Source organism: Pseudomonas sp. AP3_22 TE3818, assembly GCF_053628995.1.
This window is the reverse complement of record NZ_JBRJHL010000001.1, coordinates 1,957,501-2,072,843: the sequence shown is the minus strand read 5'-3', so window position 1 is coordinate 2,072,843 and position 115,343 is coordinate 1,957,501. Positions and strand designations below refer to the sequence as shown.

The following is a 115,343-nucleotide window of genomic DNA, read 5'->3' as shown; positions in this document are numbered from 1 at the left end:
TTCAGGAAACACACCAGCTCGCGATAGTAGTTTTCCAACATGACTCCCGTCCGCACGGGGGTGCGGTTGCTGTCCTTGAGCCGTTTCGGCGACCGCTGGAACACGCAGTGGCACGATAGTGGCAATTTGAGAAGTGTAATTTATAGTAATTCTCATATAGATTTAAAGTGCTGCTTCAACTTGTTGGCCATTTCGTCACGAACCCTGTAGGAGCGAGCTTGCTCGCGATGGCATCAAGGACAACGCATTGATCCAGACAGCACGCGTTATCGTTGACGTCCATCGCGAGCAAGCTCACTCCTACAAGGGGTTGTGTCACCACCTAAATTCCCCGGCGCTTTCTACGTTTACAGGACAGCTCCCCGTCTCTGCCCGGACGGGCCGATTTCCCAAGGCCGGAACCCTGCATGAAACGCCCCCGACAGACCCGACGCGCCCTGCTTGCAGCACTTTGTCTGATCCCCGTGGTGGCCGTCGCCGCCTGGCAGTTCATCCCGCCGGGCCGCGACCAGTTCACCACCGTCCAGGTCAGCCGCACCGACATTGAAAGCAGCGTCACCGCCCTGGGTACCCTACAACCGCGGCGCTATGTCGACGTCGGCGCCCAGGCCTCCGGGCAAATCCACAAGATCCACGTGGAAGTCGGTGACCAGGTCAAGGAAGGCCAGTTGCTGGTGGAAATCGACCCATCCACACAACAAGCCAAACTCGATGCCGGACGCTTCTCCATCGAAAACCTCAAGGCGCAGCTGCAGGAGCAGCGGGCGCAACACGAACTGGCCCGGCAGAAATACCAGCGCCAGCAGAACCTCGCCGCTGGCGGCGCCACCCGCGAAGAAGACGTGCAGACCGCCCAGGCCGAACTGCGCGTGACCCAGGCGCGCATCGACATGTTCCAGGCGCAGATCCGCCAGGCCGAAGCCAGCCTGCGCAGCGATCAGGCCGAGTTGGGCTACACGCGGATTTATGCACCGATGGCCGGCACCGTGGTGGCGCTGGATGCCCGCGAGGGCCAGACCCTCAACGCCCAGCAGCAGACACCGCTGATCCTGCGCATCGCCAAGCTGTCGCCGATGACCGTGTGGGCCGAGGTCTCGGAGGCCGACATCGGCCACGTCAAACCCGGCATGCACGCCTGGTTCACCACCCTGAGCGGTGGCACCCGGCGCTGGACCAGCACCGTGCGGCAAATCCTCCCCGTGCCGCCCAAGCCCCTGGACCAGACCAGCCAGGGCGGCGGCAGCCCCGCCAGCACCAGCAAAAGCGGGAGTGCCCGCGTGGTGCTGTACACCGTGCTGCTGGACGTCGACAACGCCGACAACGCGCTGATGGCGGAAATGACCACCCAGGTGTTCTTCGTCGCCAACCAGGCGCAGAACGTCCTCACCGCACCCATCGCCGCCCTGCAAACCGGCGCACTGCCAGACCTGCAGACCGCACAAGTGGTCGCCAAAAACGGCAGCATCGAACAGCGCAACGTGCGCACCGGCATCAGTGACCGCCTGCGGGTGCAGATCCTCGACGGCCTGCAAGAAGGCGATCACCTGTTGATCGGCCCGGTCGACGGGAGTGGCGGCTGAATGCAGACGCCCCTGATCGAACTTTCGGACATCCGCAAAGCCTACGGCGGTGGCGACGCGCCTGAAGTTCACGTATTGCGCGGCATCGACCTGTCGATCCATGCCGGAGAGTTCGTGGCGATCGTCGGTGCCTCCGGTTCCGGCAAGTCGACGCTGATGAACATCCTCGGTTGCCTCGACCGTCCGACCTCGGGCGAATACCGTTTCGCCGGGGAAAACGTCGCCGCCCTCGACAGCGACGAACTGGCCTGGCTGCGGCGCGAAGCCTTCGGGTTTGTGTTCCAGGGTTATCACCTGATTCCATCCGGCTCGGCCCAGGAAAACGTCGAGATGCCGGCGATCTACGCAGGCACCCCGGCCGCCGAACGCCACGCCCGCGCCGCCGCCCTGCTCGAACGTCTCGGCCTGGCTTCGCGCACCGGCAACCGCCCCCATCAGCTCTCCGGCGGCCAGCAGCAACGGGTGTCGATCGCCCGTGCGCTGATGAACGGCGGTCACATCATCCTTGCCGACGAACCCACTGGCGCCCTCGACAGCCACAGCGGCGCCGAGGTCATGAGCCTGCTCGACGAGCTGGCGAGCCAGGGCCACGTAGTGATCCTCATCACCCACGACCGCGAAGTGGCGGCCCGGGCCAAACGCATCATCGAGATCCGCGACGGCCTGATCATCAGTGACAGCGCCAGCGAAAACCCTACCGCGCAAAACTCGACCAACCCCGGCGCGCTACAAGCCGTCGACCTGCGCAAGCGCTTGAGTGAAGGCGCCGAAGCCACCGGCGCCTGGAAAGGCGAATTGGTCGATGCCGTGCACGCGGCGTGGCGGGTGATGTGGATCAACAAGTTCCGCACCGCGCTGACCCTGCTCGGGATCATCATCGGCGTTGCCTCGGTGGTGGTGATGCTGGCCGTGGGTGAAGGCAGCAAGCGCCAGGTGATGGCGCAGATGGGCGCGTTCGGTTCCAACATCATTTACCTCAGCGGCTCGGCGCCCAATCCGCGCACGCCGATGGGCATCATCACCCTCGACGAAGTCGCGGCGATCGCCAGCTTGCCCCAGGTCATGCGGATCATGCCGGTCAACGGCCAGGAGGCCGGGGTGCGCTTCGGCAACCTTGATCACATGAGCTATGTCGGTGGCAACGACACCAACTTCCCGGCGATCTTCAACTGGCCGGTGGTCGAAGGCAGCTACTTCACCCACGCCGATGAACAGAATGCCGCGGCGGTCGCGGTGATCGGGCACAAGGTGCGGACCAAGTTGCTCAAGAACGTGGCCAACCCGATCGGCCAGTACATCCTGATCGAAAACGTACCCTTCCAGGTGGTCGGCGTGCTCGCCGAAAAAGGCGCCAGCTCCGGCGACTCCGACAGCGACGACCGCATTGCCATCCCCTACTCCGCCGCCAGTGTGCGCCTGTTCGGCACGCACAATCCCGAGTACATCGCCATCGCCGCCGCCGACGCGCGCAAGGTCAAGGAAACCGAAAAAGCCATCGAGCAATTGATGCTGCGCCTGCACGACGGCAAGCACGACTTCGAACTGACCAACAACGCCGCGATGATCCAGGCCGAGGCACGCACACAAAACACCCTGTCGCTGATGCTCGGTTCGATTGCCGCCATTTCGTTGCTGGTGGGCGGGATCGGGGTGATGAACATCATGCTCATGACCGTGCGCGAGCGGACTCGCGAGATCGGTATCCGCATGGCCACCGGCGCGCGCCAGCGCGACATCCTGCGCCAGTTCCTCACCGAAGCGGTGATGCTCTCGGTGGTGGGCGGCCTCACCGGGATCGCCCTGGCGCTGATCGTCGGTGGCGTGCTGATTTTCAGCGAAGTGGCTGTCGCGTTCTCCCTGATAGCGGTGCTGGGCGCCTTCGGCTGCGCCTTGGTCACCGGTGTTGTTTTCGGCTTTATGCCGGCCCGCAAAGCTGCCCGACTCGACCCGGTCACGGCCCTTACCAGTGAATGATCGATTGATGAAGCCGCCACTCAGTGTGCTAACCCTGTGCCTGTTGCTCAGTGCCTGCGGCACCCCGGCCCAGCGCCTCGACAGCGGCATCCAGCCGCCGGCCGCCTGGCAATCGCCGCACACCGCAGGCGCGGTCCATGACAACCAGCAATGGTGGAACCGCTTCGGCAGTCCGCAACTGGGTCGCCTGATCGAGCAGGCGCGGCTCGGCAGTTACGATTTGGCCGCCGCCATCGCCAGAGTGCGCCAGGCCCAGGCCGACACGGTCATCGCCGGCGGCTCGCAACTGCCGGAGGTCAAGGCCGGGGCCAATGCCAATCGCCAGAAGCTGATGCGGGGCAACGGCTACAGTCAGCTCGATGCCGACAGCGATAACGACGCCGTCGACTACTTCAATGCGAACCTGGTGGCCAGCTACGAAATCGATTTCTGGGGCGGCCAGCGGGCCAGCCGCGACAGTGCGCAATTCAGTCTGGACGCCAGCGAGTTCGATCAGGCCACCGTGGAATTGACCTTGCTCAGCGGCGTGGCCAACAGTTACGCACAAGCCTTGTCGTTGCAGGAACAGAGCCACATCGCCGAGTTGAACCTGGCCAATGCGCAAAGCGTACTGAAACTGGTGCAGACCCGCTTCGATTCGGGCTCGGCCACGGCCCTTGAACTGGCGCAGCAAAAAAGCCTGGTGGCGGCGCAGCAACGCCAGCTGCCGCTGGTGCGGCAACAGGCCGAGGAGGCGCGAATCAGCCTCGCCGCCCTGCTCGGCCGCCCGGTGCAGGCACTGTCGCTGGGTCAGGAACGCTTCGATCAACTGACCTGGCCGGCCATCGACGCCGGGGTGCCCAGCCAGTTGCTCAGCCGCCGTCCGGACATTGCCCGGGCCGAGGCGCAACTGGCCGCCGCCCAGGCCGACGTCACCGTCGCCCGGGCCGCAATGCTGCCCACCGTGACCCTCACCGCCGAAATCGGCTCCGGTGCCGACCGGGCCGACGATATCCTGCGCAGCCCCTTCTACAACCTCAGCGCCGGGCTGCTTGCGCCGGTGTTCAACAACGGCCGCCTCGGTGCCCAGCGCGACAAGGCCACGGCACGCCAGCAGGAACTGCTGGAAACCTATCGCGGCGCGATCATCAACGGCTTCGCCGACGTCGAAAAAGCCCTCAACAGCATTCGCGGGCTGGATGAACAGCGCGGCTGGCAGAGTGAAGAACTGAGCCAGGCGCAGACCGCGTTCAACATCGCGCAAAGCCGTTACCAGGCCGGGGCCGAGGATTTGCTGACGGTCCTGGAAACCCAACGCACGCTGTATGCGGCGCAGGATTTGAACGTGCAACTGCGCTTGTCGCGGATGCAGGCGAGTATTGCGTTGTACAAGGCGTTGGGTGGGGGGTGGCAGGTTCTGTAATTTGTGTGATCCGTGAGGACGCCTTCGCTGGCAAGCCAGCTCCCACAGGTTATGCGTCGTGCCCGGATCATGCGGCAAACACAAAACCTTGTAGGAGCTGGCTTGCCAGCGATCAAACTGTACAAGGCGCTGGGTGGGGGGTGGCAGGTTCTGTAATTTGTGTGATCCGTGAGGACGCCTTCGCTGGCAAGCCAGCTCCCACAGGTTATGCGTCGTGCCCGGATCATGCGGCAAACACAAAACCTTGTAGGAGCTGGCTTGCCAGCGATCAAACTGTACAAGGCGCTGGGTGGGGGGCTCAGGTTCTGTAAATTTTGTCGTCAGGGAGTACGCCTTCGCTGGCAAGCCAGCTCCCACAGGTTATGCGTCGTGCCCGGATCATGCGGCACACACAAAACCTTGTAGGAGCTGGCTTGCCAGCGATCAAACTGTACAAGGCGCTGGGTGGGGGGTGGCAGGTTCTGTAATTTGTGTGATCCGTGAGGACGCCTTCGCTGGCAAGCCAGCTCCCACAGGTTATGCGTCGTGCCCGGATCATGCGGCAAACACAAAACCTTGTAGGAGCTGGCTTGCCAGCGATCAAACTGTACAAGGCGCTGGGTGGGGGGTGGCAGGTTCTGTAATTTGTGTGATCCGTGAGGACGCCTTCGCTGGCAAGCCAGCTCCCACAGGTTATGCGTCGTGCCCGGATCATGCGGCAAACACAAAACCTTGTAGGAGCTGGCTTGCCAGCGATCAAACTGTACAAGGCGCTGGGTGGGGGGTGGCAGGTTCTGTAATTTGTGTGATCCGTGAGGACGCCTTCGCTGGCAAGCCAGCTCCCACAGGTTATGCGTCGTGCCCGGATCATGCGGCACACACAAAACCTTGTAGGAGCTGGCTTGCCAGCGATCAAACTGTACAAGGCGCTGGGTGGGGGGCTCAGGTTCTGTAAATTTTGTCGTCAGGGAGTACGCCTTCGCTGGCAAGCCAGCTCCCACAGGTTATGCGTCGTGCCCGGATCATGCGGCACACACAAAACCTTGTAGGAGCTGGCTTGCCAGCGATCAAACTGTACAAGGCGCTGGGTGGGGGCTCAGGTTCTGTAAATTTTGTCGTCAGGGAGGACGCCTTCGCTGGCAAGCCAGCTCCCACAGGTTATGCGTCGTGCCCGGATCATGCGGCACACACAAAACCTTGTGGGAGCTGGCTTGCCAGCGATTGAACGATAACGCGGTATCAAGCCTGGTTCTGTTTAGCCTTCAGATTGCGCGCATACCACGGCCGCTGCGGCACCTTGCGGAACAAATCCTTCAACTTCTTCTCGTCCTCGCCAAAGGTAATGCGCAACGCCAGCTTCATGGTTTCCGGGTCCATTTCCACTGACTTGCCCGCCTGCAACCCCGGTGTGGTGCTGCAGCCATGGGTGACCGGGCCGAGCCACGGGTCATCGATTTCGACCCAACGCCCCGGCGCAAACCAGGGCACGCCATTGACCTGCAGCCGACTGACCTGCCCCGGATGGAAGCGCTCATGGGCGCGGAACCAGTCCTCCAGACGATCGTCGATCCAGCCGTGGAAATACCAGAACACCGGATTCACATGGGAGGAAAACGGGTCGCCAAGGAAGTCGTTTTCCGCGGCGAACCAGCGTGCGGAAAAGTCCGCCGGATCCCGGGCAAACGGCACCGGCTGACCGTTGGACGGATCACGCGGCACCGAAGCCCAGCGCATGTGCAGCCAGTCGTGCAGGCCCAGCTCAACCTCCGAGCCGAACTGGCCGAGGGTCAGCGTCGACAGGTAACGCGGATCACGGTAGCGCGATTCCCAGACCTGGAAGTTGCTGTGATACGTCTCGCCGGTCTTGATGTCACTGACCCATTGCGTGTACTCGTCATCGTCCTCGGCCAGCCAGGTCGGCGGCAGCGCGGTGCCGTCGTGGTTGTCGAAGTAGCGGGCGAAGCCGGGCCGGTCCCGCGCCAGCTCCGGTTGCGGCAACGGGAAGTGCGTCCAGGACGGCAAGTCCTGCATCGAACGCGCCGTGCCAAGCATGTGCCGGTGCATGAAGAAAAAGTCCACGCCCGAACCGTTGCGATCCTTGCGTACACCTCGGCCATCGCGCTCCCTGTCACGCGGACCGGGTTGCCAGCCGAGCCCGCGCAGGGCGCCGCGCTGGTCTTCGGACAGCTTGTGCCATTTGTCCCGGGAGGCATGCCAGAGCTGGTGGAACAAACGGTGCTCCGGCGATACCAGCCAGGCCAGCAGGGCCGGATTGAGGCCGGTGCGTTCGCGCGCTTCAGGGAACGCCTGTTTGACGGCAATGAAGCGATTGTCCTGGGCCGTCAGCATCAGCGGGCGCTTGAGGTCCAGCACGCGCCCGCTGAGACTGCCGCTGCCGGCGTTACCGAAACCGGCCCAGACCTCATCCAGGGTCATGTCGAATTCGTAATCGCAACAGCCGCTGGCGCCCAGCAGTCGCCAACCGAGCTGCTTCGGGTTGGCCCCGGACAGATCGCCGAGCACCCGGTAACGGGGCTCCTCGGCGGAGCGCAAACGTTCGGCGGTGTCGAGGTAACCGAGCACGCCACGACCTTTGTGAGCGATGTCGAGAAAGACCTCCAGCCCTTCCAACGGCAAGCCTTCGATACCGGCGTCACGACCTTCGAACCGAATCTGCCAGACCCCGCGCAAGGCGTCCGCCAACCGCTGGCCGGCCACGTCCGCCACGTCGAACGAGGCTTCGTCCGGGGTGATCGTCGGGTCCGGCCGGGTCAGTTCGCGATGCCCGTAGTAGACCGCAGGCACGGCGGCACCGGTCAGCGCCAGACCCGCGAGGAACCATCGTCGAGAAATCGTCATTGCCCTACCTGTGTCAGCCATGGAGCAGGCTTTATCCAAGCTAGAACGAGTGTTACGCCGACAAATTTAAAGGCATCGCTGGCAAGCCAGCTCCCACAGGAACTGCGATACCCCTGTGGGAGCTGGCTTGCCAGCGATGAGGCCGGCACAAACACTAAATTCCTGTCCCGGCCACTCGTTCCCCCCAGATAGCAAAGGCCCCCGCGCCTGATCCCCGACGGCGAACCTGACTGAGACGGCAATGACAAAACCACGTTCGAAAAAGGCTCTTTTCATCGGCTTGCCGCTGGCCCTCGCCATCAGCGCGGGGGCAGGCTTCGGGGCTTGGGACTACTGGTTCAGGGACAATCCCGGCTACCCGGTGAAGGTCATGAAACAGGCCGATCAACTGCAGGAGCGTATCCTCTCGTTCGACAGCCACATCACCGTACCCATGGACTTCGGCACCGCCGGCAACGAAGTCGACAAGGACGGCGAAGGCCAGTTCGACCTGGTCAAGACCGGACGCGGGCGCCTGTCCGGGGCGGCGCTGACGATTTTCGGCTGGCCGGAAATCTGGAACGGCCCCAACGCGCCCCATCGCCCGACCGCCGGTTTCGTCGACGAGGCCCGACACGAGCAGGAAACCCGCTACAAGATCATCAGCGCGATGGTGCGTGACTTCCCCCATCAAGTCGCCATCGCCTACACCCCCGACGACTTCCGTCGCCTGCACGGCGAAGGCAAGTTCGCGATCTTCATCAGCATGCTCAACGCCTACCCGCTGGGCAATGACCTCAACGCCCTGGACAAGTGGGCGGCGCGCGGCATGCGCATGTTCGGCTTCAGCTACGTGGGCAACAACGCCTGGGCCGACTCGTCGCGGCCGCTGCCGTTCTTCAATGATTCGCGGGACGCCCTCGGCGGGCTGTCGGACATCGGCAAGCAAGCGGTGCACCGCCTCAACGACCTGGGCGTGATCATCGATGTGTCGCAGATGTCGACCAAGGCCCTGGAGCAGGTCGCGCACCTGAGCCGCACGCCGATGGTCGCCTCGCACTCGGCGCCGCGGGCCCTGGTGGACATCCCGCGCAACCTCAGCGATGCGGAAATGCAGTTGATCAAGAACAGCGGCGGCGTGGTGCAGATTGTCGGTTTCCCGACCTACCTCCGCCCGCTGAGCCAGGCCACCCAGGACAAGCTCAACGCCCTGCGCGCGCGCTTCGACCTGCAACCGCTGCAAGGCCTGGAGATGGCCCTGATGCCGGGTGACCCGGTGATCACCGTCTGGCCCGAGCAGCGTTTCGGCGAATACGCCAGTCAGCTCTATTCGATCCTCGACGAAGAACCCAAGGCCAGTCTCAAGGATTACGGCGATGCGATCGATTACGCCGTGAAAAAAATCGGCATCGACCACGTCGGCATCAGTTCCGACTTCAACGATGGCGGCGGCCTCGACGGCTGGAAAGACGTCAGCGAAGCCCGCAACGTGACCGCCGAACTGATCAGCCGCGGCTACAGCGAGGCCGACATCGCCAAGCTCTGGGGCGGCAATTTCCTGCGGGTCTGGGACCAGGTGCAAAAGTCCTCCCGGCCCGTGGTCCAGAACTGATTTTTCCTTTTTGCCATAGCGAACCGAACCCATGACCAACCGTCGTTCATTCCTCAAGCAGGCCGGCATTCTGGCGGCCGGCATTCCCCTGGCCTCGACCGTGAACCTGCCGGCACTGGCCGCCGCCCCGGCGCCCTTGCCCAAGGACAAATGGGACCAGTTGCGCCAATTGTTCACGCAGGACCCGAACTACCTGCACTTCGCCAACTTCCTGGTGACCTCGCACCCGCGTCCGGTGCGTGAAGCCATCGAGATGCACCGCGCCAACCTCGATCGTAACCCGGGCCTTGCCATGGACTGGCATCGCGGTGAAACCGAACGCCGCGAAGAAGAGGTGCGCGTCTGGGCCGGGCGCTATTTGAAAGCCAAACCGTCGCAGATCGCCCTGACCGGCAGCACCACCGAAGGCCTGGCGATGATCTACGCCGGCATCCACGTGCGCCCGGACCAGGAAATCCTCACCAGCGATCACGAGCACTACGCCGCCAACAGCGTGTTCGAATACCGCACCCAGAAGGACGGCACCCAGGTTCGCAAGATCAAATTGTTCGAGGACCCGTACAAGGTCTCGACCGCCGAAGTGCTGGCCGCGATTGAACGCAACATCCGCCCCGAGACCCGCGTACTGGGCATGACCTGGGTGCACTCCGGCAGCGGCGTGAAGCTGCCCATCGGCGAGATCGGCAAACTGGTGGAAGAGAAAAACCGTGGCCGCAAGGACAAGGACCGCATCCTCTACGTGATCGATGGCGTCCACGGCTTCGGCGTGGAGAACGTCGACTTCCCGGACATGCACTGCGATTTCTTCATCGCCGGCACCCACAAATGGATGTTCGGCCCACGGGGCACCGGGATCATCTGCGCCCGTTCCGACGAGCTCAAGGACGTGACGCCGACCATCCCGACCTTCTCCGAAGCCACGCAATTTTCCACGGTGATGACCTACGGCGGCTATCACTCGTTCGAACACCGCTGGGCATTGACCGAAGCCTTCAAGTTGCACCTGGACCTGGGCAAGGCCGAGGTCGCGACACGCATCCATGACATCAACAGCTACCTGAAAAAACGCTTGCAGCAGCACCCGTCGGTGGAGCTGGTGACGCCACTGTCACCGGAATATTCCGCCGGTTTCACCTTCTTCCGCATCAAGAACCGCGACTGCGAAGAAGTCGCCAATTACCTGATGGATCAGCGCGTGGTGTGCGATGCCGTGGACCGTGATGTCGGGCCGATCATTCGAGTGTCGCCGGGGTTGCTCAATACCGAAGCGCACATCGACAGGTTGATGGAACTGATGGCCAGCCGGCTCTGACCCACCGATTTCAAGGAGTGAGACCCCGTATGAAAAGCCCCCTCAAAAACCTCGGCGCCCTGATGCTGCTGGGATTGCTCGGCAGTACCGTGCCGGGCTTGGCCCAGGCCTATACGGCGCCATTACCGGGCAAAGTGTTCAAGGATTGTCGTGACTGCCCGGAAATGGTCGTGTTGCCCGCCGGCACCTTCACCATGGGCACCCCGGACGACGAAGTCGGCCGCGAGCCAGATGAAGGCCCGATGCATGAGGTGACGTTCGACAAACCCTTCGCCATGAGCCGCTACCAGATCACCGCCGGCGAATGGAACCAATACATGAAGGAAACCGGCATCACCCTGCCCGATGGCGACACCCGCCCCGGCCGCGCGTGCAGCAACGGCAAGCCGAGCTACCCCCAGGGCCCGCGCCAGCCGGCGGTGTGCATGAACTTCGCCGAGGTCAGTGCCTACGTCGCCTGGCTGTCGATGAAAACCGGCCAGCACTACCACATCGTCAGCGAAGCCCAGCGCGAGTACGCGGCCCGTGGCGGATCGACGGGCGCGTTCCCCTTCCCGTTCGACCCCGGCACCGAATACAGCATCGCCACCCACGCCAACACCTACGGCCCAACTGACGGCTACAGCTACAGTTCGCCGGTCGGCAGCTACCCAGCGAATGCCTTTGGCCTATATGACATGCACGGCAACGTCTACGAGTGGATCGCCGACTGCTATCACCCGGACTACGTTGGCGCGCCCACCGACGGCAGCGCCTGGACCGAGCCCGACTGCGACACCCTGCGCATCCGTGGCAACGACTGGGGCGAAGCACCGGTGTTTTCCCGCTCGGGCAACCGCAACGACATCGACCCGCAGACCCGTGGCGACTGGATCGGATTCCGTGTAGTCCGCAGTCTCTAACCTCTCCCCATACCTTGTGGGAGCGGGCTTGCTCGCGAAGGCGTCGTGTCAGCCAACATCAATTTTTCTGACCCGCCGCCTTCGCGAGCAAGCCCGCTCCCACAGGTTTTGTGTCGCCCACCATATAAATTAAGCCCTCCATCAGACGTTCTACTGGGTATCTGCCTCAAGACCCAAGGAACCCTCTGCTCATGACCCAGCCAACGCGCGGTGCCATTCATGAATTGTTCAGCCTCCTGAAACCGTTCCGGCTCGTCGTCAGTCTGTCGATCCTCCTGGGCATGGTCGGCGGCCTGAGCGTCACGGTGCTGCTGGCCACCATCAACAACGCGCTGCATTCGCCGGACGGCCTGACCCAGGGCGTGGTCGCGCTGTTCGGCGGCCTGTGCCTGCTGGCCCTGGGCAGTTCGATCTGCTCGGACATCGGCACCAACTACGTCGGCCAGCACATCATTGCCAAACTGCGCAAAGAGCTGGGGGAAAAAGTACTCTCGGCGCCCATCGAGCAGATCGAACGCTACCGCAGCCACCGGCTGATCCCGGTGCTGACCCACGACGTCGACACCATCAGCGACTTCGCCTTCGCCTTCGCGCCGCTCGCCATTTCCCTGACCGTGACCCTCGGCTGCATGGGTTACCTGGCGATGTTGTCGTGGCCGATGTTCCTGATGATGGTGCTGGCGATTGCCATCGGCACCGGCATCCAGTTCTACGCGCAGGGCAAGGGTATCCAGGGTTTCATGGCCGCCCGCGACGCCGAAGACGATTTGCAGAAGCACTACAACGCCATTGCCAGCGGCGCCAAGGAATTGCGCATCCACCGTCCGCGCCGCCAGCGCATGTTCGTCAAGGGCATCCAGGGCACCGCCGATTTCATCTGCGACACACAGGTACGTTCGATCAACACCTTCGTGATCGCCAAGACCCTCGGCTCGATGCTGTTCTTCGTGGTCATCGGCCTGGCGCTGGCCCTGCAATCCTTCTGGCCCAGCGCCGACAAAGCGGTGACGAGCGGTTTCGTGCTGGTGCTGCTGTACATGAAAGGCCCGATCGAACACCTGGTCAGCACCTTGCCGATCGTGAGCCGGGCGCGCATCGCCTTTCGCCGCATCGCCGAACTGTCGAGCCGGTTTTCCTCGCCGGAACCGCACCTGCTGCTCAACGACCAAGGCACCCCGCCGGCCGTGGTCAACAGCCTGCAACTGAACAACGTCAGCTACGCCTTCCCCGCCGCTCCGGGCAGCGACGCGTTTCGCCTGGGCCCGGTGAACCTGACCATCGCGCAAGGCGACATCATTTTCATCGTCGGCGAAAACGGCTGCGGCAAGACCACGCTGATCAAGTTGCTGCTGGGCCTCTACGCCCCGCAACACGGCGAAATCCTGCTCAACGGCCAAGGCATCGACGCACACAATCGAGACGACTACCGCCAGTTGTTCACCACGATCTTTGCCGACTACTACCTGTTCGATGACGTGGTGCAGGGTGACCAGCACATCCCCGAAGATGCCAATGCCTACCTGCAACGCCTGGAAATTGCGCACAAGGTCAGTGTCAGGGACGGCAGTTTCACCACCACCGACCTGTCCACCGGCCAGCGCAAGCGCCTGGCGCTGGTCAATGCCTGGCTGGAAGAACGCCCGGTGCTGGTATTCGACGAATGGGCCGCCGACCAGGACCCGACCTTCCGCCGCATCTTCTACACCGAGCTGCTGCCGGACCTCAAGCGCCTGGGCAAAACCATCATCGTCATCTCCCACGACGACCGCTATTTCGACATGGCCGATCAACTGGTGCGCATGGAGTCGGGCCGGGTCATCACCGAGCGCGCGACCGCCTGACAGCGGTGGTTGCACGCAGGTTGTTGTTTTTTTGAAGTTTGTTTTCCGGTTTAGGCAAAGTGGCCCGTCTAATAATAATTATCATTAACTAAAAAACTGCACACACCCTTCTGGAGCGATTCGAGCAATGCAAAGCCTTACTCTGTCCCGCGCACCCTTGGCATTAGCCATCGATCGGCAAAAGAAATTCCGAACGGTCGTGCCGGGCGCGCTGTTGACCCTGTTGCTGCTGGGTACCTCCCAGGTCGAGGCGGCCCCGGTGAACGTCAATGTGCCGGCTCAGTCGCTGGCCAGTGCGTTGCGCGAACTGGGCCAGCAGACCAACCTGCAGATTCTCTACAGCCAGGACATGGTCAACGGCATCAAGTCCACGGCGGTGTCCGGTAACATGGAACCGGAACAGGCACTGAAAACCTTGCTGCTGGGGAGCGGCATCAATTTTCAGTTGAATGGCAACACCGTGTCGCTGGTGCCAGCGGTCGGTGACTCCAGTGCATTGCAACTGGGTGCGACCTCCATCACCGGCGTGGCGTTGGGCCCGACCACCGAAGGCACGCATTCCTACACCAGCGATGAAGTGACCATCGGCAAAGGCAACATCAAGGTCAAGGACATCCCGCAGTCGGTGTCCGTCGTCACGCGCCAGCGCATGGACGACCAGAACATGAACAGCCTGCAGGACGCCATGCGCCAGGTCACCGGCGTGACCATCAAGACCTACAACTCCGGCTCCAGCCTCAACGACGTCTACATGCGCGGCTTCCTCGTCGACCAGGTGCAGGTCGACGGCGTCTCGCAACCCACCGGCCAGGGCGACATGGCCACCAGTTTCGACCTGGCGATGTACGACCGCATCGAAGTGCTGCGCGGCCCGTCGGGCCTGTACCAGGGTGCAGGCGAACCCGGCGGTACGATCAACGTGGTGCGCAAGCGCGCCCTGGGCAAATTCGCCCTCGGTGGCGAACTGGCCGCTGGCTCCTACGATCACTACCGTTCCATGGTCGATGTCACTGGCCCGCTGAACGACCAGGGCACCGTGCGCGGCCGCTTCATCACCGCCTACGAGAACAACCAGTCCTTCGTCGACTACGCGCAGAACGAACGCCCGATGGTCTACGGTCGCCTGGAATTCGACCTCGACCCGGCCACCACCCTGTCGGTCGGTGGCGCTTACCAGAAGAACAACTCCACCCCGGCCTTCGGCTTGCCGGCCTATGCCGATGGCACGTTGCTGGACGTTCCGCGCTCGACCTTCGTCGATGCCAAGTGGAACACTCTGAACGAGAAAGTCTGGGAATCCTTTGCCGAAGTTGATCACGAACTGGACAACGGCGGTCAGTTCAAGACCACCCTGACCTATCGCGATGCCGAAACCCCGGAGCGTAACTTCACCTGGGCGGACGGCGCGGTCGACCCGGCCACCGGTGACAGCTGGGCCGTGGCCTACGACTACTACACCCACATCAAGACCATCGGCGTCGACAGCTTCGTCACCACGCCCTTCGAGTTCGCCGATCGCCGCCACGAGTTCACCCTGGGCGCCGAGTACCAGCACCTGGACAAGGACTTCACCTACGGCGGCGGCGAGTACTTCCCGATCAACGTGTGGGATCCGGGCAGCATCGACATTCCCCGCAACGACTATGCGCACGTCAATGGCAACTGGTCCAAGTCCGACCAGTACGGTGTCTATACCCGTGCGAAGTTCAACGTCACCGACTGGCTCGACGTCATCGGCGGCAGCCGTGTGACCTGGTACGAAGCCGACGCGAAGAACGCCAACGCTTTCTTCAACAACTTCGGCGAAGCCCACACCAGCATCAATCGCAAGGTCGTGCCGTACGGCGCCCTCATCGGCAAGATTACCCCGGAACTGTCGACCTACTTCAGCTACACCGGCGTGTTCAAACCGCAGAGCGAAATCGGCACGGACGGCCAGCCGGTCGGCCCGCGCGAAGGCAAGCAGTACGAGATCGGCCTCAAGCGCGAGTTCTACGAGGGTCGCCTGAACGCCAGCATCGCGGCGTTCCGCATCTACGATGAAAACCGCGCCGAATACGACAACAACTCCGGTGCCTACATGACCGAAGGCAAGGCACGCAGCGAAGGCTGGGAAACCGAGTTGAGCGGCAACCTGACCGAGAACTGGAGCATCGTCACCGGTTACGCCTACACCTCCACCAAGTTCCTGGACGGCGACGCAGCCAACAAAGGCAAGACCTTCAGCACCATCACGCCCAAGCACAACTTCAACCTGTGGACCAAGTACGAGTTCACCGACGGTCCGCTCAAGGACTTCAGCGTCGGCGGTGGCGTGCGGGCGGTCAGCGATACTTACTACCAGCGTGACGTGAAGTTCCAGCAAGGCGGCTATGCCATCACCACGGCGCAGGTCGGCTACAAGTTCAACGAAAACCTGTCGTCGACACTGACTGCCAACAACCTGTTCGACCGCAAGTACTACGATCGCGTCGATGCGTCCTGGGGCACCAACTTCTACGGCGACCCGCGCACCGTGACCCTGAGCCTGCGCGCGCAGTACTGATGGCTGAGTGCTTCATCCGCAACCACAGACCGGGCCACTTGTAGGAGCGAGCTTGCTCGCGATGGACTCAAGAACGCTGCGTTTAACCAGTAAACACGCGTTATCGTTGACGACCATCGCGAGCAAGCTCGCTCCTACAGCGGCCCGGTTCCGTTTTCTGCTTGCAATGTACGGTCGTGCGCGGCAGTCCGGAGTTGCTCGGTATCGACGCGGACAAACGTGGAGTCCCCGACAGCGGTCAGGACATCCCCGGCGAAAATCTCACAGATGACGCGACTTTTGCGCCCGACATCACCCTCGACTCTTGCCCGCAATGTCAGACGTACGCCCATCGGGGTAGGCTTGATGTACTTGATGCCCAGGTTACCGGTGACGCAGGTGACGTGGGGCAAACTGCCCACTTCGCGCTGTTCGGCGCGGTAGTGATAAGCCATCGCGGCCCAGTTGGAGTGGCAATCGACCAGCATCGCGATCAAACCGCCGTAAACCAGACCCGGCCAGCCGCAATACTTGTCATCGGGCATATGCTCGGCCATGACATGCACCCCGTCTTCATGCCAGAAGCTCTTGATGTGCAGCCCGTGCGGGTTCTGGCTGCCGCAGCCATAGCAAACGCCTTCAGGCGCGGCGATGTCTTGAAGCGAAATGTCCTGCGTGGTCATAGCGTATTCATCCTTAGTAGCAGGTGGTTCAAAACGGACCGGGTCGCCCCGGATCGCAACGGCTGATCAATAAGGAGGAGACGCTTTTCTCTTTCCCGCCGGGAGTGAACGGCGGGTAGCATCGGGCCGATGTCGATATTACATAGCCGATACACGATGCGGAAGATAGCTCGGCAACCCCGTCCGTGGCTTGAGAACTATTCCTTCAGGCGTGAGATTTGCTGAACCACAAACGCCCCTACGGTGACCGCGCAGGCTACCCACGCACACGCCACCTGCCAATGTCTGAATGGGCCGAGTACATCCCCCATCAGGAAACCGGTCGAAAGCAGAAACATAAACAATGAAATGGCCGCCAGGATGACGCGTGGAATCGCCATGCCCCACCGCCACCAGGCACCGGGTGCAAAGCGCCGCGCGCCCCAACGCGTCAACGCCGTCAGCCCCGCCAGCAAGGGGGCAAAAATAATTAGCAGCAGCGGAAAGATGTAGAGCGTCAACGTGAGTTCGACTTCCCCGCCATCCTCGCCGGGCGTGTAGAAGCTTTCCATCCAGATGCCCCTGCACAGGGCGGCGGTGAGATAAATGACGGCGACTGGGGCGATGGGGAATATCAGGCAACTGATGAGGTTTTTTCTAAGAGTTCGCATCGGCTATTTCACTCCACCAACGACTTCATATGCGTCGCAAAATCATCCTGTATCGGCTGGAACCCGCAGCGAAGGTAAAAGGCAGCGCCTTCGGGTGTGTCCGTGGACAGTCGCACAACGCGGAAATGCCCGGACGCCAATTCCAGCAGTTGCTGGACCAACGCTTTGCCCACGTTCTGGCCCCTTGATGCAGGGGCGACGTAGAGCCGCCGTAATCGCCCTACATCCGGTTCGGCAAATGGGTCTGACGAAAGACCGCCTATGGCAACCAGCCGCCCGTTGCGAAACGCCCCGAAAAGACACTCACCCGGCTGATCGAATCGATTGGCACCGCTTTCCCATTCCTCGATCAACCGGGAGAGGAACCTGAAGCCCTCTGCAACGGCCTCCGTTTCCAGCTCCCGGATTTGCGGCGTAATCCCTGAGACTTCAAGTATCGCCAATGGCTCTGTTGACGTGACCACTTGCAGGTTACTGCCAGACTTATCTGCGTGGTTTGCTTCGCGCCCGGCTTTCAAGACTCACTCTCGGTAGCGTTTACGGGTGTGCACAGCTCAACCAGCGTTCCGTCAGGGCATCGAACGTAAGACACGGTTTGCCCCCAGGGCTTGGTAGTCGGGGCAGCGATTTCGCTAGCGCCTGCTCGGATCGCTTTGGCATGGGCCGCGGGGACATCCTCGGTTACCAGCCCGACTTCGATGCCTAACGGTTTGAGGGATGAGTGCGCCGGGACATGACCGGTGCTGAAGTTCGATGCGGCCAGTTCATCGGCGGCGAATGCCAGCGCGGTTTCGCCGGTTTCCAGTTCGCCATAAGTGCCTGACTCATGGAGGAATCGAACGCTGAGCCCGAAGGCCGATGAGAAGAACTTGAGAGAGGCCTCTACATCCTTGACGTAGATGATCAGGTAGCCAAATTTCATGAACGAACACTCCTTGTCGTGCCAATCGGGCGATGAATTTAGCAGTTTTGAGTGAAGTGTCGAGGGACTGCTTTTTTGCGGTTCTTCACGCAGTACCTGTAGGAGCCAGCTTGCTGGCGATGTTCTCAAGTGCGCCGCGTTTATCCAGCTCTCACGCGTCATCGTTAACGACCATCGCTGGCAAGCCAGCTCCTACAGGTATTGCGTTATCCGTGTTTCCCGGGATTACGTGATGATCCTTTTTTTGGGGGCAACCGGCGATGAAATACCCTGAAGATCAGGGATATTCCTGCCGAGCATGCAACACGCTCAATATTTCGATTTGATCCGTCACTCAACCAGCATCGTACGTGTTGTACTTTGACTCGATGAGGGCTCGCTTACCCGACCATTGCGTGGCGTCAGATCGTAAGGGCTGTACTTCCGACTGCCAACCGCAAACTTTCGTAGGACGCTTCCTGCTGACTCCGAGGAATTCAACGTTCTTTGATAAGGCATAACAGCAGGTTAAGAACCACTCAATAGCGCCTGTTTAAGCGGCCTACAGGTTACTTCATGAAAGCCACAACGCCTTGCGTCGTTGCCTACAGGTACGCCAGAATCCGCCGGCTTGTGCGCCTTGGGGGTGGCCGGTAACTTGGTTCGGGTCACTGATTGTCAGTGATCGGGTTTAGTAGCCCGTGGTTACCCAGGGTGTATAGCCCATCAAATAGTCAGGTACCCATCCCTGCACTTTATGGTGGCTGTGTGCAGGGCGCCCTCGGGCGCGCCGGCTCCCTGGGTCCCCGGTCTACTAACCTGCGCACAGCTGCCACCCTTCTTATTAGTAGAGAGGTGGTGGTAGCTCAAAAACAGGACCCAAATCTATGTTCAAGGTAACTCCCAATCCGCCCGACTCCGACCCGGCCTCCCCACACGAAAGTCCCGAATCAAAACAATCCCATGAAGCCTCCGAGCGCGCCTTCGATCCAGGCCCCAGCATCATGGCCACCCCGCGCACACCCAGCACGATGTTCATCGTCAACCCCGACCTCAGTACCGAAACCCTGCTGGTGCACGCCTGCGAATCCCTGGCTTCGGCCAATGTCATGGCCAACGATCTGGTGGATCATTTGCAGGGGACAAGTCGCCATGCGCTGTTGGGGATTGCGCAGGTGATCATGCTGGGGGAACTGGCGGTGAATCGGGCGCTGGATCGGCTTGATCCGCCCTGACCACATTTCCCAGATCACCGATAGACCTGTGGGAGCGGGCTTGCTCGCGAAGGCGGTGTGTCAGGCAACTTATGTGTCGGCTGAAATATCGCTTTCGCGAGCAAGCCCGCTCCCACAGGGGTACGACGTCGCTGATCACTAATATGTCAGGCCAAACTCTCTCCAATCTGCGCCGCCAACTGCACCAGCATCCCCGGCACTTCCTGGACCATTTCGCCCATGCGCGCAAAGTCGTGGGTCATGCCGGCCTTTACGTCCAGCGCCAAGGGTTGCCCCGCGGTCCGCAGTTTTTCGGCCCAGGCCAGACCTTCATCGAGTAATGGATCGTACTCGGACAGCCACAGCAACGTCGGCGTCAGGCGTTGCAGGCCCTCGGCGTACAGCGGTGAAAAACGCCAGTCGGCACGATCCGCTTCGCTGCGTTGGTATTGCTGGTAGAACCACTCCAGCGTGGTGGCTTCCAGCAGAAAGCCTTCGGCGAATCGCTCCAGGGACGGGCGTTTTTTTACCGCGTCGATCACCGGGTACAGCAACACTTGCAGACGCGGTACCAGCGGCCATCCTCGCGGGTCCTGGGCGATGGCGATACACAGCGACGCCACCAGGCTGCCGCCGACGCTGTCCCCCGCCAACGCTATGCGCCTCGCGTCCAGTCCCAAGGCTTGAGCACCGGTAACAGCCAGCCAGCGCGTCACGTCTTCGACATCGTTGTAAGCGGTGGGGAAACGGTGTTCCGGCGCCAGTCGATAGTCCGCCGACAACACGGCAAATTCCCCTGCCAGCGCCAGACGCCGGCACAGGGTGTCGTGGGAATCGAGGCTGCCCACCACGTAGCCGCCGCCATGGAAGTACAACAACACCGGACGTGGCTCGTTGTCCGGTTGCGGTTTGACGTACAGCCGCGCATTGAGCACATGCCCGTCCCGCGCAGGCAGGCTGAGCGCCGTCACCGTCAACGCGCCTGTCGGGGTGGCATCGAGCAACTGCGACGTCTGTTCGAATTGCTGCCGCGCTTCGCCAGGCGTCAGCTCATGCATGGGTTGGCTTTTGCCGCTGAGGCGGCCGAACTCGGCCAGTTCCAGAAAACCTTCGATGTCCGGGTGCAATGCCATGGGCGGTAGTCTCCAAAAGATAAACAGGCTTGCCCTGGTAAACGAACCGGGAGGGTCGTTCATTAGGGGGAGCTCAAGAACTGCTCAAACCGAGTGACAATCTGTGGACAGAACCACTTCCCTGTGGTGAGGGTGCTTGCCTGTGGCGAGGGGGCTTGCCCCCGTTGGGCTGCGAAGCGGCCCCAAAACCAGCCACTGCGGTTATTCAGGCATACCGCATTGTTCGGGTTTACGACTGCTTCGCAGCCGAACGGGGCGGTGCGGCGATCCGACAAGCCCCCTCGCCACAGGTAAGTGGTCCTGACCAAGAATGAACAGTTTAGATCTGCGGCACCACCTCCCGGCCAAGCAGCGCCACCACGGCGTCCAGGCACTCATCCTGCTGCAGGATATCGAAGTGCCCGGCCATTACCGTTTGCACCTGATGCAGCCGCGGTTGCTGGCGTTCGAGCGTGGCGCGTTCGGCCGTCGGGTTGCCGTCGGCCCACCAGCAATGCAGCCCGGCTTGCGGAATCGGCAGGGTGTCGACTTGCCGCGACAGGGCCTTCAAGCGTGTGCTGACCATGAACGTCTGGGCCAGTTCATCGGCACCGAGCAGCGCATATCCGCTGGCCTGATCGCTTTGGCTGTTGATCACCGCGCGAATGATCCGCGCCACGGCATCGTGGTCCCCCGCCGACTCGGTACTCAACGCCCGGGCGATCACCTCGCCATCCATGCCCAAGGCTGCACCGAGGAACTCGGCCAGATCCACTCGCCACTCATCCGCACTGGCAACGGCATTGGCCTGGGTCGGTACAAAGCTGTCCACCAGACCGACGAATGCCACGCGCTGGCCCTGCTGTTCGAACAGCTCACTCACCAGCAACGCCAACGCCCCGCCCAGCGACCAGCCCAGCACATGGTACGGCCCCTGGGGTTGTCTGGCGCGGATCGCCTCGACGTAGTCGGCGGCCATCTGCGAAAGCGAGGTGTCGTGCCACTGCCGGTCGAGCAGCATCCGGCATTGCACGCCGTACACCGTGCGCTCGCCATCCAGGCGCCGGGCCAACGGCTCGTAATCGAACACCGTGCCGAAACCGGCGTGCAGGCAGAACAATGCCGGCTGATCCGCTATCACCTGATTGAGCAGCAACAGCGGTTGCGGGCTCTGGCGCACGGGCTGCTCGTCGACACCGGACAACCCGGCAATTGTCGGCTTGGCCATCATGTCGCGCAGCTTGATCTGGAAATCCGGCGCGTTCAGCGCACGCACTTTCGAGATCACCTTGAGGGTGCGCAGCGAATCGCCGCCCAACTCGAAGAAGTTGTCGGTGATACCGACCTTCTCGATGCCCAGCACCTGTTGCCAGATGTCCGCCAGCGCCCATTCCAGCGGCGTGCGCGGGGCCACGTAGTCGCGGCCGGTGAAGGCCGGATCCGGCAGGGCCTTGCGGTCAAGCTTGCCGTTGGGCGTCAGCGGGAAGCGCGGCAGCACCACGACCTGCGTCGGCACCATGTAGTCGGGCAGGCTTTCGCGCAATGCCGCCTGGCAACGCGGGCCGAGGCCATCATCTTGCGCAACCACATAGCCCACCAGTTGCGGCCCCTGGCCGTTGTCCCGCACGACCACCAGCGCATCGTTGACCCCGGCCTGCTCGCGCAAGCGGGCTTCGATTTCGCCCAGTTCGATGCGGAAACCGCGCACCTTGACCTGATGGTCGATGCGCCCGACGTAGTCGAACACGCCATCCTCGCGACGGCGCACCAGGTCACCGGTGCGGTACAGGCGCCCGCCTTCAGGGCTGAACGGATCGGCGACGAAGCGCTCGGCGCTCTGCCACGGATGACGATGGTAACCGCGCGCGACACCCCGTCCGCCGATGTACAGCTCGCCGACCATGCCCACCGGCAGCGGGTTGAGGTCCATGTCCAGCACGTGCAGGCTGCGGCTGCCGACGCGTTGGCCAATCGGCGCGTACATCGCCTGGCAATGGCCGTCGGCAGCGATCTTCCACAGCAGCGGCGTGACCACGGTTTCCGTCGGGCCGTAGCCGTTGACCAGGTATTGCGGCTTGAGTGTGTGCTTGACCCGCTCGAACGTGGCGTCCGGCACCGCATCGCCACCGAAGCAGTAGATGCGCACCGGCGGCGGATCACCGCCCTGCAGTTCGGCGTGCTCGGCCAGTTGCAGCAGGTACGCCGGGGGGAAGCAGGCGACGCTGATGCGCTGGCGGTGCAGCACGGCCAGGGTCTGTTCGGCGGTCCACAGCGTATTGTCGCGAATGACCAGGGTCGAGCCGCTGATCAGCGCGGTGATCCAGCGTTCATGGGCGCCATCGAAGGCGAACGACATGAAGTGCAGTTCGCGGTTGCCCGGGTCCATCTCATACAGCTCGGCGATGGCCTGTACGTGCATGCTCAGGGGGCCGTGGGCGACGGCGACGCTCTTCGGTTTGCCGGTCGAACCGGAGGTGTAGATCAGGTAGGCCAGTTGCTCGGCGTGTACGGCGCACGGGGGCACCGCGACATCGATGTCGAGGTTCAATCGGTCCACCGCGATCGTGGCCGTGCCCGGATTCAACTGCGCGGTGTCGCGCAGCCGTTCCTGGGTCAGCAGCAGGCGCATGTCGCTGTCGGCCATCATGTAGCGCAGGCGTTCCTGCGGGTATTGCGGGTCCAGCGGCACGTAGGCGGCGCCGCACTTCATCACCGCCAGCAACGACACCACCAGCTCCAGCGAACGCTCCATGAACACGCCGATCACGTCTTCGGCCTGCACGCCTTGTTCCAGCAGATGCACCGCCAACGCATCGGAGCGCCGGTCCAGCTCGGCGTAGCTCAGGTGCTCGGCGTCGCGGTCGGCATAACTGAGCACCAGCGCCGTGTGATCCGGTTGCAGTCGCGCACGCTGACGGATCAGCTCGTGCACCGGTGTCTCGTCACCGTCCGCCACCACCGGCCGTTCGCCGTCCAGCGCCCGGCCTTCGTCCAGGGTCAGCAGGCCCAGCTCGCCGACGGCACGCCCGGCGTCGTCGCACAGGCGCTGCATCAGGCTTTCCATGTGGCCGCGCAGGATTTCGACGGTCGCCAGATCGAACTGGTCGCGCTGGTGCATGTACTCGATGCGCAGCCCCTCGTCGAGGCTGACCATCAGGTCCATGGCGAAGCTGGTCAGGCCGAAGTCGGACACGTCTTCGAAGCGCAGCGAGTCGCCGTTCCATTCGCGCAGGGTGCGGTCCACCGGCTGGTTTTCGAAGACGATGATGCTGTCGAACAACGACTGTCCGCCCTGCCCGGCCCAGCGCTGGATATCGCTCAGCGGGGTTTGCTGGAAGTCGCGGATGTCGAGGTTGTAGGCCTGGATTTCGCGCAGCCAGTCACCGACGCGGGCCTCGGTCGGCACGCTGTTGACCACCGGCAAGGTGTTGATGAACAGCCCGAGCATGTTCTCGGAGCCGTTGAGGGTTTCCGGCCGCCCGGACACGGTGGCGCCGAACGTCACCGTGCGCTGGCCGGTGTAGCGCTGCAACAGCAGCAACCACGCGGCTTGCACCAGGGTGTTGAGCGTCACCTGCTGTTGCTGGGCAAACGCCTGCAAACGCGCAGTCTGCCCGGCACTCAGGTGCGTGTAGATCGCGTGGTAACCCGCTTGCGGCGCCTTGACCGGCAAGGCGCGGGCCAGGTGCGTGGCGCCTTCCAGGTTGGCGAGTTTGCCTTTCCAGAACACCTCGCTGGCCTCGGCGACTTGCTGGCCGAGCCAGTCGATGTAGTCACGATAGGCGGCCACCGGCTCGTGCTCATCGCCGCTGTAATGGCGCAGCACTTCACCGATCAGGCGTGACACGCTCCAACCGTCCATGAGGATGTGGTGGTACGTCCAGATCAGGCGATAGCGGTCGTCTTCCAGACGCACCAGCAACAGGCGCAACAAGGGGGCGCGGTTGAGCGAGAATCCGCGTTCGCGCTCCTCCTGGGCCAGTTGGCGGACGCGTTCAGGCTGATCATCCAGCCCGCGCCAGTCCAGCTCGGTCAGCAGCGCAGGCGCATTGCGCCGCACCACTTGCAGCGGTTCCTTGTCGCCTTCCCAGAGGAATGCGGTGCGCAGAATCCCGTGACGTTGGGCGGCATCGGCCCAGGCTTCGCGGAAGCGCGTGCCATCCACGCCGCGCACACCCACTTCGATCTGGTTGACGTACAGCCCCGAATCGCCGTCCTGCACCGAGTGGAAGAGCATGCCTTGCTGCATCGGCGACAGCGGATAAACGTCCTCGACTTCGTCCGCTGTCAGTTCCAGCGCCTGGTATTGCGCTTCACTCAGTTCGATTTTTGCTGCCGGTGCAACCACTGTCGGTACGGCTTGATCCGCCCCGACGGGTTGGGCGACCGTCGCCAGTTCGGCGAGGGTCGGATGGCTGAACACATGCTTGGGCGAAATGCTCAAGCCGGCATTGCGTGCGCGGCTGACGACCTGGATCGAGACGATGGAATCGCCGCCCAGTTCGAAGAAGTTGTCGTGCATGCCCACTTGCGGCACTTCGAACAACGCCTGCCACACGGTTTGCAGCGTCGCTTCCACGGCACTGCGCGGCGCCACATACTCGCGAACCTGCTGGTCCGGCTGCGGCAATGCGCGGCGGTCGAGCTTGCCGTTGGGTGTCACCGGCAACTGATCGAGCAGCAGTATGTGGCTTGGCTGCATATGCTCGGGCAGCGCCTTGCGCAGGTGTTGCTTGAGTGGCTCAAGGTCCGCATGACCGACAACGTAAGCCACCAATTGCTTGGACTTGCCAACGTCCAGGGCGATCACCACGGCTTCGCGTACCTGTGGATGCTCCAGCAGGCAGGCTTCGATTTCCCCCAGCTCGATGCGCAAACCGCGGATCTTCACTTGATGGTCAATGCGGCCGACGTACTCGATCACGCCGTCCTCGCGATAGCGCGCCAGATCGCCGGTGCGGTACAGGCGCTCGCCCTGCTCACCGAACGGGCTGGCGACGAAGCGCTCGGCGGTCAGGTCCGGACGGTTGTGGTAACCACGGGCCAGGCCGATGCCGCCCAGGTACAGCTCGCCCACACAACCCTGCACCTGCGGTTGCAGGCTGTCGTCGAGGATGTAGGTCACCAGATTGGCAATCGGATAACCGATCGGCACGCTGAACCCGTCGTCATCGACACAGGTCCAGTGGGTCACGTCGATCGCCGCTTCGGTCGGGCCGTACAGGTTGTACAGGGCGACGTCCGGCAGGACGCGGAACAGGCTGTGCTGCAAGTCTGCCGACAAGGCTTCGCCGCTGCACATGATCTGCCGCAGGCTGGCGCAACGCTCGAAGCCTTCGCCCTGGACAAACGCCTGCAACATCGACGGCACGAAATGCAGGGTGCTGACCTGGTACTGCTCGATCAGGCTGACCAGTTGCGCCGGATCGCGATGGGCACCCGGTTCGGCCACGGCCAGCCGTGCGCCGGTCATCAGCGGCCAGAAGAACTCCCAGACCGACACGTCGAAACTGAACGGGGTTTTCTGCAACACGGTGTCGCGCCCGCCCAGCGGATAGGCGCCCTGCATCCACGCCAGGCGGTTGTACAAGGCATCGTGACGGTTGGCCGCGCCCTTGGGTTTGCCGGTGGAGCCGGAGGTATAGATCATGTAGGCCAGCGATTGCAGCTCGACCACGCAGGACAGGTTTTCGTCGCTCAGCCCTTCGAGCAGCGGCGCCATGTCGTCCAGGCAGATCGCCGTGGTGGCGGCCGGGATCGGCAACTGCTCAAGCAAATGACACTGGGTCAGCAGCAGGTGCACGCCACTGTCGTCGAACATGTGCTCCAGGCGTTCACGCGGGTAATCCGGGTCCAGCGGCACGTAGGCGCCACCGGCCTTCATGATCGCCAGCAAGCCGATCACCAGTTCCAGCGAGCGCTCGGCAGCGATGCCCACCAACACTTCGGCGCCCACACCCTGGCGGCGCAACAGGTGCGCCAGGCGGTTGGCCTGTTGGTTGAGCTGGCGATAACTCAGGGTCCGGCCGGCAAACACCAGGGCCGGGGCCTCCGGGGTTTGCAGCACCTGGGCTTCGAAGCACTGGTAGACCGGGCGCACATCCCCCCAGGCCTGCACCGTGCGGTTGAAGCCTTCGACCTGCTGCGCCGTTTGCACGGCATCGAGCAGGCTCAAGCGCCCCAATGGCTGCTGCGGCGCGCAGACCATGGCATCGAGCAACGCCACCAGCCGAGTGCTCAAACCCTCGATGGCCTCGGCACTGAACAGCGCCGTGTCGTAGTTGAAACGCAGGTCCAGGCATTCGCCCAGCTCGGCGGCAATGGCCAGCGGGAAACTGGTCTGGTCGTGGTGACGGATGCCGGAGAACTTCAGCGCGCTGCTGTTGCCCTCCTCCAACGCTTGCGCCACCGGGTAGTTTTCAAACACCAGCAGGGTGTCGAACAGCGCCTCGCCGGAATGACCGGCCCAGCGCTGCACGTCCGCCAGCGGCGTGTACTCGACTTCGCGCAACCTGAGGTTGAGCGCCTGGACTTCCTCGATCCATTGGCTGACCGTGCGCTCGGGGTGCGGCGTGGCGATCACCGGCAAGGTGTTGATGAACAACCCGATCTGCTGCTCGATGCCTTGCAGTTCACTCGGACGCCCCGACACCGTGGCGCCGAACGCCACCGTCGACTGGCCGGTGTAGCGCTGCAATATCAACAGCCATGCCGCTTGCAGCAGGGTGTTGGGCGTGACACGGGCCTGGCGGGCGAAACCGCTCAGACGCTCGGTGGCCGTGCGGTCCAGGCTGAGGTTCAGGGTGCGATGACCGCTGCACTGTCCTGCAACCGGACCCGGCAAGGCACCGGCCAGTCGCGTTGGCTCGGTGAACGCTTGCAATTGCTCCAGCCAGAAGGCTTTGCACGCAGCGCGGTCACGGGTGCCCAGCCAGCCCATGTAATCGCGATAACGACCGACGCTCGGCGCCGGCATGACGCCGGAGTAGCGCTGCAGCACTTCGCCAAACAACTGCGAGGTGCTCCAGCCGTCCAGCAGGATGTGGTGGTTGGTGAAGATCAGGTGATGGCTGTCATCGGCGGTCTGCACCAGGGTCAGGCGCAACAGCGGTGCAGCCGTCAGGTCGAAACCGCGCAGGCGATCGTCCTCGGCCAGTCGCTCCAGCGCGTGCGGTAGATCAGGCCGGTCGCGCCAGTCGAGCAGGGTCATCGGCAACGTGGCTTCGGCCAGGATCACTTGCAGCGGCCGCGAGCCATTGCTTTCGCTGAAAAACGCCGCGCGCAGCACTTCATGACGCTGCAGCGTCTGCTGCCAGGCATTGCCGAACGCCTCGACGTCCAGCCCCTGTACATCCACGCGCATCTGCGGCACATAGGCACCGGCATCCGGGGCGAACAGGCTGTGGAACAACATGCCTTGCTGCATCGGCGACAGCGGCAGGATGTCTTCGATGCGGCTGGCCGCCAGCGGCAAGGCATCGAGCTGCGCCTGATCGACGCGCACCAGCGGTACGTCGCTCGGGGTCAGGCCTCCGGCACCGCTCAGGCAATGCTCGATCAGCCGTTGCAACTCCATGGCATAGGCATCCGCCAGGTGCTGTACGGTTTGCGCTTTGAACAGGTCGCTACTGAAGGTCCAGCTCAAGCGCAGTTGGCCAGCGTAGACCTGGCCGTTGATGCTCAGGCCCCGGTCCAGCTCGGCCGAGGCGCCCTGCTCGGCACCGCCACTTTCCTTCGCCGGACGCCACGGCGCCTGCTCGTCGAAGCTGGCATCGAACTGGCCCATGTAGTTGAAGGTGACCTGGGGTGACGGCAGAGCCTCAAGGCCAGCCTCGGTCAGATAGCGCAGGATGCCGAAGCCGATGCCTTTGTCGGGCACGGCGCGCAGCTGTTCCTTGACCGCCTTGATGCTCGCGGCCAGGTCGTCGGCCGGGGTGAGCTTGACCGGGAAAATCGAGGTGAACCAGCCCAGGGTGCGGGTCAGGTCGATGTCGTCGAACAGGTCTTCGCGGCCGTGGCCTTCCAGTTTGACCAGGGTCGACGATTGACCGGTCCATTGGCCCAATACCCGCGCCAGTGCCGTCAGCAACAGGTCGTTGACCTGGGTGCGGTAAGCCGCCGGAGCGTCTTGCAGCAGTTGGCGGGTCAAGGTGCTGTCGAGCACGGTTTCCACGCTGATGGCGTGCCGGCTGGCCAGGCTGCCTTGCGGGTTATCCGCCGGCAGTTGCACCGCGACGTCGTGGTACTGGGCTTGCCAGTAAGCGGCTTGCTGCGCCAGCGCCGGGCTTTGCGCATGGCGTTGCAAACGTGCGGTCCAGGCCTGATAGGCGCTGGTCTTGGCCGGCAGGCGCAGCGGCTCGGCCTGACGTGCCTGAGCGTAAGCGGCTTGCAGGTCTTCGAGCAGCAGACGCCAGGAAACGCCGTCCACCGCCAGGTGATGCACCACCAGCAACAGGCGCTGGCCTGCCGTACCCATGTCCACCAACAAGGCACGCAGCAGCGGGCCGTCCTGCAAGTTCAGGCTCGCCTGTGCGGCGTCGCACAGTTCAAGCAGTTCATCGGCATCGGCGGCCTGGCGCTGCCACAGCACATCAGCGCTGCTCCACTGCTCGGCTTGTGCCTGTTGCCAGACACCATCGACCTGATGCAAACGCAGGCGCAATGCGTCGTGATGTTCCAGCAAGGCCGCCAGCGCCTGTTGCAGGCAGCCGCTGTCCAGCGGCTCGTGCAGTTCCAGCAATACCGACTGGTTCCAGTGATGGCGGGCCTCGATGCCTTGTTCGAAGAACCAGTGCTGGATCGGCGTCAGCAATACGTCACCGCGCACCGGCCCCTGATCGATGACCAGCCCGGCGCTGCGCACGGCGACCTTCGCCAGACTCTGCACGGTCTGGTGCTGGAACAGGTCGCGCGGGGTGATGCGAATCCCGGCCTGACGCGCGCGGCTGACCACCTGGATGGAGATGATCGAGTCACCGCCCAGCTCGAAGAAGTTGTCATCGATGCCTACGCGCTCGAGCTTGAGCACGTCTTGCCAGATCGCCGCCAGCTCGGTCTGCATGTCATCCATCGGCGCCGTGTAAGCCTGCTGCGCCAGCGCCGCATCAGGCTTGGGCAATGCGTTGCGATCCAGCTTGCCGTTGCTGGTCAGCGGCCAGTGCTCGAGTCTGATCAGGTGTGCCGGCACCATGTAGTCCGGCAAACCGCCCTGCAAATGTTCGCGCAGGGACTGGCGCAAATCCTTGTCGTCGTTGCTCGCGGTGAACCACGCCACCAGTTGCTGGCTGCCGTTGACCTGCGGTGCCAGGACCAGCGCCTGCTCGATGGCCGGGTGGCTTTGCAGGCGCTCCTGGATTTCCCCCAGTTCGATGCGAAAGCCACGGATCTTCACTTGATGGTCGATACGCCCGGCGTACTCGATGCTGCCATCGGCGCAATAACGCGCCAGGTCGCCGGTGCGATACAGGCGTGCGCCCGGCTCAGCGGCGAACAGGTCCGGCACAAAGCGCGTGGCGGTCAGGTCGGCACGCTGGTGATAACCCCGGGCCAGACCGGCACCGCCGACGTACAGCTCACCGACGCAGCCCTTGGCCACCGGGTTCAGGCGCGGGTCGAGCACGTACCAGAGCAGATCGCTGATCGGCTCGCCCAGCGGCGAGCTGTTGGCGCTATCGAGGTCGGCGCGGGACAGCGGGCGGTAGGTCACGTGCACCGTGGTTTCGGTGATGCCGTACATATTGATCAGCAATGGCTGCCGGTCGTCGAAGGCGTCGTACCACGGCCGCAGGCTGGCCACGTCCAGCGCCTCGCCACCGAACACCACGTAACGCAGGGCCATGCCTGGCGCGTTGGCGCAGGCGAACGGCATCAACTGGCGGAAGGCCGAGGGGGTCTGGTTGAGTACCGTGACACCTTCATCACTGAGCAAGCGGGCGAAGTCTTCCGGGGAGCGGCTGACCGCGTGCGGCACGACCACCAGCTTGCCGCCGTAGAACAGCGCGCCAAAGATTTCCCATACGGAAAAGTCGAAGGCATAGGAATGGAACAGGCTCCAGACGTCGTCCGCATGGAAACCGAACCAGTGCCCGGTGGCGCTGAACAGGCGGGTCAGGTTGCTGTGGGGCAGCAGCGTGCCCTTGGGTTTGCCGGTGGAGCCGGAGGTGTAGATGACGTAGGCCAGGTTCGCGGCAGCGGTCAGGTTCGGCAGGTTGTCGGCGCTGGCCTCATCGAGCCAGTCGCTGGCGTGATCGAGACAGATCACTTCAATGCCTTCGTCCAACGGCAGGCGCGGCATCAGTGCCGAATCGGTCAGCAACAGGCGCGTGCCGCTGTCGGCGAGCATGTAGGCCAGGCGATCCTGCGGGTAATCCGGGTCCAGCGGCACATAGGCGCCACCGGCCTTGAGGATCGCCAGCAGGCTGACGATCATCTCCAGCGAGCGCTCCAGGGCGGTGCCCACCAACACGTCCGGGCCGACACCGCGCTCGCGCAGACGATGGGCGATGCGGTTGGCGCGGCTGTTCAGTTCGGCGTAAGTGAGGGTGATGCCCTCGCAGGTCACGGCAATGTTGTGCGGGTGCGCGGCGGCCTGGGCCTCGATCAGTTGATGGGCACACAGGGCATTCGCAGCTTCTGGCGCGTTGATTTCGGCGCTGCGATTCCAGTCCAGCAAGGTGGCTTGCTGCTCGGAGGCGTCGAGCATGCTCAGGTCGGCCAAGGCCACATCGCCGTCGATGCAGATGGCCTGCAACAGGTTCAGCCAGTGGCGGCCGAGACGCTCGATGGTCGCGGCGTCGAACAGTTCGGTGGCGTAGACGAACGACGCGTGGATGCCCTCGTCGCTTTCGACGGTGTCGAGCATCAGGTCGAACTTGGTGGTCTTTTCGTCCCAGATCAGCGGTTCGACGCTCAGGCCCGGCAAGTCCCAGCGTTGCGGATCGCCACTGTCGCGCTGGTGGTTGAACATCACCTGGAACAACGGCGTGTGGCTCAGGCTACGCTCCACGCCCAGGCCATCGACCAGTTGCTCGAACGGCAGGTCCTGATGGGCCTGCGCGCCGAGTGCCGCGGCCTTGACCTCGGCCAGCAATTGCACAAACGGCTGGTCGGCCCGGGGCTGGCTGCGCAGCACCTGGGTGTTGACGAAAAAGCCCAGCAGGTTTTCCACGTCCTGGCGGGTACGGTTGGCAATCGGCACGCCGACGCGAATGTCCTGTTCGCCGCTGTAGCGATGCAACAGCGTCTGCAACGCTGCCATCAGCAGCATGAACAGGGTGCAGCCTTCGCGGCGGGCCAGCTCGCGCAGTTGCGCAGTCAACGCAGCGGGAATTTTCAGCTCGACGCTGGCGCCCTGCTGGCTCGGGATCGCCGGGCGACGGCGGTCGGTCGGCAGGTTCAGCGGTGGATGCTCGTTGCCCAGCTGTTCGCGCCAGTAATCGAGCTGACGCTCGGCTTCACCGGCCTCCAGCCACAGGCGCTGCCAGCGGGCGAAGTCCGCGTATTGAATGCCTGGTTCCGGTAGCTGCGCGGTCTGCCCTGCACTGAGTTGTCCATAGACTTGGGTGAACTCCTGCAACAGGATCGGCAGCGAGCCGCCATCGGTGACGATGTGATGGAAGGTCAGCACCAGCACATGTTGCCGGGCATCGAGGCGGATCAAGCGGCAGCGCATCAACGGACCATGCTGCAGGTCGAACGGCTGCTCGGCGTTGAGGGCGATCTGGCGTTGCAGTTCGATGTCGTCGGTGGCAGTGGCCTCGACCAGCGGGGTGTCCATCTGCGGGTGGATGTGCTGCAGCACTTGCTGTTCGTCGAAGACGAACGTGGTGCGCAACACCTCATGACGTTGCACCAGGGTCGCCAGGGTCTGCGCCAATGCATCGCGGTTCAGCTCGCCATTGAGGCGGAAGGCACCGGTCAGGTTGTAGGCCGTGGCCTGGGGCTGCATCTGCCAGAGGAACCACAAGCGCTGCTGCGCGTAGGACGCCGGCAGCGTGTCGATGGTGCGGACCCGTGGCGGGATCGGCAGCAATTCCAGGGTCAGCCCCTGAGCGTGCATCTTTTCTTGCAACGCACGCCGGGCGTCCGCGCTCAAGCCGCAGAAACGCTGGGCCAGGGTCATCATTCTGTCCGGTGCAGCACTCATTGCGCGTGTTCCTCATCCACTTCGTCGAACAACGCTTCGAGGGCGTCTACGTCGTTTTCCTGGTGTTCACTTTGCTGGCGGAACTGCTCGATCTGCGCTGCCAGGCGTTCCAGGGTATCGCCGTCGAAAAACAGCTTGAGCGGGATCGCCAGGTTCAGTTCGTCCTGAATCCGCGCGCGAATGCGCGTGGCAAGCAGCGAGTGCCCGCCCAGTTCGAAGAAGCTGTCGTGCACGCCAACGCGCTCGACGTGCAGCGCTTCGGCCCAGATTGCCGCCAGTTTTTTTTCCAGGTCGTTGCGCGGCGCGACGAAGGCGCTGCGGCGCACATCGAGATCGAGCAAGGCCTGGCGATTGAGCTTGCCGTTGGGCATCAGCGGGAAACGCTCCAGCACCTGCAAGCGCGCCGGCTGCATGTGCTCGGGCAGCGCCTCGGCCAGATGGCTGCGCAACTCGTTGAGACGGAGGTCGGCGGTGTCGGCCGGGGACACCACGAAGCCCAGCAGCTGCGGGCCGGTCGGGGTTTCCCGGGCGATGACGGCGGCGTCCTCGATGCCCGGTGCGCTGCGCATGGCCGCTTCGATTTCACCCAGCTCGATGCGGAAGCCGCGGATTTTCACCTGGTGATCGACCCGGCCCAGATACTCCAGCACGCCATCGGCGCGATAGCGCGCCAGGTCCCCGGTGCGGTACAGGCGTTGGCCCGTCGCCTTTGCAAACAGGTCGGGGACAAAGCGCTCGGCCGTCAGCGTGGCACGCTGCAAGTAGCCCCGGGCAATGCCGGCACCGCCGACGTAGAGTTCACCCTCGACGCCCACGGCCACCGGTTGCAGGTCCGGGCCGAGCACGTGAATGCGCATGCCGGCAATCGGCTGGCCGATCGGGATGCTGTCGGCGTCCTGACCGGCCGGAAGCTCCCAGGCCGAGCACCACACGGTGCCTTCGGTCGGGCCGTATTCGTTGACCAGTGCCACCCCCGGCAATGCCTCGCGATGTCGCTGCACCAGGGCGTTGCTGCAGGCTTCACCGGCAACGATGACGCAGGCCAGGGCCTGTTGATCGAGGTGTTCGAGAATCTGTGCGTGATACGACGGCAAGGTCAGGTAATGGGAAACCTCTTCGCGCTGGATCAACGCCGCGAGTTGCGCCGGATCCTTATAGCTGTCCTCGTCCGGCAGGCACAGGGTCGCGCCCTGCCCCAGCGCCCAGAAAACCCCGGCCACCGAACTGTCGAAGGAGAACGACGAGAGCATCAGGAACGCACGCAGCGGCTGGTGATAAAACCCAGTGCGCGCCAGGGTCGAGGCCACGGCGTTGGCATGACTGATCATCACGCCCTTGGGTTTGCCGGTGGAACCGGAGGTGTAGATGACGTAGGCCAGGTTGGCGCTGTCGCCCTGAGGCGCAGGTTCGGTTTGCGCGGCGGCCCAGACGTCGGCCCCCGGCATCAGGGAAATTATCCGTTCATGACGCAATGCATCCGGCAGCGGCTGGCAGGCCAGCAGCTGGCGCGCGCCGGTATCGGCGAGCATGAACGCCAGGCGCTCGATCGGGTAGTTCGGGTCCAGCGGCAAGTACGCAGCGCCCGCCTTGAGCGTACCCAACAAGGCAATGACGATTTCCAGCGAGCGCTGGCCGTAGACCGCCACGATTTCATCCGCCGCCACGCCTTGGGCGCGCAGGGTATTGGCCACCTGGTTGGCGCGCGCATCCAGCTCGGCATAGGTCAGGCGCTGACCGTTGATACTCAGGGCGATGCGTTGCGGATGCTGGCGCGTCTGTTCGCTGAACAACTCCTGCAGGAAGCGGCACGGCAAGGCCTGCCCGGTGGCGTTCGGGTTGAAGCCTTCGATCAGGCGGGTCCGTTGTGCCGCATTGAGCAGATTTGCCTGAGCCAGGGTCAGCTCGGGCGATGCCAGCAATTGACGGCTGAACTCGACAAACTGCTCCAGCCATTCGGCCAGCATCGACTCCGGCAGCGCACCGTCGAGACACGACAACTGCAACTGCTCGCCCTGAACACGCAGGCGCAAGACTTCGGGGTTGGCGTCGTCCACCTCGATGTCGGCTTCAATGGCGGCTTGATAGACGAAGCCGTAACGCAGCGGCGCGGTGCCTTCGGCGCTCAGTTCGAACTCGTTGAGGCAGTCGAGCCAGGACAGCGACTGCTCAACGCTGGCCGCAAAGGTGGCCAAGGCCTGTGCCAGTGTCTGCTGGCTACGGTGTTCGAAGGCCACCGGCAGACGCCGGGCGAAACGGCCGAGGGTGACGGCGGTCTGCTCGTTACGACCGTCCACCTGCCAGCCCATCAGCAGTTTTTCCTGCTGGCCGATGCGTGCAACGAACGCGGTCCACAGCAACAGCGCCAATTGCTCCGACTCGACGCCCGCTTCAACAGCGGCCCGTTGCACGCCAGCCAACCAAGGGGCGTCAATCAAGGTGGCCCGACGACGAACCAAGGTGACATCGAGCGCTTTTTCGAAGGGCAAGCGGTGGACCACGGCGAACTGCTGTTGCAGGTTGCGCCAGAACGCGGTGCCCTGGTGGCCGATGTCTTCTTCGCGCAGCGCTTGCTGCCAGGCGCTGTAGTCCAGGTATTGCAGCGCGTCCTCGTCTTCGACCAGGGGTTCGCCGCGCAACAGACTGGCGAGTTCAGCCGACAGCACCCGCAGCGAGGCCTCGTCGAAGCTGCACGCCGGGGCCAGCAGAGTGACGATGGATTGCCCTGCTTCGCCCTCGACCTGTGCCACCACCAGCACTTGATTCAAATCTTCAACCAAGACTTCACGGCTGCGGCTCAAGGCCTCCGTCACCGAAGGCTGGTCGCCCAGCACTGTCAGTGGCAGCGCTTCGCACAGGCTCTGCACCGGCCACTTCATGCCCGGCAGGCGGCGGTACACCGTGCGCAGGGTTTCGTGACGCCGGCCCAGTGTCTCCAGCGCCGCCCGTAACGCCCGGGCAGTCACCGGCCTGGCGACCGGCAATGTCAAGGCGGCGAACAGCGGCTGGGCGCCCAGTTCCTGGACGCGCAAATAAAAGGCCTGCTGGGCCGAAGTCTGGAAGACGTCTACCGAAGGTTCGAGGGCGGTGGTGTTCATGTCGGGTGTCCTTATTCCTGATCCAGGTCGGCGCTTTTCTGCGCGATGGCCATGGCCGTGAGGATTTTTCTGTAGCCGGTGAATTCGTTGCGCGCATGCACGCTGAGGATGTTGTCGAGCAGGACCACGTCGCCCTTCTCCCAGGCGAACTCGACCATTACCTCGCGGTAGATGCCTTGCAGGTGACGGATCACGTCGTCGGGAATCGGCGAGCCGTCGCCGAAAAAGGTGTTCTGCGGCAGGTCTTGCGGGCCGAATTCACGCAGCAGGTTGTCGCGGATGCTGTCCGGCAGGGTCAGCGCGTTGAAGAAGGTGCCGTGGTTGAACCAGATGCGCTCACCGGTCAGCGGGTGGCGCACGATGGCCGGGCCGTTCTGCCGGGTGCGCAGGCGGTTGCCGGACTTCCACTCGGCCTGGATGCCGATTTTGGCGCAGTAGGCTTCGACCTCGGCGCGGTCCTCGCTCTGAAACACGGTCTGCCACGGCAGGCCCATGCCGTCGCCGTAGTTGCGCACGTACATGATGCGTTTACGGGCAAACTCTTCGCGCACCGCCGGGTCGATCCGCGCGAGGATCCGGCGGGTATCGCCGAAGGGTGTTTCGCCGCCGGTGGCCGACGGCGTGTCGCAGTAGAAATACAGGTGACGCGGGAACACCGGCGAATACGAGTGTTCGTTGTGCGGGAAGATTTTCTCCGGCGCCGGGTAATCGGTGGAGCTGTAGATCTTGAACTGACCGGTGATCTGGGTGCGTGGCGAGGCGCGGAACAGGTACTCCAGCGCGCCGCCGGAAATCGCATCGACGCAGCGGTTGAACTCACCGATATCGGCCACCTGGAAGCCACGGAACAGAATCACCGCGTGCTCCAGCAGCTTGCTTTCGATTAGCGCACGATTCTGGCTCGCCCATTCCACCAGGTTCACGCCGGACACGGCCGGACGGCACACCAGCGGCATGCTGTGGCCTTCGAACATCGGCGCAAAACTCACCAGCCGCGTCGGATCGGTGGACAGGCTTTTGCGGGCACCACGACCCATCTTGGGAATGGACTTGGTCGTTGAAACGGTCATAAACCCCTCCAGAAAATGTTGACGGTGGCGCTAAAGGACGCCGTCGCCTGTATCAGTCCGCTGCGGTTGGCGCTATCGACGCGCCCCGGTTCGCCGAGCGGCGCTTGATCGCCATGGCACCACCAAGCAGGGCCTTGCGTTGCTCGTTCAAGCGCGCATCGGAACGGCGCTGGACCTCGCTGGCCAGGTTCAGCAACTCACCGACCTGCAACGGCTCAGCGCTTACCAACGCCTCGAGCACCGCGCGGATCTGTTCGAACACACATTCCAGCGTGCTCGGCAGGTACTGGCCGGCCGGTGTCTCGAAGCTCAGGTGGATGCGCTGCGCGTCGTTGTAGAACGCAGCGACCATGCCGATCTCGGCGGCCTGACGCCCTGAGGGGAAATCCTCCACGTGCAACCCATCCATCGAGGGCAAGCGACCGACGCCTTCCTGGTAAATCAGCTTGATGTCGAACAGCGGCGAACGGCCGGCCCGGCGCGGCAAGCGCAAGGCTTCCACCAGACGCTCGAACGGCAGGTCCTGGTGGTCCGAAGCCTCCAGCACCGCCCGGCGACAAGCCTCCAGCAATTGCGCTACCGGCTGCCCGGCATCGACGTCCACTTGCAGTACTAGTTGGTTAACGAAGAAGCCGACCATTTCTTCAAGCTCGGCTTGATTTCGGTTGGCGATATCGGTGCCGATGCGCACCCGAGCGACCTCGGTGCGCTGGCGCAGGACCAGGGTGAAACCGGCCAGCAGCAGCATGAACAGCGACAGATCGCGCTGCTGGGCAAAGTCGCGCAACTGCTGGCTGAGTTCGGCGCTGAAGGTGAAATGCGCGCCGGCACCTTCTTGCGCGGTGCGCCGGTCGCCATCGGCGGGCAACTCCAGTACGGCTTGCGGCTCGGCAAGGCGCTGCTGCCAGTAGTCGAGCTGGCGTTGCAACTCGCCGCCCTGCTCCAGCCACTGGCGCTGCCATTTGGCGAAGTCGGCGTACTGCACGCTGTGCGTCGGCAGTTGCGGGGCCTGGCCATGGTTGAGGGTTGGGTACAGCGTGACGAACTCATTGATCAGCACGCGGAACGACCAGTCATCGGCGACGATGTGATGCACCGTCAGCAACAGCACATGCTGGTCATCCGCGACCCGCAGCACCCGCACCCGCAGCAACGGGCCGTGGCGCAGGTCGAATGGCCGCGCGACTTCCTCGCGGGCCAGATGTTGCGCCTCGACGTCCGGCGCCGGCAGATGCCGCAGGTCGCCGGCCTCGAAGCTCAACGGCAATTGCCGGTGTACCCGCTGCCAGGTCTGGCCGTCTTCCTCGTAGAAGGTGGTGCGCAACACCGCATGGCGCTGCACCAGGGTTTCGAAGGTCTGGCGCAGGGCGTCGAGGTTCAGCTCGCCGCGCAGGCGCAAGGCGCCCGGCATGTTGTACATCGAACTGTCCGGTTCCAGGCTCCACAGGAACCACAGGCGCTGCTGGGCAAAGGACAGCGGCTGGCGTTCGCCGGAGGTGTCCGCCACCAGCGCCGGGCGTTCACAGCGGTGTTGCAGCGTCTGTACCTGAGCGGCGAAATCCTCAAGGCGCGGGTGTTCGAACAGGCTGCGCAGGCTCACCGACAGGCCCATGCGCTGGCGGATCTGCGAGACGATTTGCGTCGCCAGCAACGAATGTCCGCCCAGTTCGAAGAAGCTGTTCTCGCGGTCGACACGACTGACCTGCAGCACCTGCTGCCAGATCTGCGCCAGCTGGATTTCCAGTGCCCCCTGCGGTGCGCTACCGGTTGCGGCCTCCCAGACTGGCGGGGCCGGCAATGCGGCGCGATCGAGTTTGCCGTTGCGGTTGAGCGGCAACGCGGCCAGCACCACCAGTTGCGTCGGCAGCATGTAGTCCGGCAGGCGCTCGCCCAAGGCGCGGCGCACGGTGTCGGTGAGTTGCCGCGCATCGGCGTCCAGCCGTTCATCCGAGGCGGGCACCACATAGCCGATCAACTGCTTGCCGCCGACGCCTTCGTGCACCAGCACCGCGGCTTCGCTGATCATCGGCAGGCCTTGCAGGTGCGCCTCCAGCTCACCCAGTTCGACGCGGAATCCGCGAATTTTCACCTGATGGTCGATACGCCCCAGGTATTCCAGTGCGCCGTCCTCGCGATAGCGCGCCAGGTCGCCGCTGCGGTACAGCCGTGCCCCCGGTGTGGCGGAGAACGGATCGGCAATGAAACGCTCGGCGCTCAAACCCGGACGCTGGTGATAGCGCTGGGCAAGCCCGGCATCACCGCCGATGCACAACTCGCCGACACAACCGGTCGGCAGCAGGTGGCCTTCGCTGTCCAGCACATACAACGCACGCCCAGGCAGTGCGCGGCCAATCGGCACGCCAAGGGGATTGCGGGTATCGGCCAGTGTGCATTCGTGGGTACTGGAAACGACTGTGGCTTCGGTCGGCCCATAGGTATTGAGCAGGCGCACATCGCCCAGACCGGCGGCATGCCACAACCTCAGGCCTTCCAGCGACATGGCCTCGCCACCGACGTGGACCTGACGCAAGCGCCCTTTCTCACGCTGCGGTTGCGCAGCCCACTCTTGGGCCAGCAAGAACCAGTAGGCGGCCGGCAGGTCGGCCAGGGTCACGCCGCGCGCGATGATCTGCCGATAAAGCGTGTCGGTGTCCCACAACTCATCGCCGCGCATCACCAGCGCCGCGCCCACGCACAGCGGCGGGTAGCACTGCTCGACAAAGCCGTCGAAGCTGAAGGTGGCGAATTGCAGCACACGGTCTTGCGCTGAGAGTTGTGAATAGTGCGCCGCGATCACGCAAAACTCGCGCAGCGCGGCGTGGGCCAGGCACACGCCTTTCGGACGTCCGGTGGAGCCGGAGGTGTAGATCAGGTAGGCGAGGTCTTCGGCGCTGGCGAGGTTGTCCGGGTTTTCGGTGGAGTAACCGTCAACGCTCGCCTCCAGCGCCAGGCGCGGCAAACCTTGCGGCAGCGCGACATCGGTGAGCAAGCCCGGCTGCACCAGCAGCAGATCCATGCCGCTGTCTTCGATCATGTAGGCCAGACGATCGGCCGGGTAATCCGGATCGAGCGGCACATAACCGGCACCGGACTTGAGGATGGCCATCAGGCTGACGATCATCTGCGCATTGCGCCGCACCGACAGGCCGACCCGTTGCCCCGGTGCCACCCCCTGGGCGCGCAGGCGATGAGCGAGCTGGTTGGCTTGCGCATTGAGCTGGGCGTAGGTCAGGCACTCGTCGCCGACCATCACCGCCAGTGCATCGGGCGTGCGTGCCGCCTGTTGCTCGAAACGCTGATGGGCCAGCAATGGGCTGTCGAGTGGCGGCGCAGGTGGACGCGAACCGGCCAACACTTTTATTTGAGCCTGTGCATCCAGCAAGCTGACCGCGCCCAGTGCCTGCTGTGGCTGTGCGACGAACTGCTCCAGCACCTGCAACAGGCTGACACCCAACTGGCTGATCTGCGCCGCGCTGAACCGACTGCGGTCGAAGCTGAAATCCAGACGCAGGGTGGCGCCGACTTCGATGCCGAGGGTCAGCGGGTAGCTGGTGATTTCGTGATTGCGCAGCGCGCCGAAGGTCAGGCCCGCCGGCGCCCCTTGCTTGAGGGCTTCGGCCACCGGGAAGTTCTCGAACACCAGCAGGCTGTCGAACAGCGCCCCCTGTTGCCCAGCCCAGCCCTGGATGTCGTACAGCGGCACGTGTTCGAACTCGCGCAGGCTCAGGTTCAGTGCTTGCAGGTGGTTGAGCCACTGGGCCACCGACTGCCCTGCCGGCGGCGCGGCAATGATCGGCAAGGTGTTGATGAACAGCCCCAATTGCTGCTCGATGCCCGGCAGCGGCGCAGAACGTCCGGCCATGGTGGCGCCGAACGCCACGCAGGATTGGCCGGTGTAGCGCTGCAACAGCAAGCCCCAGGCGCCTTGCAGCAAGGTGTTGAGGGTGATTTTCTGCTGGCGGGCGAAATCGACCAGGCGCTGTAGTGCGGCGCTTTCAAGGGTCAATTGATGTTCGCCCATGCCGCGTCCTTCGGTGGGCGCCGGCAAGGCTTGCGCCAGCAGCGTCGGCGTTTCCAGTGGCGCCAGCGCTTGCTTCCAGAACGGTTCGGCGGCCAGCAGCGGCTGCTGTTGCATCCAGCCCAGATAATCGCGGTATTGCCCCAACGGCCTGGCCAGCGTCTGGCCGGCATACTGCTGGATCACTTCGCCGAGCAACTGCGCGTTGCTCCAGCCGTCCATGAGGATGTGATGGCTGGTGTAGATCAAGTGCCAGTCTTCAGGGCTTCGGCGCACCAGCACCAGGCGGAACAACGGTGCGGTGCCGAGTTCGAAGCCGCGACTGCGCTCTTCGGCGGCCAGTGCATCGAGGTCGACATCGGCCGCTTCGATCACTTGCAGTTGCAGGTCGATCTGGCGATGAATCACCTGATGCGCGCACTCAAGCCCCAACCAGTGGAAGCTGCTGCGCAGGATGTCGTGTCGGCTGATCGCCGCCTGCCAGGCCCGGCCGAATGCCGCCAGTTCCAGCCCCTGGATGTCCAGACGCAATTGATTGATGTAAGCCTCGGCCTGAGGCTCGTACAGAGTGTGGAACAGCATGCCCTGTTGCATCGGCGTCAGCGGGTAAACGTCCTCGATGGCCGGTGCCGGGACAGGCAAGGCATCGAGTTGCGCCCGGGTGATGCGCGCCAGCGGGAAGTCCGACGGCGTGACCTGGCCTGGCGTTGTCGCGCAGCAATGTTCGATCAGTGCCTTGAGTTCTTCGGTGTAGGCATCGGCCAGTCGCTGCACCGTGGACGCGGCGAACATGTCGCAGCTGAAACCCCATTGCAGCGAGAGCTGCCCGCCATACACCTGGCCTTCCACGGTCAGCCAGTTGGCCAGCGGCGCATCATCGCCCTGGGCCTGACCAGCGCTTTCCGTGGCCGGGACGAACAGCGCGGCCTCATCGAACTGACGGTCGAACTGCCCCAGGTAGTTGAAGGTGATACGTGGCGCCGGCAAGTCCTGCAGAAGCTGGCGCTGCGCAGGCTCGCCGAGATAGCGCAGCAGCCCATAACCCAGGCCTTTGCCGGGAATGGCGCGCAGCTGTTCCTTGATCGACTTGATCGAATTCGCCGCCCCGGCCTCGGGTTGCAGGCGCACGGGAAACAGGCTGGTGAACCAGCCGACGGTGCGGCTCAGGTCGAGGTCGTCGCCCAGGTCTTCGCGGCCATGACCTTCAAGCTGGATCAGCGTCGAGCCCTGCCCGCTCCAGCGGCAGATGACCCGCGCCAACGCCGTGAGCAACAGGTCGTTGACCTGGGTGCGATAGGCCGCCGGTGCCTGTTGCAGCAATTGGCGGGTCAGTTCGGCGTCCAGTGTCGATTCGATCTTGTGCCCGTGACGCTGCTGCAAGCTGCCCTGCGGATGCTCACACGGCAGGTCCCGGGCATCCGCCCGTTGCGCCTGCCAGTACGGCAGTTGCCCAGACAAGGTGCCGGCATGCTGTTGCAGGTGCGCGGCCCAGGCTTGATAGGCGCTGGTTTTCTCGGGCAGCGCCACTTGCCGGTAAGCCTGCTGCAAGTCTTCGAGCAACACCCGCCACGACACGCCGTCCACCGCCAGGTGATGGACCACCAGCAACAGGCGCTGGCTGCCATCGTCGAGGTTGACCAGCAAGGCGCGCAGCAGCGGCCCGTTGGCCAGATCGAGGCTGCGTTGCGCTTCATCGCACAGCGCGGTCAGGGCATCGGCCGAAGACGCCCGCCGCAGCCACAACCCAGCGGATTCGACCTGAGGTGCATGGTGTTGCTGCCAGCCTTGGGCACCGTCGATGAAGCGCAGGCGCAAGGCGTCGTGATGATTGATCACGGCGACCAGCGCCCTTTCCAATACTTGCGGATCCAGCGCTTCCCGGGGTGTCAGCAGCAGCGACTGGTTCCAGTGCTGACGCTGGGCGATGGCCTGTTCGAAGAAGTAATGCTGCGCCGGGGTCAGGATCACCTCGCCGCTGACCGGGCCTTGATCGATGCTGCTGCGGCTGTCGAACGTCGCGACCAATGCCAGGCTGCGCACGGTCTGGTACTGGAACAGATCCCGCGGACTGAGACGAATGCCGGCCTGACGGGCGCGACTGACCACCTGGATGGAAATGATCGAGTCGCCGCCGAGTTCGAAGAAGTTGTCTTCAAGGCCCACCGGTTGCGTGCCCAATACGTCCTGCCAGATCTGCGCCAGCATGGTCTGCATGGCATCCTGGGGTGCGACGAACGCTTGTTGCGGCGCGGCGTCCGGTGGCGGCAAGGCCTTGCGGTCGAGCTTGCCGTTGGCGGTCACCGGCAAGGCATCCAGCGGCATCAGGTAGGTGGGCACCATGTATTCCGGCAGGCTGCCGAGCAGCCAAGCCTTGAGGGTTTGCGGCCACTGCGCATCGGCGTCGGCGTTTTCCAGCACCAGATACGCCACCAGATGCTTGCCGCCCTGCACCAGCACCACGGCCTCGCGCACCAGGTCATGCTGCATCAGGCGGGTTTCGATCTCCCCCAGTTCGATGCGCAGGCCGCGCAATTTGACTTGATGGTCGAGGCGACCGAGGTATTCGATCACGCCATCGGCGCGCTGCCGGACGCGGTCACCGGTGCGGTACAAGCGCGCGCCGTCGTGGAACGGACACGGCACGAAGCGCTCGGCGGTGAGCGCCGGACGCCGGTGATAACTGCGCGCCAGCCCGGCGCCGCCGAGGTACAACTCCCCCGCCACACCAGCCGGGACCGGAAGCAATTGCGCATCCAGCACATGGGTGCGCAGGTTGGCGATGGGCCGGCCGATGGGCACGCTGTCGGCGCCTTCGTCGACACAGGTCCAGTGGGTCACGTCGATGGCCGCCTCGGTCGGGCCGTACAGGTTGTACAACCCGGCCCCCGGCAGCTTTTTGAACACCTGCAATTGCGCATCCAGCGGCAAGGCTTCACCACTGCAAGCAATGCGTTTGAGGCCGGTGCACGCCTCGACGCCCGGCTCGTGAATGAACGCCTGGAGCATCGACGGCACAAAGTGCAGCGTGCTGATGCCGTGGTCAGCGATGAGGCGGATCAACTGCGCCGGTTCCCGATGTGCGCCCGGTGGCGCCACCACCAGACGCGCGCCGGTCATCAGCGGCCAGAAGAACTCCCAGACCGACACGTCGAAACTGAACGGGGTTTTCTGCAATACCGAATCGCTGCCATCGAGTCCGTAGGCCTGCTGCATCCAGCACAAGCGGTTGACCAGCGCCGCGTGACTGTTGCCGGCGCCTTTAGGCTTACCGGTGGAACCGGAGGTGTAGATCACATAGGCCAGGTTCAACGGATGCACCGCGACCTGCGGGCAGGCTTCGCTGTAGCCGTCGAGCCAGTCTTGCGGCTGGTCCAGGGCGATGACCTTGACGCCGTCGGTGGGCAGCGCGCCAAGCAGGGTGCTTTGCGTGAGCAGCAGGCCAATCGCGCTGTCGTCGATCATGTAGGCCAGACGTTCGGCCGGGTACTCCGGGTCCAGCGGTACGTAGGCACCCCCGGCCTTGTGAATGGCCAACAGGCCTATGACCATGTCCAGCGAACGCTCGACGCAGATCCCCACCAGTACATCCGGACCAACGCCCTGCTCACGCAGGTAATGGGCCAGGCGATTGGTGCGGGTATCGAGTTGCGCGTAGCTCAACTGGCGCTCGCCAAACACCAGCGCCGGCGCCTCGGGCGTGCGTCGGGCCTGGGCCTGAATCAGCTGATGCATGCACTGCTCGACGGGATAGACCTCGGCGGTGCGATTCCAGTCCTGCACCAGCACCTGTTGCTCATCGGCACTCAGCATCGGCAACTCGCCGATTTTTTGCGTCGAGTCGTCGACTAACGCCTGCAACAGGCGCGTCCAGTGCCGGGCCATGCGTGCGATGGTGTCCGCTTCGAACAGGTCATTGGCGTAGGTCAGCGCGGCGTGCAGCTTGCCGCCCTTCTCCCAGGTGTCGAGAGTGAGGTCGAACTGGGTGGTGCGGCTTTGCCAGTCGAGGCTGCCCAGCACCAGGCCGGAGGCGGTGCTGACCGACGCCATGTCGGCCACGTGCGGCTGGTGGTTGTACATCACCTGGAACAACGGCGTGTGACTGAGGCTGCGCTCCAGTTTCAGCGCTTCGACCAGGCGCTCGAACGGCAGGTCCTGATGGGCCTGGGCGCCGAGGGCGGTTTCCTTGATGGCGCGCAGCAGGTCGTCGACCCGGGTCTGGCCGTCCAGTTGGGTACGCAGCACCTGGGTGTTGACGAAGAAACCGATCAGGCCTTCGATTTCCCCACGATTGCGGTTGGCGATGGGCACGCCGACGCGGATGTCGGTTTGCCCGGTGTAGCGATGCAGCAACGCGTTGAAGGCGCCGAGCAACAGCATGAACAGGGTGATGTTGTGCTTCTGCGCGGTGCTGCGCAGTTGTTCGGCCAGTTGCGCCTCGACCGCGAATTCGTAGCGGGTACCGCGATAGCTCGGCATGGCCGGGCGCGAATAATCCTGGGGCAATTCCAGCACCGGATGCTCATCGCCCAGTTGCGCCTGCCAGTACGCCAGTTGCCGCGCCTGCTCGCCCGCCTCCAGCCAGCGGCGCTGCCACAGGGCGTAGTCGCTGTACTGGATCGGCAACGCTGCCAGCTGCGGTTGGGTGCCCGCATCGAAGGCGTCGTAGCAGCGGATGAATTCGTCGATCAGCACGTTCATCGACCAGCCGTCGGAGACGATGTGGTGCAGAGTCAGCAACAGCACGTGCTCAAGTTCTGCGAGCTTGAGCAAGGTGACCCGCAGCAGCGGGCCGGTCGCCAGATCGAACGGCAGCATCGATTGCTGCTCGGCGGTGTGCGCCACGGCCCGTTCGCGTTCCTCGGCGGGCAGCGCGCTGAAATCCACCTGTTCGATCAGCAGCGGCGCCGTGGCCGGCACTTGCTGCAAGCTGTCGTCGACCTGACGCTGGAACACCGTACGCAGGGTTTCATGCCGCGCCACCAGGCTGGCGAACGCCTGCTCCAGCGCCGCCAGGTTCAAGTGCCCGGTCAACCGCACCGCGCCCGGCAGGTTGTAGGCACCGCTGCGCGGGTCCAGCTGCCAGAGGAACCACATGCGTTGCTGGGCGTACGACAACGCCTGGCGATCCTCGGCCTCGATGCCGGCCGGGATCGGAAAACGGGCGAAATCCACGCCTTCCTTGTGCAAGGCCGCCAGGAACATCTGGCGCTTTTCCAGGGGCAACCCGATAAACCGGCGAGCAAGTTTCAAGGAGTCTTCAGCATTCATCTATCGGCATCCGCATCAGTAGGCAGCAGGCGCAAAGGCGCGTCGTCCCTGTAAAACGAATGCAGGCGGGAAAAATTAGCGGATCAGGTAAAAGGCAAAACGCGGAAAAACAGGTTGATAAATACCCCTGTGGGAGCGGCGGTGCGACGATTCGACTTGCCCGCGAAGGCGGTGTGTCAGGCAACGGGCATGCTGCTGACACTCCCTCTTCGCGAGCAAGCCCGCTCCCACAGGTTTTGTGGTGAATTCAGAATAGGGTCAGCCCACAGCCATCAACCCATGCCGCCGATGATGCCCCTCAAGCTGGTCCTTGATCACCCGCAGCACCTTGGCCTCCTGCTCATGGATGAAGAAGTGCCCGCCAGCCAGCATATCCACCGAGAAACTGCCGCGGGTTTCCTGGCTCCAGCCGATCAATTGCTCGGTGGTGGCGCGGTCGGCCTTACCACCGAGCACGTGCACCGGGCATTTGAGCAAGGGGCGCTGGACCGGTGCGAAACGCCCGCACAACAGGAAGTCCGCGCGCAGCACCGGCAGAGTCAGGCTCATCAACTCTTCATTGGCCAGGATCTCTTCGCGGGTGCCGTTGAGGGTGCGCAATTGCTCGATCAGTTCGGCATCGGTTTTCGGCTGGGCAAAGCCGCGGTCGTAGTCGGCGCGCAGGGTCGGCGCAGCGGTGCCCGAAGCGAACAGCGCGACCGGTTCCGGGCAACCCAGCGAGCGGAAGGCGTGGGCCATCTCGCAGGCCAGCAATGCCCCCATGCTATGGCCGAACAACGCATACGGCGCCTTGAGCGTGGCCTTCTGTTCGTGGGCCAGTTGCAGCGCCAGGCGGCGCATATCGGTGTGCAAGGGCTCGCCATATCGCGCGCCCCGCCCCGGCAATTCCACCGGTTGCAGCTTGAGCCATTCCGGGAGTTTGCGCCGCCAGCGGCTATAGACCATGGCACTCGCGCCCGAATAGGGCAGGCACAGCAATGTCAGCGGGGTCACCGGGCTTTCCTCGAGAGTTGTCTGTATGGAGAACGGATGAGGTGTAGCCGGAATTAGTCGCAGATCCAAATGTGGGAGCGGGCTTGCTCGCGAAAGCGGTGTGTCATGCAACATTAATGTCGACTGACACGACGCCTTCGCGAGCAAGCCCGCTCCCACAGGTCGATCTTCATTTCAGATGGCGATAGCTTGGGATCGCGGAGCCGAGCACCAGCGCCCCCGCCACAATCGCCAGCCAGAACCCGCTGCGCGCGCCGAAGGCGTCCACCAGCCAGCCGGAGCCGGTGGCACGATCTGCTCCACCAGGGCCATGGCGACGATCAGCGTCGGTGCAAAAAACAGCCCCGCGACAAACACCGCCACCGCGCCCGCCAGACCGTAGCCACCCTGCAACTGCGAGAGCATGGTGATCTTGGCTCGTAAGCTTGCACGGGTCGTATTTGCACTGCTGAAAGGGCAAAGTGAATACCTACCGAAAGCAGGTTGAGGGCTTCCCCTCAACCATAGAATCTCCCACATTGGACGGCGTACACAAATCAACTGTGGGAGCGGGCTTGCCCGCGAAGGGGCCCCCACAGACAACCCACCCCCCCCGCCAAATGAACTCTCGACCGCCCAGACCAGTCAGCTGAATAGGCCCCAGACTCCCGGAGTTGCGCGACAATGGCTGATCACCCCGAACGCCAAAGCCCCATCGACGCCCACGGCATCATCGGTGACATGCGCAGCGCGGCGCTGGTCAACGACAAGGGCAGCGTGGATTTTTTCTGCTGGCCGGAGTTCGACAGTCCGACGATTTTCTGCTCGCTGCTGGACACCCCCGAGGCGGGGATTTTCCAGTTGTCGCCGGACTTGCCCGACGCCCGCCGCGAACAGATTTACCTGCCCGACACCAACGTGTTGCAAACCCGCTGGCTCAGTGACCGGGCGGTGGTCGAGGTCACCGACCTGCTGCCCGTCGGCGACACCGAGGACGACCTGCCACTGCTGATGCGGCGGATCCGCGTGGTCAGCGGCCGCGCCACCTTTCACATGCGCTGCGCGGTGCGCCATGACTATGCCCGCGCCAGCACCCGCGCGAGCATGGATAAGGATGACGTGATCTTCGAGGCTGCCGACCAGCCGTCCCTGCGACTGTGCGCCGATCAAGCCATGCACATTGATGCCAATGGGGCGGTCGCGCAGTTCACCCTTGAGCAAGACCAGACCGCCCAGTTCCTGCTCGGTGCACCTGGCGACCCACGCTTCAAGGAGGGTGCCGCCGATCTGTGCCTGGAACGCACCCTGAAGTTCTGGCGCGACTGGATCGGCCAGTCCAGCTACCGCGGGCGCTGGCGCGAAAGGGTCAACCGCTCGGCCCTGGCCATGAAGCTGCTGACCTCGCGCAAGCACGGCGCCATTCTCGCCGCGGCTACTTTCGGCCTGCCGGAGAGCACCGGCGGCGAGCGCAACTGGGACTATCGCTTCACCTGGATCCGCGACGCTTCGTTCACGGTCTATGCATTCATGCGCCTGGGCTTCGTCGAAGAGGCCAACGCCTACATGCGCTGGTTGCGCGGGCGGGTCAGCGACTGTCAGGGCAAGCCGATGAAACTCAACATCCTGTATGCCATCGACGGTCGCCAGGAGTTGCCGGAGATCGAGCTGACGCACCTGTCCGGTCATGGTGGCGCACAACCGGTGCGCATCGGCAACCAGGCGTACGAGCAGGTCCAGCTCGACATCTTTGGCGAGCTGATGGACGCGATTTACCTGGTCAACAAGTACGGCGAAGCCATCTCCCATGAGGGCTGGAAACACACGGTGGAAGTCATCGACCAGGTCTGCGAAACCTGGGAGCAAAAGGACGTCGGCATCTGGGAAATGCGCGGCGAGCAGTATCACTTCCTGCATTCAAGGCTGATGTGCTGGGTCGCCCTGGACCGCGCCATCCGCCTCGCGTCCAAACGTTCGCTGCCCGCCCCGTTCGCCCGCTGGGACCAGACCCGCCAGGCGATCCATGCCGACATCTGGGAGAACTTCTGGAATGAGGAGCACGGACATTTCGTCCAGCACATCGGTGGCACCGGCCTGGACGGTTCGATGCTGCTGATGCCGCTGGTGCGCTTCGTCAGCGCCCGCGACCCGCGCTGGCTGGCAACCCTGCAAGCCATCGAAAAGAGCCTGGTGCGCGACGGCATGATCTACCGCTACCGCAACGACGACAGCCGGATCGACGGCCTGCCCGGCAGCGAAGGCGCCTTCGCCGCCTGCTCGTTCTGGTACGTCGAATGCCTGGCCCGCGCCGGCCAGCTCGACAAAGCCCACCTGGAGTTCGAACAGTTGCTCAGGTACGCCAACCCGCTGGGGTTGTATGCCGAAGAGTTCGACAGCCATGGACGGCACATGGGCAACACACCGCAGGCGCTGACGCATCTGGCGTTGATCAGTGCGGCGTGTTTTCTGGACCGCAGGTTGAGTGGGGAGAAGGTTGTCTGGCAGCCTTGAGAATGCGTCGCCCCTTTCGCGAGCAAGCCCGCTCCCACACTTGATCTCGGCCGGACACAAAATTTGTGCCCATTGAAAAGTAAATGTGGGAGCGGGCTTGCTCGCGAAAGGGGCATCAGCCACAACACAAGATTGACTGAATACCGCCGGGTGAACCGGTGACCGGTGCAAGCCAATCCCCTGCAACCACTAAATCAGCAAGCAAGGCATTGTTGCCAGCCGCTATCACCCCACCTACCATCCTCAATCAACGGGCACAGCGGAGCTGTCCAGAACCACCCGAATTCAAGGAACCAGAATGACCCAACGCATCCATCGCAGCATCGACACCCCGCTCCGAACCGGTTTGAACCGCGAAGAACTCTGGGAGGCCGACGACAAGGGCCTGATCAAATGCTGGGAAGTCGGCCGCCAGCGCGCCGCCCGTTTCCCCGAACTCGCCCGACAGTGCCTCGCCGGCGAGTTGCCGGTACTGGGCTGGAAAGGTGGCGTCAGCCGCAGCCTGAAGAAACTCGAAAAATACGGATCCCTCAAATACCTCGCCCAGTGGCAAGGCTTGCGCGGGGAAGACCTGGACGTGGACCTGGCGCAAGAACGAGCGCTGAGGTGTGCTCGGACAGCCATGGTGGTGACGTTTACGCCGGATCGGGCGAAGTATTTCAATCAAGTAGCGGAAGTTGAATCCTAGGAGCAGGGACGATGGTCGATTTGCATCAGGAATTTCAAAACAGTGGATTCTTCCACGAAGCACGCATTGATAGACGTTCAGCCGACGCGTTGACAGGTATTGCGGCTGGACTCGCTGCCGATGGCAAGATCAACCAGCAGGAAGCCGAGTTTCTCAAGAGCTGGATCGAAGCTCATGTGTGTCACCTGGGTGATCCGGTCGTGAACATCCTCTATAAACGCCTCTCCGACATGTTGAGCGATGGCGTACTGGACTCCGAAGAATCGGCTGAGCTACTGGATATGCTGCACCAGTTTGCAGGTCTGCCGGTTGGCTCGGGCCAGGTCTTCACAACGCCTTGCAGTCTTCCACTCGATAACCCTGCACCCGCACTGAACTGGGTTGATCGGGTTTTCCTGTTCACCGGGGTCATGGCTTACGGTCCGCGCAAAGCATGCGAATCGCTGATTGTCGAACGCGGCGGCCTGATCGGAGGTTCGGTCAGCAAGAAAATCAACTATCTGGTGGTCGGCAGCATCGGAAACGATCAATGGCTTCATAGCACTTATGGAACCAAGATCAAAAAAGCGGTTGAGCTGAGAGAGAGCGGTGCTCCTATCGCGATCATCAGTGAAGAACACTGGCAAAGGGTGCTGTTCGGGTGACACAACTATCGGCGTCAGGGGGGATGATGATTGAGCAGCCACTAAAGACCGTCCGCACGACACAACTCGACATTGCCTACGAAGAACACGGGCCCGCCACCGGCGACCCGATCATCCTGCTTCATGGCTTTCCCTATTCGCCGCGCGCCTACGACGACATCGCCCCCGCTCTCGCCGCTACCGGTTACCGCGTGATCGTCCCGTATCTGCGGGGTTACGGCCCGACCCGTTTCATCAGCGCCGATACCCTGCGCTCCGGCCAGCAAGCCGCCCTTGCCCAGGATTTGCTTGACCTGATGGATGCCCTTTGCATCAACCGGGCGTCCCTGTGTGGCTACGATTGGGGTGGGCGGGCGGCGTGCATTGTCGCTGCGCTGTGGCCGGAACGGGTGCGCTGCCTGATCACGGGCGATGGCTATAACCTTCAGGACATCCCCCATTCGACACAGCCATTGGCTCCGGACACCGAGCATCGCTATTGGTATCAGTACTATTTCCACACGCCTCGTGGCGTCGCAGGCCTGACCGAAAATCGCCGCGCCTTGTGCGAATTGCTCTGGAAGCTCTGGTCACCAACCTGGGCCGAAAACGCTGCACGCTATCCGTTGAGCGCCCCGGCCTTCGATAACCCGGATTTTGTCGACGTGGTGATTCACTCCTATCGCCACCGCTTCATGTATGCCCTTGGCGATCCGGCGCTGGAATGGATGGAGCAGGCCCTGAGCAAACAACCAACCATCAGCGTGCCGACGATTTCCCTGTGCGGTGCCGATGACGGTGTCGGGCCTGCGCAAGAAATCGACGAAGATATCGGGCATTTCACCGGCCCCTATGAGCGTCGAGTGTTGGCAGGCGTTGGCCACAACATTCCAGAAGAAGCGCCAGAGGCAACACTTAAGGCACTACTGGATCTCCTCCGGCACTGACCGAAAACCGCTCCCGATAAGCCTGCGGTGTCACCCCCATGGCCCGCAGGAAGCTGCGACGCAGGGTTTCTTCGCTGCCGAAGCCGCATTGCACCGCCAGCCGTTTGATCGGCACACCCGTATCGCTGAGCAGACGCCGCGCGGTTTCGACGCGGATCAGTTCGATGGCCCGGGCCGGGGTCTGGCCGGTGTCGGCGCGGTAGTGGCGCACGAAGCTGCGTTCGCTCATGCCGGCCTGCAAGGCCAGGGTCGGGATGCCGAGTTCCTTGGTCAGGTTTTCGCTGATCCAGGCGTGAAGTTCGTCGAATCGCTTACCTTCCTGTTGCAGGGACAGGGTCACGCTGAATTGCGACTGGCCACCCGGACGCTTGAGAAACACCACCAGTTGCCGGGCGACTTCCAGGGCCATGTTGCGCCCCAGGTCCTGTTCGACCATGGCCAGCGCGAGGTCGATGCCGGCCGTCACGCCGGCCGAGGTCCAGACCGGGCCGTCGTTGATGAAGATCGGGTTGGGTTCGACCTGCAAGCGCGGGTGCTGTTGCGCCAGTTGCTCGCAGCGGGTCCAGTGGGTGACCACCCGCCGGCCATCGAGCCAGCCGCTGGCCGCCAGCAGAAACGCACCGGTACACACCGAGGAAACCCGTCGGCAGCCACGGGCATGCTCGCGCACCCATCCGACCAACGACGCATCTTGCGCCGCCGCGTAGACGCCCCAGCCACCGGCGATGATCAGGGTGTCAGTGCCGTCATCCGGTAAGGGTTCGGCCAACAGCGCCAGGCCCGCCGACGACATCACCGCCCCGCCGCCGCTGGCAATCACCGTCGGCGCGTAGGGTGGCGGCAGGCCTTGCTGACGGGCAATGTCGTTGGCCGAGGCGAAGACCTGCAACGGCCCGGTGACGTCGAGCAATTGCACGTTGGCGAACGCGAGTACATGGATGGTTTTCGACATTTGGCGTAATTCGTGGGGATATTGGCGTATACGCCAAATCCTACGAGCCTACAGTCAAACCGTCCACCCACTTCACGAGAAAAACACCATGACGTTGCAGATCGGCTTTCTGTTGTTTCCACAGGTTCAGCAACTGGACCTGACCGGCCCTTATGACGTACTGGCCTCGCTGCCGGATGTGAAAGTGCATCTGATTTGGAAAGACCTGATGCCGGTCACCGCCAGCACCGGCCTGCTGTTGAAACCGACGACCACCTTCGAGGATTGCCCGGCACTGGATGTGATCTGCGTACCCGGCGGCAGTGGCGTCGGGCCGTTGATGGAAGATGACCAGACCCTGGACTTCCTCAAGGCCCAGGCCGCCAACGCCCGGTACATTACGTCGGTGTGCACCGGCGCACTGGTACTGGGCGCGGCGGGATTGCTCAAGGGCAAACGTGCCACCACTCACTGGGCCTATCACGAGTTGCTCAAGCCGCTGGGCGCAATCCCGGTCAAGGATCGGGTGGTTCGCGACGGCAATCTGTTGACCGGTGGCGGAATCACCGCCGGTATCGATTTCGCCCTGACCCTGGCCGCCGAGCTGTTCGACCCGGCAACCGCCCAGTTGGTGCAGTTGCAACTGGAATACGCTCCGGCCCCGCCGTTTATGGCGGGCAGCCCCGAGACGGCGCCGGCCAGTGTGCTGGAAGAGGCTCGCCAGCGGGCTGCTGGCTCATTGAAGCTGCGGGCGGAAATCACCGAGCGCGCGGCGGCGAAACTCGATCGTCAGTAAAAAAGGTGGCGGCAGGAACACGCTTCCTGCCGCCGACTTTTCCTGCGGCCACAAAAAAACCCGCCGAAGCGGGTTTTTCCAAGACCATGACGACTCCTTGTCGCAGCGTTCCTTGCATATGGTCGATCATCCGTGATCCTGAGCACATCCTGTGCTTCAGTGGGTGAGGCCAGAATACGCATCGGATCCAATTTGTAACAGGCGATATCGCTACCATCGCGTGTAAGACATTCGCTATAAGCCACCTTCCGAAAACCCTTAGACGCCTCAGGTGCCTGGCCTGGAAGCCGCGATTTTAAAGGCCTCCAGCTGACTTTCCACGGCCAGGCGCTGGTCAGTCACCCTGAAGCTCGTGGGCCTTGGCCTTTTCCACAAGAAACTGTTCGATGTTGCTCATCTGCTCATCCCAACCACGGCTGTCCATCCGGAACGCCTTGAGGCGACGATGCTGGGGAATGTGGTCGAAACCCGACTCGATCACCTTGAGCAGCGTGCCGTTATCCATGTCTTCGAGCTCGAACTTCACCAGGGTGGTGGGTTCCTGGGAGTAATCGACCTCCGGCTCTACCGCATAAGGGTGCCAGCGAAACGAAAACAGCCGCTCCGGCTCGACCCGCTCGACCAACACATTCCAGCGCAAATGCTCATAGCCGGGGTAGGTAATCTGTCCCTGGGTCCACTCGCCTGCGACAAAACGCTTGCCTTTCAGCGCCACGCCAAACCACTGTCCGAACTCTTCGGCATTGGCCAGCACGCGCCAGACCTGCGAACGCTTGGCCTTGAGCAGGATCTTCCTTTCGATGCGATCAGATGCGGGGTTCATAAGTCACCTCCTGTACTTGAACAGTAGGCCAGTAAGACCACAAGACCAACCCTAAAGTTGTACCAATCGGGATGCGCAATCAACCATGCCTGAGATATTCGGTTGCATTTGCGCGGATAAGTTCTGGGGCAATCACAAAGTCAGAGGTCGAAACTGCTAACGTTCTCCTTCCAGATCGCCCCACGAAAGGAGTCGTCCATGAAAAACCTGCGCGGCAGTTGCCTGTGTAAAACCATCGAATACCAACTCGATAGCCTCGACATGCCCATCAGCCACTGCCATTGCCAGACCTGCCGCAAGGCTCACGCGGCAGCGTTTGCATCGACCGCCGGGTTCATGCGCGAGCACTTTCGCTGGCTCAAAGGCCAGGATCGCCTGGGCCGCTACGAATCGTCGCCGGGCAAGTTTCGATATTTCTGTTCGGTCTGCGGTTCACACCTGATGGCCGAGCGGCCGGCCCAGCCTCACGTGATTGTTCGTGTGGCGACACTGGATGCAGATCCGCAGATGACGCCCCAAGCGCATATCTGGACGTCACATGATGTGCCGTGGCTTGAATACCAATCGGTGGAAAAGCATGCGCAGTGGCAAGCGTAGCGGGCTGAATCCGTCACACGGCTACACTGCACTTCAACATTCGGTCACAGCGAGTAATCCGGCATGAACCCACGCTTACTATTGGCATTGACGCCCCTGCTGTTCACCTCCATGGCTGTCGCCGTGGACTGCGACAACGCCAGCGACCAGGCGACGATGAACCAGTGCGCGGCGCAACAGAATGCGGCCGCCGACAAGGAATTGAATGCGCTGTACCAGCAGATCACTTCGCGATTCAAGGGCAACCCGGACAACAAGAAACTGCTGGTAGGTGCGCAGCGGGCGTGGGTGGCGTTCCGCGATGCCGAGTGCAAGTTCTCGGCGTCCGGGGTGGAAGGCGGGAGTGTGTATCCGCTGATCTACAGCAATTGCGTGACGGAATTGACCAAGGCGCGGGTGCTGACGTTCAAGAACTATCTGAAGTGCCAGGAGGGGGATATGAGTTGTCCGGTGCCAGGGGTTTAAGATTTGTAGTGTTTTTGAGGGCCTCTTCGCTGGCAAGCCAGCTCCTACAGTAGATCGTCAGTAGACAGGGATCCATTGTAGGAGCCGGCTTGCCGGCGATGGCGTCCTTTCAGTCGCCGCAATTACCGGATAAATATCTGCGCCGTGGTAATCGCCATGTCCCCGCCCGGCAATTTGATGCTGCCCGTCTGTTTCAGGCTGTCGGCATCGAAGATCGCCACGTCGTTGAACGTCCCGGCCAGGTAGATCTTGCTGCCGTCCTTGTTGAAGGAAATGCAGTAGTAGGAGTGATCAAGCGTCGCCGCCTGGAGCATTTTCTTCTCCTTGATGTCGTACTTGGCCAGGCGATTGAGCACGCCGAACATCAGGTTCGGGTCCTTGGGCGAGCGCATGCCGCTGAAATAGATTTCCGTCAGTGGCCCGAAGTCGGTGGTTTCAGTCTTGCCGGATTTCAGGTCGACGCTGAACAGGCCGTACAGGTATTCGGCGGTGGCCGGGTCCTGCTTCTTGTCCTTGAATTTCGCGGCGGTGTAGAGCAGCGAGAAATCATGCCGGTAGGTCTGCTGGTTCCACACGTAGAGCACGTCCGGCGCGCTGTAGTTCGGGCGTTTCCAGTGACGGCTGGGGATCAGCACGTCGAACTTGCCGGTCTGCACATTGACCTTGTAGACGTCCGCCCCCGCCACATACAAGGTGCCGTCGTCGCCACTCTGCATGATGGTCAGCTGCCGCGGCGCCGGGAAGCTGCGCACCGGCTTGGCATCCATCCCGGCGTCAGTCGAGTACACATCGAGCCGAGGCTGCTGCACTTCGTAGCGGTCGTTCATCATCAGCGTCGGGTTGGCGATGGTGAACAGTTCCTTGCCGTCGTGGCTGAGGGTGAAGGCGAACATCGACTTGGCTTTCTCCCCCGGCTTCTGGGTGATGCTGGCGTGGAACACCTGTTTGCAGCTGTCCAGTTCAACGCCATAGACATCCGCGTAGTGGTTGTTCAGCACGTAGGCGGTCTTGCGGTCCGGCGACAACTGCACGGTGCCAGGGCCGAAGGCGTCGGGCATCTTGCAGGTCTTGTACAAGGTGTCGGTGGCCAGGTCGATCACGTGCAGGTTGTTCGGGTAGTTGGTGGTCAACATGTATTCGTGACCGTCTTGCAGCGCGGTGTTTTCATCGGCCAGGACACTGATCGAACAACTGCTCAGGACGGCAAACGCGGCCAGGCCGCAGGCTTTGATGCTGTGCATGCTGGAATCCTTCTTGTTATACGCTGCTTTCAAGGGCATCACTTGTCCTTGGGGAAGACAGTGCCGAGGTTGCGCCAGTTTTCGTTGGACGCCTGGGCATCCTTGTTCCAGTCCGGGTAGGTGCTCATCATGTCGGGCACCTGGGCCGGCCACCAGCACGGGTCGGAGCACCCGTAGAGGTCGGCCTCCATCGGCTGGCACAGCGACGACACACCGCCGAACGCATCGATTTCCCAGCCTGGGTCGGTGGTCGAGGCACAGCCCGCCACGGAGCTCATGGCCACCACTTCCTCAATGCGGTTCTCGTCCGCGGCCTGATCCAGCTTCAACGCTTTGTTATTGATTGCCTTGAGATGTTTCATATCAGTGAGCCTTGCGCGGAGTGATGTAACTGCTGATGAACGCAGGGTTATGGGCCATGATCCGGGTGTAGACCTCGATGCCGAAGTCGACCCAGTCACGCATCAGTTCGCAGTAGTGATAGGTCGGGTGCGTCGGGTCGCCGTAGCGGGCGTAACTCTCGTGGTAGCAACCGCCGGAGCACAGGTTGCGGATCTGACAGTCTTCGCAGCCGGTGTTGGTGCGGTCCAGGCGCTGGGACAGGAAGTCGTTCAACTCCACCTGCTTGACGCCGCTGTGCACATTGCCGAAGGTCGGCAGGCTCGAACCGGTAAAACGGTGGCACAGGTTCAGCTCGCCCTTGTGATCGACCGCCAGCATCTTCAGGCCCGCGCCGCACGGCAGGGCCTTTTTGTGGCCTTCGTGGATGTCGGTGATCAACTGGTGCAGGTTGGAGAAGCCGATGTTGCGGTGCTCCAGCGCCGCTTCCAGATAGCGCCGACCGAGGCGTTTCATGCTGGCGAAGACTTCGATCAACTCGTCGCTGGTCAGGTTGAAGGTGCTGATGTCGCCGGACGTCACCGGGGCAAAGCCGACTTCGGCGAAACCCAGCTCGTTGAACAGGTGATCCCAGATGGTTTCGACATCGGTCACGCCAGTGGTCAGGGTCACCCGCGCACCCACCGGACGGCTGTTGTAGCGTGACAGCAGCATCTCGGCCTTGCGCCGCACCACGTCATAGGTGCCCTGCCCGCCTACGGTGATGCGGTTGCGGTCGTGCACGGTTTTCGGCCCGTCGATGCTCACCGACAATCCGAAACGGTGGGCATTGAGGTAGTCCACGGTTTCTTCGGTGAGCAGCGTGGCGTTGGTGGTCATGACGAATTCGACGAACTTGCCCGCCTCGCGAAAACGCTTCTCACAGTAATCGACCATGTACTCGATCAGCTTGCGGTTGCTCAGCGGTTCGCCGCCGAAGAACACCACGGTGAAACGCTCTTCGTCCGGGGATTCGCGCAACAGCATTTCCACCGAGGCGATGGCCGTTTCGACGTCCATCTTCTTGCCCGCCGACGGCTTGTCGAGGTCTTCCTTGTAGCAGTAGGTGCAGCTCAGGTTGCAGCCGGTGTTGACGTTGAGCACCACGGTGTTGATCGCCGTGCGCTCGACCCGTTTGGTGGCGATGTCCGGGGTCAGCGGTGAGCCGTCGCTGACCAGTTCCAGGGCCATCAGCTCGCGCAGGGTCTCGGTGATTTCCTCGCCGTTGAAACGCGCGGCCAAGCGCTGGATCAGGTCGTCCGAGGAGCAGCCGGGACCGCGCAGGGTATCGATGATGGTGCCCGTCAGTTCATCGCTGGCGAACAGCGAACTGCTGGGGATGTGAAACAGCATGCGGTCGGCATCGACCTGCACTTCGTGCAGGTTGCGTTCGACCAGATTCAAGATAGCGCCCATTGCAAACCTCCTGTGCAGGCCCCGGTTTGCGGGGCTTGCGGTCATTCCGAAAAAGTGTCTGAAACCGTTTTGGTCAGCCAGGCTCTGGTTTCAACATCACGGAATGGGTGGATTGTTCCAGCGTTGCACGGTCACGATCATGTGGCCTTCGCCGGTCAGGGATTTCCCTGCGTCGTCGACGGCAGCGATCACCTTGAGGTTGCCGGCATTGTTAGTGGACATCTTGCGGGCCGGGTTCGGCCCGGCATCGCCCGGTGTGAACACGCCCGCGTCAGCCCGCATGGTGCCGGCGAACTTGACGTCTTCGTCTTCCTTGGCGCGATCGTCGAAGGCTTCGACCTTCCATTGCGCCGGGAACACGCCGATGCGATACGGCTTGCCATCGGCGCCCTTGCCCCAGGCTTCCGCGTCGAATCGGCCCTGGACCTTCGGCGTCGAACCGCCGCCCTCGCCAATCCGTGCCACCGAGAATTCAGGCACGACCTTGACTGCATCGATCTTGCTGTACACCGACAGGCTCGGGCCTTTCAGCGTACCGACGGTGACTGCACGCGCGCCCGGCTGGGCATTGGCGGCGGCCTTGAGCTTGACTTTGATCTGCTCCGGGCTCTGCGAGACGACTTCGACCACTTCCACGCCTTTGCCGAAGTTCGGCTTGCCGGAAAGTCCGCTGCCGATCAGGGTCACTTCGGTCTCGCTGCCGGCCTTCACGTAGCCCGGTTGCACCGCCAGCAAACGCTGGGAACCCTGTTTGGCGGCGACGAAGTCCAGGCCGCGCTCGTCGTGCTCGGCCTCGAACATGCGGCCCTGCATGGCATTGCCTTGCGCGGCGAACACCTGGCGCATGGTCACGCCATCGATGGTCACGTTGCCGCGCCATTCATAGCCGGTGTAGAGAATCGCGCTGCCGTCGCCATTGAACGGCGAGCCGTCGGCGTATTGGCCGACGACGCTGACCTTGAAGGTGTCGCTGCCGTCGGCGGTCACGCTCATGACACCGGCCAGCTCGCCTTTGCCCGGCAAGTGGCCGCTGAAGCTCCAGTCACCCGCCAGCGCCTCGCTTTTCGGTGCGGCGCTCTGCCATTTTTTCCAGGCCGGGTTGTCCAGCGGATAACGCTTGGCCAGCAGCGGCACCATCTCTTTGCGGGCCAGATCGAACCAGTCGCGGTCGCGGGACAGGGCCTGGTATTCCAGTGACGGCCATTGGCCGAGGTGGAAGTTCACCAGGCGTTCCCACTCCTGGGCCGGACGCCGTTGCAGGGCCACCCGCGCACCGGAGTGGCAGCGGCCGCACATCTGGCTGGTCTGGTCATCGAATTGTTCGACGGTATTGAGCCGGCGTTCCAGCGCATAACGCACGCCATCGGTTTCGCTCGGCGCCAGGCCCTGGGTGTCGGCCAGGTATTTGACCAGCGTGCGACGGTCGTCGTCGCTGATCTGCAAACCGTGCATGGTCTGCATCCGGGCAATGCTCATCAGCCAGCCTTCCGGCGTCTTGCGCTGGTGGCTGATGCGGCTCAGGCCGTTATCGGCTTCGGGGGTATGACAGCCCTGACAGGTTTCCTTGAGGATGGTCTGGGCGTCGCGGGCTGCCAGGCTATGAGGCGAATGCAGCGCTACACAAGCGGCTACGGCCAGCAGGCTGGCGCTCATGCCTGATCGGAGTTTTCTCTTCATCAACGTCGAACCTCGCACGGTGCGTTCTTATTGTTGTGGCTATCGTTTTTATGGTTTCTGCCGTCGGCGGTGAACCGCTGGCGGAGGCAAGAGAAACGTCTGCGATGAGCAATACACGGAGCGTGCCAGCTTATGAATACCTCAATGAATCAATGATTTACTGGAATCGACAGGGGTTTTGCCAGTCATGCCATCGCGGCAACACGTTCAATTTCGCGACAACTGTTGCACTCTGAGACGAGCATAGGTGAGCGTGCGGAGGGCGGATGACCTTCTATCAATTCGCTCGTTTTTTGTAGGAGCTGGCTTGCCAGCGATGGACTACCAGGCAACGCACTCACCCTGCAAGAACGCGTCATCGTTAACGACCATCGCTGGCAAGCCAGCTCCTACGGGGTGCTGCGAGTGTGTCAGTGGCGTCTCAGTTTGCGACAGTCCAGCGCTCGCTCATGCGCTGCTTTTTCCGCGGAAGCCTGCTGACACGGCGCTTTCGGCAAACTGGCACAGCCATTGCGAAAGACCTCGCCACACGAACAAGACGAGGTTTCATCATGTCGCTCCCAAACCTGCTTCCCGCCACTTCGGCATTCATCCAGCGCGCCCCGCGCATGCTCATCGGCGGTGACTGGGTCGAGGCCGCCGACGGCCAGACCATGCCCCTGCACAACCCGGCCACCGGTGAAGTGCTGTGCGTGGTGCCACGGGCAACGCCGGAGGATGTCGATCGCGCCGTACTCGCCGCGCGCCAGGCATTCGACGATTCGTCCTGGACCCGCACCCGCCCCCGGGAGCGGCAGAACCTGTTGTGGAACCTCGCCGACCTGATGCAGCGCGACGCCGAGCTGCTGGCGCAACTGGAATGCCTGAACAACGGTAAAAGCGCGGCCGTGGCCCAGGTGATGGACGTGCAACTGGCCATCGATTTCCTGCGCTACATGGCCGGCTGGGCGACCAAGATCGAAGGCTCGACGGTTGACGTATCGGCACCGCTGATGCCCAACGATCAGTTCCACAGCTTCATCCGTCGTGAAGCGGTGGGCGTGGTCGGTGCCATCGTTGCCTGGAACTTCCCGCTGCTGCTGGCCTGCTGGAAACTCGGCCCGGCCCTGGCCACCGGTTGCACGGTTGTACTCAAACCGGCCGATGAAACCCCGCTGACCGCACTGAAACTCGCCGAGCTGGTGCTGGAGGCCGGTTATCCCGAAGGCGTATTCAACGTGGTCACCGGCACCGGCATCACCGCAGGCTCCGCCCTGACCCACAATCCGCTGGTGGACAAGCTGACCTTCACCGGCTCCACCGCGGTGGGCAAGCAGATCGGCAAGATCGCGATGGACTCCATGACCCGGGTCACCTTGGAACTGGGCGGCAAGTCGCCGACCATCGTCATGGCCGACGCCGACCTGAAAACCGCCGCGGCCGGGGCCGCCAGTGCGATTTTCTTCAATCAGGGCCAGGTCTGCTGCGCAGGTTCGCGGCTGTATGTGCAGCGCAAGCACTTCGACAATGTGGTGGCGGACATCGCCGGAATCGCCAACGCCATGAAACTCGGTAACGGCCTGGACCCGAGCGTCGACATGGGGCCGTTGATCTCGGCGCGCCAGCAGGAGCGCGTCTACGGGTACATCGAGAAGGGCCGGGAAAGCGGCGCGACCATCGCCTGCGGCGGCGAGCAGTTCGGGCCGGGCTTTTTCGTCAAGCCAACAGTGATTGTCGATGTCGATCAGAAGCACTCATTGGTGCAGGAAGAAATCTTCGGTCCGGTACTGGTGGCGATTCCGTTCGACGACGAGGCCGATGCCCTGCGTATGGCCAATGACAGTCCCTACGGCCTGGGGGCGAGCATCTGGTCCAATGACCTGGCGGCGGTGCACCGGATGATTCCGCGCATCAAGTCGGGGTCGGTGTGGGTCAACTGCCACAGCGCCCTGGACCCGGCGTTGCCGTTCGGCGGCTACAAGATGTCCGGCGTCGGGCGTGAGATGGGGTATGCGGCGATCGAGCATTACACCGAGCTGAAGTCGGTGTTGATCAAATTGTGATTTGTAGCGTCCTTCAGGCCGCCTTCGCGGGCAAGCCCGCTCCCACAGTGGAACGCATTCCAGTGTGGGAGCGGGCTTGCCCGCGAAGAGGCCGGTCCAGACAGCTCAAATATCAGGGTTTGTATCCCTGAGCCAACAACCAGCCGCGAACCCTCCTTCCCTGCTCCACCGTCAACCCGGCCAACGCCTGCTCGGCCGGCTCAGTGCGCAATCGCCGCACCAGCGGCGCCACCTCCACCCCCTGCACATGCCAGATCCCCAGCGGCTGATCCACTGTGATCACCACCTCGGCCTCGTCGACAAAGCCATCGCGCAGTACCGGTGCGCGTTCGATTCTCAGGGCATTGAAATCGGCCTCGGCATGGGCGACTTCAGCATCCGGCCATTGCCGTCGTGCCTGCCAGAAGGGCTGATCCAGCCAACGCTGCTCATCGGCATAAAAATCCCGACCGATCCGCGCGAACCGCAGGAACAGCTGTTCCACACGCTGCTGGTGGAAATGCCGGGCCAGGGCCGCTCGCTCAGGTTTGCACAACAGCGTGTTGATCACCGTCGGCGCCTGCAACGCCGAGGAAAGGGATTGAAAGATGCCGTTGCCCGACAACGGGTCCACGGCCATCGCCGCATCGCCGACCCGAATCCAGTTATCGCCGCACACCTGCGGGTTGAGAATCGCCGTGCTGCTGCGCGCATGCAACTGCACATCCAGCTCCGGTTCGCCGCCGAAAAAACCACGGGCCACTGTCGACTCCCCACGTCTTTGCCGGCAGTAATCAAGCAACATGGCCTTGCCTGGCAACCCGGCACTGGCCACGTCCACCGTCCATTGCCAGTAACACTGGCCGTCGGCGCGGCGCGCCATCCATGCCCAGCCGTCCGCAAGGCTTTCCACGGCGCTGGCGGTAATGCCCGGCGTACCTTGCCAGCGATTGAGCAGGCTGACGGTCTCGGGGCCACGCAAGCCCTTGCCGATAGCGGGTGCCTGACGTCCTCGGGCTTCCACGAGAAACGGCGCGAGCAGCGGTTCGTGTCCGTCGATTTCGATTCGGTGGCCATTGGCCGATGACTGAACCCTGAGCACCCGGCCTTCGATCAGCTCGACCCCCGCCAGGCGCAAATCCTCACGCAGGCCTCGGTCAAACACCGGACGGTCGAGCAAGTACTCAATGTTCTGCGCATGGTGCTGGCCGTTCCAGCTCACCTGGCGTTGAGAAGGCAGCGTCGCCTGCGTCAACGCCTGATGCAGGCCCGCGCTGCGCAAGGCATCCAGAACCCGCACGGACACGCCTTCCAGTGCAGCAAAGCGGCGCCACTCGCTGACCAGAGTCACGGCGTAACCCAGTCGCCGCAGCCCCAAGGCCACCGCCGCGCCCGCCGGCCCCGCCCCCACAATCACAACCGCGGTCATGGCCCGAAACGCCGTTCGGGGCCGCGATAACTTGCGTTCTGTCGCAGAAACTCGATGATCTGCTCATTACTGGCATCAGGCCGCTCGACGAGGAACCCGGCGATGTGCCCGCTCAACGCCGCGCAACCGAGGCTCGCCCCGGATTGCCCCGGGTACGTGCCATGCACACAGGCGGCGAAATCCGCCTGGGCGCTGTTGAGCCACGACCACTCCTGTTCGGCGCAGCGCGCATCGCCGGTCACCCGCACCACCTGCGGATAGTTGGCCGGAAACACCCCATCGCCCTGGGCCGGACTCGACGCACACAACAGCACGCCCCGTGCCACCGCCGCCGCGCAGGCCGCGCGCAACAGGCTGCGATCCTGGCGCAGGCCGAGGCTCAGATTGATCAGTCGCACGTTCTGCGCCACCAGCCAGTCAATCGCCGTGGCGATCTGCAAGGCACTGGTGACACCGCGCTGGTCGAACACCTGGGCCACGCAAAACAACGCCGAGGGTGCACGCCGGCCAATCGCCTCGATCACCGCGCTGCCATGCCCCAGCGGATCGTCGCGCAAGTCGCCCTCGGCCAGGCCGTCTTCGAGCAATGAAAAGCGCCGACCGGCGATCACTTGCACCCGTTGCGCCGCCGAATGGCCGCTGTCCACCACACCCACGCGCAACTCAGGTTTCATGCAGCACCGTTTTCGAGGTCAGCACGCCGTCGAGCAATTCGAACCGCAGATCGGCATCGGCCAGGGTTGAAGGGCGATGGCTGATCAGGATGCGCGTGCGTGCGGCAAACAAGCGGTCGATGGCGTCGATGACTTCGCGCTCGGTGGCTTCGTCCACCGCTGAGGTCGCCTCATCGAGCACCAGAATCAAAGGGTCCTGCAACAACGCCCGGGCAATCGCGATGCGCTGCTTCTGCCCACCGGACAGCTGCTGGCCGCGCTCGCCCAGTGGACTGTCGAGTCCTTCGGGCAAGGACTCGATCAGGCTGTCGAGTTGCGCCAGGCGCGCCACTTCAGCAATCGCTTCGCGGCTGGCGTCCGGCACCGCGTAGGCCAGGTTGTCGGCGAGGCTGCCGCGAAACAGCACGATGTCCTGGCTGACGATGGCAATGCGTCGACGCAACTGGAACAGGTCCAGCTCGCGCACATCGACGTCGCCCAAGAGTACTCGTCCCGATTGCGGATCGTGATGCCGTTGCAGCAGGTCGATCAGGGTGGATTTACCCACGCCCGAACCGCCGCTGAGGGCCACTTTCAAACCGTAGGGAATCCGCGCTTCGATGCCGCGCAGGGTCGATTGGCGACCGGGATGGGCGAAGTGCACGTTGTCGAACCAGAGATCGCCGCCATCGGGCATCGGCCGTGGTCTGGCAGGCGTCGACACGGTCGGCTGCTCACCGCGCAACTCCATGACCCGACCGAGGCTGACGGTCATCCGCTGAATCGCCACGTAGAGCCCGAGCAGGCTCTGTACCGGCCCCACGGCCATCCCCAGGTAGGTGGAAAACGCAATCAGCGCACCGAGCTGCCAGGTGCCCTGCACCACCCAGTATCCGCCGATCAAAAAGGCGCAGGCCCGGGACAGCGAGGTCAGTGTGCCCGGCACGGCCTGGGTGAAAAACTCGGTGACTTGCAGGCGCAGCAACTGGCTCATGTAGCCCTGCCCCAGGGTTTCGAGGCGCCGCGCTTCGCGCTGTTGCTGGCCGGCGGACTGGATGAACTTCATCACCGGCAAGGTCTCGACCATGAACGATGACATGTCCGCCGAACGCTCGCGCAACTGCCGCACATCGCGCTCGACCTTGCGCCGCATCCAGCGCAGCCAGAGGACATCGAGGGGGATCAGTACCAGGGCCAGCAGCGACAGTTCCCACGACAGCGTCACCAGCATCGCGATGGCAACCACCAGGCCAATCACACTCGACACCGCCGAGAACAGCGAGTCCACGGCGAACCGCTGGATCTCCGCGACGTCGCCATCGAGGCGAGACATCAGGTCACCGATGCGCCGTTGGCCGTAAAAGCTCGGCGACAGGGTTTGCAGATGCCGGTACAGATCATCGCGCAGGGCAAACAGCATGCGCCCGGACAGTCGCGTGTGCAGGTAGCGGTTGATGCCCGAAAGCGCCGTGCCCAACAGCCCGGCAACGATCATCAGCCCGGCGATCAGCACCAGCATCGGGAAGTTGCGCGCCAGCAGGCCGTCATCGATCAACAGCTTGGTCAGCCACGGTTGCACCAACACCAGCGCCGAAGCGCAGACCGACAAGCCCAGCAGCCCGGCAATCGCCAGGCGATGAGGTCGCACGAAGCTGTACAGCCAGCGCAGCGACGCCTGCAATGCTTCGGGGTTCTGGCTGTCGATCAGCCGAACGATCAGGCGTTGCATCAGGAGCGCAACTGTTTGAGCTTGCGATACAGGGTCGCGCGGCTGATGCCCAGGGCGTCGGCGGCGGCCGAGACGTTGCCCTGATGCGCGTCCAGGGACTGACGGATGAGCTCCAGTTCGTTTTCCCGGATGCTGCCGGCCTGGGGCCGTTCGCTGGCGGTCAATTCGTCGAGCATGCTGTCGGGCAGGTGGTCGAGGGTCAGCACGGTTTCACCCGGTTCGCGCATGGCCAGCGCGGTGCGAAGGACCATCTCCAGCTGGCGGATGTTGCCCGGCCAGTGATAGCCGCTGAGCAAGCGATCGAGATCATCGTGCAGGACAACGGCGGGTGCGCCCAGTGTCCCCAGCATGCGACTGACCAGCGCGGCGAAATCTTCGCGTTCACGCAGGGCCGGGAGCATCACGCTGATGCCGTTGACCCGGTAGAACAGGTCCTCGCGAAAGTGTTTATCTTCCACCAGACGCTTGAGGTCACGGTGGGTGGCGCAGATCAGCGCGACGTCGATGTCCTGCTCTTCGCCAGCACCCAGTGGCGCGACCTTGCGATCCTGCAATACGCGCAACAGTCGGGCCTGCAAGGCCAGGGGCATGTCGCCGATTTCATCGAGGAACAGGGTGCCGCCGTGGGCCTGTTGCAGGCGGCCAACCATGCCGCCCCGGCGTGAACCGGTGAACGCGCCTTCGCGGTAGCCGAACAGTTCGGACTCGATCAGGCCCTCGGGAATGGCCGCGCAGTTCACCGCCACGAAGGGTTTGTCGCAGCGCGCTCCGGCCATGTGCAGGGCACGGGCGATCACCTCTTTGCCGGTGCCGGTTTCGCCCAGTAACAGGACCGGCAGTTCGTTGGCCAACCCTTGACGGGCCATGCGCAAGGCACGGGCGTAGCGCGTATTGCTGCCAGCCAGCGCTTCCAGATCCGGTTGCGCCTTGGCCGGTTTCGCGACCGTGCGTGGCGGGCTGCCGACGTTGATCGAGCGTTGCGGCGCGCGCAGGGTTTTATAGAAGAATTCACCTTTGGCGGTCTGCAGGCTGCCGGTGCCGCCCTGATGCAGGCGCGCCAACAATTGCAGACCGTCGACGCCGAGAAACTCCTCGCAGCGCCGACCGACCAGGGCCGAGCGCTCGGCGTGGAGCAACTGACAAGCCTGGGCGCTGACCGCGAGGATCTGCCCGCCGAGACTCACCGCCAGCAGGCCTTGCCACGGGGATTCAAGGTATTGGCGACGGCTGTGGAAGGCGAGGACAATTTCGTCCGGGTAGCTGGCGTTGAACACCCGGCTTTCGATCTGGCTGACGGCCATGGCCAGTAGCGCCGTGCTGTCGTGGGCGCGGCCGAGCGGGCCTTCGCGGGTCAGGTCGAGGACGCCGAGGATGTCGCCCTGTGGGCAATGGATCGGCACCGAGGTGCAGGAAAAATCACTGAGACGGTCCAGATAATGTTCGCCGCAATCGATCAGGGTCGGCCGGGCTTCCACCAGTGCCGTGCCGAGGGCATTGGTGCCACGGACCGCTTCGCTCCAGCAGGCGCCGAGGGTGATGTCCTGCAGGCCACTGCCCTTGAGGCGGTCGGCGCGGCCTTCGACGGCGAGGATGGTGGCGTCGGAGTTGGCGAGGATGATCAGCCCTTCCTTGCCCTGACGCTCGGCCAGGTAATCGATGGCCGGCAACGCGGCGTCGATCAGCAGGCGATTGCTGGCCAACAACAGGTCCAGGCTGGCGCTCGATTCCAGCGCCAGTTCGTGCTTGGCATTGAAATGCACGCCATGGCTCAGGCTGCGCCGCCACGAGGCATCGATTTCCGCACGCAGGACGCCATCCGGCACTTCGCCTTCCAGATGCAGCTTTTCCCGGGCCAGCCGGGCTTCGCGATGCAGTTTGGGGGAGTTTGTTTTTATTAGCGTCATCAAGCGCTCCGGGTCGTCCGCCCTTGCGCCTTCATACGTCGGCGCCCTGCCGCAATCTTTACGTTAACGTAAGGGCTATGGCAAGTGCCGTAGGGCGTTTGTGTTCCGTCAGGTGGACCGCGTTATCGTTCATCGCTGGCAAGCCAGCTCCTACAGATTCTGCGTTGGCTTCAATATAGCCTTCTACGCGGTCAACTGTAGGAGCCTGGCTTGCCAGCGATGGCGGCATCCCGGGCAGTGCATGACTCAGAGCTGCCACACCTCAGGGCTCACAAAAAACGCCTTGGCATTATCCTCCAGACTCTCCAGGTGATACCCGCCCTCCTGCACGATCAGGCACGGTAACCCGAGGCTGCGAATGCGCTCGCCGAGCATGGCAAACCCTTCGCGGGTCACCGCCACTTTGCTTTGCGGGTCCAGTTCGAAAATATCGAAGCCCAGGGACAGCACCAGCACCTCGGCACCGAAGTCCGTCACCGCCTTCAGCGCTATATCCAGTTGCTCGAGGAAGTCGGCCTCGCTGGCGCCATGGGCCATCGGCAGGTTGAGGTTGAAACCCTCGCCCACCCCGGCACCGCGTTCTTCGGCAAAGCCTGCGACCCCCGGATAGAAGTTGGTCGGATCGCCGTGCACCGAAACGTAGAGCACGTCGTCACGGTCGTAGAAAATCTCCTGAATACCCTGGCCATGGTGCATGTCGGTGTCGAGCACCGCCACCCGTGCGAACCCTTGGCGCAATACCTGGGCCGCCACGGCCGCGTTGTTCACATAGCAGAAACCACCCGCCGCTTCGGCCCGGGCGTGGTGGCCCGGTGGACGGCACAAGGCATAGGCTGCCGGCTCGCCATCGAGCAACGCCTGGGCGCCGGCGATAGCGCTTTGCGCCGACCAGTAGGCCGAACGCCAAGTCTGCTCGCCCACCGGGCAACTGCCATCGGCCAGATAACGTGCAGCCTGGGCGAGTATCCCGCGCAGGGCATTCGGTTCGCGGACGAAGATGTTCGACATCACCTCATCGCCCCAATCCTCCGGAATCTCTTTCCAGCGCTGATGGGCTTCCTGCAAAAACCTCAGGTACGGTGCGCCGTGCACCGCCAGCAGCGGATCGAGCCCGGCGTCGGCCGGTTGCTCGACGCTAAAGCCCAGCGAGTGCGACGCCTGTACCAGGCGCTGCGCACGCTCCGGCACTTCCTGCGGTGTGCGCATCTGGCCACGGGAGTAGTAGCTGCGTGGATGGTGGAGCAATTGTTCCGGGTGGAAAAAACTGCGCATGGAATGAATACCTGTCAGTTAACGTAGATCTTGAAGGCGGACGCATCCCCCTGTGGGAGCGGGCTTGCTCGCGAAAGCGGAGTGTCAGACACCTTCATTACTGAATGACACACCGCTTTCGCGAGCAAGCCCGCTCCCACATGGTCCTGCATTCAGTCGATTTTTTCGGCACGGGCCAGCACGGCGTTGAGCAACACATCGGTACCCTGCCGAACGTCTTCGGGCAACACGTCTTCCGCTTCGTTATGGCTCAACCCGCCCACGCACGGGATGAACACCATCGCCGTCGGGCAGAACCGCGCCAGGTGGATCGCGTCATGCCCGGCGCCGCTGACGATCGATTGCTGAGCGTAGCCCAGCCCATCCACGGCCTGTTGCACCGCCGCCACGCAGGCTGCGTCGAACGGCGTGGCCGGGCTGATCCAGTGGGGAGTGATCGCCAGTTTCAAACCGCGACTGTCGGCTATCGCCTGAAGCCGCGCACGGACCTGTTGCTCCATCGCCTCGATGGTTTCGTCACGGTGATGACGCAGGTCGACGGTGAAGTTCACCAGCCCCGGAATGGTGTTGCGTGACGATTTGTTGATGCTCAACTCACCGACCGTAGTCAGGCCTTCGGGGGCGAAGTCCGCCGCCAGGGCTTCGATGGCCTGGATCATCGGCGCCACGCCGTACAAGGCATCCTTGCGCAGCGGCATAGGCGTCGTACCGGCGTGGGCCGCCATGCCTTCGACCCGCACGTCGAGCCAGCGAATCGCCTGGCCGCCGCTGACGACGCCGATGCTCTTGGCGTTATCTTCGAGGATCGGCCCTTGTTCGATGTGCGCTTCAAAGTAGGCATCCACCGCGCCCCCCAACGGGCGCTCGCCGGCATAACCGGTACGCTGCAGTGCCTCGGCGACGCTGATGCCATCGATATCGCGCACCGCCAGCGCGGCGTCCAGCGCCATGATGCCGGTGAACACCGCCGAGCCGAACATCGCCGGGGTGAAGCGTGCGCCTTCTTCGTTGGTCCACACCGCCACTTCCAGCGGCTTGCGGGTCTGGATCCCCAGATCGTTCAGGCAGCGCACCACTTCCAGGCCGGCGAGCACGCCGTACACGCCATCGAACCGCCCGCCTTCGGGCTGGGTGTCGAGGTGGCTGCCCATCATCACCGGTGCCGCGTCAGGGTCAATGCCGGCGCGGCGGGCGAACAGGTTGCCGATGGCATCCACGCTCAGGGTCATGCCGGCTTCGCGGCACCAGTGGGCAAAAAGTTCGCGACCGGCCTTGTCCTCGTCGCTCAGGGCCAGGCGGCAGCTGCCGCCACGGGCGGTGGCGCCGATTTCGGCCATTGCCATCAGACTCGCCCAGAGGCGTTCGCCATTAATCTTCAACATGAGTTTCTCCACGAAAATTCAAAACGACGATCTCCGTAGGAGCCGGCTTGCCGGCGATAGCGGTTTGTCGGGCGACATCGATGACAATTGTTCCGCCGCCATCGCCGGCAAGCCGGCGCCTACAGGTTCAAATGTTCAGGCCTTGGCCAGTTCCAGGCGTTCAGCGCTGGCATGGCGACGGGCGAGGGACAGCACGCACAGCAGCGAAGTCGCGGCGATCAGGCTGTAGAACAGCGCCATCGGCCACCACTGGCCGGCGAACCTGTGTGCCAGCATCGTGCCGATCAGCGGCGTCAGGCCACCGGCCAGCGCACCGCAAATCTGGTACGCCAGGGATATCGCGGTGTAGCGCACGCGGGTCTCGAACATGCCGCTGACGTAGCCGGCGATCACCGCGTAGAACGACGCCATGCACACCACCGCCAGGGTAATGCCGAGGATGATCAGCGGCGCCTTGGCCGAACTGACCAGCACGAACATCGGGTATGGCGAGACCATGGCCAGCAGCGACACCAGGCACAGGAAGCGGGTCGCGCCAATCTTCTCGGCAACCCAGGCCGCCAGCGGCTGGATGCAGAACTGGATGATCGCGACGAAGAACAGGCACTCCAGAATCAGCGAGCGCGGCAATGAGAGTTGCTGAGTGGTGTAGGCGATCATGAAGGTGTTGGTGAAATACACCCCGGCGATCCCCAGCGTGTTGGCGCCGATGCACAGCAGCAGCGGACGCCACGCGGTACGCAGCACCTCCATGACCGGCGCTTGCTCCTTGCGCTGGTTTTTACTGGCCTGCTCGCGGCTGGCGAGGAACTCCGGCGACTCATTCACCCCCAGGCGAATCGCCAGGCCCACCAGCAATAACAGCGAACTGGCGAGGAACGGCAAGCGCCAGCCCCAACTCATCAGGTCTTCCTCCGGCAAACGGGTGACGGCGCTGAAGGCCAGCAGCGAGAGGATCAATCCCGCCGGGCTGCCCAGTTGCGCAAACGAGGCGAAGAAATTGCGCCGGCCTTTCGGCGCATGCTCGCCGGCCATCAACACCGCCCCGCCCCACTCGCCACCGACGGCGATGCCCTGGACGATGCGCAGCAGGATCAGCAGCACCGGCGCCGCCGCGCCGATCTGCGCGTAGGTCGGCAGCAGGCCGATGCACACCGTGACCACGCCCATCATCAACAAGGTGATGATCAGCGATTTCTTGCGGCCGATGCGGTCACCGATATGACCGAAGACGATCCCGCCCAACGGCCGCGCAAAGAAGCCCACGGCAAAGGTGCCGAATGCCGCCATGGTGCTAAACAGTTTGTCGTCGGAGGGGAAGAACAGCGCGCCGAACACCAGCGCGGCGGCGGTGGCATAGATGTAAAAGTCGTACCACTCGATCATCGTGCCAATAAAGGCGGCGGCTGCCGCACGGCGCGGCTGGGACGAAGCTTGAGGCTTCATGGGTCGGGCTCCTTTGGTTATTTTTCTGGCAGGAGGGAAACGGCAAATCCGCGGCGCTCTGGCGGCGCCGGTCTGGGGATGATTTTTCGTTCCGGGACCATGATTAGTCAATTTTCTATTTATTATTCGAAGTATTACTCAAACTTATAATTGAATGAAATGAGAAAGGGAGGGCATCCATTGCCCTCCCCTTCGTCGTCCACGCTCCTTGCAACAGTGCTTGTCAAACCCTCACGAGGCCAGGATGAAGTCCGAGGCAGTGACGGTTGTTGCGTCGGCCACACCCACCAGGGTGATGGAATCCGCACCGAAGTTGACCAACGTATCCGCACCGAGATCGACGACGTTGACGCTGCTGCCAAAGGTCGCAGCCGTGATGTTCAACGAGGCAATATTGAGCAGATCCTGGCCTCCCGCCGGGTCGGTATCGAAGCCGACGATCCGGTCGTTGCCGAAGGCCGCTGCAAACCCGAAGATATCGTTGCCAGTGCTGGCAAACATCGTATCATTACCGGCACCTCCGACAATACTGTCATTGCCGGCACCGCCATCGATGATGTCGTTACCGGCGCCACCGAGCAATGTGTCGTTGCCGTCGGCGCCATTGAAAATGTCATTACCCGCTCCACCGGTGATGACGTTGTTCGACGCGTTGCCGGTGCCGACGAAGTTGCCGACGCCGGTGTAGAGCAGGTGCTCGGTGTTGGCGCCCAGTGTGTAACTGGACAGCGAGGTTTGTATGGAGTCCTCACCGCTACCCGCCAACTCGATCACCCCGTCCGCGGCTGAGTCGACGCGGTAGGTGTCATTGCCGAGTCCGCCTTCCAACCGGTCAGCCCCCGCACCGCCATCGATGACGTCGTTGCCGAGGCCACCCAGCAACGTGTCGTTGCCGTCACCGCCGTTGAGGCTGTCATTACCCACCCCACCGGTGATGATGTTGTTCAACGCGTTGCCGGTGCCGGCGAAGTTGCCGGCTCCGAGGTAGAGCATGTGCTCGACATTGGCGCCCAGCGTGTAGCTGTTCAGCGTCGTCTGCACGGAATCCGCCCCCTCGCCCGTCACCTCGACCACCAGGTCCCCGGCTGAATCGACGCGGAAGGTATCGTTGCCGGCTGCGCCGACCATCGCGTCATTACCCGCACCGCCCGTGAGGACGTCGTTGCCGGCGCCACCCATCAATGTGTCGTTGCCGTCACCGCCGTTGAGGGTGTCATTACCCACCCCACCGGTGATGACGTTATTCAACGCGTTGCCGTTACCGGTGAAGTTGCCGGCTCCGAGGTAGAGCAGGTGCTCGACATTGGCGCCCAGTGTGTAACTGGTCAGGGTCGTCTGTACGGAATCCGCCCCCCCACCCGCCGCCTCGGTCACCAGGTCCCCAACCGAGTCGACGCGGAAGGTATCATTGCCGGCTCCGCCGACCATTGCGTCATTACCCGCACCACCGGTGAGGACGTCGTTACCGGCACCACCGATCAATGTGTCGTTGCCGTCACCGCCGTTGAGAATGTCATTACCCACCCCGCCGGTGATGACGTTGTTCAGCGCGTTGCCGTTGCCGGTGAAGTTGCCGGCTCCAAGGTAGAGCAGATGCTCGACATTGGCGCCCAGTGTGTAACTGCCCAGCGTGGTCTGTACCGAATCCTGCCCCTCGCCCGTCAACTCGGTCACCACGTCCCCGACTGAATCGACGCGGTAGGTATCGTTGCCGGTTCCACCCGCCATCTGGTCATTGCCCGTACCGCCATTGAGGAAGTCGTTGCCCGCGTCGCCATTGAGGATGTCGTTGCCGCCCAAGGCGTTCAGGATGTCGTTGCCAGCACCTCCGCTGGCCACGTCGTCGCCTGCCGTGCCAGTCCATATGTCGACACCGGCGGTACCGACAAACACGTCACTGACCACTGTCGTTGCGCCAGAGATGACTCGCTCCAGTGTGCCGAGGTCATCGGTGTAACTGGCGACGACACGCAGTTGCTGACCGACCTGTGCCTGGTCGGGCGTGAAGGTCGTGCCCGTCGCGCCGGCGATGTCGGTAAAGATCGCGCCGCTCCCCACCTGCCACTGATGGGCAATCACCGAGGTCGTGGTCCCGTTGGCGTCGGTGAACGCATCCGTGGCGGTAAGTACCGAGCCTTTCGCCGGGGTCGTATCGCTGATCAGCACCGTTCCAACCGGCAAGACATTGACGGTGCCGGTACCGGCCGCCGAGATCGGTGCGGTCGGCGCCGAGAACACCTCTTCCAGCACGCCGTTGGCGTCCTTGTAGACCGCCCTGACGCGCAGAGCCAGCCCGGCTGCCACGACGAGTTCCGGGATAGCCGGTACGGCGCCGATGAGGGTCGCCGGTGGTGGGACCCTGAGTTCCGAGCCCACCGTGACGGTCGTGCCCTCTGCGCGCGCGACCTCGCCGGCGGCAAAGAAGGTGATGTCTTCGAAGACACCCGAGCCCGGACGCGCTTCGAACTGCCAGAAGTAACTGATAGGCCCGGTGATCGCGCCGCCGGTCGCGGTGTTGTTGGCATCCGTGATGTCTGCCGCCGATACCGTCAGCCGCTGGCCGACGGAGGGCGTAGGATCGTCGATCCTCAGCGAACCGACTGGCGCCGCGTTCAAACCGCCAAGCACGAGCGCCTGATCGGAGAACTGCAACCGCTCGATATGGCTGAGGGTGTCGGTCCCGTCCCTGCCAGCGACACTGTCGGTGACCGTAAAGGTGCCGTTGACGTTTTCGACCACGGTGTAATCCGCCAGATTGCCGGAGAACAGTGCCGTGTCGAAGTCGGGACCGGTCGCCGTCAGGATTTCGCGCACGATCTGGAGCTGGCCGGGGTTATAGGTACCGTTCAACATGAGCGGAACCAGGGGCGTCATGTTGTCGAAGGTTGCGATTTCCGGACCGGTGCCATCGATGTTCTGCCGCACGCTGATGCGCACGTTGAGCCACTTGTCGCCGTCAATCAGGTCGTCGCCGCCGCGGCCCTGGATGATGTCGCTGCCGGCGCCACCCAGGAGGATGTTGCCCCCGTCGAACTTGTCGTCGGCCGTGCCGGCGATGCCATCCGCGCCGTTGCCGGCGCTGCCGACCAGGTCCCGCAGACCGCTGATGAGGTCGAAGTTGGTAAGTACGCTGCCCTTGGCGCCAGCGACGGCGAGCAAGTCGGCAGTGGAGTCATCGCCACTGAGGAAGTCGGCATGGGCCGATCCCGACAGCCCTTCCACCAGGTCCAACCGGGCAAGGATCGACGCGTTGGAACCAGGCACCGCCGGTTGATCGAAGAAGCGCAACCTGGTGTTGAGGTCCATGGTCACGCCGCTCGGATCGTCCTTGTAGGTCGCCCAGTCGTACCCGGAGAACCCGATGAAACGGTCCGCCTCGCTAGGGCTGCCGACCATGATGTCATCACCGCCCTCCCCGTCGAAGTTGTCCGGTCCGCCATCGCCCAGGAAGACGTCGTTGCCATTGATCGGATCGTTGCCGAAGGGGTCGAAGTTGTCACCGGCAACGCCATCGGCGGATCCGCCCTGGATCCAGTCGTCGCCTTCGCCACCGCGCGCGAATTCATTCGCCTTGCTGCCGAGGATGAAGTCGTTGCCCAGGCCACCGCTGGAGTCGGCCGCGTCCTCGCCGGTGATGATGAAGTCCTGACCGGCCTGGCCGAGGATCAGGTTGAGGCCGTTACCGCCCTGGATGACGTCGTTGCCGTCCTCGCCGTGGATGACATCGTCGCCCCCCATGTCGGTGATGATGTCGTCACCGGTACCACCTAAGAGTTGGTCGTTGCCGTAGCCGCCATCGATCCGGTCGTTACCGGCATCGCCGTAGACCGTGTCGTCGTCCGAGTCACCGGCAATGAGGATGTCGTTGCCGGCCGTACCGCCCAACACGACCGTATCGGCACCGGTGTAGTGCAGGTAGTTGGTATCCGGGCCCGTCGTGGCGGGATTGTCGCGGATCACCAGCGGCGTGAGGAAGTCAGTGCGCGGTGAGCCGATCGGGTGGTCCGACGGACCAAATGGATCGGCATTGGCCGGCAGATCGTCGGCGGTGCCGACAATGCCGTCGGGTCCGGCAATCACACTGGGGTTGTACTGGTTCGCCTGGTTGACCTCCAACGTGTAGGCCGGCGTCAGGAAGACCCTGGCCGAAAGGTGTGTGGCATCGGTATTGGCCATCACCAGCGAGGCGAACGTGTTGTTCTCCAGTTCGGCGCCAAAGTCCATCGAGGCGGTGCGCTCCAGATAGTAGAAGCGGTCACCGTCCTGGAGTTTCTCCATCTGGTTCTCGAAGACGAAGTTGAAGGTCGAGCCGAGCATGCCGCCAAAGGGCATCTTCTCCTCGGCCAGCCCGCCAACCCAGAAGTCGACTGCATCCAGGCCGGTGATGGTCACATCGTCTGCCGTGTGCAAAACGCCGTCCGTACCCGCGGTGCTGGTCCAGGCACCGGTGCTGTTGAGGAAGTCGATGCGATCAGCCGGCGCACCCGCACCGCCGAGCACCAGCAGCGAGGCCGCCGCGCGCTTGTCCGCCAGCGTGAGGGCATCGGTGATGCTCGCATGCGTGCCGTAGGCGGCGATGAAGTTGATCAGCGATTCCGGGTGCTTTATGTGCTGCACGAAATCAGCCCAGCTCGTGTAGGGCTTGAGCTCTGCGTCGCCGGTGGGCCCATAGAACTCCCGCCGCGCCGCGTTCAGGGACGGAACGCCGGTATCGCGGCCACGCGCCAGGTTGATGGCGGGCAGATCGAGCGGCAGGCCCAGCAGGTTGTTGCGCAGGGCTTCGGTCACGAACTCATCGATCTCGTTGCCCACCTGGCGGGTCACACCGCGCACGATGGCACCGGCTGCCTCTTCCGGAGTGGGGCCGCTGCCCGCGAACTCGAGCGGGTTGAGGAAGGCCTGAATCAGCCCGATATCGCTCGAGGCAAAGTTCGGATCAAGCCGGTCGACCTGCTCCAGCAGCATCGAGTGCCCGAAGCGATAGACGGTGTGTGCGAACTCGGCAACGATGCTCGGATCGATCGCGGTGTCGTACACCTGGCCCGGGGCGAAGAAGGGATCGACCATCGGCTGGATGGTCCGCGCGAACTCCTCGAACACCAGGTGCTGGTACTGCATCTCGGTACCGAACTTCGCCGTCTGGAACAGGCGCTCGCCGTTCCAGTCCAGGGTCGAGGTGTCGGCCGGAACGGCAGTGACGGGCGTCAGCAGCCACTCGTTCAGGAACGACACATCGCCGCTTGCCGCTGTCGCCAGGACCACCTCCTTGGTGTGATCGACCAGGCGGTTGTGCTCATGGTGGAAGATGGAGTGGACGGTGGTCAGGCCGATGTTCTCGTTCACCCGGCCGTCGCCAGCGATGTAGTGCGCGTCCAGCAGTTCGTTGTCGTAGAAGCCCGGCGCAGGTGTACCGCCAACGACATTGTCGGCATCGGGCAGGAGTGCCGCGCCGGTCTGGTCGTCCACCGGAACGGCGGTGTGCGCAATGTCGTTGAGGAAAGCATGACCAGTGCGCGCGGCGTTGGCCAGGCTGATGGGCGCCGCCGGATTGCCTTCAACGAGCACATCGTCAGCCGTGCCGGCAATGCCGTCCAGGCCCAACATCACCACCTGCGGAAAACCGTTCGGACCCTTGATGAAATTGCCGTAGGCGTCGGTTGCCAGCAATGGCACGTTGTTGAAATCGGCATCGGTGAGATTGATCCCGAGCAGGTCATGGGCTTGCGCCTTGACCACCTTCCAGGTGGCCATGCCACCGATTTCGACGTCATCGGCGGTGCCGAAATGCCCATCGGCGCCCAGATCACGATTGGTGATCAACTTGCCGGTGGCCACCGGATCGCCCGCTGCGTTGAGCTCATAGGCACGCAGGAACACCTGGTGCGAAGGATGCGAGCTGTAGGTCTGGTTCTGATCGACAAACGGCGAGGTGGTGTTGGTGTTCTCGTGGATGTCGTCGGCCGTGCCCAGGATGCCATCGGGGCCGGGCTGATTGGTGGCGCGCGTCAGCACCATGAAGTTGGTCGGGCTACCGGGCACGAACAACGGGTCATCCGGCTGCAGCGGAATGAACACGGTGCCCGAACCGCCCTTGGTGACGAGGTCCAGGCCATGGTCGAAGAACTGGCCGAAGAAGGTCATCCATTGGTTGAAGGGCGCGGTCAGGCCCGCGTCGGGACTCACGTTCGGGTCGAAGAAGGTCTCGAATGTCGAGCCGTCGGTGCGGGTTCCGGTCACCACCTGCGCGCCGGCCTTGAGGACATCGTCTGCCGTGCCGAGGATGCCATCCAGGCCGGGATCGAAGGTGGCCGCGACCGCCGCCGGGTTGTTGGCGGTCTGGTCGACGATCAGGTTGCTGATGGTGCGCGGTTGCGAGTCGATCACCAGGCCGCTGGTCTGGGTGTAACTCGTGCCGGCGTCGGCCGGGCGGAAGTCCGGCGTGGTCAGGCGCGGGAATACGTTATCGGCGGCACCGTACTCGGGATGGAGCAGGTTGTTTTCCGTCCCTTCGACCGTGCGCAAACCGTAGGGCACGCGAATGTTCGGCAGCAGAGAAACCAGGTTCTCACCGGCCGCGTGGTGTTCGGCTATCTTGATCTGGTCAAGGATGAAGGCCAGGTCGGATTGCGTGTAACGCACACCGTTGCTGGGGGCACTGGTCTGCGGATCGATCAGCGACGGCGCTGGTGCGGGGGCTGGCGCCGCGGCCACTACTGCCGTAGTCGGTGCCGAGAATACCTGCTCGGTCACGCCATGATCGTCCGCATAAATGCCTTTGACGCGTACAGCCAGGCCGGCAAGATCCGAAGTCACCGTGAGCGTGGGCGCATCCGCTCTGGTAAATCCGATACCGATGCGGCCTGGCCCGAGGATGATGTCCTCGAACACGCCCGAACCTGGTGTCGCTTCAAACTGCCATATGTAACTGATGGAGTTGTGGATCGCTCCGCCGGCGTTGTCGCCATCGGTGATGCCTGCCGCCGACACGGTCAGCGTCTGGCCAACGGTCGGCGCAGCGTTGTCCACCGTCAGCGCACCCACCGGCTCAGCGTTGAGCCCGGGTACGAGGACCATGGATTGATCGGAGAACTGCAGCCGTTCGATGTGGGTGAGGCGGTCGGTTTCTTCCTTGCCGACATTGTCGGTCACGGTGACGATGTCGTCGGCAAAATCGAGCGGCGTGGCGTTATCGTTGACGGTGATGGTGTAGTTCGCCAGGGGGCCCATGAAGTTGACGGTGTCGAAGCCACCCACACCCGGCAGGATCTCCCGCACGGCGACGAGTTGCCCCGGATTGTAGGTGCCGTTCAACATCAGCGGGATCATCTGCGTCATGCTGTCGAAGCTGGCGATCTCCGGCCCGGTGCCATCCAGATTCTGATGCACGCTGATGCGCACGTTGAGCCACTTGTCGCCGTCAATGAGGTCACTGCCGCCACGGCCTTCGATGATGTCGCTGCCATCGCCGCCGAGGATGATGTTGCCCGCGCCGAACTGATCGTCGGCCGTGCCCCCGACACCGTCGGCTCCGAAACCGGCGCTGCCGACAAAGTCCCGCAGGCCGCTGACGAGATCGAAGTTGGTGAGGATGCTGCCCCTGGCCGTGATGTTGGCGATAATGGCCGCGTTTTGTTCATCGCCGCGCAGGAAGTCGGAGAAGGCCGAGCCCGACAGGCCCTCCACTTCCGCGAACCGGTCATAGACCGCATCGGGCGATTGCCCCACTGCGCCCACGATATCGCCGGCAGCATTGGGTACCGCGTGGTAGGGACTGAAGAAAGGAACGACCATGTCGACGGTCACGCCGTACTTGTCATTCTTGTAGGTGGTCCAGTCGAACCCGGACATGCCGTCCATCTTGTCCTGGGCATCGCTGGCGACGAAGGTGTCGTCGCCACCTTCACCGATCATTTCATCGAATCCGCCGGTGCCGATGAAGATGTCGTTGCCGGGCACATCGTCGGTCAGAGTCGGGCTCATGTTATCGCCCGGTGCACCGTCCTGGGTGCCGCCCTCGATCCAGTCGTCGCCTTCGTTGCCGGTCGGCGCAAGGTTGACCTTGGCGCCGAGGATGAAGTCGTCGCCCGCGCCGGCGAAGGTCATCGTGATGTCTTCGGTGGTGATGATGAAGTCTTTGCCAGCGCCGCCGAAGACCAGGTTGTTGAGGCCGAGGGTCGAGTTGCCGGCCTGGATGACGTCGTTGCCGTCCTCGCCGCGAAGGGTGTCGCTGCCGCCGATGTCGGTGATGATGTCGTCACCGGCACCGCCAAAGACGTTGTCGTTGCCGTAGCCACCGTCGAGCCGATCGTTGCCGGCGTCGCCATAGACCGTGTCGTCGTCCGAGTCACCGGCAATGAGGATATCGTTGCCGGCCGTACCGCCCAACACGACCGTGTCGCCGCCGGTGTAGTGCAGGTAATTGGTATCGGGGCCCACTGTGTCGGGGTTGTCGCGAATCACCAGCGGCGTGATATGGTCAATCCTTGGAGAGCCGATCGGGTGCTCTGACGGGCCAAACGGGTCGGCGTTGGCGGGCAGATCGTCGGCCGTACCGACGATGCCGTCCGGACCGGCCACCACACTCGGGTTGAATTGCTGCGTCTGGTCGACCTCCAGGGTGAAGGCCGGTGTCTGGAATATGTTGGCCGCCAGGTGTGTGGCGTTGCTGTTGAGCATCACCAGATTGGAGAACGAGTTGTTCTCGAGTTCAGTGCCGAAGTTGAGTCCTGCGGTGCGGGCCAGATAGTACAGACGGTCGCCGTTCTGCAGGTTTTCCAACTGGGTTTCGAAGACGAAGTTGAAGCTCGAACCCAGCTGGCCGCCAAAGGGCATTTTCTCTTCGGCCAGGCCACCGATCCAGAAGTCGATGGAGTCCAGGCCGGTGGTGGTCACATCATCTGCGGTGTGCAGAATGCCGTCCGCACCGGCGTTGCTGGCCCAGACACCCGTACTGTTCAGGAAGTCCAGGCGATCTGCCGGGGCCGTGGCGCTGCCGAGCACCAGATCCGCAGCCGCGGCGCGCTTGTCCGCCAGCGTCGTAGCGCCAGTGATGGTTGAATGCGTACCGTAGGCGGCGATGAAGTTGATCAGCGATTCCGGGTGTTTCATGTGCTGCACGAAATCGGCCCAGCTCGTGTAGGGGGTCAACTGGCTGTCGCCGGTCATGTGGTAGAACTCGCGCCGCGCTGCGTTCAGCGACGGGATGCCGGTTTCGCGGCCGCGCGCCAGGTTGAGGGCGGCAAGGTCGAGCGGCAGGCCGACCAGGTTGTTGCGCAGAGCGTCAGTGACAAACTCGTCGATCTCGTTGCCGACCTGCCGTGTGACACCGCGCACGATGGCGCCAGCCGCCTCCTCCGGCGTGGGGCCGCTTGCAGCAAACGCCAGAGGGTTGAGGAAGGCCGCGATCAGGCCGGTCTGTTGATTGCCCGGGTCAACCGGATTGCCATCGCCGACGACGTTGAAGTTGGGGTCGAAGCGATCGACCGTCTCCAGCAGCATCGAATGGCCGAAGCGAAAGACCGTGTGCGCGAACTCGGCGACGATCGCCGGATTGACGGTGGTGTCGTTGCCCATAGGCGCCAGGAACACGTCCACTTGCGGCTGGATGGTGCGCGCGAACTCCTCGAACACCAGGTGCTGGTACTGCATCTCGGTGCCGAACTTGGCGGCCTGGAACAACCGCTCGCCGTTCCAGTGCAGGCCTGCGATGTCGGTCGGCGTCACGGGCAGCGCTGTCACTTGGGCGTCGGGCATCAGCCACTTGTTCAGGAAATCAAGGTCGGCGGAAGCCAGCACCGTCTCCTTGGTCTGCTCAACCAGCCGGTTGTGCTCGCTGTGGAAGATGGAGTGCACCGTGGTCAGGCCGATGTTCTCGTTAACGCGGCCATCACCGGCGATGTAGTGCTTGTCGAGCAGCTCGTTGTCATAGGTGCCGGGGGCTTGCGGGCCGCCAATGACGGTGTCCGCGTCAGCCGTCAGACCGCCGGTGGGGTCGGCGCTGTGGGCGATGTCGATGAGGAACTGGTGGCCGGTGCGAACAGCGTTCGTCAGGCTGATCGGCGCGGCCCGGTTACCCTCGACCAGCACGTCATCGGCGGTGCCGGCGATGCCGTCCACGCCCTTCATCACGACTTGAGGGAGACCGTTGGGCCCCTTGATGAAGTTGCCGTAGGCATCGGTCGCCAGCAACGGTACGTCGAACACGTCTGCATCGGTCAAGTTGATGCCGAGCAAATCACGGGCCTGGGCCTTGACGACGGCCCAGGTGGCCATGCCGCCGATTTCGACGTCATCGGCAGTGCCGAAATGCCCATCGACACCCAGGTCACGATTGGTGATCAGCTTGCCGGTGGCGACCGGATCGCCAGCGGCGTTGAGCTCATAGGCGCGCAGGAACACCTGGTGCGAGGGATGCGAGCTGTAGGTCTGGTTCTGGTCGACAAACGGCGAGGTGGTGTTGCTCTGCTCGTGGATGTCATCGGCGGTGCCCAGGATGCCGTCGGGGCCGGGCAGATTGGTGGCGCGCGTCAGCACCATGAAGTTGGTCGGGCTGCCCGGCACGAAAAGCGGGTCATCCGGCTGCAACGGAATGAACACGGTGCCGCTGCCGCCCTTGGTCACGAGGTCAAGGCCATGGTCGAAGAACTGGCCAAAGAACGTCATCCACTGGTTGAACGGCGCGGTCAGACCCGCGTCCGGCGTAATGTTGGGGATCTGGAAGACGGAAACGTCGTCGGCGGTGCCGAACAGACCATCCAGGCCGGGGCTGGTGACGACCTGTGAATCCGGATTGGCCGCGGCGGCTGCGACCGCCGCCGGGTTGTTGGCGGTCTGGTCCACGATCAGGTTGCTGATGGTGCGCGGCTGCGAGTCGAACACCGCACCGCTGGTCTGCAGGTAGGAGGTCGGCGTGGTTCCGCCAGGATCGGCGGGCCCGAAGAAGCCGACCGGATGGACCTGCGCGGTATTGAACACCGGCGTCGTCATGCGCGGGAAGAAGTTGTCGGCGGCACCGAACTGGGGATTGGCCAGGTTGTTGTAGATGCCGGTTACGGTGCGCAGGCCGAAGGGGACTTCTACGTTTGGCAGCATGTCAATCAGACTCTCGCCTGCCGCATGCCGTTCGGAGATGAAGATTTGTTCGAGAATGAACTCGAGATCGGACTTGATAAAGCTGGCCATGGCTGTTTCCTCGATGCTTGGCAATCAGGAAACCACACGCATAAAACACGGTTGTAAACGCGTGGTTTAGTGCTGAAACCCACAAACAAAAAAATCGAAAATTGAACGACGGGACCTGCTACCACGGCCGCACCGAACCCTTGCCCAATTGCGTGCAATCAGCAGTGCTCGACTGAGGATTGATTCCCCGTGACAACCGTATCTACAGGCGGGTATTGCGCTTCAAGGAGGCGACGGCCCATGAACGCAGGTCGAATAGAAGGTGTGACTTGCGAATGGCCCCGTCACGTATCGGGGCGTTATGCATCTGTCCATGGAGCACTCTCAGGCATAGGGGGCTTGTCACAGATGCCACACATCCAGCGATCAGAGTCCGGGACTTCCTGAGGGGTGATGGCACGGTTCTGCGTCCATGCGGCTTCGTCAACAAGCCTTTTATCCATGAGAAAACTGGCATCGACTACGAATTGACTAGTATGTATTGGAGAGTGGTTGCTCACGCCTGGTGCAGGAGTCAGGAAATCATTCAAACCATGGGTCTGGTTCTGATTGAGTGGAGCACTATGGGTAATAACCCCCGGCTGTTGTTGCCGGAAGTAGCGATTACCCAGTCTGTTTGAGAATCTTTTTAAAATACTCATCGCGCCTCCCGCCCTCAACCTCAAACACCAGTTTTACACTCCATTGAAAATGAGTATTGAGGGGCTACCCGGATGTGTACAGAGACGAAGGCCCAGCCAAATTCCGAGACCTTGGTCAACGAATCCGATCAGACCTTGGTCGAATCGGACATGGGCCTAAAGTCCCATGGCGCAGGGCCCGGGAGACAGGGAACCGGTGCGAAATTGCGCCATTTAAGCCGCTCAACCCAGTTCGTGATCTGCGCCACAATCATCCTGGGCTTGACCATGACGTTCGTTGGAAACCTCGTAAGCCAGAGCATCGAAGATGCAACGGTTCAAACGGCGGCAGAGACGGGCGCGCGTTATATGCAGAACTTTCTCGAACCTTTCGTCCAGGGATTGACCACGGCAAAGGAACTCCCCGATGAAACCATTCAGACCATTGATCACCTGCTGTCCAGCACCTCGCTCAGTACACATGTTGTCTCGGTGAAGATCTGGTTGCCAGACGGCACCATTGTCTACAGCACCGACAAATCCACGGTCCAGAAAACGTTTCCGACAGAGGAGATCTCACAGGCACTGACGGGCAAGATCTATACAGAGTTCGACAATGAACTGGGAAGTTATTCGGTGGACGATGTTGAAGATGCCTTTGAGCGAAGCCTGAATATTCCGCTCTATGAAATATTTGCTCCACTGCGCGAAGCGGGTACTGGAAAGATTATTGCGGTGGGTGAGTTCTACGAAACTGCGGAGGCGTTACAGCGCGAAATCAATAACGTTCGCAAAAAAGTATGGGGGATTGTCGGGACAGCAACGACAGCCATGATTTTACTGTTGTTTTTTATCGTTCGACGTGGCGACAAGATAATAAAACAGCATGAAACAGCACTTAAATGGCGAATGGATGAGCAAACCAGATTGCACTCAAACAATGCCGCCCTTCAGCGCAAAGTCACTAAAGCCAATCGCGAGTTCTCCAGAATCAATGAACTCACTCTGCGGCGGATCGGGGCAGATCTGCATGATGGTCCCGCCCAACTGTTGGCACTTATTCTCCTTCGCCTTGAAGAGCTCGAATCTTCGGAAGGTGTCTCGGATGTAGAAGCCCTGGAAATGATCAGGCGTGCCGGCCAGGATGCTTTAAACGAAGTGCGGGAAATATCACTCGGCCTGGCACTTCCGGAAGTCAATGACCTGACCCTGCACGATGCCCTGGTATTGCTGGCCGAACGCCACGAAGAGCGAACCGAGACGCGAGTCGATCTGCAGCTTGATACGCTTCCGGACGATGTACCGGTAGCGCTTAAAATTGGTATTTACCGCTTTGCCCAGGAAGCTTTGAACAATGCCTATGTTCACGCCGGGGGAAAAGGCCAAAAACTCAGCGCCTCACACTCTGAAGGACTGCTGGAAGTGCAAGTCGAGGATGCGGGAGTGGGTATTTCAACCGAGAAACCGAGTGTGCCAGCTCGAGGTAGAACTCGTCTGGGCCTTGTCGGCATGCGCTATCGCGTCGAATCCCTCGGCGGCGTATTCATCATCGAATCAGCTCCCCAGGCCGGAACCAAAGCCAGGGCGCAGTTCAAAATCTGATAACCCGTACCAGATTGATCGTTGCGCCCAAGTCACCGCAGCGCTTATAGCTCGTTATTCGACTTCCTGTTGTCATTCCAGTCGCGGCGCTGAAGAGCACCACACACGCTGGATATATGGTCACTCTCCCAATGCCGTATCACTGCAGCCACCGCCTGCGTCCGGTTACGAACGCGCAGCTTGTACATGACATTCGTCATGTAGTGCTTGATGGTCTTCTCGCAGAGCTCAAGCTTGATAGCCACCTCGCGGTTGGTCAGGCCCTTCGATACCTCTCGGATAACCTGTTCTTCGCGATGGGTCAGCTCGACCTTTTGCTTGTCGCCCGCGTTCTTTCTGATATTGCTTAACAGCCTGCCGGCAAGTTTAGGGGTAATGAAGGTTTCACCCCCGGCAACATTTCTGATGGCTTGCACAAGCTCAAGACCGCTGATGCCTTTCAATGCATAGCCCTGCGCGCCCGCTTCGAGGGCGGAATAGGCGTCCTCGATGGACTCGGATACCGTCAGCATCAATATTTTAACGGCCGGCGAAGACGCCGAGATCGCTCGCACGGCAGCAAAGCTGTCGCCCGGCATATTGACATCCATCAGCAACACATTCGGAGCAAAACGAGCCGCAATCTCCATGGCATCATCGGCCGACCCGCCCTGCTCGACCACCTGAAAGTCCGCTATTTTCTTCAACGCCATTGCGACCCCATCCCTTAACAGTGGGTGATCGTCAACAATGCCAATCTTGATCGTGGGACTCATAAGAAGCTCCTCATGAGAGGCGATGGAGCGCAAAGTTGGTGTCGCGTGTTTCATTTTTTACCCCTCGCGTCCGACCGAACCCGGCAAGCCTGCCGTCTCCATGATGTCCGGGACGACGGCTGTTGCGGGTGACTGAGGGTGGTGCAACAAATGAGCCATTACCCGGGGGCGAAGAAAAAGCTCAGATTAATGAACAGGCTGTTTCAGAATGTTTCAAGCGAGAGAAAGCGTGAGGGGGAATATTCCTCAACTTTGGTTGTAACCGCCCGGTTGGGTGGGTGTAATGCCCCATTTATGGAGAGAGTGGCGGCCCTGTTGCACCGACCGCTTTTGCCAGGGGCTGCTTGCCCTCGCAACCTGGCGGACTTTGCTGATCCGGCTTGATGCAATGCTACGGGACGGCACCCAAGGTGGTACCGGACGGCCTGTTGCAGACCGTCACCCCCACCGTTGGCCAATCAGGGTTTACGCGCAATGATCACCTGACTCTTGGCTACCACGGCATCCAGCGCCTGCTTGATCTGTGGACCCCGTGGCGAAGCCAGGATCGCCTGCCAGGTGTCCGCCCAGTGGTTGAGCAACGGATGGTCCGGGTTGCTGAAGTCGACCTTGGCCTCCCAGAACAGCAGCATCCACATCGACCAATAGAATCCATACTGGCTGTGGCTGATCACTTCCAGGCCGGCATCGCTGACCATAGCCTTGAACTGCGCTTCGCTGATGATGCGAATGTGGTTGGGCTTCTGGAAATACTCGGCCGCGGCGATGTCTTTCTGCAGGTCTTCGGAGCTGGGGTGCGGGACGCTCAGCAGGTACAACGCACCCGGCTTACCGACGCGCACCAGTTCCGCGAGGAACTGGGCCGGATCGTCCACATGCTCGATGACCTCGGTCGACACCACCCGCGTGGCGGTCGCATCAGCAATCGGCAGCGGGTTGCAGTCGGTGACGTGGCATTCGACGTCGCGGGCCGGTGTATCGCTCAGGCGCTGACGGGTCGCTTCGACCTTGGCCGCGTCGATATCGGCGATGATGATCTTCGCCCCGCGCATCCCGCAGAAATGCACATTGCCGCCGTCGCCACAGCCCACATCCAGCAGTGTGTCCTCGGGGGTCACCGGGAAACCGCTGAACAGTTCGCCGGTCTGCTGATTGAACCAGCCGCTGAGCATCGCGTCGTGCAGGCCGAGCATGTAGGGGTCGACCTTCTCCGCCACGGGTGGCGCAGGCGCAATCTCTGGCTGCACAGGCGCGGGCGTGCCCGCCGTGAGTTTCTTCAAAAGGCTCAGCATGAGGTAGCTCCAGAGGATGAGACGGCTGTTCGGGAGGTGCCCAGGCGTTTGACCAGCGAGGCGCCGCGGTTGCGCATGGGCATTTCGATGTAGCGATAGTTGAGTTCGCTCAGCAGCACGATCAGGCCGCCAGCCATCAGCAACATCAGTATCGGATGGCCAGCCGGACTGGGCAGCCCGGCAGCCTGTAAACGGAAAATGAATTCACGTACCAGCAAGTAGGCCGGGATATGGATCAAATAAATCCCGTAGGAACGGCTGCCGACCCACGTCATCAGGTGCTTGAACACACCGCGCGGCAACAGGTAATCGCGGTTGTAGGAAGCAATCCAGACCAGCATTGCGCACAGCACCGCGATCACACCGATCCGGTATTGGGTGAAGGTAAAACGATCCGTGGCCATGAAGCCGAGCAGCAGCGACACCGTGATCAGTGCGGCAACACCCGCCCATGGACGACGCAGGAATGTGGGCTCCCAGCGCAGGTACGACGGTTGCGTACTCCACATCGCCAACAGCACGCCAAGGGCCAGCGCATCGGTGCGCACCACCATCAGGATCGGCGTGCGCAAGGTGAACAACTGCACAGCAACCAGCGCCAGCAAAGGCCACACAAGGTGTTTGCGAAACAGCACGATCATCAGCGGGAACAGCAGATAGAACTGCTCTTCCAGCGACAGGCTCCAGTACACGAAACTGGTGCCATATTCGTAGCGATAGAAACTGTCGGCAAAGCGGAAATTGGCGTACTGCGCGACGCCGGCCAGGGTCGCCTGAAGGTTCGCGTGCAGGGTGCCGAAGGCGCCGGAGCGGTTGAGAAAGAGACACGCCAGCAACATCAGCGCCAGCCACAACCAGGCCGACGGCAGCAAACGAAAGGCCCGGCGCAACCAGAAATTGCGCGTCTGTTGCCAATACTCCCGGCGCGTTGTGCAGCGGCGCATGGCCGGGATCAGGCTGCGGGCAATGACGAAGCCCGAGATCGCGAAAAACAGGTCCACGCCCCACCACGGCTGGCAATACAGCGTGATGGTCTGCAGCAAGGGCACCGCCGCCGCGAACAGGCTGTCCTGCAGGTGATGAAACAGCACGCCAAGCACCGCTATGCCGCGCAACAACTCGATGTCCATGATCCGTTTTTCGTTGCTCATGCGCCCTCCTGGACATGAGGTTTTCGAGCAATGATCACCTGGCTCTTGGGCATGAACCGGTCCAGCATCTGCTTGATCGCCAACCCGTCGGGCTGTGCCAGCAAGTCCTGCCAGGTTTTCGCCCAGCTCTCCATCAGCGGCGGGTACGGCGCCTGGATCCGGTCGCGAACCGCACCCCCCAGGTCGCGCCCGGCGGCCCGTTCACTGGCCCAGAAAAAAATCATGCCCATGACCCAGAAAAACCCGGTGGCCTGGCGATGTTCGATGACCAGGCCTGCGTCCTCCACCAGTGCGGCGAACCGCTCGGGGGTGAATATCTGCACATGATTGGGCGATTGAAAGTAGCTGGCCGGAGCGATGCCTTTCTGCAAATGCTCGCCCACCGGAGACGGTACGCTCAGCAGGTACTGCGCGCCGGGGCGGCCCATGCGCACCAGTTCGGCCATGAAGGGTTCCGGCTGGTCGATATGCTCGAGCACTTCCATGCACACGACTTTGCTCGCGCAACCATCGGCTAGCGGCAGCGGCAAACTGTTGCTGACCAGCCCCAGATTCGGTTGGTCCGACTGTGCAGCCACTTGCCGGGCAAGCTCGCGGACTTTGTCGTGTTCACTGTCGGTGAAGATCACCGAAGCGCCTTGACGCACCGCAAACAAGGTCGCCACGCCTTCGCCACAGCCGACATCCAGCAAGGTGTCGTCGGCGGTGATGGCAAACCCTTTGAGCAGTTCGCCGCTGTCCCCCGAAAACCAGCCGTCATGCATTGCATCGTGCAAGCCCACCTCTCTTGGCGACACGCGGGATTGCTCGACCGGCAATGGCGCAGGCCGGGGCTCGGCTTTCGTCTCTGGAAAGAAACGTCTGACCAATGCGCGAATCATGCCTCAGGGGTTTCCACGACACGGTTCTCGAACAGGTGCTCGAAAAATGCCTCAAGCCGCTGTTCGGCAGTGGCCTGGCTGCAGAATTTCCTGAGGCTGGCCACTGCGTGCGCGGACATCCGTGCATAACGCCCGGGATCATCCTTGGCCACGTCATAGCTTGACTGATAAGCCCTGCACAACGACGCCCAATTGGTGACATAGCGCAGGGTACGAAACGCTCTGCGCGGGTCATGTGGCCAGGCCGTCAGCTCATCGGTGGAGTCAATCAGGAATGCATTTTCGGCATCCAGATAATCGATCATCGCCGTGGTCCGTGGTGCCACCGCCGGTTTACCACAGGACATGAACTCCATCAGCGGAAGACATTGACCCTCGCCGTAGGACGTGTTGACCACGTAACTCGTGGCTTGCACCAGCTGCTCATAGTCCGCGTCAGCCAGATAGCCGTAAATCAGCACGACCCGGCAGCGGTAAGACTGGTTTTTGTACAAGTGGTGAAGGATGTCAGTCAGCGCTTCTTCGGCATCGTGGTGCGTCAATTTGAGCACCAGCGTTGCGTCGTCCACCTCGCGAAACGTCACGCAAAAGGCACTGAGCATGTCTTCCCAATTCTTGCGCCCATCACTGGGGTTGAACACCGAGGTGTAAATCACGCCGTTGAGGACCAACTCGTGTTCACTCGGCGGGGCCCGGAAATCAATACCCACGCCTTCGCGAGTGGCCACGGGGCCGAAGGCGCGCAAATCGAGTTCGCGGCTGTCTGCCAGCAACCCCTTGAGCGTCAACCGCACCTGACTGGCCAAGGGCTGACGCTTCAAGTGGGCGCCACGCTCGGAAAACCGGTCCCATACCGGGGCCGGTACCGCGATGATCGGATAGTCGGCGCCCATCGCCTCGCGCACCGCATTCACGGTGTAGCTGGAATGTGTAATCGCCGCACCCGCTGCGCGCAACACCGTGCGCCAGTCATTGAGCGGGTCACCGGCAAAGGGTTCGTTGGGGATGGTGCTGAATTCCCACGCGAACACCGGCAGCGTCGGGCAGGTGAAATTGACCGGCGTACGATGAGGCGGTGAGAACGACAGGAACACGCACGCTTCACCACGGGACAAGGCGTCCCTGTACAAGGCATCGACTTCGGTCTGGGGGTCGCTGACTTCTACCACTCGCCCCAACCGCTCCAGCACAGGTCGGTACTCCTTGAGCACGAAGTAATAGCTGTATTCCGAACGGCCAAGGTTCCGGGCAATGGTGTGCTGGTTGGTTTCCGAATGAATGATGATCAGCATGGGGCATTATCCGTCACGGTGGCTGTCGGCAAAGACTGTGGCGCCAGCCCGAAAAAATCCGCCATGCGTTTCTGCACCGGGGCGAAAGCGCAGTAATCGTGCATGCGCTCGACGGCGGCGAGGGACATGCGCTGATACTCCAGCGGTTGTTCCTTGGCCAGACGGTAACTGTTTTCGTAAGCGGTTTTCAGCGAACCCCAATCCGGCCGGTAACGCAGGGTGCGGTAGATGATGCGAGTGTCCTGCGGCCAGATGGTCAGTTCTTCGCTGGACTTGACCACAAACGCCACACGCTCATCGATGTAGTCCTCCATGGCCGTGTGATCGGGGGCAATCACCGGTTTACCACTGGCCATGAACTCCATCAGCGGCAGGCACAGCCCTTCGCAACGCGAAGCATTGACGTAGTAACTGGCGGCTGCGTACAGCCGGGCGTATTGCGGGTCGTCCAGGTAGCCGTGCATGACCACCACCCGACAGGCGAAAGGCGAAAGCTGGGCGAGCAACGTCATCAGTTCGTCGTGGTAGGACGACAGATCACTTTGGGTAATCTTCAGCACCAGCGTCGCGTCAGACGTTTCGCGAAACGCCCAGCAGAATGCGGTGATCAGTTGATGCCAGTTCTTGCGCCCGTCACGCGGGTTGAACACGGTGACGTACACCACACCGTCTACCTGTGTTTCGACCTGGGCGGTGGTGTCCGGCCACTGTCGCGGCTCTGGCTCGGGTACTGCCATCGTCTGCGGGCCGGCGATGGCCGGCAACCAGTCAGCGAGACGCTCATGGGCGGCTTGCGACAACAGGTCGCGAACCCCTTCCCAATACCACTGGCTTAGAAAATGAGTGCGATGCACCGGGACCGGCAGCAATTTGCCTTTGTCCAGGCGCCACATACGCAGGTAATGGCGAGCAATCACAAAGCGGCGCTTGAGCGTCAGCGGCGGTGGCTTCAATGCTTCAAGCTCGGCCTCGAGCGCCGCCAGTTCCTCGGCGGTCGGCACGACGGGAATCAGAGCATCGGCGTTCAGCCCGAGTGTGCGCGTATCGAAGATGCAACCCTTGATGTCCAGGGGCGAGCCGGCGCTGATCGGGGCGCTGGTGTGGCGACTACGAATGTCGGCGAAGTTTTCCCACAACGGCGTCGGCAGCACCAGCACCGGGAAATCTTCGCCCATGGCCCGACGAATCGCCCGGGCGGTATGACTGGAAAGCGTGATCACCCGGCCCTGGCGCGCGAGCATTTGTGTCCAGTCCTGGCGCGGGTCGTTATCCCATTGCTCATTAGGAATCGAATCAAACTCCCAGGCCACCACGCAGATGGTCGGGCACTCAAGGTCGTTCGGGGTTTTCTGCGGTGGCGTAAACGACAGGAACAGACTGTCTTCGCCGGCGGCCAACAATTGTTTGTAGAGCGGATCGACCTCGGCGGTGGAGGACACCACATGCACTCGCCCAAGGCTTTCGAGCACAGGGCGATATGCCTTGAGCACGAAGTAGTAACTGTATTCGGGACGACCGAGGCTCTGGCTGATGGAGCTGTCGTTGATGTCCGAGTAAAGAATGAAATTCATGGCATCCCACCGTGACGCCGCCATCCCGGCAGCCGCACGCTATGACGGGGAGAACAGGGTTCGAGCCAGTGTTTACTGGCGCTCGTCCATCGTCTTCCTGCCCGTCTTCGTTCTTGTTTTAGTGGTCAGTTTCTCGCAGTTTCGAAGCGACGCTGCCGAACCCCGGGTAATCGTGACGAGGGGCATTCTAAACACATCCATCGAGGGTTCGTGAACCGCCTGGCGAGAATAATTCAGGCTACGCTGAGGAGAACTGATCAGTCACGATTGGACTTGTTGAAATTGCCGAGCAAATGGCACAGATTGGCTACCAAACAACTACAACAAACATTTCACCCACCGTTCGAGCGATCATGTCGCTCGCAAGTTTTTCCATGGAGCCTGTGGAAAATGGATGAAATGCATGACCAAGGGGTCGCTGTTTGAAAAAACGTCTGTTTGTCACGGGTCTGAGCGGATTCGTAGGACAACACATCCAATCGCGTTTGCAGGCTGATACCTCGGAATGGGAGCTGCTGCCGGTTCCTTGTCGCTACGATCTTGCTGCGCCGGACAGCCTTGAAGGCTTGTGGCCGCAAATGCCCGATGCGGTGATCCACCTGGCCGGCCAGACGTTCGTCCCGGAGGCCTTTCGTGATCCGGCCGGCACCCTGAACATCAATCTGCTGGGCACCCTGAACCTGCTGCAAGCCCTCAAGGCGCGCGGGTTCACCGGTACGTTTCTGTACGTCAGCTCCGGTGATGTCTATGGCCAGGTCGCTGAAGGGCATCTACCCATCACTGAATTGCACCCCCCCTGCCCGCGCAATCCCTACGCCGTGAGCAAACTGTCGGCCGAGTTCCTGAGTCTGCAATGGGGCCTGAGCGAAGGTTGGCCCGTACTGGTCGCCCGCCCGTTCAACCATATCGGCAGCGGGCAGAAGGACAGCTTCGTCATCGCCAGCGCCGCCCGTCAGATTTGCCGGATCAAGCAAGGCCTGCAAGCGCCACAATTGGAGGTCGGGGACATCGACGTCACGCGCGACTTCCTCGATGTCGCGGACGTGGTCTCGGCCTACCTGGCCTTGCTGGAAAAAGGCACACCGGGGCAGGTCTACAACATTTGCTCGGGACGCGAGCAGAGCATTCGCAGTTTGATCGAACAACTGGCAGATCTTGCCCAGGTCGACCTGCAACTGGTCCAGGACCCTGCGCGGCTTCGCCGTGCGGATCAGCGTCGGGTGTGCGGCAGCCCTGACAGGCTGGCCCAGTCCACCGGATGGAAGTCTGAAATCACAACACAACAATCCCTGCGGGCGATCCTGTCCGACTGGGAGAAGCGAGTACGACAAGTATGACTAAAAGTGCATTGATCACGGGGATCACCGGTCAGGATGGCGCCTATCTGGCCAAACTGCTGCTCGACAAGGGTTACAAAGTCCACGGTCTGGTCGCGCGTCGCAGCAGCGACTCGCGCTGGCGTCTGCGCGAGATGGGGGTCGAGGCGGACATCGTCTACCTGGATGGCGACATGGCCGATGCCTGTTCAGTGCAGCGCGCGGTGATCAAGTCGGCGCCGGACGAGGTCTACAACCTCGCCGCGCAAAGCTTTGTCGCGGCCTCCTGGGATCAACCGGTGACCACCGGCATCGTCGACGGCCTGGGCGTTACCCACCTGCTCGAAGCGATCCGCCAGTTCAGTGCGCACACGCGTTTCTATCAGGCGTCCACCAGCGAGATGTTCGGCCTGATCCAGGCCGAGCAGCAGGACGAGAACACACCGTTCTATCCGCGCAGCCCTTATGGCGTCGCCAAGCTGTATGGCCACTGGATTACCGTGAACTACCGCGAAAGCTTCGACCTGCACGCCAGCAGCGGGATTCTGTTCAACCACGAATCACCGCTGCGCGGCATCGAGTTCGTGACACGCAAAGTCACCGACGCCGCCGCCCGGATCAAACAGGGCAAACAGCAGGAACTGCGCCTGGGCAACATCGACGCCAAGCGCGACTGGGGTTTTGCCGGCGACTACGTCGAAGCCATGTGGCTGATGCTGCAACAGGACAAACCCGACGACTTCGTGGTGGCCACCGGCGTGACCACCACCGTGCGCGAGATGTGTCGGATCGCCTTCGATCATGTGGGCCTGAACTACCGTGATTACGTGAAGATCGACCCGGCGTTCTTCCGCCCGGCCGAAGTCGAAGTGCTGCTCGGCAACCCGGCCAAGGCCCAGCGAGTGCTGGGCTGGAAGCCAAAAACCGACCTGGATACCTTGATCCGCATGATGATGGATGCGGACATGAAACGCGTCGCCAAGGAGTAGGCCATGCTGATTCCCGTGATTCTCTCCGGCGGTGCCGGGACAAGGTTGTGGCCGGTGTCGCGTGAAGGCCATCCCAAACCGTTCATGGCCTTGCCTGACGGCCAGTCGCTGCTGGGCAAGACCTATCGGCGTGCCGCCGACCTGCTCGACGGCTGGGGCGATATCGTCACGGTGACCAACCGCGAGTACTACTTCCAGAGCAAGGATCACTTTCGGGACGCGCACCTGGGCCGTCATCGCGGGCACTTCCTGCTCGAGCCAACGGGGCGCAATACGGCGCCGGCGATTGCCGCCGCCGCCCTCTCGCTCCAGGCCCTGCATGGTGACGACGCGATCATGCTGGTCATGCCGGCCGACCATCTGATCGTCAATGTCGAGGCCTTGAAGGACGCGGTCGAGCATGCCGTGACATTGGCCAAGAGCGGTCACCTGGTGACCTTCGGCGTGGTGCCGAGCGTTCCGGAAACCGGTTTTGGCTACATTGAAGCCGGCACACCACTGGACGACAGGGGCGCTGCCGGCGTGCGGCGCTTCGTCGAAAAACCCGACCTGCAAACCGCGACGCATTACGTGGAAAGCGGCAACTTCCTGTGGAACTCCGGGATGTTCTGCTTCTCGGTCGCCACCCTGCTGGCCGAACTGCAAACCCACGCTCCCACGTTGCTGGAGCAGACGCAAACCTGCATGGCCGCCAGCGCTGCGGTGGAAAACAACGGGAGCGTGCAACAGGAGCTGTCACCGGCGCTGTTTGGCGAAATCATGGACATTTCCATCGACTACGCGTTGATGGAGCACTCCGACAAGGTGGTCGTCGTACCCGCCCGTTTCGACTGGAGCGACATCGGCTCCTGGGGGGCGGTGGCCGCGCTCGTACCGGCGGATGCACAAAACAACCGCGCCGTCGGCGAAGCGATTTTCATCGACAGCCACAACAACTTTGTCCAGAGCGACAACCGTCTGGTAGCGACCGTGGGCGTGGATGACCTGATCATCGTCGACACCGCCGACGCGGTGCTGGTGGCCCACGCCGACCGCGCCCAGGACGTGCGCCGGGTGGCCAGGCAACTCAAGGACAAAGAGCACGAGGCCTATCGCCTGCACCGTACGGTCAGCCGGCCATGGGGCACCTACACCGTGCTCGAGGAAGGCCCGCGCTTCAAGATCAAACGTATCGTGGTCAAGCCCGGCGCCAAGCTGTCATTGCAGATGCACCACCATCGCAATGAACACTGGGTGGTGGTCGAAGGCATGGCCAAGGTCACCAACAACGGCACCGGCACGCACCTGGTGGCCAAGAACGAATCGACCTTCATTGCCGCCGGTCACAAGCATCGCCTGGAGAATCCCGGCGTGATCGACCTTGTGATCATCGAAGTGCAAAGCGGCGAATACCTGGGAGAGGACGACATCGTCCGCTTCGAAGACCAATACGGCAGGACAGTTTGAATGCTGCTTTCTTTGTACCGCTCGCTGTGGAGCTACCGGGGTTTCATCCTCGGTAGCGTCAAGCGAGAGTTCCAGGCGCGTTATCGCAATTCACTGTTCGGTGCCTTGTGGACCGTGCTCAACCCGCTGTCGATGATCATCGTCTACACCGTGATCTTTTCCCACATCATGCGCGCCCGTTTGCCAGGGGTGGATGACGGTTTGGCCTACAGCGTCTACCTCTGTGCCGGATTGCTGACGTGGGGTTTGTTCGCAGAAATCACCGTCCGCAGTCAGAACATGTTTCTGGACAACGCCAACCTGCTGAAAAAAATCAGCTTCCCGCGGATCTGCCTGCCGGTCATCGTGCTGTTCAACGCCGGCATCAACTTCGCGATCATCATCGGCCTGTTCCTGGGCTTTCTGTTGCTCACCGGGCGACTGCCGGGGATGGCGCTGCTGGCGCTCATTCCTCTGCTCGCGTTACAGGTGATGTTTTGTGCCGGGTTGGGGATGATTCTTGGCGTACTGAATGTGTTCTTTCGCGATGTCGGGCAATTTTTCGCCATTTGCCTGCAGTTCTGGTTCTGGCTGACGCCGATCGTGTACCCGATGAGCATTCTGCCCGATTGGGTGCAGCGCCTGCTGCAACTCAACCCCCTGACCAACCTGATGTCCAGCTACCAGAACCTGTTTCTTTACGGTCAATGGCCCGTCTGGAGTTCGCTGCTGCCGATCATGGTCGCCAGTGTCTTGTTCTTCGTCATCGGACTGCGCCTGTTTCGACAGCGGGTCGGCGAAATGGTGGATGAACTCTGATGGGGCACATACGCGTCACCGGCCTGGGCAAGGCCTATAAACAGTACCCTACCCGCTGGAGTCGACTGGCCGAGTGGCTGATCCCGTTTTCGCCGATCCGTCATCGCCAGCATTGGGTGCTACAAGACGTGACCTTCCAGATTGCCCCCGGAGAATCGGTGGGCATCGTCGGGGTCAACGGCGCCGGCAAAAGCACCTTGTTGAAGATGATCACCGGCACCACCCAACCCACCTGCGGCACCATTGAGCTCGAAGGCAGCGTCGCCGCCCTGCTGGAACTGGGCATGGGTTTTCATGCGGACTTCACCGGCCGGCAGAATGCGGTCATGGCCGGGCAATTGCTGGGCATGCAGGTCGAAGAAATAGAAGCCTTGATGCCGGAAATCGAAGGTTTCGCGGAAATTGGCGACGCCATCGACCACCCGGTGCGTACTTATTCCAGCGGCATGCAAATGCGTCTGGCGTTCAGCGTGGCCACTGCGCGACGCCCGGACATTTTGATCGTCGACGAAGCACTGTCGGTGGGCGACGCCTACTTCCAGCACAAAAGCTTCGACCGCATCCGCAGCTTTCGCAAAGCCGGTACGACGCTGTTGATCGTCTCCCATGACCGCTCGGCGATTCAGTCGATCTGCGACTCGGCGATCCTCCTGGAAAACGGCCACATGGCCATGCACGACACCCCCGAAGCCGTCATGGATTACTACAACGCCCTGCTCGCCGAGCGTGAAGGACAGACCGTGCGCCAGGAAATGCTCTCTGGCGGTCAGGTCAGCACCATTTCGGGAACGGGTGAGGCCAGGATTCTGAACGTGCGTCTGCTCGACAAACATGAGCGGTCCATCGACGCCGCCGAAGTCGGCCAGCCGGTGGTGCTGGAGGTGAATGTCGAAGTTCGCCAGGACATCGAGCGACTGGTGCTGGGCTTCATGATCAAGGACCGCCTGGGCCAGGCCATGTACGGCATCAACACCCATCGCCAGGATCAGGCGCTGACCGATCTGCAGGCTGGCGAGCGCGTGACCTACCGCTTTGCTTTCGTCATGGGGCTGGGCAAGGGTAACTATTCCGTGGCGTTGAGCTTGTCTCGCCTGGATTCGCACCTGGACCGCAACTTCGAGTGGCGTGATTACGGGTTGGTGTTCCATGTGATCAACAACCGCCAGGAAGATTTTGTCGGCTGCTCGTGGCTGGCCGCGAAGACCACCGTCACGCGCTCGAGCGCGCCGGTCACCTCCGGGAGTACGCCATGACCCGTCTTCTGGTGGAATGCACCCACGTATTCCAACACCCCAAGGTCAATTCTGGCATTCAGCGAGTGGTGCGCAACGTCGTCAACCAGCTACCGGAATCGCTCGACGGTGTTGAATGCATCCCGGTGGTGATGCTCAAGGGCAAACTCTATCGGGTACTGAAACTCGGCGCGCTGAACATCCCGCTTTTCGATCAGTTAATGATGTTCGGCGGCAGACTTGGCCGACTGGCACATCGTTTCTGGCAATGGCACCAGCGGCTCGACCAACGCTTGACATCGCGGTTCGCCCGACGCGTGGTGTACGTGGCTTATCGACTGACAGCGCTGACCTGCTTCAGCGTGCCGCTGCGCCTGATCGACCAGCTCAATCAGTATCAACTGCCCAAACGTTGTGCACCATTGCAGCATCAACCGGGGGATCAGCTGGTGTTGCTGGACTCGTCCTGGCACACCGACTTTTTCCCGTTTGCCGAACAGCTCAAACGCGAAGGCGTGGGCATCGTTTCAGTGATCTACGACCTGATTCCCCTGACTCACCCGCAGTTTTACGACACACGGCTGGTGCAGGTGTTCAACGAGTGGTTCGACTGGATCACCCGGACCGCCGATGGCTACGTGGCCATTTCCGCCACGGTGCGTGACCAGGTGCGAGAGGAGGTTCAACACCGCCTGGGCACTGCCAGGGCCAACCAGTTGTGGTTCGATTATTTTCACCTGGGTTCCGAACTCGATCTGAGGGAAGTCACCGCCGCCGTGGAACCGCGTCTTGCCCGGCTGTTCGAGACGCCGGACCCCATATTCCTGATGGTCAGTACCATCGAACCGCGCAAAAACCACGACTACCTGCTGGACGCTTTCGAGCTGGCCTGGGCGGCGGGCTCCAGGGCCCGGCTGTGTATCGCCGGTCGGGTCGGCTGGAAATGCGACGCCCTGCTCACCCGGGTTCGCAATCACCCGCAACTGAACCAACGACTGTTCATGTTCAATGATCTGAGTGACACCAGCCTCGAACATGCCTACACCCACGCCAGCTCACTGGTGTTTCCGTCTTTTGTCGAAGGCTTCGGCCTGCCGCTGGTGGAAGCCATGCAGCGTGGACTGCCGGCCATGGGCAGCGACATTGCGGTCTTTCGTGAAATCGGCGGCGAGTTCATGGCGTATTTCGACCTGGCCGAGCCACAAAGCCTGGCTGATCTGGTCGTTCGTTTCGAGAGCAGCGGTCAATTCCCGGCCACTCGCGACGTCGCGGACTGGCGCTGGATCGGCTGGCGTGAGGCCAGTGCGCAACTGGCTGAACGCACCCTGCGCAATCTTGTAGACGTGCCGCTCGTGGAAGAGAGGCAACATGCGAATTGCCCTTAACGCGCGGATTCTCCAGGCGCCCCGTACCGGCATCGGCCACTACGTCGCCGAACTGGCGAACGCCCTGGCGGATGAACCGGATGTTGAACTGGCGCTGTTTCATGGCTGGGGCTGGAGTTCTGTGCTGCCTGAGGCGGCCATGCCCGGTTATTCCCGGCTGACACCTTTGCTACGGCAGATTCCGGGGGCCTATCAGGCCCGACGGTGGCTGGAGCAGAAACGCTTCGATCAAGGCCGCGCGCAAGCTATCGACCTCTACCACGAACCGAGCTTGTGGCCGCTGTCGTTCGACGGCCCGACCGTCATCACCCTGCATGACCTGACGCACCTGCACTACCCCGAAACGCAGCCGCCCGCGCGCTTGCGAGAAATCGAACGGCGCGTGACCGAGGGCGTGCAGCGGGCGAGCCTGATACTGACCGACTCGCAATACATTGCCGACGAAGCCCAGGCACATTTCGGTCTACCGGCCGAGCAGTTTATCGTCGCGCCGCTGGGCGTAGCCGGACGTTTTCACCCTCGCCCCCCCGAGGTCATCGATACTGTACTCAAGGCTCATGGCGTCGAGGCGCGGGAATACTTCCTCTGTGTCGGCACCCTGGAGCCGCGCAAGAATCTGTCCCTGGCCCTGCGCGCCCACGCCCGATTGCCGGAATCAGTCCGTCAGCGTTTTCCATTGCTGATCGTCGGCATGGCCGGCTGGCAGCGCGAGCAGTTCAGTGAAGAATTGCAGCAGGCCCTGGCTTGCGGTTACGTCTGTTTGCTGGGCTATCTGCCCGATGAGCACGTTGCGCAGCTGTTGGCGGGCGCACGGGCATTGATTTTTCCGTCGATTTACGAAGGTTTTGGCCTGCCGGTGCTGGAGGCCATGGCCTGCGGCACGCCGGTCATTTTGACTCGACGCTCGGCCATGCCCGAAGTGGCAGGCCCTGCGGGCAACTATATTGAACCTGATGATCCCGACGGCTTGCGCGATGCAATGAACCGTCTGATCGAGGATCTAGCGCATTGGCAGGCATGCCGGGAAGCCGGATTGCTACAGGCAAGGCTTTTTACCTGGGAGCGCTGTGCACAAGTCACGGCCAGCGCCTATCGCCAGGCCATGGGAGATTGAATGCGAGTTCTTCATTTTTTCAAGACGTACCTGCCTGATTCGGTCGGCGGGATCGAACAAGTGATTTTCCAGTTGTGCGAAAGCGGTGCCCTGCACGGCGTTGAAGGCAAGGTGCTGACACTCAGTGCCGACCCGACACCGCCGGTGATGCAGATCGCTCAACATGAAGTCCATCGAGCCCGGCTCGACATTCAGTTCGCCTCCACCGGGTTTTCCTGGAGCGTCTTCAAGCAGTTTCGCGAGCTGGCGGCCGAGGCCGACGTGGTCAATTACCACTTTCCATGGCCGTTCATGGACCTGGTGCATTTCGCCAGCGGTCTGAACAAACCCAGCGTGGTGACCTATCACTCGGACATTATCCGCCAGAAAAACCTGCTCAAACTATACCGGCCGCTGATGAATCGCTTTCTGCACAGCGCCGACCGGATCGTCGCTGCATCACCCAATTACCTGCACACCAGTGATGTGTTGCAACAGTTTCAGCACAAGACCCGAGTGATCCCCTACGGATTGAACAAGGCAGGTTACCCACAGCCGGACAGCAACCGAACGGCTCACTGGCGGCAGAAGCTTGGCGACAAGTTCTTTCTGTTTGTGGGTGTGATGCGCTACTACAAGGGCTTGCACATCCTGCTCGACGCCCTGAAAGACCTGGATTACCCGACAGTGATTGTCGGTGCCGGCCCACTCGAAGCAGAGCTTCATGCCCAGGCGGCCGCCTTGGGTTTACGCCATGTTCACTTCCTCGGGCGTCTGGGAGACGAGGACAAAGTGGCGCTGCTGCAACTGAGCTACGCCATCGTGTTCCCGTCGCACCTGCGTTCCGAAGCCTTCGGCATTTCACTGCTTGAAGGCGCGATGTATGGCAAACCGATGATCTCCAGTGAGATTGGCACGGGCACCAGTTACATCAACATCCATAACGAAACCGGGCTGGTGGTGCCGCCCAGTGATCCACTGGCGTTTCGTGAGGCGATGCGCACGCTTTGGGAAAACCCGGTGCTGGCGGCACAAATGGGCGAGAAGGCGCAGGCTCGCTATCAGACTCTGTTTACGGCGGACGAAATGGGTCGCAAATGGGCGGCGTTGTATGAGGAACTGCTGGAAGAAAAAAACCTCGCCTATGCATGAGGCTTTTTTGCCGGATCCGACTGGCCTCGGCTGCGGCGTGCCAACAGTGTTACGATCCCGCGACTGTAGATTTTCCATGGCTTGCGCACGGCGTGTGCCAGCCGTCGACTTTCCCCATTGGCCCCTGACTGGCTGCTGAATGCCTATGCAACGCCTGCTCAATGACCGCCTGGACTGGAACCTGCTGCGCACCTTTCGGGTGATTGGCCAGGAGCTGAGCATCAGCCGCGCCGCCGCCCGCCTGCACCTGACACAACCGGCCGTGAGCCAGGCACTCAAGCGCCTGGAAGAACAATTGGGCCGCCAACTGATTGCCCGTCGCGGACCACGCTTTGCCCTGACCGAAGTCGGTGAGCAGATCTTCGCCCTGGCCGGGGAAATCTACGGGCAGATGTCCCAGGTCAGCAGCGTGCTGGAACAACCGGCCGATGAAGTGATCGGCAAAGTGCGGTTGCTGATCATCAGCCGGATTTTCTCCGAGCGCTTTGATGACTTCCTCGCCGACTTCCATCGCCAATACCCGCGAGTCGATCTGGAAGTCGATGTGATGCGCAGTTCCGACATCGTCAGCGCCCTCCAGGAAAAAACCGCGACCCTCGGCCTGAGCCTCAATCGGCGCCCGCAGCCACGCCTGGAGCAGCGCTTGTTCCTGCGTCAACGCTATGCGTTTTTCTGCGGCAAGCACCATGGACTGTTCGGCCGACAGGACGTCGCCGAAGGGGATTTGCAACGGGAGAACTTCGTCAGCTTCACCAGTGACCAGATCGGCGGCATGCTCTCGCCGCTGACGATCTTCCGTGATCAACAGGGTTTCAGCGGGCGTATCGTCGCCTCGTCACCAAGCCTGGAGGAAGTCCGGCGACTGGTCATCGCCGGCTTCGGTATCGGCTGTTTGCCCGAGCACGTGGTGGCAGCGGACGTCGACGCCGGATTGCTCTGGCGCCTGCCGCCCCACGAAGGGATTGCCGATGTCGACATTCATTTGCTGTGGAACCGCGAACAGCGCATGAGCCGGGCCGAGACGATCTTTCTTGAAAGCCTGCAGCAACGGCTGACGGACTAGACGCGCAAGACTTGCGTCACTGGCTCACCGGCGCGCAAGCGTTCGAGCAAACGCGGCTCGGCACGATCCGAAGCCAGTGCCTGCTCGATGACCGCCAGCGCCGATGCCGTGTCGAGAAACAACACGCCGTTGTCGTCCGCCAGCACCCAATCCCCCGGTTGCACCGTCACGCCGGCGCAGTGCACGGGATGATTGATGGCGCTGTCATTGCGTCCGTGCAGCTTGGTGGTCAACAGGCTGGTGCCACGGGCAAACACCGGCAAACCGGCTTCGCGCAGCTCCAGCAGGTCGGTCACCGCGCCATCCACCACAATGCCCACGGCCCCGGCGCAGCGCGCCGCGCAACTGGTCACCGCACCGACCGGGGCGTGCCGATGCTCACCTCCCGTGTCGATCACCAGCACGTCGCCCGGCTTGATCTGCGCCAGAGCCCGGTTAACGGCAATGGCATCGGCGCCCAGCAGTTTCAGGGTCAAGGCTCGGCCAACGACTTTCACATTGGGCACCATGGCCCGCAGTTGCGGGTCGGCGAATCCCTCTTCGAGAAAATGCCCGAGGGTCGGAAAGCTCACCGCCTTGAGCTGTTCGATCAGTTGCGACTCATCCATGTTGCGGCTCCCCGGCAATCAGTTCGGCGACACAGTCGATTTCCAGCGACACTCCCCACAAGGCAACGCACACCGTGGTGCGCGCCGGCGGTGCATGGCCGAGGAACTCGCGGTACACGGCGTTGAACGGCTCCAGCTGTGCGGGATCGGTCAGGTAGGCATTGACCTTGATCACGTGGCTGAAACCGGACCCGGCTTCAATCAGGATCGCTTCGAGGTTGCGCAAGGTTTGCCGCACCTGCTCGGGAAAATCGGCAGGCTGGTCGTCGAGGCCGCTGTGAGCCGGGATCTGCCCGGCAGTGAACACCAGCTGCCCGCTGACCACAGCCTGGGAGTAAGGGCCGACCGGGCCGATGTAGCCCGGGGCCGATTGAATTCTGCGCATGCTGTTGAACTCCGGAAGTCAGGCCGTAGCCGATTTGAAGGGTTTGCCGGGGGCCGGATCGTCGGTCGGGGCGACGCTCGGGATTTCGCTGATGTCCTTCTTGAAGGTTTCGGTCAGCAGCAATAGCGCCACCAGTGAAATCAGGGCCGCACCGATCATGTACCAGGCCACCGACGACCCTTTGCCCGTCGCGGCCAGCAATGCCGTGGTGACGATGGGTGTCGCCGCGCTGCCGAGCAGGCCGGACAACATGTAGCTGATGGACAACCCGGAATACCGCACGCGGGTGCCGAACAGTTCGGCGAGGAAGGTCGCGATCGGCCCGTAGTTGGCGGCGAATGCGGTCATCAACAACAGATAACCGAACACCACCATCGGCAGCTCCCTGGTGTCCATCAGCCAGAACATCGGGAACGCCACCAGCGCTTCGGCGATGATGCCGCCGACAATGATCGGCTTGCGTCCGAAACGATCCGAGAGCGCACCGAACACCGGCAACATGACGATGCACCAGGCGCAAGACAGCAGCACCACACCGAGCATCACGCCGCGGCTGAAGCCGAGGTTCTGCGTGCCATACGTCAAACCGAACGCCACGATAATGTTGAACGAAGCGCCCGTGGACATGGTGGCGATACCGCCCAGCACCACTTGCTTCCAGTACTTGCGGAACACTTCCGCCAACGGCATCTTCACCTGCACCTCGGCCTCCTTGACCTTGTTGAAGGCCGGGGTTTCCGCGATGTTCAGGCGGATGTACAGGCCGACGGCGATCAGCAACACGCTGGCCAGGAACGGGATACGCCAGCCCCAGGCCAACAGTTCCTCGGGGGACAGCCACGCCGCGATCAACAGGAAGGCCAGGTTGGCAATCATGGTCCCGGCCGGTACGCCGATCTGCACCCAGGAACCGTACAGGCCACGCTTGTTGGCCGGCGCATGCTCCACCGCCATCAACACCGCCCCGCCCCATTCGCCCCCCAAAGCCAGGCCTTGCACGACCCTGAGCAGCAACAACAGGATCGGCGCCCAGATACCGATGGTGGCAAAGTCCGGCAACAAGCCGATGGCAAAGGTGGCCGCCCCCATGGTCAACAGCGAAATCAACAGCATCGACTTGCGCCCCAGGCGATCGCCGAAATGCCCGAACAATGCCGCACCGACAATCCGCGCCAGATACGCCGAAGCGAAGGTGCCAAAAGCCAGCAGTGTTCCGATCAGCGGCACGAAATCCGGAAAGAACACTTTGTTGAACACCAGCGCCGAGGCCGTGGCAAACACGAACAAGTCGTACCACTCCACGGTGGTGCCGATCACGCTGGCCACCGCGACTTTTTTCATACTGATATTAACTTCCGGTGGTGCGCCGGACTTTTCTGCGGACGATAGATCGCTCATCACTGTCTCCAGGAATTCATCAAGAACTCGTTATTTAATTGTTTTAACTGGCAGTAAAACGGTTGAGGCGAAGGTTGTTGTTATGGCTCGCCCAACTGAGCGGGCGAGTTCGCAGGGCCTTTTTTTGGCCTTGGAAGCGGTCTCTTGTAGGAGCCGGCTTGCTGGCGATGGACTCAAGTGCGCCGTGTTTATCCGGTTTACATGCGTTATCGTTAACGACCATCGCCGGCAAGCCGGCTCCTACAGGTGTTGCGTTATCGGTGTTTCCCGGGATTACGTGAACATCCATTTTTAACGGAAAAGCGGTTGGTTCAGTAACCCAGTAATCGGTCCGCACAGTTCAATAACGGTTCGCCGCTATTCAATCGGCGGAAGTTTTCCGCCACTTGTTCGGCAATACAGTCATGGGAAGCCGCCGAAGCCATATGCGGAGTAATGGTGACACCGGGCATGGTCCAGAGCCGGTGATCGACCGGCAGCGGTTCCTGTTCGAAGACATCCAGCAGCGCACCGCGCAATTGTCCTCTGGCCAATGCCTGTTCGAGATCGTCGATGTTCAGATGAGCGCCCCGGCCACAGTTGACCAGTGCTGCGCCGTTGGCGAGTTGGTCGAACGTGGCCCGACCAAGGATGCCGCGGGTTTCGCTGGTGAGTGGCAACAGGTTGATCAGCAATTCGACGCCATCGAGGAACGGATTCAACCCATCGGCCCCGGCGAATGTACGCACACCCGGCAGGTCCTTGCTGCGCCGCGCCCAGCCGCGCACGTCATAACCGGCGGCGGCCAGATCCAGAGCAATCGCGCTGCCCAGCGACCCGAGCCCCATCACACCGACCTTGAACTGCCCCGCCGCCCGTTGCAGCGGCCGTTCCCAGCGTTGCTCCCGTTGTTGCGACAACACCTGGTCGAAACCGCGGTGATAGTGGATCACCGCCCAGCGCACGTACTCGATCATGCCCTGGCGGTGACCCGGGTCGACCACGCGGCAAATCGGCAGGTCCGGGCAGGACGGATCGTGGTCGAGGTGGTCGATGCCGGCGGCCACCGAGTGAATCACCTGCAGGTTTTGCAATGCACCGAGACTGCCCGGCAAGGGAAACCAGCACGCCGCCATCTGTGCATGAGCGGCCCGGGAATCTTCGGCCAGCACGGCGGTGAGCTGCGGCGCACTGCGGGCGAACGCCGCCTGCAATTGCTTGAGCAGCAAGGTGTCGCGGGACAGCAGAACCACGGTGTTGATGTCGGCGTTCATGACAAATAAGACTCGCGCTGGGATTCGATCAACGTCAGGGCGGCCTCCCAGGCCAGGTCGATGATGTTGTCCTGCTCATCACGGTCAAACTGCTCGGCGGTGTGCGCACACACTTCCGGCGACGGGTAATGCAATGCCGAACCACCGGCCAGCGCCTGCACCTGGGCCTGACAGGCGCGCTCCAGAAAGTGGATTTCCTGGAACGCCTGGGCCACCCCGGAACCACCCACCAGCAAGCCGTGATTGCGCAAGATCATCGCCCGGTGCGGGCCGAGGTCGGCAATCAAGCGCTCGCGTTCATCCAGCGACAGCGCGATGCCCTCATAGGTGTGATAGGCCAGCTTGCCGTAGAACTTCAGCGCGTGCTGACTGATCGGCAGCAAGCCTTGCTTCTGCGCCGCGACCGCCATGCCCGCCGCCGTGTGGGTGTGGATCACACAGTTCAGGTCCGGACGCGCCATGTGGATCGCCGAGTGGATCACGAAGCCGGCGGCATTGACCCGATGGCCGGCGTACTCCGGGTCGACCACCCGCCCTTCCTGATCGATGCGCACCAGGTCCGAGGCGCGCATGCGGTCGAAGATCACGCCATAGCGGTTGATCAGGAAGTGGTGTTCAGGCCCTGGAATCCGCAGGGTGATGTGGGTGTCGATCAGATCGGTCATGCGAAAGTGCGCGACCAGTCGATACAGCGCCGCCAGTTTGCAACGGGCTTGCCATTCAATCGGGTCGATGTGTGCAGGTTTACTCACGAATACACCTCTTTGACAGCGTGGCTGACGACCGGGTTGGCGCGCAGGCGGGCCAACCCGCAAACACCGATCAGGGACAGGGCCGAGAGCAAGCTGAAGAACACCGCCAGCGGCAACCATTGTCCGGAAAACTTGCTGGCCAGCAGCGTGCCGATCAGCGGCGTGGTGCCCCCGGCCACGGCGCAAGCCAGTTGATAGGCGATGGAAATGCCCGAGTAGCGCAGGTGCACCGGGAAGGCCTGGGTCATGTAGCCGGCGATCACTGCGTAGAGCGCCGAGAGAATCACCACGGCCAACGCGATGCCGAGCGTCATCAACAGAATGTTCTGCGTGCCCACCAACAGGAACATCGGGTAGGGCGTGAGCATGCACAGCAGCGCGACCCATTTGAGAAAACGACCTTCGCCGATACGTTCGGCCAGCAGTGCCGAGAGCGGTTGCGAGAGCAACTGGATGACCGTCACCAGAAACAGGCAATCGAGAATCGTCGAACGGGCAATGCCCTGGTACTGGGTGACGTAGGTGATCATGAAGGTGTTGGTGAAGAAGAACCCGGCCGAGCCGATGGTCACCGCAGCGGCGGCGAACAGGATCTGCCGCCAGCAGGTGCGGATCACGTCCATCACCGGGTATCTGGCAGTCTCGTTGTTGTCCTGGACCTTGGCGAACTCCGGTGACTCGTGAACGCCGGAGCGGATCAACAGGCCGACCATCATCAATACGCCGCTGGCGAGGAACGGCAGGCGCCATCCCCAGGCGAGGAACTCCTCGGGCTCAAGGGACGTCACCAGACGGAAAGCGATCAGTGCCAGCAACAAGCCGGCCGGGCTGCCGAGCTGGGCGAACGAGGCGTAGAACGTCTTGCGCCTGGCCGGTGCGTGTTCGCTCGCCATCAACACCGCCCCGCCCCACTCGCCACCGACCGAAATCCCCTGGATCAAACGCAGCACGATCAGGCCGATCGGCGCCCAGATGCCGACGCTGGCATAGCTCGGCAACAGGCCAATGCCGGCGGTGGCGATGCCCATCAAGGCCATGGTTACCAGGAGCATTTTCTTGCGCCCGAGACGGTCGCCCAGATGACCGAACACCATCCCGGCCATGGGCCGCGCAATGAAGCCGACAGCGAAACTGCCAAATGCCGCGAGGGTACTCATGACCGGGTCGCTGCTGGGGAAGAACACCTGCCCGAGGACCAGCGCCGCCGCGGTGGCGTAGATGTAGAAGTCGTAGAACTCGATGGTCGTGCCAATGAAGGCAGCGGCCGCGGCTCGGCGCGGTTGGGGAGTAGTGTGCATGCAAGGACCCTGTGTACTTATAGTTTTTGGGCAGGTGTTAAGGCGGATGACGGTTGCGCTCTATGGCGCTTGTAGGCTTTATCGCTTCCATGCCAGGATTAGTCAATTTTCAAATCCTTATCTTTACTATTAGCACTGCTACTGTATGAGGTTTTATGTCCTCCACTTCCAACCCATGGGTCGGCCGGCGCTTTCTCAATGACCGCCTCGACTGGAACCTGCTGCGCACCTATCTGGTCATCGGCCAGGAAGGCAGCATGAGTCGCGCTGCCGCGCGACTGCACATCACCCAGTCGGCCGTCAGCCAGGCGCTGAAACGACTGGAAGAACAGCTGGAATGCGTGTTGATTGCCCGCAGCGGACGACGCTTTGACCTGACGGAAACCGGGGAAGAAGTCCTGCGCATCGCTGCCGATATCTACGGTGATGTTTCACGCCTGGGGACGGTGGTGGAGAGTCGTCACGACGACGTGGTGGGCAAGATCCGTATCCTCACGGTCAGCGGTGTGCAGGCTCGGCATTACGATGATTTCCTCGCTGACTTCCATGAAACCCACCCGAAAATCGAGCTGGAAGTCGAGGTGATGGGCAGTTCGAACATCATCAGTTCGCTGCTGCAAAAGACCGCGACCATTGGCGTCGGCCTGTGTCGTCTGCCACAGCCGCGGCTGGAACAGCGGGTGCTGTTTCGCGAGACCTACGCTTACTTTTGTGGCCAGCGCCATCGCCTGTTCGGGCAAGAGAATCTGACCCTGGAACAACTGGCGGCGGAAAACTTTGTCAGCTTCACCAGCGACCAATTGGGCGGCAATCTTTCACCCCTGACGCTGTTCCGCGATCAGCAAGGCTTCACCGGCAAGATCGTTGCGTCTTCCACCAGTTTCGAAGAAATTTACCGCCTGATTTGCGCGGGTTACGGCATCGGCGCCTTGCCCACGCATCTGGTGCGCCGGGATGTCGAGCAAGGTCTGCTCTGGCGCCTGCCGCCGGAAGACGGTGTGGTGGATTTCGATATCCAGTTGTTGTGGAACCGCGAACAGAAGATGAGCCAGGCCGAAACGGTGTTCCTCCAGAGCTTCCAGCACATGCTCAGCATCCGCGAGCCTGTGCTGTGAAGCCCAGACGGTTCAGGCGTGAAGATCGCCCGGCGCCTTGCCGGGTGCCGCGTACTGCGGCTTCAGGTGCCCGTCCTGATCGAGTAGCCAGGCGTCCATGATCTGCCGGACGACCGGTCCGGCGACGCGGCCACCCGCCTCACCGTTTTCGATCATCACCGAAATCACGATCTTCGGGTGCTCGGCCGGGGCGAAACCGACGAACAAGGCATTGTCGCGGTTACGCTCACGGGTTTTCTCCCGGTTGTAACGTTCGCCCTGCTTGATCGCCACCACTTGCGCGGTACCACTCTTGCCGGCAATACGGTACTGCGCGCCAGCGGCGGCGGCCCGGGCAATCCCGCGGGCATCGTGCATCACCATCTGCATGCCATGGTTGACCTGCTCCCAGTCGCGTGGATCCTTGAGCAGAATATTGGGCATTGGATGCTCATCCACCGGCGCGATGCCGTCCACGGTTTTGGCCAGGTGCGGGCGATTCCACACACCCTTGTTGGCAATCAGCGCCGTGGCCTGGGCCAATTGCAGCGGCGTGACTTGCATGTAGCCCTGGCCGATACCGAGAATCACCGTCTCGCCCGGAAACCAGGCCTGCCGACGCGTGGCACGCTTCCATGCCTGGGATGGCATCAGGCCGGGGGATTCTTCGTTCATGTCCAGGGAGACTTTCTCACCCAGTCCGAACATCGCCATGTAGTCGTGCAGGCGATCGATCCCCAGCTTGTGTGCGAGGTCATAGAAATAGGTGTCGTTGGAACGCATGATCGCTGCATCCATATCCACCCAGCCGTCACCGCTGTGGTTCCAGTTGCGGTACTTGTGATCGAAATCCGGTAGCTGGTAATAACCGGGGTCGAACACACGGGTCTGTGGCGTGACGACACCCGCGTCGAGGCCGGCGATTGCCACTTCCGGCTTGATGGTCGAACCCGGCGCGTACAGGCCGCGCAACACACGGTTGAACAGCGGTCGGTCGACGGAGTCGCGTAGCGTGGAGTACTCCCTGGAGCTGATGCCGGTGACGAACAGATTAGGGTCGAAACTCGGGTTGCTGACCATGGCCAGCACTTCACCGGTCGATGGATCGAGCGCAACCACCGAGCCGCGACGATCGCCCAGGGCTTGTTCGGCGGCTTCCTGCAGCTTGACGTCGAGGCTCAGGACAATGTTTTCACCCGGCACCGGATCCGTGTGCTTGAGCACTCGCAGCACGCGGCCCTGGGCATTGGTTTCGACTTCCTCATAACCGACATGGCCGTGCAGTTGCGCCTCGTAGAATTTTTCGATCCCGGTCTTGCCAATGGATTGGGTGCCTCGGTACTCGACCGTATCCAGAGCCTTTGACTCTTTCTCGTTGATGCGTCCGACGTAGCCGACCGAATGCGCGAAGTGCGCGCCCAACGGATAGTGCCGAACGAACTGCGGCTCGACATCGATGCCCGGCAAGCGGAACTCGTTGACGGCGAGTACGGCGATCTGTTCTTCGCTCAGTTCATAGAACAGCGTCACCGGTACGAAGGGGTGACGTGCCTGCTTCATCACCTTGTCGAATTGCGAGCGGTCTTCAGCGGGCAAGTGCAGGAGATTGGCGACCTCGTCCAGCTCCTCGTTGACATTGGAGGCACGTTCGCGGGTGATGGTCAGGTTGAAGCTGGGGCGGTTGTCCGCAAGGAGTACGCCGTTGCGGTCATAGATCAATCCACGGGTAGGTGTAATCGGCAGGACATGTACGCGATTGTTTTCGGAGATGGTCGAGTGATAGTCGAACTCGACGACCTGCAGGACATACAGGCGTACCACCAGAGCACAGGTAATGGCGGCAACGAACAAGGCGCAGGCCAGGAGTCTCTTGTTGACCAGGTGTGTTTCTTTTTCGTGGTCCTTGATCGGTATCGGTTCAGGCACTTGTGCAGCAACTCTTTGAAAAGAATGCCGATCCGTGGGCGCAGACTCAGTCCATTAAAAATGAGCTGCACCTTACCAAAACCGTGGAGTCAGGTTTGTGTGATTTTTTTTACAATTGACTTTGAATGGGTTGCTCGTGTTTTTTCGCGCGCAAAAACAAAACCCCAACTGCTTTCGCAATTGGGGTTTCGGAATTTAATCTTGACGATGACCTACTCTCACATGGGGAAACCCCACACTACCATCGGCGATGCATCGTTTCACTTCTGAGTTCGGGATGGGATCAGGTGGTTCCAACGCTCTATGGTCGTCAAGAAATTCGGGTACTGAGTCGTGGCCAGGTGGCCTCGCTTCAGCAAATTGGGTAGGTGATAGTCCGGTGTTTTGTGAGTCTCTCGAACTTTCGGTTCGTTTCGTCTTCACACACCGCAATCTGATGCTCTTTCGAGTAGTCAAATTGCTTGGGTGTTATATGGTCAAGCCTCACGGGCAATTAGTATTGGTTAGCTCAACGCCTCACAGCGCTTACACACCCAACCTATCAACGTCGTAGTCTTCGACGGCCCTTCAGGGGACTCAAGGTCCCAGTGAGATCTCATCTTGAGGCAAGTTTCCCGCTTAGATGCTTTCAGCGGTTATCTTTTCCGAACATAGCTACCCGGCAATGCCACTGGCGTGACAACCGGAACACCAGAGGTTCGTCCACTCCGGTCCTCTCGTACTAGGAGCAGCCCCTCTCAAATCTCAAACGTCCACGGCAGATAGGGACCGAACTGTCTCACGACGTTCTAAACCCAGCTCGCGTACCACTTTAAATGGCGAACAGCCATACCCTTGGGACCGGCTTCAGCCCCAGGATGTGATGAGCCGACATCGAGGTGCCAAACACCGCCGTCGATATGAACTCTTGGGCGGTATCAGCCTGTTATCCCCGGAGTACCTTTTATCCGTTGAGCGATGGCCCTTCCATACAGAACCACCGGATCACTAAGACCTACTTTCGTACCTGCTCGACGTGTCTGTCTCGCAGTCAAGCGCGCTTTTGCCTTTATACTCTACGACCGATTTCCGACCGGTCTGAGCGCACCTTCGTACTCCTCCGTTACTCTTTAGGAGGAGACCGCCCCAGTCAAACTACCCACCATACACTGTCCTCGATCCGGATAACGGACCTGAGTTAGAACCTCAAAGTTGCCAGGGTGGTATTTCAAGGATGGCTCCACGCGAACTGGCGTCCACGCTTCAAAGCCTCCCACCTATCCTACACAAGCAAATTCAAAGTCCAGTGCAAAGCTATAGTAAAGGTTCACGGGGTCTTTCCGTCTAGCCGCGGATACACTGCATCTTCACAGCGATTTCAATTTCACTGAGTCTCGGGTGGAGACAGCGCCGCCATCGTTACGCCATTCGTGCAGGTCGGAACTTACCCGACAAGGAATTTCGCTACCTTAGGACCGTTATAGTTACGGCCGCCGTTTACCGGGGCTTCGATCAAGAGCTTCGCGTTAGCTAACCCCATCAATTAACCTTCCGGCACCGGGCAGGCGTCACACCCTATACGTCCACTTTCGTGTTTGCAGAGTGCTGTGTTTTTAATAAACAGTCGCAGCGGCCTGGTATCTTCGACCGGCGTGGGCTTACGGAGCAAGTCCTTCACCCTCACCGGCGCACCTTCTCCCGAAGTTACGGTGCCATTTTGCCTAGTTCCTTCACCCGAGTTCTCTCAAGCGCCTTGGTATTCTCTACCCAACCACCTGTGTCGGTTTGGGGTACGGTTCCTGGTTATCTGAAGCTTAGAAGCTTTTCTTGGAAGCATGGCATCAACCACTTCGTCACCCAAAGGGTAACTCGTCATCAGCTCTCGGCCTTAGAATCCCGGATTTACCTAAGATTCCAGCCTACCACCTTAAACTTGGACAACCAACGCCAAGCTGGCCTAGCCTTCTCCGTCCCTCCATCGCAATAACCAGAAGTACAGGAATATTAACCTGTTTTCCATCGACTACGCTTTTCAGCCTCGCCTTAGGGACCGACTAACCCTGCGTCGATTAACGTTGCGCAGGAAACCTTGGTCTTTCGGCGTGGGTGTTTTTCACACCCATTGTCGTTACTCATGTCAGCATTCGCACTTCTGATACCTCCAGCAAGCTTCTCAACTCACCTTCACAGGCTTACAGAACGCTCCTCTACCGCATCACCCGAAGGTGATACCCGTAGCTTCGGTGTATGGTTTGAGCCCCGTTACATCTTCCGCGCAGGCCGACTCGACTAGTGAGCTATTACGCTTTCTTTAAAGGGTGGCTGCTTCTAAGCCAACCTCCTAGCTGTCTAAGCCTTCCCACATCGTTTCCCACTTAACCATAACTTTGGGACCTTAGCTGACGGTCTGGGTTGTTTCCCTTTTCACGACGGACGTTAGCACCCGCCGTGTGTCTCCCATGCTCGGCACTTGTAGGTATTCGGAGTTTGCATCGGTTTGGTAAGTCGGGATGACCCCCTAGCCGAAACAGTGCTCTACCCCCTACAGTGATACATGAGGCGCTACCTAAATAGCTTTCGAGGAGAACCAGCTATCTCCGAGCTTGATTAGCCTTTCACTCCGATCCACAGGTCATCCGCTAACTTTTCAACGGTAGTCGGTTCGGTCCTCCAGTCAGTGTTACCTAACCTTCAACCTGCCCATGGATAGATCGCCCGGTTTCGGGTCTATTCCCAGCGACTAGACGCCCTATTAAGACTCGCTTTCGCTACGCCTCCCCTATTCGGTTAAGCTCGCCACTGAAAATAAGTCGCTGACCCATTATACAAAAGGTACGCAGTCACAGAACAAAGTCTGCTCCCACTGCTTGTACGCATACGGTTTCAGGATCTATTTCACTCCCCTCTCCGGGGTTCTTTTCGCCTTTCCCTCACGGTACTAGTTCACTATCGGTCAGTCAGTAGTATTTAGCCTTGGAGGATGGTCCCCCCATATTCAGACAAAGTTTCTCGTGCTCCGTCCTACTCGATTTCATGACCAAGAGATTTTCGCGTACAGGGCTATCACCCACTATGGCCGCACTTTCCAGAGCGTTCCGCTAATCTCAAAGCCACTTAAGGGCTAGTCCCCGTTCGCTCGCCACTACTAAGGGAATCTCGGTTGATTTCTTTTCCTCAGGGTACTTAGATGTTTCAGTTCCCCTGGTTCGCCTCTTGCACCTATGTATTCAGTACAAGATAACCATCTTATGATGGCTGGGTTCCCCCATTCAGACATCTCCGGATCAAAGTCTGTTTGCCGACTCCCCGAAGCTTTTCGCAGGCTACCACGTCTTTCATCGCCTCTGACTGCCAAGGCATCCACCGTATGCGCTTCTTCACTTGACCATATAACCCCAAGCAATCTGGTTATACTATGAAGACGACATTCGCCGAAAATTCGATTCTTGCTCATAAAGAGCAACTCACAAATTTTACCTTAGCCTGATCCGTTACCAGTGAAAGTAACGTTCAGTCTATCTTTCTATCACATACCCAAATTTTTAAAGAACGATCTAATCAAAGACTAGAAATCAATATTCACACCGGAATATTCATTTCTAAACTCTAACAGCAGAAGCAGTTAATGGTGGAGCCAAACGGGATCGAACCGTTGACCTCCTGCGTGCAAGGCAGGCGCTCTCCCAGCTGAGCTATGGCCCCATACAAAATTGGTGGGTCTGGGCAGATTCGAACTGCCGACCTCACCCTTATCAGGGGTGCGCTCTAACCAACTGAGCTACAGACCCAATTTCGAGCGCGTAACTGTTAGCG

68 protein-coding genes, 2 tRNA genes, 2 rRNA genes and 1 pseudogene (1 of these 73 running past the window's edge) are annotated in these 115,343 nt (G+C 62.0%); 28 read left to right on the top strand and 45 right to left on the bottom strand.

The features are described 5' to 3' along the window. Positions 1–41 carry the start of a sigma-70 family RNA polymerase sigma factor gene (locus AB7M25_RS09475; RefSeq protein WP_104447986.1) on the bottom strand. It extends 442 nt beyond the left edge of the window, so only the first 41 of its 483 coding nucleotides appear in the window; it begins with the start codon at positions 39–41; its stop codon lies beyond the left edge, outside the window. 366 nt (positions 42–407) lie between these two features. Between AB7M25_RS09475 and AB7M25_RS09470 the strand changes: the two genes are divergently transcribed. The 3 genes from AB7M25_RS09470 to AB7M25_RS09460 are packed head-to-tail and all read left to right on the top strand — an operon-like array spanning position 408 to position 4,956. Further along, a complete protein-coding gene (locus AB7M25_RS09470; RefSeq protein ID WP_429519075.1) occupies positions 408–1,580 on the top strand; it encodes an efflux RND transporter periplasmic adaptor subunit in 1,173 nt (390 codons plus the stop codon). Beyond that, complete coding sequence (locus tag AB7M25_RS09465) at positions 1,581–3,554, top strand: MacB family efflux pump subunit (protein WP_454237206.1); 1,974 nt, start codon at positions 1,581–1,583, stop codon at positions 3,552–3,554. 7 nt (positions 3,555–3,561) lie between these two features. After that, positions 3,562–4,956: an efflux transporter outer membrane subunit gene (locus AB7M25_RS09460; protein ID WP_454237205.1), complete on the top strand. Its 1,395-nt coding sequence runs from the start codon at positions 3,562–3,564 to the stop codon at positions 4,954–4,956. 1,218 nt (positions 4,957–6,174) lie between these two features. On the opposite strand, the gene pvdP is transcribed toward AB7M25_RS09460, so the two are convergent. Beyond that, complete coding sequence (gene pvdP, locus AB7M25_RS09455; RefSeq protein ID WP_454237204.1) at positions 6,175–7,794, bottom strand: pyoverdine maturation tyrosinase PvdP; 1,620 nt, start codon at positions 7,792–7,794, stop codon at positions 6,175–6,177. A 241-nt stretch (positions 7,795–8,035) separates the two neighbouring features. On the opposite strand from pvdP, the gene pvdM reads away from it, so the two are divergent. From pvdM to AB7M25_RS09430, 5 genes are all read left to right on the top strand, one after another. After that, positions 8,036–9,385, top strand: coding sequence for a pyoverdine-tailoring dipeptidase-like protein PvdM (gene pvdM / locus AB7M25_RS09450; RefSeq protein WP_429561368.1), 1,350 nt, complete (start codon positions 8,036–8,038; stop codon positions 9,383–9,385). 31 nt (positions 9,386–9,416) lie between these two features. Further along, on the top strand, positions 9,417–10,697 hold the full coding sequence (gene pvdN / locus AB7M25_RS09445; protein ID WP_429561367.1) for a pyoverdine-tailoring periplasmic protein PvdN: 1,281 nt from the start codon (positions 9,417–9,419) through the stop codon (positions 10,695–10,697). Between the two features lie 29 nt (positions 10,698–10,726). Continuing rightward, complete coding sequence (gene pvdO / locus AB7M25_RS09440) at positions 10,727–11,599, top strand: dihydropyoverdine dehydrogenase (protein ID WP_429561366.1); 873 nt, start codon at positions 10,727–10,729, stop codon at positions 11,597–11,599. Positions 11,600–11,790: 191 nt separating this feature from the next. Further along, positions 11,791–13,440, top strand: coding sequence for a cyclic peptide export ABC transporter (locus tag AB7M25_RS09435; RefSeq protein ID WP_454237203.1), 1,650 nt, complete (start codon positions 11,791–11,793; stop codon positions 13,438–13,440). A 127-nt stretch (positions 13,441–13,567) separates the two neighbouring features. Then, positions 13,568–15,985 carry a TonB-dependent siderophore receptor gene (locus AB7M25_RS09430; RefSeq protein WP_454237202.1) on the top strand — a complete coding sequence of 806 codons (2,418 nt, stop codon included), beginning with the start codon at positions 13,568–13,570 and terminating at the stop codon, positions 15,983–15,985. A 134-nt stretch (positions 15,986–16,119) separates the two neighbouring features. Here AB7M25_RS09430 and AB7M25_RS09425 read toward each other — a convergent pair whose 3' ends face one another. From AB7M25_RS09425 to AB7M25_RS09410, 4 genes are all read right to left on the bottom strand, one after another. After that, positions 16,120–16,647: a PaaI family thioesterase gene (locus tag AB7M25_RS09425; RefSeq protein WP_429383576.1), complete on the bottom strand. Its 528-nt coding sequence runs from the start codon at positions 16,645–16,647 to the stop codon at positions 16,120–16,122. A gap of 197 nt (positions 16,648–16,844) precedes the next feature. Next, positions 16,845–17,198, bottom strand: coding sequence for a hypothetical protein (locus AB7M25_RS09420; protein ID WP_429383580.1), 354 nt, complete (start codon positions 17,196–17,198; stop codon positions 16,845–16,847). 107 nt (positions 17,199–17,305) lie between these two features. Beyond that, a complete protein-coding gene (locus tag AB7M25_RS09415) occupies positions 17,306–17,761 on the bottom strand; it encodes a GNAT family N-acetyltransferase (protein WP_429383712.1) in 456 nt (151 codons plus the stop codon). A gap of 50 nt (positions 17,762–17,811) precedes the next feature. After that, positions 17,812–18,219 carry a VOC family protein gene (locus AB7M25_RS09410; protein ID WP_429383582.1) on the bottom strand — a complete coding sequence of 136 codons (408 nt, stop codon included), beginning with the start codon at positions 18,217–18,219 and terminating at the stop codon, positions 17,812–17,814. A gap of 866 nt (positions 18,220–19,085) precedes the next feature. Between AB7M25_RS09410 and AB7M25_RS09405 the strand changes: the two genes are divergently transcribed. Next, positions 19,086–19,433 carry a DUF6124 family protein gene (locus AB7M25_RS09405; RefSeq protein WP_429383586.1) on the top strand — a complete coding sequence of 116 codons (348 nt, stop codon included), beginning with the start codon at positions 19,086–19,088 and terminating at the stop codon, positions 19,431–19,433. Positions 19,434–19,579: 146 nt separating this feature from the next. On the opposite strand, the gene AB7M25_RS09400 is transcribed toward AB7M25_RS09405, so the two are convergent. The 7 genes and pseudogenes from AB7M25_RS09400 to AB7M25_RS09370 all read right to left on the bottom strand — a co-directional run. Beyond that, a complete protein-coding gene (locus tag AB7M25_RS09400; protein WP_454237201.1) occupies positions 19,580–20,545 on the bottom strand; it encodes an alpha/beta hydrolase in 966 nt (321 codons plus the stop codon). A 319-nt stretch (positions 20,546–20,864) separates the two neighbouring features. Further along, positions 20,865–32,669: an amino acid adenylation domain-containing protein gene (locus AB7M25_RS09395; protein ID WP_454237200.1), complete on the bottom strand. Its 11,805-nt coding sequence runs from the start codon at positions 32,667–32,669 to the stop codon at positions 20,865–20,867. After that, positions 32,666–35,764, bottom strand: a complete 3,099-nt coding sequence (locus AB7M25_RS09390; RefSeq protein WP_454237199.1) for a non-ribosomal peptide synthetase — start codon at positions 35,762–35,764, stop codon at positions 32,666–32,668. The genes AB7M25_RS09395 and AB7M25_RS09390 overlap by 4 nt, the downstream gene beginning before the upstream one ends. Positions 35,765–35,775: 11 nt before the next feature. Further along, positions 35,776–36,834, bottom strand: a complete 1,059-nt coding sequence (locus tag AB7M25_RS09385) for a TauD/TfdA family dioxygenase (RefSeq protein WP_218503933.1) — start codon at positions 36,832–36,834, stop codon at positions 35,776–35,778. 52 nt (positions 36,835–36,886) lie between these two features. Next, positions 36,887–46,120, bottom strand: a complete 9,234-nt coding sequence (locus AB7M25_RS09380) for an amino acid adenylation domain-containing protein (RefSeq protein ID WP_454237198.1) — start codon at positions 46,118–46,120, stop codon at positions 36,887–36,889. A gap of 258 nt (positions 46,121–46,378) precedes the next feature. Continuing rightward, complete coding sequence (locus AB7M25_RS09375) at positions 46,379–47,113, bottom strand: thioesterase II family protein (protein WP_429383603.1); 735 nt, start codon at positions 47,111–47,113, stop codon at positions 46,379–46,381. Between the two features lie 169 nt (positions 47,114–47,282). After that, positions 47,283–47,479, bottom strand: a pseudogene (locus AB7M25_RS09370) (MFS transporter); the annotation flags it as partial. A gap of 297 nt (positions 47,480–47,776) precedes the next feature. Between AB7M25_RS09370 and AB7M25_RS09365 the strand changes: the two are divergent. The 4 genes from AB7M25_RS09365 to AB7M25_RS09350 all read left to right on the top strand — a co-directional run bounded on the left by AB7M25_RS09365 (position 47,777) and on the right by AB7M25_RS09350 (position 51,858). After that, positions 47,777–49,600, top strand: a complete 1,824-nt coding sequence (locus tag AB7M25_RS09365) for a glycoside hydrolase family 15 protein (protein WP_429383607.1) — start codon at positions 47,777–47,779, stop codon at positions 49,598–49,600. 298 nt (positions 49,601–49,898) lie between these two features. Continuing rightward, positions 49,899–50,288, top strand: coding sequence for a hypothetical protein (locus AB7M25_RS09360; protein ID WP_454237197.1), 390 nt, complete (start codon positions 49,899–49,901; stop codon positions 50,286–50,288). A gap of 11 nt (positions 50,289–50,299) precedes the next feature. Next, positions 50,300–50,932 (top strand): BRCT domain-containing protein, encoded by a 633-nt coding sequence (locus AB7M25_RS09355; RefSeq protein WP_454237196.1) that lies wholly within the window; start codon positions 50,300–50,302, stop codon positions 50,930–50,932. Positions 50,933–50,955: 23 nt separating this feature from the next. Further along, positions 50,956–51,858: an alpha/beta fold hydrolase gene (locus AB7M25_RS09350; RefSeq protein ID WP_429383609.1), complete on the top strand. Its 903-nt coding sequence runs from the start codon at positions 50,956–50,958 to the stop codon at positions 51,856–51,858. On the opposite strand, the gene AB7M25_RS09345 is transcribed toward AB7M25_RS09350, so the two are convergent. Continuing rightward, the gene (locus tag AB7M25_RS09345; protein ID WP_454237195.1) at positions 51,827–52,810 is read right to left on the bottom strand and encodes a GlxA family transcriptional regulator; all 984 of its coding nucleotides are present in this window, start codon (positions 52,808–52,810) and stop codon (positions 51,827–51,829) included. The two genes, AB7M25_RS09350 and AB7M25_RS09345, sit on opposite strands and share 32 nt — an antisense overlap. Before the next feature lie 88 nt (positions 52,811–52,898). On the opposite strand from AB7M25_RS09345, the gene inhA reads away from it, so the two are divergent. Continuing rightward, positions 52,899–53,585, top strand: coding sequence for an isonitrile hydratase (gene inhA, locus AB7M25_RS09340; RefSeq protein WP_429383617.1), 687 nt, complete (start codon positions 52,899–52,901; stop codon positions 53,583–53,585). A 334-nt stretch (positions 53,586–53,919) separates the two neighbouring features. On the opposite strand, the gene AB7M25_RS09335 is transcribed toward inhA, so the two are convergent. Continuing rightward, positions 53,920–54,408, bottom strand: a complete 489-nt coding sequence (locus AB7M25_RS09335; protein WP_429383621.1) for an SRPBCC family protein — start codon at positions 54,406–54,408, stop codon at positions 53,920–53,922. 198 nt (positions 54,409–54,606) lie between these two features. On the opposite strand from AB7M25_RS09335, the gene AB7M25_RS09330 reads away from it, so the two are divergent. Together AB7M25_RS09330 and AB7M25_RS09325 are read left to right on the top strand one after the other, a co-directional pair. After that, positions 54,607–55,005 (top strand): GFA family protein, encoded by a 399-nt coding sequence (locus AB7M25_RS09330; protein WP_454237194.1) that lies wholly within the window; start codon positions 54,607–54,609, stop codon positions 55,003–55,005. A gap of 63 nt (positions 55,006–55,068) precedes the next feature. Next, the gene (locus AB7M25_RS09325; RefSeq protein ID WP_429383629.1) at positions 55,069–55,470 is read left to right on the top strand and encodes a lysozyme inhibitor LprI family protein; all 402 of its coding nucleotides are present in this window, start codon (positions 55,069–55,071) and stop codon (positions 55,468–55,470) included. 122 nt (positions 55,471–55,592) lie between these two features. Here AB7M25_RS09325 and peaD read toward each other — a convergent pair whose 3' ends face one another. The 4 genes from peaD to peaA all read right to left on the bottom strand — a co-directional run bounded on the left by peaD (position 55,593) and on the right by peaA (position 60,182). Further along, a complete protein-coding gene (gene peaD / locus AB7M25_RS09320; RefSeq protein WP_454237193.1) occupies positions 55,593–56,711 on the bottom strand; it encodes a quinohemoprotein amine dehydrogenase subunit beta in 1,119 nt (372 codons plus the stop codon). A gap of 38 nt (positions 56,712–56,749) precedes the next feature. Then, positions 56,750–57,073: a quinohemoprotein amine dehydrogenase subunit gamma gene (qhpC, locus tag AB7M25_RS09315; protein ID WP_007971075.1), complete on the bottom strand. Its 324-nt coding sequence runs from the start codon at positions 57,071–57,073 to the stop codon at positions 56,750–56,752. Position 57,074: 1 nt separating this feature from the next. After that, on the bottom strand, positions 57,075–58,505 hold the full coding sequence (gene peaB / locus AB7M25_RS09310; RefSeq protein ID WP_104448016.1) for a quinohemoprotein amine dehydrogenase maturation protein: 1,431 nt from the start codon (positions 58,503–58,505) through the stop codon (positions 57,075–57,077). Positions 58,506–58,601: 96 nt separating this feature from the next. Next, complete coding sequence (gene peaA / locus AB7M25_RS09305) at positions 58,602–60,182, bottom strand: quinohemoprotein amine dehydrogenase subunit alpha (protein WP_429518917.1); 1,581 nt, start codon at positions 60,180–60,182, stop codon at positions 58,602–58,604. A gap of 551 nt (positions 60,183–60,733) precedes the next feature. Between peaA and AB7M25_RS09300 the strand changes: the two genes are divergently transcribed. Continuing rightward, positions 60,734–62,224 carry an aldehyde dehydrogenase family protein gene (locus tag AB7M25_RS09300; protein ID WP_429383645.1) on the top strand — a complete coding sequence of 497 codons (1,491 nt, stop codon included), beginning with the start codon at positions 60,734–60,736 and terminating at the stop codon, positions 62,222–62,224. Positions 62,225–62,336: 112 nt separating this feature from the next. On the opposite strand, the gene qhpG is transcribed toward AB7M25_RS09300, so the two are convergent. The 9 genes from qhpG to AB7M25_RS09255 all read right to left on the bottom strand — a co-directional run bounded on the left by qhpG (position 62,337) and on the right by AB7M25_RS09255 (position 83,840). Next, a complete protein-coding gene (gene qhpG, locus AB7M25_RS09295; protein WP_429518918.1) occupies positions 62,337–63,632 on the bottom strand; it encodes a flavin-dependent monooxygenase QhpG in 1,296 nt (431 codons plus the stop codon). Then, the gene (gene qhpE, locus AB7M25_RS09290; RefSeq protein ID WP_429518919.1) at positions 63,629–64,306 is read right to left on the bottom strand and encodes a subtilisin-like serine protease QhpE; all 678 of its coding nucleotides are present in this window, start codon (positions 64,304–64,306) and stop codon (positions 63,629–63,631) included. The genes qhpG and qhpE overlap by 4 nt, the downstream gene beginning before the upstream one ends. Then, positions 64,296–66,014 carry an ABC transporter ATP-binding protein gene (locus AB7M25_RS09285; RefSeq protein WP_454237192.1) on the bottom strand — a complete coding sequence of 573 codons (1,719 nt, stop codon included), beginning with the start codon at positions 66,012–66,014 and terminating at the stop codon, positions 64,296–64,298. Before AB7M25_RS09285 ends, qhpE begins: the two co-directional genes overlap by 11 nt. Then, positions 66,014–67,918: a sigma-54-dependent Fis family transcriptional regulator gene (locus tag AB7M25_RS09280; protein ID WP_454237191.1), complete on the bottom strand. Its 1,905-nt coding sequence runs from the start codon at positions 67,916–67,918 to the stop codon at positions 66,014–66,016. Before AB7M25_RS09280 ends, AB7M25_RS09285 begins: the two co-directional genes overlap by 1 nt. A 246-nt stretch (positions 67,919–68,164) precedes the next feature. After that, positions 68,165–69,190 (bottom strand): histone deacetylase family protein, encoded by a 1,026-nt coding sequence (locus tag AB7M25_RS09275; RefSeq protein WP_454237190.1) that lies wholly within the window; start codon positions 69,188–69,190, stop codon positions 68,165–68,167. Positions 69,191–69,342: 152 nt separating this feature from the next. After that, positions 69,343–70,572, bottom strand: a complete 1,230-nt coding sequence (locus AB7M25_RS09270; protein WP_454237189.1) for a Zn-dependent hydrolase — start codon at positions 70,570–70,572, stop codon at positions 69,343–69,345. A gap of 135 nt (positions 70,573–70,707) precedes the next feature. Then, entirely contained in the window at positions 70,708–72,018 is a 1,311-nt protein-coding gene (locus tag AB7M25_RS09265; RefSeq protein WP_454237188.1) for an MFS transporter, read from the bottom strand. Positions 72,019–72,249: 231 nt separating this feature from the next. Then, positions 72,250–83,199 (bottom strand): peroxidase family protein, encoded by a 10,950-nt coding sequence (locus tag AB7M25_RS09260; RefSeq protein ID WP_454237187.1) that lies wholly within the window; start codon positions 83,197–83,199, stop codon positions 72,250–72,252. A gap of 299 nt (positions 83,200–83,498) precedes the next feature. Further along, complete coding sequence (locus AB7M25_RS09255) at positions 83,499–83,840, bottom strand: hypothetical protein (protein ID WP_429518927.1); 342 nt, start codon at positions 83,838–83,840, stop codon at positions 83,499–83,501. A 72-nt stretch (positions 83,841–83,912) separates the two neighbouring features. Here AB7M25_RS09255 and AB7M25_RS09250 point away from each other — a divergent pair, with 72 nt between their 5' ends. Continuing rightward, positions 83,913–85,421, top strand: coding sequence for a sensor histidine kinase (locus AB7M25_RS09250; protein WP_429561345.1), 1,509 nt, complete (start codon positions 83,913–83,915; stop codon positions 85,419–85,421). A gap of 44 nt (positions 85,422–85,465) precedes the next feature. Here AB7M25_RS09250 and AB7M25_RS09245 read toward each other — a convergent pair whose 3' ends face one another. The 6 genes from AB7M25_RS09245 to AB7M25_RS09220 all read right to left on the bottom strand — a co-directional run bounded on the left by AB7M25_RS09245 (position 85,466) and on the right by AB7M25_RS09220 (position 92,363). Beyond that, positions 85,466–86,176: a response regulator gene (locus tag AB7M25_RS09245; RefSeq protein ID WP_429383668.1), complete on the bottom strand. Its 711-nt coding sequence runs from the start codon at positions 86,174–86,176 to the stop codon at positions 85,466–85,468. 458 nt (positions 86,177–86,634) lie between these two features. Next, positions 86,635–87,468: a class I SAM-dependent methyltransferase gene (locus AB7M25_RS09240; protein ID WP_429561344.1), complete on the bottom strand. Its 834-nt coding sequence runs from the start codon at positions 87,466–87,468 to the stop codon at positions 86,635–86,637. After that, positions 87,462–88,619: an acyltransferase family protein gene (locus tag AB7M25_RS09235; RefSeq protein WP_429383672.1), complete on the bottom strand. Its 1,158-nt coding sequence runs from the start codon at positions 88,617–88,619 to the stop codon at positions 87,462–87,464. Before AB7M25_RS09235 ends, AB7M25_RS09240 begins: the two co-directional genes overlap by 7 nt. Further along, positions 88,616–89,500 (bottom strand): class I SAM-dependent methyltransferase, encoded by an 885-nt coding sequence (locus tag AB7M25_RS09230; protein ID WP_429383674.1) that lies wholly within the window; start codon positions 89,498–89,500, stop codon positions 88,616–88,618. The genes AB7M25_RS09235 and AB7M25_RS09230 overlap by 4 nt, the downstream gene beginning before the upstream one ends. Continuing rightward, positions 89,497–90,792 (bottom strand): glycosyltransferase, encoded by a 1,296-nt coding sequence (locus AB7M25_RS09225; RefSeq protein ID WP_429518932.1) that lies wholly within the window; start codon positions 90,790–90,792, stop codon positions 89,497–89,499. Before AB7M25_RS09225 ends, AB7M25_RS09230 begins: the two co-directional genes overlap by 4 nt. Continuing rightward, a complete protein-coding gene (locus tag AB7M25_RS09220; protein ID WP_454237186.1) occupies positions 90,786–92,363 on the bottom strand; it encodes a glycosyltransferase in 1,578 nt (525 codons plus the stop codon). The genes AB7M25_RS09225 and AB7M25_RS09220 overlap by 7 nt, the downstream gene beginning before the upstream one ends. Before the next feature lie 422 nt (positions 92,364–92,785). On the opposite strand from AB7M25_RS09220, the gene AB7M25_RS09215 reads away from it, so the two are divergent. The 9 genes from AB7M25_RS09215 (at position 92,786) to AB7M25_RS09175 (ending at position 102,837) form a co-directional block, all read left to right on the top strand. Continuing rightward, positions 92,786–93,700 (top strand): GDP-mannose 4,6-dehydratase, encoded by a 915-nt coding sequence (locus AB7M25_RS09215; RefSeq protein WP_429383680.1) that lies wholly within the window; start codon positions 92,786–92,788, stop codon positions 93,698–93,700. After that, the gene (gene gmd, locus AB7M25_RS09210) at positions 93,697–94,668 is read left to right on the top strand and encodes a GDP-mannose 4,6-dehydratase (RefSeq protein ID WP_429383682.1); all 972 of its coding nucleotides are present in this window, start codon (positions 93,697–93,699) and stop codon (positions 94,666–94,668) included. The genes AB7M25_RS09215 and gmd overlap by 4 nt, the downstream gene beginning before the upstream one ends. A 3-nt stretch (positions 94,669–94,671) precedes the next feature. Further along, complete coding sequence (locus tag AB7M25_RS09205; RefSeq protein WP_429383684.1) at positions 94,672–96,114, top strand: mannose-1-phosphate guanylyltransferase/mannose-6-phosphate isomerase; 1,443 nt, start codon at positions 94,672–94,674, stop codon at positions 96,112–96,114. Next, complete coding sequence (locus tag AB7M25_RS09200; protein ID WP_007970681.1) at positions 96,115–96,912, top strand: ABC transporter permease; 798 nt, start codon at positions 96,115–96,117, stop codon at positions 96,910–96,912. Further along, a complete protein-coding gene (locus tag AB7M25_RS09195; RefSeq protein ID WP_429383687.1) occupies positions 96,912–98,165 on the top strand; it encodes an ABC transporter ATP-binding protein in 1,254 nt (417 codons plus the stop codon). Before AB7M25_RS09200 ends, AB7M25_RS09195 begins: the two co-directional genes overlap by 1 nt. Then, positions 98,162–99,529 carry a glycosyltransferase family 4 protein gene (locus tag AB7M25_RS09190; protein WP_429383689.1) on the top strand — a complete coding sequence of 456 codons (1,368 nt, stop codon included), beginning with the start codon at positions 98,162–98,164 and terminating at the stop codon, positions 99,527–99,529. The genes AB7M25_RS09195 and AB7M25_RS09190 overlap by 4 nt, the downstream gene beginning before the upstream one ends. Further along, complete coding sequence (locus tag AB7M25_RS09185; RefSeq protein WP_429518934.1) at positions 99,513–100,643, top strand: glycosyltransferase family 4 protein; 1,131 nt, start codon at positions 99,513–99,515, stop codon at positions 100,641–100,643. Before AB7M25_RS09190 ends, AB7M25_RS09185 begins: the two co-directional genes overlap by 17 nt. Then, on the top strand, positions 100,644–101,774 hold the full coding sequence (locus AB7M25_RS09180) for a glycosyltransferase family 4 protein (protein WP_454237185.1): 1,131 nt from the start codon (positions 100,644–100,646) through the stop codon (positions 101,772–101,774). Between the two features lie 145 nt (positions 101,775–101,919). Continuing rightward, complete coding sequence (locus AB7M25_RS09175; protein WP_007970686.1) at positions 101,920–102,837, top strand: LysR family transcriptional regulator; 918 nt, start codon at positions 101,920–101,922, stop codon at positions 102,835–102,837. Here the strand turns inward: AB7M25_RS09175 and AB7M25_RS09170 are convergent. The 6 genes from AB7M25_RS09170 to AB7M25_RS09145 form a co-directional block, all read right to left on the bottom strand. Continuing rightward, entirely contained in the window at positions 102,834–103,445 is a 612-nt protein-coding gene (locus tag AB7M25_RS09170; protein WP_454237184.1) for an RraA family protein, read from the bottom strand. The genes AB7M25_RS09175 and AB7M25_RS09170 overlap by 4 nt on opposite strands. After that, positions 103,438–103,830 (bottom strand): RidA family protein, encoded by a 393-nt coding sequence (locus tag AB7M25_RS09165; RefSeq protein ID WP_454237183.1) that lies wholly within the window; start codon positions 103,828–103,830, stop codon positions 103,438–103,440. Before AB7M25_RS09165 ends, AB7M25_RS09170 begins: the two co-directional genes overlap by 8 nt. Before the next feature lie 18 nt (positions 103,831–103,848). Then, positions 103,849–105,228 carry an MFS transporter gene (locus AB7M25_RS09160; protein ID WP_429383699.1) on the bottom strand — a complete coding sequence of 460 codons (1,380 nt, stop codon included), beginning with the start codon at positions 105,226–105,228 and terminating at the stop codon, positions 103,849–103,851. 311 nt (positions 105,229–105,539) lie between these two features. Further along, a complete protein-coding gene (locus AB7M25_RS09155) occupies positions 105,540–106,481 on the bottom strand; it encodes a 2-hydroxyacid dehydrogenase (protein WP_454237182.1) in 942 nt (313 codons plus the stop codon). Then, positions 106,478–107,233 (bottom strand): class II aldolase/adducin family protein, encoded by a 756-nt coding sequence (locus tag AB7M25_RS09150; RefSeq protein WP_429561737.1) that lies wholly within the window; start codon positions 107,231–107,233, stop codon positions 106,478–106,480. The genes AB7M25_RS09155 and AB7M25_RS09150 overlap by 4 nt, the downstream gene beginning before the upstream one ends. Beyond that, positions 107,230–108,531 (bottom strand): MFS transporter, encoded by a 1,302-nt coding sequence (locus AB7M25_RS09145; protein WP_429383705.1) that lies wholly within the window; start codon positions 108,529–108,531, stop codon positions 107,230–107,232. The genes AB7M25_RS09150 and AB7M25_RS09145 overlap by 4 nt, the downstream gene beginning before the upstream one ends. A gap of 155 nt (positions 108,532–108,686) precedes the next feature. Here AB7M25_RS09145 and AB7M25_RS09140 point away from each other — a divergent pair, with 155 nt between their 5' ends. Further along, positions 108,687–109,646, top strand: a complete 960-nt coding sequence (locus AB7M25_RS09140; RefSeq protein WP_429518943.1) for a LysR family transcriptional regulator — start codon at positions 108,687–108,689, stop codon at positions 109,644–109,646. A gap of 12 nt (positions 109,647–109,658) precedes the next feature. Here the strand turns inward: AB7M25_RS09140 and mrdA are convergent, their stop codons facing one another. The 5 genes from mrdA to AB7M25_RS09115 all read right to left on the bottom strand — a co-directional run bounded on the left by mrdA (position 109,659) and on the right by AB7M25_RS09115 (position 115,318). Beyond that, entirely contained in the window at positions 109,659–111,551 is a 1,893-nt protein-coding gene (gene mrdA / locus AB7M25_RS09135; RefSeq protein ID WP_429383709.1) for a penicillin-binding protein 2, read from the bottom strand. A gap of 199 nt (positions 111,552–111,750) precedes the next feature. Further along, positions 111,751–111,866: ribosomal RNA gene (rrf, locus tag AB7M25_RS09130) — 5S ribosomal RNA — on the bottom strand. Between the two features lie 157 nt (positions 111,867–112,023). Continuing rightward, positions 112,024–114,917: ribosomal RNA gene (locus AB7M25_RS09125) — 23S ribosomal RNA — on the bottom strand. A gap of 239 nt (positions 114,918–115,156) precedes the next feature. Next, positions 115,157–115,232 (bottom strand) — tRNA-Ala (locus AB7M25_RS09120). Positions 115,233–115,241: 9 nt separating this feature from the next. Further along, a tRNA-Ile gene (locus AB7M25_RS09115) sits at positions 115,242–115,318 on the bottom strand. Between the last annotated feature and the right edge of the window lie 25 nt (positions 115,319–115,343).

Excerpts from the sequence above, each read along its gene's own strand:
- AB7M25_RS09470 (WP_429519075.1), top strand. The coding sequence starts at position 408 with ATGAAACGCCCCCGACAGACCCGACGCGCCCTGCTTGCAGCACTTTGT.
- AB7M25_RS09465 (WP_454237206.1), top strand. The coding sequence starts at position 1,581 with ATGCAGACGCCCCTGATCGAACTTTCGGACATCCGCAAAGCCTACGGC.
- AB7M25_RS09460 (WP_454237205.1), top strand. The coding sequence starts at position 3,562 with ATGAAGCCGCCACTCAGTGTGCTAACCCTGTGCCTGTTGCTCAGTGCC.
- pvdP (WP_454237204.1), bottom strand. The coding sequence starts at position 7,794 with ATGACGATTTCTCGACGATGGTTCCTCGCGGGTCTGGCGCTGACCGGT.
- pvdM (WP_429561368.1), top strand. The coding sequence starts at position 8,036 with ATGACAAAACCACGTTCGAAAAAGGCTCTTTTCATCGGCTTGCCGCTG.
- pvdN (WP_429561367.1), top strand. The coding sequence starts at position 9,417 with ATGACCAACCGTCGTTCATTCCTCAAGCAGGCCGGCATTCTGGCGGCC.
- pvdO (WP_429561366.1), top strand. The coding sequence starts at position 10,727 with ATGAAAAGCCCCCTCAAAAACCTCGGCGCCCTGATGCTGCTGGGATTG.
- AB7M25_RS09435 (WP_454237203.1), top strand. The coding sequence starts at position 11,791 with ATGACCCAGCCAACGCGCGGTGCCATTCATGAATTGTTCAGCCTCCTG.
- AB7M25_RS09430 (WP_454237202.1), top strand. The coding sequence starts at position 13,568 with ATGCAAAGCCTTACTCTGTCCCGCGCACCCTTGGCATTAGCCATCGAT.
- AB7M25_RS09425 (WP_429383576.1), bottom strand. The coding sequence starts at position 16,647 with ATGACCACGCAGGACATTTCGCTTCAAGACATCGCCGCGCCTGAAGGC.
- AB7M25_RS09420 (WP_429383580.1), bottom strand. The coding sequence starts at position 17,198 with ATGGAAAGCTTCTACACGCCCGGCGAGGATGGCGGGGAAGTCGAACTC.
- AB7M25_RS09410 (WP_429383582.1), bottom strand. The coding sequence starts at position 18,219 with ATGAAATTTGGCTACCTGATCATCTACGTCAAGGATGTAGAGGCCTCT.
- AB7M25_RS09405 (WP_429383586.1), top strand. The coding sequence starts at position 19,086 with ATGTTCAAGGTAACTCCCAATCCGCCCGACTCCGACCCGGCCTCCCCA.
- AB7M25_RS09400 (WP_454237201.1), bottom strand. The coding sequence starts at position 20,545 with ATGGCATTGCACCCGGACATCGAAGGTTTTCTGGAACTGGCCGAGTTC.
- AB7M25_RS09395 (WP_454237200.1), bottom strand. The coding sequence starts at position 32,669 with ATGAGTGCTGCACCGGACAGAATGATGACCCTGGCCCAGCGTTTCTGC.
- AB7M25_RS09390 (WP_454237199.1), bottom strand. The coding sequence starts at position 35,764 with ATGAACACCACCGCCCTCGAACCTTCGGTAGACGTCTTCCAGACTTCG.
- AB7M25_RS09385 (WP_218503933.1), bottom strand. The coding sequence starts at position 36,834 with ATGACCGTTTCAACGACCAAGTCCATTCCCAAGATGGGTCGTGGTGCC.
- AB7M25_RS09380 (WP_454237198.1), bottom strand. The coding sequence starts at position 46,120 with ATGAATGCTGAAGACTCCTTGAAACTTGCTCGCCGGTTTATCGGGTTG.
- AB7M25_RS09365 (WP_429383607.1), top strand. The coding sequence starts at position 47,777 with ATGGCTGATCACCCCGAACGCCAAAGCCCCATCGACGCCCACGGCATC.
- AB7M25_RS09360 (WP_454237197.1), top strand. The coding sequence starts at position 49,899 with ATGACCCAACGCATCCATCGCAGCATCGACACCCCGCTCCGAACCGGT.
- AB7M25_RS09355 (WP_454237196.1), top strand. The coding sequence starts at position 50,300 with ATGGTCGATTTGCATCAGGAATTTCAAAACAGTGGATTCTTCCACGAA.
- AB7M25_RS09350 (WP_429383609.1), top strand. The coding sequence starts at position 50,956 with ATGATGATTGAGCAGCCACTAAAGACCGTCCGCACGACACAACTCGAC.
- AB7M25_RS09345 (WP_454237195.1), bottom strand. The coding sequence starts at position 52,810 with ATGTCGAAAACCATCCATGTACTCGCGTTCGCCAACGTGCAATTGCTC.
- inhA (WP_429383617.1), top strand. The coding sequence starts at position 52,899 with ATGACGTTGCAGATCGGCTTTCTGTTGTTTCCACAGGTTCAGCAACTG.
- AB7M25_RS09335 (WP_429383621.1), bottom strand. The coding sequence starts at position 54,408 with ATGAACCCCGCATCTGATCGCATCGAAAGGAAGATCCTGCTCAAGGCC.
- AB7M25_RS09330 (WP_454237194.1), top strand. The coding sequence starts at position 54,607 with ATGAAAAACCTGCGCGGCAGTTGCCTGTGTAAAACCATCGAATACCAA.
- AB7M25_RS09325 (WP_429383629.1), top strand. The coding sequence starts at position 55,069 with ATGAACCCACGCTTACTATTGGCATTGACGCCCCTGCTGTTCACCTCC.
- peaD (WP_454237193.1), bottom strand. The coding sequence starts at position 56,711 with ATGCACAGCATCAAAGCCTGCGGCCTGGCCGCGTTTGCCGTCCTGAGC.
- qhpC (WP_007971075.1), bottom strand. The coding sequence starts at position 57,073 with ATGAAACATCTCAAGGCAATCAATAACAAAGCGTTGAAGCTGGATCAG.
- peaB (WP_104448016.1), bottom strand. The coding sequence starts at position 58,505 with ATGGGCGCTATCTTGAATCTGGTCGAACGCAACCTGCACGAAGTGCAG.
- peaA (WP_429518917.1), bottom strand. The coding sequence starts at position 60,182 with ATGAAGAGAAAACTCCGATCAGGCATGAGCGCCAGCCTGCTGGCCGTA.
- AB7M25_RS09300 (WP_429383645.1), top strand. The coding sequence starts at position 60,734 with ATGTCGCTCCCAAACCTGCTTCCCGCCACTTCGGCATTCATCCAGCGC.
- qhpG (WP_429518918.1), bottom strand. The coding sequence starts at position 63,632 with ATGACCGCGGTTGTGATTGTGGGGGCGGGGCCGGCGGGCGCGGCGGTG.
- qhpE (WP_429518919.1), bottom strand. The coding sequence starts at position 64,306 with ATGAAACCTGAGTTGCGCGTGGGTGTGGTGGACAGCGGCCATTCGGCG.
- AB7M25_RS09285 (WP_454237192.1), bottom strand. The coding sequence starts at position 66,014 with ATGCAACGCCTGATCGTTCGGCTGATCGACAGCCAGAACCCCGAAGCA.
- AB7M25_RS09280 (WP_454237191.1), bottom strand. The coding sequence starts at position 67,918 with ATGACGCTAATAAAAACAAACTCCCCCAAACTGCATCGCGAAGCCCGG.
- AB7M25_RS09275 (WP_454237190.1), bottom strand. The coding sequence starts at position 69,190 with ATGCGCAGTTTTTTCCACCCGGAACAATTGCTCCACCATCCACGCAGC.
- AB7M25_RS09270 (WP_454237189.1), bottom strand. The coding sequence starts at position 70,572 with ATGTTGAAGATTAATGGCGAACGCCTCTGGGCGAGTCTGATGGCAATG.
- AB7M25_RS09265 (WP_454237188.1), bottom strand. The coding sequence starts at position 72,018 with ATGAAGCCTCAAGCTTCGTCCCAGCCGCGCCGTGCGGCAGCCGCCGCC.
- AB7M25_RS09260 (WP_454237187.1), bottom strand. The coding sequence starts at position 83,199 with ATGGCCAGCTTTATCAAGTCCGATCTCGAGTTCATTCTCGAACAAATC.
- AB7M25_RS09255 (WP_429518927.1), bottom strand. The coding sequence starts at position 83,840 with ATGAGTATTTTAAAAAGATTCTCAAACAGACTGGGTAATCGCTACTTC.
- AB7M25_RS09250 (WP_429561345.1), top strand. The coding sequence starts at position 83,913 with ATGTGTACAGAGACGAAGGCCCAGCCAAATTCCGAGACCTTGGTCAAC.
- AB7M25_RS09245 (WP_429383668.1), bottom strand. The coding sequence starts at position 86,176 with ATGAGTCCCACGATCAAGATTGGCATTGTTGACGATCACCCACTGTTA.
- AB7M25_RS09240 (WP_429561344.1), bottom strand. The coding sequence starts at position 87,468 with ATGCTGAGCCTTTTGAAGAAACTCACGGCGGGCACGCCCGCGCCTGTG.
- AB7M25_RS09235 (WP_429383672.1), bottom strand. The coding sequence starts at position 88,619 with ATGAGCAACGAAAAACGGATCATGGACATCGAGTTGTTGCGCGGCATA.
- AB7M25_RS09230 (WP_429383674.1), bottom strand. The coding sequence starts at position 89,500 with ATGATTCGCGCATTGGTCAGACGTTTCTTTCCAGAGACGAAAGCCGAG.
- AB7M25_RS09225 (WP_429518932.1), bottom strand. The coding sequence starts at position 90,792 with ATGCTGATCATCATTCATTCGGAAACCAACCAGCACACCATTGCCCGG.
- AB7M25_RS09220 (WP_454237186.1), bottom strand. The coding sequence starts at position 92,363 with ATGAATTTCATTCTTTACTCGGACATCAACGACAGCTCCATCAGCCAG.
- gmd (WP_429383682.1), top strand. The coding sequence starts at position 93,697 with ATGACTAAAAGTGCATTGATCACGGGGATCACCGGTCAGGATGGCGCC.
- AB7M25_RS09205 (WP_429383684.1), top strand. The coding sequence starts at position 94,672 with ATGCTGATTCCCGTGATTCTCTCCGGCGGTGCCGGGACAAGGTTGTGG.
- AB7M25_RS09200 (WP_007970681.1), top strand. The coding sequence starts at position 96,115 with ATGCTGCTTTCTTTGTACCGCTCGCTGTGGAGCTACCGGGGTTTCATC.
- AB7M25_RS09195 (WP_429383687.1), top strand. The coding sequence starts at position 96,912 with ATGGGGCACATACGCGTCACCGGCCTGGGCAAGGCCTATAAACAGTAC.
- AB7M25_RS09190 (WP_429383689.1), top strand. The coding sequence starts at position 98,162 with ATGACCCGTCTTCTGGTGGAATGCACCCACGTATTCCAACACCCCAAG.
- AB7M25_RS09185 (WP_429518934.1), top strand. The coding sequence starts at position 99,513 with ATGCGAATTGCCCTTAACGCGCGGATTCTCCAGGCGCCCCGTACCGGC.
- AB7M25_RS09180 (WP_454237185.1), top strand. The coding sequence starts at position 100,644 with ATGCGAGTTCTTCATTTTTTCAAGACGTACCTGCCTGATTCGGTCGGC.
- AB7M25_RS09175 (WP_007970686.1), top strand. The coding sequence starts at position 101,920 with ATGCAACGCCTGCTCAATGACCGCCTGGACTGGAACCTGCTGCGCACC.
- AB7M25_RS09170 (WP_454237184.1), bottom strand. The coding sequence starts at position 103,445 with ATGGATGAGTCGCAACTGATCGAACAGCTCAAGGCGGTGAGCTTTCCG.
- AB7M25_RS09165 (WP_454237183.1), bottom strand. The coding sequence starts at position 103,830 with ATGCGCAGAATTCAATCGGCCCCGGGCTACATCGGCCCGGTCGGCCCT.
- AB7M25_RS09160 (WP_429383699.1), bottom strand. The coding sequence starts at position 105,228 with ATGAGCGATCTATCGTCCGCAGAAAAGTCCGGCGCACCACCGGAAGTT.
- AB7M25_RS09155 (WP_454237182.1), bottom strand. The coding sequence starts at position 106,481 with ATGAACGCCGACATCAACACCGTGGTTCTGCTGTCCCGCGACACCTTG.
- AB7M25_RS09145 (WP_429383705.1), bottom strand. The coding sequence starts at position 108,531 with ATGCACACTACTCCCCAACCGCGCCGAGCCGCGGCCGCTGCCTTCATT.
- AB7M25_RS09140 (WP_429518943.1), top strand. The coding sequence starts at position 108,687 with ATGTCCTCCACTTCCAACCCATGGGTCGGCCGGCGCTTTCTCAATGAC.